This is a genomic window from Alcaligenes sp., from assembly GCF_050255915.1.
Lineage (GTDB): Bacteria > Pseudomonadota > Gammaproteobacteria > Burkholderiales > Burkholderiaceae_B > Alcaligenes > Alcaligenes aquatilis.
Genome location: NZ_JBFWIQ010000005.1, coordinates 56,282 through 169,965, shown reverse-complemented (window position 1 = coordinate 169,965; position 113,684 = coordinate 56,282). Strand labels below are relative to the sequence as shown.

The window sequence follows — 113,684 nt, the reverse complement described above, 5'->3', positions numbered from 1 at the left end:
CGTAATGGTTTCTTTGACATCGCCAGTCACGGTGTAATCCACCGCGCCGGTAATCGTGCGGGTGTAATCGCCGGTTTGGGTAGAGTTGCGAGTGCCGGTGATGGAATCCGTGACATCGCCCGTGACCGTATGGGTGACCTCGCCGGTAATGGTTCGGGTCAAATCGCCTGTCAACGTGTCGGTGACATTGCCCGTCACGGTACGCGTCACATCACCGGTATGAGTTCGGGTCTGCTCACCTTCTATGGTTTCAACCAGATCCCCGATGACCGTACGTACGACGCCGCTATTGAATGTCTCGGTTTCCAGATCCTGCACCGTTGTTGTGCGGGTTGCCGTGACACTCAAGGTGTCATGGCCTGTGACCACCGTCGTCCGATTGCCATCGACGGTGTGGGTTTCATCGCCCTCAACTTCCGTATCCAGATTACGCTCGGCATGCAGCCAGATACGCTCCTGCCCAGCTCTGTCCTCGAACATGAAGGCGTTGGCGTTGCTGGGGTCACCGTCTTTGGAACGACTTAAAAAGCCGCTTTGTGTGGCATTGTCCGGCAAGTTCCAGGGCGGCATATTGCTGGCGTTATACACACGACCGACAGCAATGGGCCGATCCGGGTCGCCTCCCAGAAAATCCACAATCACTTCGTCGCCCACTCGGGGCAGTTGAATGCCACCAAACCCACCACCTGCCCACGGGCTGGAAACACGCAGCCAGCAGGAGCTGTTTTCATTGGCCTGCCCGTAGCGATCCCACAAAAACTGAACCTTGATGCGACCATATTGATCGGTCCACAGCTGCTCGCCGCTCTTGCCCACCACCTTGGCCGTTTGCGGGCCGTAGGTACGCGGAATAGGTGTGCGTCGCAAAGGGCGATACGGCTGGCTGGACGGGATCACCAGAAAATCAATGAAGTAGTGACTGGCCATACCGCTCTCGCCGGTATGGCCTACATCCAGAAAGTCGTAATCGACTTGGGTCACCAGATAATCGCGGTTGTCCTCAGGGCGTGGATGATTGCGTACGGACAGCAAATAACCCGGCGCGACACCACGCGCATTAGTCTGGGCTTGTGCCTGGCTACGTACTGCCTGCAAAGCTTCCAGCCGCAAGCGGGAGTAATGTTCACCATGTTGAGGCTCGGTGTAGCCACCCGCCCATTCGTAGACTTCCAGATCACCCAAGGCGTGTTCAGCCGGGTTGCTACGCGTGGCGTCCAGGCTGGCTCCCGGCTTGCAATAGTCGTAGTCAGCTGTCGCATAGCGGCCCGGAGTGACTTGCTCATACGGGTGCCAGGCATGGATATGCTCAACATCGGGATGCGCTACCCGGTCGGGGGAAACAAAGGGCAGCTCAGAAAGCCAGGGCGCAGCCGCATGTTGCCCCACATCGTCGGCCATCACCAGGGTATGGGCGCCATTACGATGCTCAAACCAGTAGTAAATCCCCTCGCGCTCCATCAAGCGGCTAACAAACTGAAAGTCGCTTTCCTGATACTGGACGCAATAGGTTTGACGCGGGTAGTCCTGTGTCAGGCGCGACTCCCAGGCAAAGGGGTAGCGGCCCAGCACGTCCTGCAAAACCTCGGGCACGGTCTTTTCCTGAAAGATCCGGCTGTCCATGTTCTGGCTCAAGAACCAGAGCCAGGGGCGCAAGGTGGCCCTATACGTGTAGAAGCGGTCGCTGCGGCCGGTTTTACCCATCAGGCGAAATGCGCTGATACGGCCATCCAGAAAGCGCGGCACCGCATAAGGTGTTTTGATTTCCAGGCTCAGGGACTCGCCCAGCAAGCTGCGCAAATCCAGCAAGGGGGTATTGCAGACCACATCCACCTGCAATTCAAAAGGCTGGGACAAGGCTTCCCGACCTTGCAGAGCCTGAAACATCAAAACTTCCGGCCCCAGCGGGCTATGCACTTGTACAAGGCGTTCTGTCAGCATGCTTACCCCATATGGATTTGGTCAGCGTCGACTTTGACCAGCTCGCGCGCAGTCATCAAGGTATGGCGGGCATGCAAACGCATTTGATGCTGGGCCTGCACGTCCATGCGGCCCCCACGCCAACGCTCCTCTTTTTCAGTCAGACGAAATACGTGATTGCACACTTGGGACAGGCGATCCGCCACGGTCTCCTGAACGCGCGACAAGATCCGCAGCGTGCCAGCGGTCAGGCTCATCTCCCGGCCGGATTGGCGCAAATGGCCACCTGCCTGCAAGGTCAGGTCCGCCTCGGACTGGATATGCACCCCGCCCTGCGCTGCCTGCACATGCAAGCCTTGGTCGGCGACCAGATGCAAAGCCCCACCCTGGGGACGCTCCAGCACGGCGAACACATAGGCCTGCTCGCCATCGGCACCGCCTACCCAGACCTTGTCGCCCACTTGCGGCTGCACCAGGCAACTGACGGCCTGCGGTACAATCCAGCAGCGCTCGCCGCAGTCGACCTCAAACTGCCCCGACTCCAGACGAGCCTTGACTCGTCCCTGCCAGAACATGGGGGGAACATGCAGGCTGGACACCATGCGCGAGGGCAATCCCATACATCCTCCGTGTGAGCTGTTCAACACAATGAAAAGGACTATGGCGCGAGCCCATGTCTACTCTATGACAACAACAAAACTTTACTTTTTTGACATTTAGCGGGTTTTAAGCAAATTTGCTTACACGTATTGCGCTATTGCCCACCGATGCAGGGAACGCCCAATAAAAAGCCGCCCGAAGGCGGCTTTGTCCAGCAACGATAGAAACAGCAGCAGATCGGAAATTATGTCCGCTCGAAAATCCCGGCGGCCCCCATGCCTGTACCGATACACATGGTGAGCATGCCGTATTTCAGCTGACGACGCTGCAAGGCATGAACCACGGTAGCGGCACGCATGGCACCAGTTGCACCCAGAGGGTGACCCATGGCAATAGCACCGCCCAGCGGATTGACGCGCTCGGGGTCCAGACCCAGATCACGAATCACCGCCAGAGATTGAGCCGCAAAGGCTTCGTTCAGCTCGATCCAGTCCATCTGGTCTTGCTTCAGGCCAGCCAAGGCCAGCGCATGAGGCACGGCTTCTTTAGGACCAATACCCATGATCTGCGGAGGCACACCACGGACCGAGAAGGTCACGAAGCGGGCCAGCGGTGTCAAATTGTGTTCGCGCAAGGCACGCTCGGAAACAACCAGCAAGGCACCTGCCCCGTCCGAAGTCTGCGAACTGTTGCCGGCCGTGACCGAGCCACGCGCAGCAAAGACGGGGCGCAGCTTGCCCAGCACTTCCAGGCTGGTATCAGGGCGTGGACCCTCGTCACGATCAACCACTTGGGTTTTGACGGAGATTTCCTGCGTGCTCAGGTTCGGTTGACGACGTGTCACCGTTACAGGCAGAACTTCGCCCGTGAACTCGCCCGATTCCCACGCCTTGATGGCTTTCTGGTGCGAGGTCAAGGCAAACGCATCCTGATCCTCACGGGACACTTTCCACTGACGCGCTACTTCTTCAGCAGTCAGACCCATGCCGTAAGCGATCCCGTAGTTCTCGTCCGAAGTGAAAATCTCGGGGCTGAACGTGGTGTTCACACCCATCACCGGCACCTGACTCATGGATTCCACACCCGAAGCCACGATGATGTCTGCCTGGCCCGTACGGATACGGTCAGCAGCAATCGCAATGGCGCTCAAACCCGAGGCGCAGAAACGGTTGACGGTCATCCCGGCCACGGTGTGCGGCAGGCCTGCCAGCAAGGCAGAGATACGCGCAACGTTAAAGCCTTGCGGGCCTTCAGGCAGGGCGCAACCGGCTACCACTTCTTCGATGGCGGCAGGGTCCAGTTTCGGTACATCGGCCAGCATGCCGCGAATGGCTTCCGCCAAGAGCTCGTCAGGGCGGTAGGACGAAAACACACCGCGAGGCGCTTTTCCGATGGGCGTCCGCTTGGCAGCGACGATATAAGCTTGTTGTACAGTCATGTCTACTCCTTGATCCGCTCTAGTTACGCACTGGCTTGCCAGTGCTCAACATCCCAGTGATACGTTCCTGGGTCTTGGGGGAATTGAGCAGCTCCAGGAAAGCCTGCCGCTCTTGCGCCATCATCCAGGCTTCATCCACCAGCGAGCCGGGATCCACATCGCCCCCGCAGATCACGGTTACGACTTTCTCGGCAATATGGAAGTCATATTCCGAGATGAAACCACCTTCTTTCATGTTCACCAACTGTGCTTTCAGCGTGGCGATGCCATCGCGACCGGCAACCGGGAAGCGACGTGGCAATGGCGCACGCCAACCAGCGCTGGCCAGAGCCTGTGCCTGACGTACGGCCACGTAAACCAGTTCTTGGCGGTTCATGACGATGGTGTCAGACTCTTTCAGGAAACCAAGCTGACGGGCGTCCAGAGCGGAGCGCGACACCTGGGCGCTGGCTATAGCCAGAGCAAAACGCTTCAGATAGGCCAGCAGCGGGGCATCGGGTGCACCCATGGCTTGCAGTTCAGCAGAGCGACGAGCCGAGTAAGCCAGACCACCTGCGCCTGGAACCAGACCCACACCCACTTCAACCAGACCAATGTAGGACTCGAAGTGAGCGACGCGGTGCGCGCAATGCACAGCCAGTTCGCAACCGCCACCCAGTGCCAGACCGGCCACAGCAGCCACCACCGGCACTTGGGCGTAACGGATACGCAAAACCATGTCCTGCATGGCACGTTCCACAGGCTCAACGCCGGCCACACCTTCTTTCTCGAACACGGGCAAAATGGCTTTCAGGTCCGCGCCTGCGGAGAATGGATCACCCTCCTGGGCCACCACCAGCGCCTGATACGAGGCTTCGGCCAATTCAATGGCCTTGAACATGCCATTGACCACACCGGGGCTTAGCGTGTGCATCTTGGTCTTGAAGGACACGATCAGCACATCTTGTGGGTGCGGCGCGGGCAGTGTCCAGCAACGCACCGACTCATCTTCAAAAACGGTGGTGGTTTCCAGAGATTCGACCTCGCCAACCAGCAAAGGTGTGCCAATGTGACGCTGGTAAACAGGCAGATGGCTACGGCCTTCAAAACGGCTTTGCGAAGGATTCCAGGAGCCAGCGGCGGTGTGTACACCTTGCGCTTCCCACACAGGACCACGAGTCGCCCAGTCTGGCAGCGCCTGGCTGCTCAGCGTCTTGCCCTCTTGAATGTCCTGGTTGATCCACTCCGTCACCTGACGCCATCCGGCAGCCTGCCAGATCTCGAACGGGCCTTGCTTGTGGCCAAAGCCCCATTTCAAGGCCAGATCCAGCTGACGTGCGTTGTCGGCAATGTCTTGCAGATGAATGGCGCTGTAGTGGAAGGTATCACGCAGCACCGCCCACACGAATTGAGCCTGAGGCTTGTCGGACTCGCGCAGCTGACGCAGGCGCTCAGCCGGGTCACGTACGGCCAAAATGGCGGCCACATCGGGATCAATTTTCTGGTCAGCGGCCACGTAATCACGCTGCTGGGCATCGAAACGCTGAATCTCGCGACCCTTCTTGCGGAAGAAACCGGCGCCGGTCTTTTGACCCAAGGCGCCCGCATCAATCAGGCCCTGCACTTCTGGCGGCAGGCCAAAGTGTGCTTTGAAGCTGTCATCGGGCAGTTGATCCTGCATGGTGCGGATCACGTGTGCCAGCGTATCCAGACCAACGACGTCGGCGGTACGGTAAGTACCCGATTTGGCGCGGCCCAGGCGTGTGCCCGTCAATTCATCAACCTGCTCGTAGGTCAGGGAGAAGCGGCGAGCCTGCTCGAACACGGACAGAATGCCAAAAACACCAATACGGTTACCGATAAAGTTGGGGGTATCTTTGGCGCGAACCACGCCCTTGCCCAACTGCGATACCAGGAAAGTTTCCAGAACATCCAGCAGCTCGGGCTGGGTGTATTTCGTGGGGATCAGCTCCACCAGGCTCATGTAGCGCGGTGGGTTGAAAAAGTGCACGCCGCAAAAACGTGGGCGCAGCGCTTCAGGCAGAACGTCCGCCAAGGACGTGATGGACAAACCGGACGTGTTGCTGGCAATGATGGCACTAGGGTTCAGTGCTGGCCCGATTTTGCGATACAAATCCTGCTTCCAGTCCAGACGCTCGGCAATGGCTTCGATCACCAGATCGCAATCGGCCAGACGATCCAGATTGTCTTCGTAGTTGGCGGGTTCGATCAGGTCAGCCAAGTCTGGCGTACCTAAAGGAGCGGGATTCATTTTGCGCAGATTGGCAATGGCACGAATGGCAATGCCATTTTTTGGACCCTCGCGGGCGGGCAGATCAAACAGAACTACTGGTATGCCTGCATTGACGCAATGAGCGGCAATTTGCGCGCCCATGACGCCGGCACCGCACACGGCGACCCGACGCAAGGTACGGGCACTGCCCGTCACTGCACTGGCTGAACTAGATGTCATAGGTTTGTCTCCAGGAAACTGAAACCCCACGCAGCATAAGGCCCCAAAAGGACGCTCTACGATGCGAGGCAATCGAATAATCGTACACGCACAACCGGCTTTAAGACCATAAAGTCTTTTTTATTTTCAATCAAAGATGAGCATAGATCAAATCCGTCTTCATAAAACGGTCCATGTTCTGATCCTGGCCGGCCTGTCCATTCACTTAGACTTCTTTGCATAAAATTCAAACGGTCGTTTCAATGTCTTTTATTTCAATAGATTGAACCTATAAAAAGCCTATTCCCCCCTTCATTATCAGCAATTGCTTCATACCCTATCAAGCTGGCACCACACATGGTTTCAAGTTGTTTATTTAATTTTTTCTTATTTATTTCAATTCATTTTTATTTAATTTTTTGATTTACTTTAATTAATTTTTTTCTTTAAACATTTCAAACAAATAAGGAACACTTGGGGATGGCAAGAGCTTGGAGCCATCCCTGCCCAGCAGCCATGCTCTTACTGATAAAGGCACCGCAGCACCTTTGGCAAGGAGGATCAGCCCCCTACCCGAGCCCACGAGAGGGCAAAAACGGCTTAATTTGTATGCCAGAATGCTCAAACTTCCACTTTTGACGAGCCCTATCCGCCTTCATTGCCCTATGACCCGGTCTCAAGAAGCTCCCCCTTTATCCTTAAGCGCTCTGTTTCTGATCTTTGCCCGAATTGGCCTGACCAGCTTTGGCGGGGGCTTGAGTGGCTGGCTAATGCGCGAGTTTGTCGTCCAGCGACGCCTGATGAGCCAGGCAGACTTTCTGAGCGGTCTGGCCCTATCCCAGGCACTACCCGGCATCAATGTGGTGAATCTCTCTATCTGGATTGGTTACCGTCTGCTGGCCGGACCTGGAGCTTTGCTTGCCACGCTGGGCATGGTGCTTCCCCCGCTGCTCCTGGCCATTTTCATGCTGATTGGTCTAGAACAACTGACAGGCTCTACCCTGGTGCCTCAGGCCATGGCCGGGATTGCCGCAGCCGCCATCGGTCTGTCGCTTGAAATGGGCGTACGCTCGGCGCGCAGCGCAGCTACCGGAATTGTGCCAATTGCGATCATGTTGGCGGTTTTTCTCGGCATTTTCGTCATGGAATGGAGCCTGATCCCCGTTATTCTGATCTGTGCGCCGCTGTCCGTCTGGTACGCCTGGCTACAGCTTGGGGATTCATCGGCAGCACAATCATGATCACGGTCCTGTTCCAGCTCATGCGCGTGTTCGCGCCTCTGTCTTTTCTGACTATAGGCGGCGGGCAGAGCATCATCCCGGAAATTCACCGGCAATCGGTAGAAATCCATGGCTGGCTCAACAATCAGGAGTTTCTGGACCTGTTCGCCCTGTCGCGCCTGACACCCGGCCCGAAATCCTTGCTTGTGACTCTGGTGGGTTGGAAGGCAGCAGGCTGGGCCGGTGCCCTGGCCGCATCCGTAGCCATTTTTCTACCATCGGCCTTACTGATCTACTACTTGGCGACCATCTGGAAACGCCATGAGGGCACGCGCATCATCCGCGCTATTGAAATCGGGCTACTACCCATTGCCGCAGGCATGATCCTGGCCGCCAGCGGCACAATCCTAAAAGCGGCTCAAGGCGGATTGTGGGCCTGGGGCACAGCTCTGGCCTGTACGGCCATTCTGCTGCTAAGTCGCATCAACCCTTTATGGTTACTGGCAGGTGGCGGATTGCTCTTTGCCTTGATACAGCCCGCCACCTAAGATAAATTCGCCCCGTAAACATGAGGACTTCATCGCTAGCCCCGACTTTAAGTAAGTGGCTGTATCAAGCGCCACAAAATGGGTCATAAAAGCGTCACGATCCTGTGTTCAGAAAGCGCAAGACATTGAGCCGCCAGAGCTGCAAGCAGTACAATGGCAGGTCCTTTTACCTCCCTTTTGCCCGCGACATGGCTGTAAATACTGACCAAGCCGTACTAAATCTGGATTCTGCCTCGCTGGGTTATGGTGCTTTTACCGTACTGGCGGACGTGTCCATGACCGTCCAGAAAGGCCAGGTCGTTGCCATGATGGGGGGATCGGGTTCCGGAAAAACAACACTTCTGCGTGCTGCTACTGGGCAAATTCGCGCCCAAAAAGGCACGGTCACGGTTTTTGGCCAGGACCTGGCCAAGCTGGACGGCGAGGCCCTGCGCCAGACGCGTCAACGCATGGGTGTACTGTTTCAGCAGGGTGCCCTGTTTACCGACCTGAACGTATTTGAAAACGTGGCTTTCCCTTTACGGGAGCTAACAAACGATTCTGAACCCGCCATTGAAGATCGTGTGCTGGACAAGCTGGACGCCGTTGGCCTGCGTGCCGCCGCCCATTTGGGCATCAATGAAATCTCTGGCGGTATGGCCCGCCGGGTTGCCTTGGCTCGCGCCATTGTGCTGGAGCCCGAGCTGATTCTGTACGATGAACCCTTTGCCGGCCTGGATCCTATTTCTATGGGCATTACCGCACAACTGATTCGAGACCTGACGGATCGCCTGAACTGCGCTTCGGTACTGATTACGCACGATGTGGCCGAATCTTTTGCCATTGCTGATCAAGTCTATATGGTTGGCCAGGGACGTTTGCTAACCCAAGGCACGCCCACCGAGCTGCGCGCCTCCAAAGATCCCTACGTGCAACAGTTCCTGCGTGGCGAACCCGATGGCCCCATCGCCTTTAATTACCCCGTTACCCCGGCTTTTGAAGCCTGGCTCCAAAATCGGACAACGCGCTCATGAACTTCATTACCGCCCCGATTAGCGCGCTAGGCACTACGATACGCAACAGCATTTACGGGCTGGGCGCATTCAGCCGCCTTTTTGCTGCCTTGCTAGCACGTTCATCGCTGCTGTGGCGCCGCCCCCGTCTGGTTTCCCAGCAAATTCACTTTATCGGCAACTATTCGCTGCTGATCATTGCCGTTTCCGGCCTGTTCGTCGGTTTTGTGCTGGGCTTGCAAGGCTATTACACGCTGAATCGTTATGGTTCCGAAGAGGCGCTGGGTCTGCTGGTCGCCCTGTCTTTGGTACGAGAACTGGGCCCCGTTGTGACCGCTTTGCTGTTCGCTGGTCGGGCCGGTACGTCGCTCACTGCCGAGATCGGTTTGATGAAAGCCGGTGAACAGATTGCTGCCATGGAAGTCATGGCAGTCGACCCCTTGCGACGCCTGCTGGTGCCGCGTTTTTGGGGTGGCATTATTGCCATGCCTATTCTGGCCGCCGTCTTTTCCATGGTCGGTATTTTGGGCGGCTATATCGTCGGCGTACAAATGATCGGCATTGATGCCGGCGCCTTTTGGTCACAGATGCAAAATGGCGTCGATGTGATTGATGACGTACTCAACGGTGTGATCAAGAGCCTGGTATTTGGCCTGATCGTGACCTTGATTGCGCTGTATATGGGCTGGCATGCCAAGGCCACGCCCGAAGGCGTTTCTCGCGCGACCACACGCACCGTTGTCAGCGGCGCTTTGGCGGTATTGGGCACGGACTTCCTGCTCACCGCCCTTATGTTCAGTTAACTATTTAGGAATTGCTCAGCTATGAATCGCGAGAAAACCGATTTCTGGGTTGGCCTGTTTGTTTTGCTGGGGCTGGTCGCACTGGCATTCCTGGCTCTGCGGGCGGGTAACCTCAGTTCTTTTTCCTTTGCCAAAACCTACCAGGTCTCTGCCAAGTTCGATAATCTAGGTGGCCTGAAACCACGTGCGCCCATCAAGGCCAGCGGTGTGGTCGTTGGTCGAGTCAGCTCCATTGGTTTTGACAATCAGGACTTCAAAGCCGTGGTCACACTGGATATGGACGAACACTACAAATTCCCCGTAGACACGTCGGCCTCCATTTTGACCTCGGGCCTGTTGGGTGAACAATACATAGGTCTGACTGCCGGCGGCGACGACAAGAATTTACAAAGCGGTAGCACCATTACCTATACCCAAAGCGCGGTTGTGCTGGAGGAACTGATCAGCAAGTTCCTTTACAACACGGCCTCCAATGACGGCGGCTCCAAATCGGAGTAGTAAACCGCTGACTCATGCTCATTACAGACGACACAACCATGAATACAACAACTCGCCGCTCTTACTCCCTGCCTCGTGGAGTCCGTTTGAGCCTGGTCGGTGCCAGTGCTGCCCTTGTGGCCGGTTGCGCCAATGTGCCCAACCCCAACCCCCAGGACCCATGGGAGAGCATGAACCGTGGCATCTACGCTTTTAACGAAACCGTGGACGGCGCGCTGATCAAACCCATTGCAGAAGGCTATACCGCCCTGACACCGCAGCCTGCACGCACCTGCATTAGTAACATTTTCAACAACCTGGGCGATGCCTGGTCGGCCGTCAACAGCTTCCTGCAAGGCGAGCATGTTGACTTCTTCAACACCCTGGGCCGTGTCCTGTTCAACTCCACCATGGGCCTGGGTGGTTGTATCGACGTTGCCACCATGAACGGCTCTGAGCGCATCCCCAACGACTTTGGCGTAACGCTGGGCGTATGGGGCATCAAGCCTGGACCTTACGTGGTTCTGCCCTTCTTTGGCCCAAGCACGGTTCGTGATGGTTTGGCACGCGGCACCAGCTTCCTGGAAGGCTTTTCCTCCACGGGCCCGATCATGGCGATCAAGGATGTACCGGTACGCAACAGCATCATGGGTCTGTGGGCGCTGGATGCCCGCGCCGGCGTGCTGGATACAGAAAAACTTGTTAACGACATCGCCCTTGACCGCTACAGCTTCATACGCGACGCTTACCTGCAACGACGCCATGCGATGGTTCAAGACCGCCGCACTGGTGGCGACACCAGCCAGGATCTGCCTGACTACTCGGACGCAGACGAATAAAAACGCCCTGCCCGCAGAACATTATTCCGGAGTTTTTTTATGATTTCCCGTCCCGCCTTGGGCGGGACTGCTTTGCAGTCCTCTCCCTCTCGCCTGATTTCCTGGGTTCTGACCACCTGTGCCGCGCTGGCCCTGTGTTTGTATGCTGTCGCCGCGCACGCCCAAGCCGCCGACCCTAAAGGCGAGCCCAACAAGTTTGTTGAAACGGTTGGCAATCAGGCATTGCAAGTTGTCAAGGCAAGCGAGGCCATCCGCAAGGGTGATCGTGCTGCCATCACGGCCGCTGTGAACGAAAACATCATGCCGTACGTGAACCTGGAAAAGACCACTCGCCTGTCCGCTGGCCGCTACTGGCGCCAAGCCAGCGCAGATCAACGCCAAAGACTGGTCGAGGCTTTCAAGGGCACCTTGGTTCGCACCTACAGCGGCGCCTTGTCCCGTGTGGATGACAAGACCCAGTTGACCATTCTGCCTTTCCGTGGTGATGCCAATGCGGACGACGTGGTTGTGCGCTCCTCGCTGACCCAATCCAACGGTGGCCCGGTTGGCGTAGATTACCGCCTGGAGAAAACACCTGAAGGCTGGAGAATCTACGACTTGAACGTGGAAGGTATCTGGCTGATCCAAAACTACCGCAACCAGTTTGCCCAGCAAATTGAACAAAGTGGCATTGATGGCCTGATTCAGGCGCTGAACAAGCAAAACAGCTAAGACAGGCCGTGGCAAGCTCGGGCGCTTTGGTCGAGCTTTCTTAAGCAGACCAGAGTCGTACTCTATAATAAAGAGCCTGATCACCCCCAAACAGGTCTACGCCCATGCGTAGGCCTGTTTAGTTAACAAAGACGCTACCGCGACGACTTGTACCGCCACACTCGCGTCAGGCCAACCAAATTGCCATGTCCGCCTTCAAACTCGATAACGTCAGCAAACGCTTCGCCCCCCAAAGCCGGGGACTCAAAAGCCTGTTTTCCCCTCCCCGCTCCGATGCCGGTTTTCTGGCCGTCGATCAGGTCAGCCTGACTATCGAACATGGTGAGTTTTTTGGCTTGCTCGGCCCCAACGGCGCCGGCAAAACAACCCTGATTTCCATGTTGGCGGGCCTGACCCGTCCCACCAGCGGCCAGGTCAGTGTCTGTGGTTACGATGTGCGCACCCAGTACCAAAAAGCCCGCCAATCGCTGGGCGTGGTGCCACAGGAAATTGTTTATGATCCCTTTTTCACTGTTCGTGAAACCTTGCGTCTGCAATCGGGCTATTTTGGCCTGAAACACAATGACGACTGGATCGACGAGATCCTGGCCAATCTGGCCTTGAGCGACAAGGCCGACACCAATATGCGTGCCTTGTCCGGTGGCATGAAGCGCCGCGTGCTGGTTGCCCAGGCACTGGTCCATCGCCCCCCTGTCATTATTCTGGATGAACCCACTGCCGGTGTGGACGTGGACCTGCGCCGCACGCTGTGGGAATTCATCATTCGTCTGAATCAACAAGGCCACACCATCTTGCTGACCACCCACTATCTGGAAGAAGCCCAGGCCCTCTGTGGCCGACTGGCCATGCTCAAGAGTGGCAAGATTGTCGCCCTGGATACCACACAAGCCATTATGGAACGCGCGGGTGGCCACGATCTGGAGGATGCATTTGTGCGCATCATGCACAACGAAGGAAAAATGGGAGTCGCACTGTGAACCAGAACCCCTCTCCCAAACACTGGGGTGTGCCACAAAACACGGACGCACCCACAAACAAGATCGGCACCCTGAGCCTGCCCCCTCAGCCCAAGATGGGCTCGGGTTTCCCGACACTGCTGCGCAAAGAGCTGATGCGTTTCTGGAAAGTGGGCTTTCAGACCATTGCCGCTCCGGTGCTGACAGCGCTGATGTATTTGCTGATTTTCGCCCACGTACTGGAAGGTCGCGTCACGGTGTACGACTCCGTGCCCTATACCGCCTTCCTGATTCCGGGCCTGATGATGATGAGCATGTTGCAAAACGCCTTTGCCAACCCCTCGTCATCATTGATTCAAAGCCGCATCACAGGCAATCTGGTCTTTATCCTGTTGCCGCCACTGTCGCACCGCGAAATTTTCGCTGCTTATCTGCTGGCGTCCATCGCCCGTGGCATCTGTGTGGGCCTCTGTGTCTGGTTGGTGTCCCTGTTCTTTGTCTCCTTGCCCCTGGCCAAGCCTTTGTGGGTATTGGTCTTTGCCGTCCTGTCCTGCGGCATCATGGGCACCTTAGGCTTGATCGCCGGCCTGTGGTCTGAAAAATTCGACCAGTTGGCCGCGTTCCAGAACTTTCTGATCATGCCCGCCACCTTTTTGTCAGGTGTGTTCTATTCAATTCATAGCCTGCCGCCGTTTTGGCAGACTGTTTCACACTGGAATCCGTTGCTTTATACCATTGACGGATTCCGCTACGGTTTTTTTGCCGCCTCGGATATTTCTCCTTGGTTCAGCCTGACCGTTGTCGCCAGCGTCTTTGTTGCGCTGTGTCTGATTTCGCTACGCCTGCTTGCCTCAGGCTATAAATTACGGAATTGATCTCATGTTGCCGACTCCCGAACAAGTTCACCAATACATTGCCGACAACCTGCCCTGTGAACACTTGCAAGTGCAAGGCGATGGTTCGCACTTTGAGGCCCTGATCGTCAGCACCGCCTTTGAAGGCAAACGCCTGATTGCGCGTCACCAACTGGTCTACAAGGCCCTGGGTGACCGGATGAAAGCTGAAATCCACGCCCTGTCCATGCGCACGCTGACCCCCGACGAATACAAGGCCAATCCGAATGGATAAATTACGCATCACAGGCGGACAACGCCTCAATGGCGAGATCACCGTCTCTGGCGCCAAAAACGCTGCTCTGCCTATTCTGTGCGCCAGTTTGCTGACTGCCGATACGGTGTACCTGGACAATGTCCCGCGTCTGCGCGATATCGACACCACCCTGAAGCTCTTGGGCCAGTTGGGTGTCACCCAGGAGCGCAATGGCACGCTGGAGCTTAATGCAGGCAACATCACCAATCTGGAAGCGCCCTACGAACTGGTGAAAACCATGCGCGCCTCGATTCTGGTGCTGGGCCCCCTGCTGGCCCGCTTTGGCCAGGCCCGCGTCAGCCTGCCCGGTGGTTGCGCCATTGGCCAACGCCCGGTAGATCAGCACATCAAGGGTCTGGCTGCCATGGGTGCAGAAATCCATGTCGAGCATGGCTTTGTGAATGCCCGCGCCAAACGCTTGCGTGGTGCAGTGGTGCGCACGGACATGGTGACAGTCACCGGCACCGAAAACCTGATGATGGCCGCTGTCCTGGCAGAAGGCCAAACCATTCTGGAGAACGCGGCCCGCGAACCAGAAATTATTGATCTGGCCGAGCTGCTGATCAAGATGGGCGCCAAGATCCAGGGCCACGGCACCGACCGCATCGTCATTGACGGTGTCGAACGCCTGCACGGTGCCAAGCACACCATCTGCCCCGACCGTATTGAAGCCGGCACCTTCCTGTGTGCTGTTGCCGCTACCGGTGGCGAACTGACCTTGCGCAATACCGATGCTGACGCCATGGGCGCCACGCTGGACAAGCTGCGCGAAGCCGGTCTGCACATTGAAACCGGCCCAGACTGGATCAAGGCCAGCATGAATGGTCGCCCCAAGGCCGTTAGCTTTCGCACCAGCGAATATCCCGGTTTCCCTACCGACATGCAGGCTCAACTGATGGCCTTGAACACCATTGCCGACGGCACCGCCTCGGTTGTGGAAACCATCTTTGAAAATCGCTACATGCACGTGCAGGAATTGAACCGTCTGGGTGCACAGATTGATATCGAAGGCCATATGGCCGTGGTTACCGGCGCCCCCTACCTGACGGGCGCTACCGTCATGGCAACCGACCTGCGTGCGTCGGCCAGTTTGGTCATTGCGGGTCTGGCTGCTCGGGGTGACACCACCGTCGAACGCATCTACCATCTGGACCGTGGCTACGACCGTATGGAAGCCAAGCTTCAAGCCGTAGGCGCCAACATCGAGCGAATCAGCAGCAAGGAAACCTAATGAGCCCCGCCGGTTTAAATCAACCTCTGACGCTGGCCTTGTCCAAAGGCCGGATTTTTGACGAAACCCTGCCTTTGCTGGAAGAGGCGGGCATCAAAGTGCTGGAAAGCCCGGAAACGTCGCGCAAACTGATCCTGCCCACCAATAATCCGGACCTGCGTCTGATTATTGTGCGTGCCACGGACGTGCCGACCTACGTGCAATACGGTGCCGCCCATATCGGGATTGCCGGCAAGGACGTGTTGTACGAGCACATGGAACAGCACCCCGGCGGTCTATACCAGCCCGTGGATCTGAACATTGCCCGTTGCCGTCTGTGCGTAGCCGTGGCGGAGGGCTTTGACTACCATTCGGCTGTCAAACAAGGTTCGCGCTTGCGTATCGCAACCAAATACACGCGCGCGGCTCGCGAACACTTCGCCAGCAAAGGCGTGTACGTGGACCTGATCAAGCTATATGGCTCCATGGAGCTGGCCCCGCTGGTCGGTCTGGCTGACGCCATTGTGGATCTGGTCTCCAGCGGCGGCACCCTGCGTGCCAACAAGCTAGTGGAAGTGGAAGACATCACCCCCATCTCCTCACGTTTGATCGTCAATCAAGCTGCCATGAAAAACCGTGGTACCCAGCTACAACCCCTGATCGACGCTTTCTCTCGCGCCTCGGTGGACGAGTAAAATCTCCCCTGCTTCTTGCAGGGGACAAACAGCCGAACAATCCTGCTTGCGCAAAAGACGCAGACCGCCTTTTGCGCAAGCGAAATGTTATACACTGGCCCTTGATCCTTAGCTTTTTCCTATAGCGACATGTCACTGATCCATCGCCTGAACTCTCAATCCGCCCAGTTCGATGCCGAACTGCGCACGCTACTGGCTTACGAAGCGTCTGAAGACGCGTCTATCGAGCACGCTTGTGCCGAGATTCTGCATCGTATCCAGCATGAGGGAGACACGGCCTTGTTGGATTACACCCAGCGCTTTGACCGACTGGCCGTTGAACAGGCTTCGGCACTGGAAATTTCTAAAAAAGAGCTGTTTGCAGCCCTGGACAGCCTGCCCGCCGATCAGCGCAAGGCACTGGAGCAGGCCGCCGAGCGCGTGCGCCGTTATCACGAACATCAACGTGCCCAAACCTGGACCTACACAGAAGCCGACGGCACCGTGCTGGGCCAGCAAGTCACCCCCTTGGACCGTGTGGGACTGTATGTTCCCGGTGGCAAGGCCGCTTACCCCTCCTCGGTTCTGATGAACGCCATTCCCGCCAAAGTGGCGGGTGTTCCTGAACTGATCATGGTCACGCCTACACCCGATGGCGTGCGCAACCCTATCGTGCTGGCCGCCGCCGCCCTAGGTGGTGTCGATCGCGTGTTCACCATTGGTGGCGCACAAGCCGTGGGCGCCTTGGCTTACGGCACGGATACCATTCCTGCGGTGGACAAGATTGTCGGCCCCGGCAACGCCTATGTAGCCGCTGCCAAACGCCGCGTCTTTGGTGTGGTGGGTATCGACATGATTGCCGGCCCCTCCGAAATCCTGATCATCAGCGACGGCAGTGCTCCGGCCGACTGGGTGGCCATGGACCTGTTCTCCCAGGCCGAACACGACGAGCTGGCCCAGGCCATCTTGCTGTGCCCCGATGCCGACTTTCTGGATCAGGTTGAAGCCGCTATCGAACGCTTGTTACCCACCATGCCACGCGAGGACATCATCCGTCGCAGCCTGTCTGGCCGGGGAGCCCTGATCCACGTCCGCGATCTGGACGAGGCCTGTCAGATCAGCAACCATATCGCGCCGGAACACCTGGAAGTCTCTACCCGGAACGCCCAGGACTTGTTGGGCAAAATCCGCCATGCTGGCGCCATTTTCCTAGGCCCCTACAGCTCCGAATCGCTGGGCGATTACTGTGCCGGGCCTAACCATGTCCTGCCGACGGCACGCACTGCGCGTTTCTCGTCACCGTTGGGCGTCTACGATTTCCAGAAACGCAGCAGCATTATTCAGGTTTCAGAATCAGGCGCCCAGACACTGGGACCCATAGCCGCTACGCTGGCACAAGGCGAGGGCCTGTACGCCCACGCTGCCAGCGCGCAATTCCGATTGAACCAATCCTGATACCGGCCTTGCCGCCGGCTCTGATATGCGTACCGCCGAGATTACCCGCAATACCAATGAAACCCGCATCCGCGTGGCCGTTAACCTGGACGGCACCGGCCGTCACTCGCTCAACAGCGGTGTGCCTTTTCTGGACCACATGCTGGACCAGATTGCCCGCCACGGTCTGATCGACTTGGATGTGCACTGTGAGGGCGATACCCACATCGACGACCACCATACCGTCGAAGATATCGGCATTGCGCTGGGCCAGGCATTTGCCAAGGCTGTCGGTAGCAAAGCCGGTCTGCGCCGCTATGGCCACTCCTACGTGCCGCTGGACGAAGCCCTGTCGCGCGTCGTCGTGGACTTCTCCGGTCGCCCTGGTCTGTTTTATTTTGTGCCCTTTACCCGCGCACGAATCGGTCAGTTCGATGTAGACTTGGCACGCGAGTTTTTCCAGGGTTTTGTCAACCACGCCCTGGTTTCTATGCACATCGATAACCTGCGCGGCGAAAACGCACATCATCAGTGCGAAACCGTGTTTAAAGCCTTTGGTCGAGCATTGCGTATGGCTCTGGAGCTGGACCCACGTAGCGAAGGCGTGGTGCCTTCGACCAAAGGGGTTCTGTAAACGTCCTTTGGACACACATCGTGACCACTATCGCTATTGTCGATTACGGTTCGGGCAACATCTTCTCGGTTGCCCGGGCACTGCATGCCGCTGCACCTGATGCGCGCATTGTTCTTGCTCAAACTCCTCAAGCCATTCTGGATGCGGACCGGGTTGTATTACCCGGCCAGGGAGCCATGCCCGATTGCATGGCCCACCTGGACCAATCCGGTTTGCGCGATGCCTTGCTGACTGCAGCCCGCAGCAAACCTTTATTAGGTATCTGCGTAGGCGAACAAATGCTGTTCGACTCCAGTCAGGAAGGCAATGTCCCCTGTTTAGGTCTGATTCCCGGCCAAGTGCGCCGTTTTGAGGGCCCAAACTACAAAAGCAGCGACCACGCCTCCGGCACCGGGCTGAAAGTGCCCCATATTGGCTGGAACCGCGTACACCAGACTCAAGACCACCCCTTATGGGCTGGCATTGAAGATGGCGCGTTCTTTTACTTTGTGCATAGCTACTTTGTCGATCCGCTGCATATAGATCAAACTTGTGGTTCGACGCACTATGGCCAACGCTTTACCTCGGCGATCGCAAACGCTAATATTTTTGCGTTGCAATGCCATCCTGAGAAAAGTGCGGACAACGGCCTGCAACTGTTCCGGAATTTCGCCAACTGGAAGCCATGATTTTTCAATAAAGCTTCCTGGCGTCTTTTCGACTTTTTCCGACCCAGTATTTCTTACGTTTTTTACGGCTAAAGACCATGCTTTTGATTCCCGCCATCGACCTTAAAGACGGGCGTTGTGTGCGCCTTCGCCAGGGTGACCTGGACGACGCCACTATTTTCTCGGATGATCCGGCCAAAATAGCAACACAGTGGCTCGAGCAAGGGGCCCGGCGCCTGCATCTGGTGGACTTGAACGGCGCTTTTGCCGGCAAGCCCAAGAACAGCGAAGCCATCAAATCCATTATTGCGGCCATTGACGGTGAGATTCCCGTACAGATCGGGGGCGGTATCCGCGATCTGGACACCATCGAACGTTACCTGGACGCCGGAATGAGCTATGTCATTGTTGGCACAGCCGCCGTCAAAAGCCCAGGTTTCCTGCAGGACGCTTGCAGCGCTTTTCCTGGCAGCATCATTGTTGGCCTGGACGCCCGTGACGGCAAAATCGCCACCGATGGCTGGAGCAAGCTGACACGCCACGACGTACTGGACCTGGCCAAGAAATTTGAAGACTACGGCTGCGAATCCATTATCTATACGGATATTGGCCGCGACGGCATGTTGACAGGCGTCAATATCGAAGCCACCGTCAAACTGTCTCAGCACGTCAAGATTCCTGTGATCGCCTCGGGCGGCGTCACCAACCTGAAAGACATCGAAGACCTGTGTGCTGTCGAGCACGAAGGGATTGAAGGTGTCATTTTGGGGCGCAGCATTTATGAAGGCACCCTGGATTTTGCCGAGGCACAAACGTTTGCTGACGAGTACCCGGCATGAGCCAGGTTGCTACCAACGAATTAGCCTGCCGCATTATCCCCTGTCTGGATGTCACCGCCGGTCGCGTGGTCAAAGGGATCAACTTTGTGGATCTGGTCGATGCCGGAGACCCGGTAGAGATCGCCCGCAAATACAACGACCAAGGTGCCGATGAGCTGACCTTCCTGGACATTACCGCCACCTCGGACAACCGGGATCTGATCTTGCCGATCATCGAACAGGTGGCCAGCCAGATTTTCATTCCGCTGACAGTCGGTGGCGGTGTCCGTGAAGTCACGGACATCCAGCGCCTGCTCAATGCCGGTGCGGACAAGGTGTCCATTAACAGCGCCGCCATCAGCAACCCTGATCTGGTGCGTGCTGCCAGCGATCACCACGGCACGCAGTGCATGGTTGTCGCCATTGATGCTCGCCGTGTCAGTGCCGAAAACGAAGCTCCCCGCTGGGAAGTCTTTACTCACGGCGGCCGTCGTGGAACGGGTCTGGATGTCGTGGAATGGGCAGCCCGCATGGCCGACTATGGCGCAGGCGAGCTGCTGCTGACCAGCATGGACCGCGACGGCACCAAATCCGGCTTTGATCTGGAACTGACCCGTGCCGTATCCGATGCGGTCTCCGTGCCCGTTATCGCCTCTGGCGGCGTGGGTGGCCTGCAAGACCTGGCCGACGGCGTGATCAAAGGTGGTGCTAGTGCCGTGCTGGCCGCCAGCATCTTCCACTATGGTCAACACACTATTGCCGAAGCCAAGGATTTCATGGCTGCGCAAGGTATTCAGGTGCGACGCTAATGGCAGACTTACCGGCCTGGCTGGCTGAAATCCGCTTTGATGAACAAGGTCTGATCCCTGCGATTGCACAGGACCAGGCCACGGGCAAAATCCTGATGGTCGCCTGGATGAACCAGGAGTCCCTGCAAGAGACCGTCAGTACTGGCCGTGCCGTGTACTGGTCGCGTTCCCGCCAGCGCCTGTGGCGCAAAGGCGAGGAATCCGGCCATGTGCAGCATGTCAGCGACTTGCGCCTGGACTGCGACGGCGATGTTATTTTGCTCAGCGTGGAACAGCTTGGTCAGATTGCCTGTCATACGGGACGTGAAAGCTGCTTTTATCGCCAGTTGCAAGGCCAGAGCGATCAAGCACAATGGGTGGTGGTTGATCCCGTCCTGAAAGACCCGGAGCATATTTACCGATGAACGAACAACCTACTGTCGAGACTATTCTCGATCATCTTGGCCGCACTCTGAAGTCCCGTTTGCCGGCACAAGGCGGGGACCCTTCCTCGTCCTATGCCGCCAAGCTTCTGGCCAAAGGGCCGGATGCGTTCTTGAAGAAGATCGGCGAGGAGGCAACCGAGTTGGTCATGGCGGCTAAGGATCAGGAGCGCGAACGCATTGTCTGCGAAACCGCAGACCTGTGGTTTCATAGCCTGGTGGCCCTGACCTATTATGGTCTAGAGCCTCGTGATGTCCTGACAGAGCTGCTGCGCCGTGAAGGCACATCGGGATTGGAAGAAAAAGCTTCGCGACCTAAGGATCAAGCGTAATCCTGTCATCTAGTCGCGCTACACTGTCCTAATACCTAGATTTTCAGCATTCGCCCAGCGAGTGCTTCGCTACCGAGGTTGCTATGAGCGAGAACTGTCTTTTCTGTAAAATTGCTGCCGGTCAGATCCCGTCCAAAAAGGTATACGAGGACGAGGATTTTCTGGCATTTCACGACATCAACCCAGCGGCTCCTATTCATATTCTGGTCATTCCCAAAAAACACGTCGTCTCCATGCAGGACGTATCGGACCAGGATAGCGAATGGTTGGGTAAAATGATGGCTTTGGCTCCTTCCCTGGCCGCAAAGGCTGGTTGTCGCCCCGGCCCAGAAGGCGGTTTCCGCATTGTCATCAACAACGGTTTGGATGGCGGGCAGGAAATCAACCATTTACACATGCACATCTTGGGCGGTGAGCGCCCATGGCAACAACGCGCAGCCATGGCTGCTTAAGGGAGATACATTATGGGTAGCTTTAGCATTTGGCACTGGTTGATCGTTCTGGTCATCGTCGCCCTGGTTTTCGGCACCAAAAAACTGCGTAACATCGGCTCGGATCTGGGCGGTGCAGTCAAAGGTTTTAAAGAAGGCATGAAAGAAGTTGGCGACGACGAGAAAAATCCCGAGTCTGTCAGCCAGCGTACGGCAGATCCCCAAACAATCGATGTGCAGGCAAAGGAAAAGTCCGATCGCACCTGACTTTTACGTGAGTCTCCATGTTTGATATCAGCTTTACTGAGCTACTCCTGATTGGTGTAGTTGCTTTGATCGTTATCGGTCCGGAGCGCCTTCCCAAAGTGGCTCGCACGGCCGGGCATCTGCTTGGCCGCGCTCAGCGTTACGTCACCGAGGTCAAATCCGATATCCAACGTGAAATCAATCTGGATGAGGTCAATAAGCTCAAAGACCAGATGGAGGACGCTGCGCGTTCGGTACGCAGCTCGGTCCAGGACACAGGCAAAAGCCTGAGCCAGCCTCTGACCGAAGCGCGCGACACGCTACAAAATGCGTCGGAGTCCGCACGTAAGGCCTTTTCAGATACCGCTGACAGCGCGACTACAACGCCCGACGCCGCTTTAACAGAACCGGCTGCCAGCCAGCCAAGCACGGATGCAGCCGCCCCACCAGCGCCTAGCGCGCCTGCCAGTGACGACGCTCCCCGTCCTACGGATGCTCCCGCCCACCCCGCTAAAGGACCTACGGCATGAGCACCGACGCGCCTCAAGAAGACACCTTTATCTCTCACCTGGTAGAGCTGCGCACACGCCTGTTACGCGCCGTTATTGCCGTGGTGGGAATTTTTATCGTGTTGTTTACCTATCCGGGTGCCTCGGCCATTTACGATGTGTTGGCACAGCCCATGATGAGCTCGCTGCCCGAGGGCACACGCATGATCGCCACGGGGGTAATTACCCCTTTCATGGTGCCGGTCAAAGTCACCCTGATGGCAGCCTTCGTGCTGGCCTTGCCGATTGTGCTTTATCAGGCATGGGCCTTTATTGCGCCTGGCTTGTATAACCACGAGAAGAAACTGGCGTTGCCCCTGATCATGACCAGCACCTTGCTGTTCATCGCTGGCATGGCATTTTGTTATTTCGTGGTGTTCCGCACCGTTTTCCATTTCATCGCCACGTTTGCCCCACAATCGATTACGCCAGCTCCGGACATCGAAGCCTACCTGGGTTTTGTCATGACCATGTTCCTGGCATTTGGCATTACATTTGAAGTGCCGATCGCAGTGATCTTGCTGGTAAAAACAGGCGTTGTGACGGTAGCCAAGCTGCGTGAAATCCGTGGCTATGTCATTGTGGGTGCCTTTGTCATCGCTGCTATTGTTACTCCACCGGACGTGGTCAGCCAGCTTCTGTTAGCAACTCCGCTATGCCTGCTCTATGAGTTAGGGATTCTGGCCGCCAGCCTGATCAAAAAACGAGAAACGGAAAGCAGCGAAGGCCGTGAGCTGGACCTGTAAAACGGTCAAAGCAACATCGGTCTGTACACGCTAGGTTTTTGTCAGTGCAGGCCCAAAAATGGCTCTCTTGCCCTGCTCCAAAAAGAGCAGTCCTAGAGAGCCATTCTTTTATAGACGCGTTGCAAAGCCCTTGTGCCGCTACGATCTGTAAAACAGCCAAAAACCGGTACAGCCCTCAAGGCCATGGCCCTTCAACCCTTCTTCGAGGGGCACCCCACCAGGAAAAAGCAGGGAAGCTGCTGACCTTACTTGCGCACCTGAGGCCGCATACCAACCTTGACAGGAACATCCAGCTCCTTGCCATCGCGCAGCACACGTAACGTCACGGTCTGTCCAGGTTGCACGGGGCCAATCTGGTTGAGCAGATCAATTGAATCGGTCACTGACTGACCATTCAACCCCAACACGATATCCCCAACCAGCAAATGGGCCTCGGCAGCCGGGCCATGACGCTGCACGCTGGCAATAATCACACCCGCATCACTTTTCAGCTTGAAGCTCTTGACCAAGTCTGGCGTGATGTCCTGCGGCTCCAGCCCCAGCCAACCCCGCGTCACTTCTCCATTACGAATGATCTCGTCCATAATGGCCAGCGCTGTCGAAGCAGGAATGGCAAAGCCGATTCCCAGCGACCCTCCGGTTTCAGAATAAATAGCGGTATTGATCCCCACCAGTCGGCCCGTCACATCCACCAAGGCACCACCAGAATTGCCCGGATTGATTGCCGCATCTGTCTGGATAAAGTTCTCGTAAATATTGATACCCAGGCGATTGCGCCCCAGCCCCGACACAATACCCATTGTGGTGGTTTGCCCCACTCCGAAAGGGTTGCCGATAGCCAGTACGACATCTCCCACCTGCAACTGATCCTGGGACTGTGTCCGGATCACCACCAGTTTGGGCAGATCGATCTTGAGCACAGCCAGATCGCTTTCCGGGTCCGAACCAATCAAGCGAGCCTTGGCCTGACGCCCATCCGACAAGGCCACCTCAATGGCTTCGGCCGCCTCGATCACATGGTAATTGGTCAGGATATAGCCTTGTTCGTGTACGATCACGCCCGAGCCCAGGTTGATTGTGGAGCGACGCCCCATCAGATCAGGCAGTTCACGGAACAGACGTTGCAAATCGGGGTCTTCCAGCAAGGGAGAATTGCCTTCCAAATACTTGCTGGTGTACACATTAACGACAGCCGGCGCGGCCTGGGTGACCGCCGAGGCATAAGACAAGGGGCTCTCCTGGGCGACAGGGGCCAGTAAAGAAGGAACCGGTGCCGGCATGACCACCGCATCAGTTGTGCGCACGGGTAACTGGGGTGCTCCCAACCACTGAGGCCTGAATGTCACCACAATAAAAAAACCCGCTAAGCAGATCGTCACCGCTTGAGCAAATACTAGCCACAATCGACGCATAGCACTCTTTCAGATAAGGATTTCCATGACTCAGGTTTCAACGGCAGAACTGGCCAACTGGCTCAATAGCACCTTGGATATCACCCGTTTCAAAGACTACTGTCCCAATGGGCTCCAGGTCGAAGGCAAGCCCTATATTGGCAAACTTGTCACCGGCGTAACGGCCTCGCTGGCGCTGATTGATGCCGCTATTGCCCGCCAGGCGGACGCAATTTTGGTACACCACGGCTGGTTCTGGAAAAACGAGAACCCATGTATTGTTGGCACCCGAAAAACTCGTATCGAACGCGTCCTGTCGCATCAGCTTAACCTCTTGGGCTATCACCTGCCCCTGGATGCGCATCCCGAGTTTGGCAACAACGCTCAACTGGCTCGGCAATTAGGCATTGAGGTGCTCCGTGATGCAAACGGCTTGGCACAAACCTGTGGCCCGGACGGACTGGTCTGGCTGGGTGAACTGCCTGCCCCCGTTTCACTGGAAACATTCGGCCTGACAGTTTGCAATAACTTACACCGCAAACCACTAATTGTTGGTGATTTACAACGAAAAGTCCGCCGAATCGCGTGGTGCACGGGAGGCGCACAGGGTTTTATTGATAGTGCCGTTGCCGCCCAAGCCGATCTTTATATCAGCGGTGAGGCCTCAGAACAGACCTTTCACAGCGCACAGGAAAACAATATTGCCTTCATGGCTGCCGGTCACCATGCCACCGAACGCTACGGTGCCAAAGCTCTGGGTGAGGAAATTGCGCGTCAATTTGGTATTGAGGTCGAGTTCATCGACATGGACAACCCGATCTGACTTCACCAAAAACCAGCACATATGACCTTGAACAAGCTTTAAAGCCCCGCATGGCTAGACAAGCCCAGGCCAGGAAAGGCTAAAATCAGGCATCCGGCGCGGGCAAACTTGGCCCTGCCGGTGGGTTTACATAAACAAAAGGTGCCGAAAGGCACCTTAAAGCTTTGATACGTTTGGGCTTTTATTTTTTCAGCGAATCCCTGATCTCACGCAGCAACAGCACGTCTTCAGGGGTTGGCGCGGGAACGACTTCCGCTGCTTCTTCCTTGGCCACCGTGGCGCGCATACGGTTAATCATCTTGACCATGCAAAACACCACGAAGGCCAGCAAGATGAAGTTGATCAAAATGGTCAGGAAGCTACCCCACGAAAGAACAACAGCCCCTGCCGACCTCAAAGCTTCCAGGGTTTCTGGGCCGGTAAAGCCCTCTGGTCTACGCAAGACTGTGAACTGATTGGTAAAATTCACCTCGCCGCCAAGGATGAAACTGATGACGGGCATGATGATGTCTTTTACCAGCGAGTCGATAATCTTGCCGAAAGCAGCGCCAATAATGACACCGACCGCAAGGTCCATCATGTTGCCTTTAACGGCGAACTCCCGGAATTCGTTCAGGAAACCTCGAGCCTTGTTCATATGTTCACCTTTGATCAAGTTATGCTGCGCTGGGTAACGCGTATAATGTGCGGTTGAATAATATACCCAGGCCCAAATCCGTAAATTGTGGTATTGCCCGAGCCGGGCAGGAATAAGGATACTAGAATGAGTCAGAACACGACACAGCCCGATGCCAGAGGCGCGGTTGATTTCAATCTTCCGCCCGATCCTTCGCGCCGCACCTGGGTCGCCACCGCCTGTGCATTAGGTGGTGTTGCTGGTGTGGCAACAGCTGTTCCCTTTGTCAGCTCCTTTGCTCCTTCGGAGAAAGCAAAAGCGGCCGGCGCTCCCGTAGAGGTTGATATTTCCAATATCGCCCCCGGTCAGATGCGCACCGTTGAATGGCGCGGGAAACCGGTCTGGATTCTGCACCGCACCCAAGAGCAACTGGACGCCCTGCCCAAGCTCGATAGCCAACTGGCCGACCCTGACTCGGACCGTCCCGGCTACACCCCCGCGTACGCCAAGAACGAATACCGTTCGCGTCGCCCTGAAATCTTTATCTGTATCGGTATTTGCACCCACCTGGGTTGCTCCCCTACCCCGCATCTGGCCGCTGGCGCTGGCGCCGGTCTGCCCGGTGGTTGGGAAGGCGGCTTTCTGTGCCCCTGCCACGGCTCCACGTTTGACCTGGCCGGCCGGGTCTACAGCAACAAGCCTGCTCCGGACAATCTGGAAATCCCGCCCTACGAGTTCTCGGCCGACGGCACGATGGTTACCATCGGCGTAGACGAAAACAACAAGGCCTAAGGCGGCTGTAACCCAATACGTACTATTTAAAAAGATAAAGGAGCCGTTTCATGGCTGGCGAGAAAACCGTCGAAACGACAGGACTCTTGGGATGGATTGACAGGCGCTTCCCCCTGACATCCATGTACAAAGAGCACATGTCAGAATATTACGCGCCGAAGAACTTCAACTTCTGGTACTTCTTTGGTTCCCTGGCACTGCTGGTGCTGGTCATCCAGATTGTGACTGGTATTTTTCTGGTCATGAACTACAAGCCTGATGCCAAACTGGCCTTTGAGTCGGTTGAGTACATCATGCGCGAAGTGCCCGGTGGCTGGATCATCCGCTACATGCACTCCACAGGCGCTTCCATGTTCTTCGTGGTGGTGTACCTGCACATGCTGCGCGGCTTGTTCTACGGTTCTTACCGCAAGCCTCGTGAACTGGTGTGGATCTTTGGCGTTGCCATTTTCCTCTGTCTGATGGCTGAAGCCTTCATGGGCTACCTGCTGCCATGGGGCCAGATGTCCTACTGGGGCGCCCAGGTGATTGTTAACCTGTTCTCGGCCATTCCTTTCATTGGTCCTGACCTGGCTATTTTCATCCGTGGTGACTACGTGGTGTCCGACGCCACCCTGAACCGCTTCTTTGCGCTGCACGTCATTGCTGTGCCTCTGGTCCTGCTGGGCCTGGTTGTGGCTCACCTGATCGCGCTGCACGAAGTCGGTTCCAACAACCCTGACGGTATCGAAATCAAGAACGGCCCCAAAGACGCACAAGGTCGTCCTTTGGATGGCATTCCCTTCCACCCCTACTACTCGGTACACGACATCCTGGGTGTGGCTGGCTTCCTGATTGTGTTTGCCGCGATTGTGTTCTTTGCCCCTGAAATGGGCGGCTACTTCCTGGAGTTCAACAACTTCAGCCCAGCCGATGCGCTAAAGACTCCTCCACACATTGCGCCTGTCTGGTACTTCACGCCTTTCTACTCCATGCTGCGTGCCACAACCGCTGACTTTACCTGGGTTCTGGCCGGTGCTTCCGTGCTGGGCGCGCTGGTGCTGTTCGTCAAAGGCAAGCTGCCCGGTATCTGGCGTCTGGCTGTTCCAGCCATCCTGATCGCTGTTGCTGTGTTGCTGCGTGTTATCGACGCCAAGTTCTGGGGCGTGGTGGCCATGGGTGGTACGGTCGTGATCCTGTTCTTCCTGCCTTGGCTGGACAAATCGCCTGTGAAGTCGATTCGTTACCGTCCTACCTGGCACAAAGTGCTGTACGCGATTTTCATCATCAACTTCCTGATCTTGGGTTACCTGGGCACGCAGGCCCCGAACGACTTGTTCAACCTGCTGAGCCAGATCGGTACGGTGATCTACCTGGCATTCTTCCTGTTGATGCCAGTATGGAGCCGCATGGGTACATTCAAACCCGAACCTGATCGCGTGACTTTCCGCCCTCACTAGGCCCCCAACACGAAACGGAATGACCATGATTAAAAAACTGCTTGGCGCTCTGGCCTTGTCCCTTACCTGCACGGTGGCTGTGGCCGCCGAAGGTGGCTATGCCCTGGAGCGCGCGCCCGACCGCATGAATGACATGGCGGCTTTGCAAAATGGCGCAAAACTGTTTGTGAACTACTGTCTGAACTGTCATAGCGCCAACTCCATGCGCTACAACAAGCTGACAGATATCGGCCTGACCGAAGAAGACATCAAGAAAAACTTGCTGTTCTCCTCGGACAAGGTGGGTGATCTGATGAAGATCGCCATGACCCCGGAAATGGGCAAAAAATGGTTTGGTGCTGCTCCTCCTGACCTGTCCGTGATTGCACGTGCCAAGTCCACCAACCTGGGCCCTAGCGGCGCAGACTACATCTACACCTACCTGCGCACTTTCTACCGTGACGCATCCCGTCCTACAGGCTGGGATAACCTGGTTTTCCCAAGCGTGGGTATGCCTCACGCCATGTGGGAGCGCCAAGGTGGTGTGACTTTGCACCGTACGACCGTGGCTGAAACCGCCAAAGACGATGGCAGCAAAGAGTGGGTCAAGACAGTCGCCAGCTACGATCCCGCCGGCTTCTCGTCCGTCAAGACAGAAGTATTGGACAATTACACTGGCCATGCCTCCGACTCGGTCAAGCTCGAGCCTGTCAATGCCAAGATGGCTGCCAAGTACGACAGCGATGTCGCCGACCTGGCCAACTTCATGGACTGGATGGCAGAACCTGTGCAACTGGAGCGCAAGAAAATTGGTGTGGGCGTAATCCTGTTCCTGCTCTTGTTCTTTGCCGTTGCATGGCGCCTGAACAGCGTTTTCTGGAAAGACATCAAGTAAAACGCTATGCTAGACGGGCAGGCCTAACTAGCCTGCCCGGCTTTTTATTGTTAAAACCCTCTGCAGGGTTTTAAGTTCTGAGCCGTGAGGCTCTTGTTTTTATTTCTACGACTGGAATCTCCTACCATGATGGTGCTCTACTCTGGAACAACTTGCCCATTCTCACAGCGCTGCCGTTTTGTGTTGTTTGAAAAAGGCATGGATTTCGAGATCCGCGACATCGACTTGTACAACAAGCCTGAAGATATCGCCGTCATGAACCCCTACGGACAGGTGCCCATCCTGGTAGAACGTGACCTGATCTTGTACGAATCGAACATCATCAATGAATACATTGATGAGCGTTTCCCGCATCCTCAGCTGATGCCTGCGGACCCTACCATGCGCGCCCGTACTCGCTTGTTCCTGTACAACTTCGAGAAGGAACTGTTTGTACACGTGGCTGCCCTGGAAGACCGCCGCAACACGGATGCCAAGGCACAAGAACTGGCCCGTCAGCAAATCCGCAACCACTTGTCGCAGTTGGCTCCGATCCTGCTCAAGAACAAATACATGCTGGGTGAAGAATTCTCCATGCTGGACGTGGCGATCGCTCCCCTGCTCTGGCGCCTGGACCACTACGGTATCGAACTGCCCAAGAGCGCTGCTCCTGTGCAAAAGTACGCCGAGCGCGTGTTCTCGCGTCCTGCTTACATTGAAGCGCTGACGCCTTCCGAAAAAGTCATGCGTCGCTAATTCATTATGCAAGAGACCTCTACCAAACCCTACCTGTTGCGCGCTCTACACGAATGGTGTTCCGATCACGGATACACACCACACATTGTGGTCACAGTAGACGCCAACACTGTTGTTCCACGCGGCCATATTCAGGATGGTCAAATCACCCTGAATATTGGGCATCTGGCCACCAATGGCCTGATCCTGGGTAACGATTACATTGAATTCCAGGCCCGCTTCGGCGGTGTCACGGAAGACATTTTCGTGCCCGTAGCGGCCGTATCGGCCATCTACGCACGCGAAACAGGCGCTGGCATGGGTTTTGAGGTCGTCGAATCCGAGCCTTACGCGGAAGGCGAAGCACCAGAGGCAGCCCCTGAAGCGACACCGGAAGCGCCCGTTGCCAAAAAAGACGCTGACAAGGTCTCGCACCTGAAAATCGTCAAATAAGGCGCGTTCGACGCAGACAAAAAAGGCTCCGTAAGGAGCCTTTTTTACCTCTTGGATAACCAGTTCTACTACAGATATCAAATAGTAGAACCGGTCACCCAAGCACTTGCATTGTCACTGAGCGCGGCCAAGAACACTCTCTTTAATTAAGCACGCTAAGTTCTACCCCTACTGCACCGCCTCAGCCTGATTGCGACGACGCCCAGCCGCCACACGCCACTCCAGCAGGCTCTTGAGCATCACGGACACGATGGCGAATAGAGCCAGTAGCGCAGCCGCTGTAAAGGCCGCAGCCGCCTTGTTATCGTTGTTCAACTGATCCACCAGCAGGGACAAGGTCAAGGTCTGATTCATGATGGTGCCAGACACCACGGACACCGCGCCGAACTCGCCAATCGCACGAGCATTGGTCAGCACCACGCCATACAGCAAGGCCCATTTGATATCCGGCAGCGTGACGTGCCAGAAGATCTGCCAACCATTGGCACCCAGACTTAACGCCGCCGCCTGCGCGTCCGAACCTTGCGCCTGCATGATAGGAATCAGGATACGGGCCACATAAGGCGTGGTCACAAAGATCGTGACCATCAGGATTCCCGGCCAGGCGAACATCAACTGGATATCACGTGCGCTTAACCACTGTCCCAGAGACGACTCCACACCGTAGACCACCAGATAACACAGGCCAGCTACCACCGGAGAAACCGCGTAAGGCAAATCCACCAAGGTACTGAGCAAACGGCGGCCACGAAACTCGTAATGCGTCAGACACCAGGCCAGCAGAATGCCAAAGACCATGTTCAGGGGCACCGTCAGCACCGCCACAAACAGGGTAAGCCCAATGGCGTGCAGCATGTAGTCCTCTTGCAGATTGCTCCATAAAGCTGGCAAACCATCGCCCAAGGCTTTGGAGAAGATCAGTATCAGGGGGACCACCAGCAGACCCAGCACCAAGGCAATGCCCAAGGCCAGAATCAGGCGATCAGCCGTGCTTTTAGGTGTTTTTCTCATGACGCCCTCCGCTGCCAGCCCAACAAGCGATTCTGCACTAGTTGCAAGGTGAACAGCAGCAGCAAGGAGGCGATCAAGATCACCGAGGCAATCGCCGCCGCCGCCGGATAGTTGAATTCTTGTAGGCGCACAAAAATCATCAGGGACGATACTTCGGTTTTGTAGGGAATGTTGCCAGCAATCATGATGACTGCGCCGAACTCACCCAAACTGCGGATAAAAGCCTGGGAGGCTCCCGTGACCAGCGCAGGAATCAGCGGAGGAAACACCACTTTGCTGAACGTCTGCCAGCCACTGGCACCCAGTGTGTGGGCAACCTCTTCGTACTCGGCCCCCAGCTCTTCAATCACGGGCTGCACAATACGCACCACAAAGGGCAAACTGGTGAAGGTCATGGCCAGAACAATGCCGGGGTATTGATAGGCGATCTTCCAGCCTTCCGGCAGAAACTGACCAAACCAGCCGCCGGGCACAAACAGCGTCGCCAAGGTCAAACCCGCTACCGAAGTCGGTAAGGCAAACGGCAGGTCTACCAAAGCATCGATCAGGCGACGCCCCGGAAACTCAAAGCGCGTGATGATCCAGGCAATAATGAACCCCACCACGCTAGCAGTCAGGGTGGAATAAAGGGCAGCGCTGATCGTAACCTGATAGCTGCTGACGACGCGCTTATCCGTGACCGCACGCCAATAATCGGCCAGACTCATGTCACTGACGTACATGAACAAGGCCGACAAAGGCAGCAGCACAATAATGGACAGGTACAGGACGCTAAAGCCAAAGCTCAGCCCAAAACCCGGCATGACGGGGCGACGCAGAAAAAAGAGTGGCTTTAGCGCAGTCTTCGCCCCGGAATCCTGCGCCCCGCCCACAAGAGTACGACTCATGAATTACTTGGCCAGCAACTGGTCCAACACGCCATTCGCGGCAAAGTGGCGGCTTTGAATATCAGTCCAGGAACCCAGGAGGTCGGTGGGGTTGATCAACTTGACCGGTGCGTATTTGGACTCAAACTCCTTGGCAACAGCAGGATCCGTCACACGGTAGTTGAAACCAGCCAACAGACGCTGAATCTCCGGGGTGTACTGGAACTTCAGGTATTCGGTCGCCTCCTTGCGGGTGCCCTTCTGGTCAACCACACGATCCACCACGGCTACGGGGAACTCAGCCAATACGCTGACGGGGGGCACCACCACTTCCAACTCACTGCCCTTGAATTCATCGCTGGCGGCAATATTAAGCACTTCGGATTCAAAAGTCAGCAACACATCACCCTGACCATTCTGGGCAAAAGCCACTGTCGCGCCACGGCCACCGGTGGGGAAGCTCTCGACATTAGCCAGCACCTTACCGACAAACTCTTTGATCTTGGCTTCATCACCGCCAAAGGCTTCATTGGCATACAGCCAGGACGCCAAATAGGTGTAGCGAGCATTGCCCGAGGTCTTGGGGTTCGGGAACACCAGTTTCACATCGTCACGCACCAGATCATCCCAGGACTTGATGTTCTTGGGATTGCCCTTGCGCACCAGGAAAGCGATAGTGCTGTAGTAAGGCGAGCTGTTGTTCGGGAATTTAGTGGCCCAGTCCTTGGCCACCGCGCCGCGCTCGGCCAGGAACTCAATATCGGTGACCTGGTTGAAGGTCACGGTATCGACTTTCTTACCCTGAATAATGTCCTGGGCCTGACGGGAAGTTCCGGCAAAAGACTGATCAATCTTGATGTCTTCGCCCGTAGTGGCTTTCCAGTGCTCAACAAACTTGGGGTTGATTGCCGCAAAGGTCTCGCGCGCCACATCAAACGAGGCATTCAGCAAAGAAACCTGGGCGCTGACGTTACCACCCAGCAAAGACGTCAACAACAAGGCAGAGCCAACAACAGACTTCAATTTCATGGTGTTCCCCAACGTTCCCGGACGCGGCCTTCGGAGCCCGTCACTAATGTTCAATTGCGCGCTTTCTATATAAGCACAGCTTGGATAGATCAGATTATGGGTAGGGAGAAAGGCATTTAAAACGACATTTTCATCATGCGCTTATAACCAGAACCTACTTACTGGCTGAGCCTGTGAGTCTTGGGCCACATCAATATTTTTCTGGTGATTGCTTCTTATCAAAAATTCCGGCTATAATCGTCAATTCGCCGGCTTAGCTCAGTTGGTAGAGCAGCGCACTTGTAATGCGAAGGTCGAGGGTTCAACTCCTTTAGCCGGCACCACGAATAAAACAAAACGCCAAGCTTTCAAAAGCTTGGCGTTTTGTTTTTCTGCTGTCCGAGTCTTGCTGCTAGCCAGGCGGGAACCCCTCGTACTGAATAAGCCCATCAGCAATCTCATGCCACGCGGCTTTTGAGCCCACGAAAACGTGACAAGTGGGACGCAGACCAGGGTCATCGTCCAACACCCCTAACGCCAAGCCCAGCTCTTCTGGTTTTTGATCGAATTTAGTCAAAATATTTGACCCGCACCTGGAGCAAAAACCCCGGTGCTCTCCTGGCGATGACTCATAAAACCGCAGCAGTTCCTGACCGCGACGCCAATGAAATTCCTTGGTCTTGACCTTGCCCCGCGCCCTGAATGCAGAGCCATGCGACTTACGACACATGCTGCAATGGCAATAGAGCAGGTTCGTAATAGCGCCGGTAATCTCAAAGACCACGCCTTGGCAAAGACAGCTTCCTTTCACACGCCATACATCCAAAGAGTAAGTTTCCCGCCGCAGATTTCAGCGGGCATCGGACACCTTACTCGATAGAGGATACAAGACATTGGGTCAAATCTGCCGGGCATGAAGCCCCCAATAAAATCATCGTCCGTTCCAGCTCCTGAGCGACCAAGCCCAACACGTCAAAGACGCCCTGCTCGCCGCCTTGAGCCAAACCGTAGGCGACGGCACGTCCCAGGAATGCGCCCGTCGCTCCACAAGCGATGGCCTTGGCGACATCTGCACCACGCCGAAAGCCGCTATCGATAAACACCGGCATCTGCGTTTTGACGATATCCATGATTTGCGGGAGAACGCTGATTGTTGAAGGCGCACAGTCCAGTTGTCGGCCACCGTGATTGGACACAATCAGTCCATCTACACCGTAATGCAAGGCCTGACGTGCATCTTCAGGATGGAGCACACCTTTGATCAGCAACGGGCCGTCCCACTTGGAACGCAGCCAGGAGACATCATCCCAAATCAAGCGGCGGTCCATGCTTCGCGCCAGCAGTGCTGCCTGTGCCTGAGCAGAAGTGGCTCCTTGCGTGGGCATCAGGTTGACAAACTGGGGTTGGCCGGCCAAAGCCTGACGCCACAGCCAGCGGGGCTGCGAAGCCATATCCAACAATAAGCGGGGGCCTGGACGAAACGGCAATTTGAAACCGTGGCGTATGTCCTTTTCTCTATAACCACCTACAGGCACATCGACGGTCAAAACCAAGGCTTCGAACCCGGCTTGGCGGGCGCGATCCAGAATGGAATTGGCCATGCCCCTGTCTTGCATCACATACAACTGCATCCAGCATGGGCCTTCGCAGACTTCACGCACCTGCTCCAAAGGGCTATTGGAGGCAGTGGACAAAATGTACGGCAAGCCCGCCTTGCCTGCGGCACGCGCTGCGTGCAGATCCCCACGTGGACGCACGACATCGATCAAGCCAACGGGAGCGACACCAAAAGGCGCAGCCCATCGGCGTCCAAAGACCTCTATTTCTGTTGATACCGCCGACGTATCACGCAAACTGCGTGGCGACAAAGTCAGCGTCTGCAAATCTGCCTGATTACGAGCCAGACAGAGTTCGTCTTCTGCCCCACCAGCAACATAGTCATAGACAAAGCGTGGCAGGCTGCTTTGGGCCGCTACCTGAAAATCTTGAATATTGAGCCGCATGATGCAAGCTGCCTCCCACCTGATGCCGGGCGTACAAGGCCCGATTCAATTTAATTGTTTAAGCATCAAGTATATAGTTGAAAGCACCGCTCCATGCAAAGAAAACACGTCTGTTTCTGCTCAGCCAAAGGAGAACGTGTTGGCAAGAACAAGCGACCAAGCTGACGACGGGCAGACGGAGGATCGTATAAGGGGCGACCAAGCAGATACGCCGACACCTTGGCTAGCTAACTCCTGCTCGTCACGGACTTCCCACTAATACGACCCATCTCCAGATTCGGTATTTGGTCATTAGTCGAAAGCAGAGCGATTACTCCAACCCTGTAAATAGGGCAACTTCATGACCTGGTGCTTAACAGGTACTCAAAACTTTGCAAACCAGGCAATACTGGCTAACACTGGCTCAGAAAGAAGCAGCAGTTCAAGCCAGAAGCTTGAAACCGCTGCGTTATTCCTGAGGCAGTCTTTACAATCTAACCGGCGTCACAAGACTGCCTTGCGTAAGGTAACTCTCAGCATTCTTTAACACCAGCTCGCACATGGCGGCACGGGTTTCACGGGTTGCGCTCCCTACATGAGGCAGCACGACTACCCGCTCGTTACTTAACAACTCGGCAGGCACATCGGGTTCGTTCTCGAACACATCCAATCCGGCGCCGCCTAATTGGCCATGCTCAAGAGCCGCCACCAAGGCTTTTTCATCCACCACAGAGCCGCGAGCGACATTGACCAGGTAGCCGTTGGGCCCCAAGGCTCTCAAGACCTCGGCAGACACCAGATGGTAAGTTTGCGGGCTGCCGGGGCAAGCCACGATGAGGAAATCGCACCATTGCGCCAAAGCCAGCAATGAAGGCTCGTGCTGCCAAGGCAACTCGGGTTTGGCACTACGTGTGTGATAGCGGATCTCCATATCAAAGCCGATAGCGCGACGCGCAATAACCTGCCCGACTCGTCCCATACCCAGCATGCCCAGGCGCTTGCCACTGACCCGAGTGCTGGGCATGGTCGGGCCGACACGAGGCCAGTCACCACGCCGGACATGTCGGTCGGAAGCCGAAATGCCACGCACCACATCGATCAACAAACCAATCGCCAAGTCGGCCACGCAGTCGTTAAGAACGTCTGGAGTATTGCTCAGCATCACCCCACGCGCACGGACTGCATCCAGGTCGATGGCATCGTAGCCCACGCCCAGGCTACAAATAGCCTTCAAATTAGGCAGTGCCTCAATCAGCCCCTTGTCTGCGCCCTGCGTTCCTGTGGTGACCAGCACCGTAAACTCGCCGCCACGCTCACGCAAGAACAGCGCTTGATCGGGCGCATCACTCAGGGTTTCAACCGGACACAAGGCAGGCAGTTTGCCCGCCAGAGGAGGCGGCAAGGGGCAGGCTTGAAGAATCTTCGGGTTCATGGTCATGCTTCGCTTGTAAAGACGTCGAAATCAACTTGTTTAAGCAGGGCATTGCTCTGGCGTATGACATGACCGGCAGCACAGGCCTTGCGACGATAAGCCAACCAGCGCGGGTCAGCCTCCAGTGCGTTACGACGGGCTTCCCGGTCAGCCATATCCTTGTATGCCCACAGATGCACCACCTGATTCAGTTCGCCTACTTCCGTGGTGTAGTAGCCGTGACAAGCGCCCAGATGTTCGATTTGTACGGCACGCCCTTGCGTTGCATACAGGGACAGGAAGTCGCGCAGCAGGCCGGTAGGGATGGTATAGGTTCTTTGGTCGATAATCATGTTGCGAATCCGTTTTTATCCAAGGTATTTGGGCAAGAGCAGCGAAATAACTGGAAAAGCCAAGAGCACCGCCAGGCGGAAAATATCCGCTACCACAAAAGGCAAGACTCCCCGATACAGCGTGCCCATCTTCACGTCGGGCAGCAGGCTTTTCAGCACCATGACGTTCATGCCCACAGGCGGGGTGATGAAACTGATTTCTGTGACCACCACTACGATGATGCCGAACCAGACCAGATCAAAGCCCAGGTGCTGCACCAGCGGGTAGAAAATAGGCACGGTCAGCAAGACCATGGACATGCTCTCCAACACACTGCCCAGCACGATATAAATCGCGCAAATCAGCAAAATCACCACGATCGGGCTCATCTCGAACTGCTGCACCCAGTCCTGCAAGTCGCTGGGCATGGAGGTGAAATTGATAAAGCTGGAAAACAGCAAGGCGCCGATCAGCACCAAGAACAACATGCCCGTCGTACGCGCCGACTCAACCAGCACATTGGACAGTGTCTGCCAGGTCAAACGGCCACGCAGCAGCGCGAACAGAAAGGCACCGCAAGCACCAATCCCAGCCGCTTCAGTAGAGCTAAATACCCCGCCATAAATGCCGCCCATCACGATAATGAACAACACCAGCACCCCCCAGACATCGCGCAGCGCACTCAAACGCTCTTTCCAACTCATGCGTTCACCGGGAGGCCCGGCATTAGGGTCGCGCCAGATCGTCCATCTGACCGCCAAGAGGTAGAGACCCACAGCCAACAGGCCGGGCAGAACACCGGCGGCAAACATCTTGCCTATGCTTTGTTCGGTCAAGATGGCGTAGACCACCATCACAATTGAGGGTGGAATCAGAATGCCCAGCGTGCCACCCGCAGCGATCGAACCAGAAGCCAAGGCACGGCTGTAACCGAGCCTACGCATTTGCGGGTAGGCCACTTTGGACATGGTGGCCGCCGTCGCCAGACTGGAGCCACACACCGCGCCAAAACCACCACAGGCCACTACCGTAGACATGGCCAGCCCACCCTTTCTATGCCCCAAAAACGCATAGGCGGCAGCGTAAAGCTCTTTGGACAATTTGGCTTGAGTAATGAAGTTACCCATCAAGATGAACAGCGGCAGCACCGACAGCAAATATTGAAAACCGCTTTCACGCACCACTGCGCCGGTCATGGCGTAGGCCGAGGGCCAGTTGCGCATGATGCCAACACCGATAAAACCCACCAGGGCCATGGAAAACGCTACGGGCACCCGCAGGAAGATCAAAAGGAGCATGGCGGCAAAGCCAATCAGCGCTTCAGTCATTCTGTGCCTCTTGTTCCAGATGGGCCGTCTTTGCGTTCCTGCTCCGGCCAAGCTGCCCCAACTCCACCAGTGTGTTGACGAACAGCATGATGCTCATGAAGTAAACAACCGGAGCCAATGGCAGCCCCAGCAAGGTGGTCTGATCAGCGTACTCGGCCGCCGACTCGGCTTGTGTCCAACTGACCATAGCCAGCAAGGCACTGATCCCCGCTGCCAGCAAGTGGCTGGAGATATGAACGACTCGCGCCCCCCTATCCCCACCGGGAACGGGCACCAGGTCGACCACAATGTGTTCACGCGCCATGGTGGCAAAGACAATGCCGCAGAAGATCACCCCCACCATGAGTATTTCCGTCAGTTCTACCGCACCCATCACCGACACGTTGAAAATGTAGCGTCCTAGCACATCGGCCAAAGTCAGCAAGGCCAGCGAGACCATGCATAACTCAGTCAGACGCCGAAGACCCGCTCTTAATAAAGAGAGAATGGAGTTCATGCTTTGTAGCTCCGGGGCTGCTGGCGCACGCGGCGTCCAGCAGGTTCAAGACAGTCTGAATACGCTGATCACTGGCCGCTTTCCCGCGCTTTCAGATCGGCACGAAACTCGGCCAGCACGGCAGGCCCGTCTATGCCCTTGGCCTTTGCAGCAGCAAGCCAGGTTTGCTCGAACGAAGCTGTGCGCTCTTTGACGGCGGCAATCAGCTCTTTACTGGCTGGGTGAAACTGCACATGACTTGCCTGCAGGGTTTTCAGAGCGGCCACATCCGCATCACCCCAGGCCTTGCCCCCCATGCGCGCGATATGCTCACCCGAAAGCCCCATCACGATCTCGCGGTCTTTTTCAGACAAGCGATCAAAGGCACCCGGATTCATGATGATGCCGTGCAAATCGGCATAAAGACCGCCGGGAAAAACCGTCGCATGTTTGACGACGCTGTCCAGACGAAACGAAACAACCGATTCAGGCGGGAAAAGAACCCCATCCACCACGCCGGTGCTAAGCAGTTCATACGATTCGGAAGCAGGCTTTACCACCGCATTCACATTCAGCGCCTTGGACAGATCGGCCTGCATGCCACCGCCAATACGCAGCTTCAGGCCATCGAAGTCGGCAATGTTTTGTACCTGTTTTTCTGTGGTGTAAACACTGCCCGGGCCGTGACCATAAATGCCCAGCAACTTGATGCCGCGATGCTCTTTGGCATCTTGCAGATACTTGCTATAGATATCCCACGCTGCCAGCGAGGTGGACTCGGCGCTATTGCCCGAAAACGGCAGCATGGCAAATTTCATCAAATCGAAATTGCCGGGGTAATAGGAGTAGGAAATAAAGGCCAGATCAACCAGGCCATTGCGTACCGCATCCAGATGCCCAACCGGGTTAGTGGCCGCCTTGGTCAGGAAATTGATCTTGACGCGCCCTTCGGTGGCCTGCTCCACCTCTTTGGCCCAGGGCTTCATGAAATTAGCGACCAGAACATGTGTCTGCGGAATCCAGGCCGAAAAAGTCAGCTCCACCGGTTTGTCCGCTTTGGCGGGACCTGCCGCCACACCCAGGCTCGTTAAGGCAATACCCAACAGGCGAGAAATCCATCGGTTCTTCATGGGGAATCCTTTTTAGTGGTAGATCGTTATAGGTATAGTTAGCCAGGCCCTTCAGGAAACAAGAGCCTGTTCAAGCAAGGTTTTGACGTCGCCGTCATGCTGCATACCCAACTGCGTGGCGATTGCCGTTGTCAACGGTGGCCACTGGGCAAACTGCTGATCAAACTGAGGGTTGGACTGAAAACGCAAACCCGCATCGGCCCCCCGGCCATAGCGGGATTTGGCAGCCTGTACCAGGTCTGCAACTTGAAGACGCTGGGCGGGCAGATTCCACACTCGTCCCTGCGGCAAACGAGCCGTTTCGATGCTCGCCGTCGTCAAAAGATGTTGTACGCAGGTGGGCAAGGAAAGCAGCCATATCCACCCCTGCAGGCCGATGGGACACTCGTACGTGCTGCCAGCGGCAAGGGCGTGAATCAAGGAGCTGGCAAATGAAGACAACGCCGTTTCAGCCGTCATGGGCCTGGCAACCACGGTAGGCAAACGAACCGAGCGACCATCCAGAAAGCCCCGGCGGCTGTAATCGGCCAACAGCAACTCCACCATCCGCTTCTGCGTCCCGTAACTTAAGGTGGGTGCAACTGGGGTGTTGTCATCTACCTGCTGGGGCAGCGGCGTACCGAAGACGCCAATACTGCTGGCATACACCACGACAGGACACAGCTCTTGGTGTCGCAAGTGCTCAAACAAGCTCACCGTACCGGCGATATTGACGCGCAGGCCCAACGCAAAATGTGCTTCAGCCAGCCGACTGGTCACCGAGGCCAGATGGAAAACCGTATCGGGCGCTGGCGTCAAAGCGGCCTGCAGCACGGTTTCATCGGACAAGTCACCGCTTAAGCAGCGCAGGCCAGGCAGGTGGTGATAGCTTTGCTCTTCAAAAGCCAGATCCATCAGCGTCAGGCTTTGAATTTCTTTGGCTGCAAGACGTTTGGCTACCGCACGGGCAAGCGCTTGACCGATGTAGCCGTTGGCGCCAGTAATCAAGACATGCTTCATGGCTTATCTCCCGGCAGCCTGTGTACAAGCCGCATCACGGCGACGTGGTGCAGCCAGCACACCGCGATCTCGCAAGGGCTGACACCAGGCCAAACCTTCTGACGGCAACCCACGAGGCTGATACTCGCAGCCCAGCCAGCTGTCGTAAGCCAAGACGGGCAAGGCCGCCACGCCAGCCAGCAAATCATATTGTGCAAGATCCGGCTCGTAGCGCCCATCGGCACCCGCGATCTGCACATAGCCGATCCAGGGCGCACAGGCCGCCACGCTGGAACAGACGTCCAAACTTTCTTTGACGCAGTGGTAGTAATCAAATTGCAGGCGCAGGCGCGGGGAATTGAAATGCTGGAGCACCTCTATGACCTGTTCGGGCAAATAATAAAAATACCCGGCCATATCACTGCGATTGAGCGCTTCCAGCGTCAGGATCAAGTCATCCGCTTCAGCCAAGGCCAAAGCATGCTCCAGATTACTGATCAGTGCGGCCCGACCGTCTTCCTGCGCAAAGGGGCTGACATCACCCGCCATCACGTGGATACGACGGCACCCGGTCGCCTGTGCAACCGCACGGGCGCGATCAAAGGCTTCCTGGAACTGGGCCTGTGCGCCGGGAATGGCCGCCCAGCCCAACCTGCCCTGCCCCTCGCCTATAGGCGTGTTGATCAGCGTCAGCTCCAGCTGTGCGGCTTGCAGTCGCTGAGCGTACCAAGCCGGAGCGTAGTCGTAAGGCAGCAAAATCTCGACGCCCTGAAACCCATCGGCCGCCGCAGCCTCAAAGCGTTCGCTCCAGTCCAGATGCCGATACAACCAGCTGAGATTAGCGGATAGTTGCATGGGGCAGCCTGCCTTATGTGCTTATCTGGCGAAGAAAAGCGTCACGCTGCTCGGGCAGCACAACGCTGACCAAGGCAGACACCTCGGCCTGACCCAGCCCCATGGCGCTTGCCACGCGCAACATTTGCTGCACGCTGGCGGCAACCGGCATAGGCGCGCCGCTTTGTTGGGCATTGGCGATCAGGGTGTCGATATCCTTGAGCATGGTGGACAGCGCACCAATACTTTTTTCCTGGGCCTCTATCATGCGCGGGGCAAAGATCTGCAAGGGCTTGGAGTCCGCCCAACCACCCGCCAGCGCGGGCGCCAGCTTGTCCACATTGATGTTATTGCGCTGGGCAAAGCCAATGGCTTCAGCCAATGCCGCAATCGAAGTTGCCACGATGGCCTGATTGCACAGCTTGGTTGCCTGCCCGGTCCCGGAAGGCCCCATATGCGTGATATTGCCGGCGTAGGCGCACATGGCGGCCTCGGCTTCAGGCATATGGGTTTCGCTACCGCCCGTCATGATGGCCAGCGTACCGGCCTCCACGCCGGGAATACCGCCGGACACCGGGGCATCAATCCAGTCAGCGCCGCAGATCTCCGCCAAACGAGCGGCCAGCTTGCGTGTGGCCTCAGGGTCGATACTGGAGTGATCCACCAGCCATTTAAGGCCCGCTGCCTGAGCAATCCCGTCCGCGCCAAACACCACGGCCTCGGCGGCCTTGGCATCAAACAGGCATAGCAAGACACCGTCGGTGCTTTCAGCCGCTTCGCGTGGCGTACTTACAATCTGCGCACCGAGCGCCGCCAACGGCTCGGCCTTTTCCCTGGAACGGTTCCAGACTTTGACCTCGTGGCCCGCTTTCAGCAGGCGCTGCACCATAGCAGCACCCATCAACCCCAAACCGCAAAAACCGAGTTTCATCTTATACGTCCTCAAGCTGTTCTTGCGGCCACTGGGCAGCACCCGAATGGGTCACTGCCCCTTCATTGGTCGGCCCAACCAGACGTGCGTACTTCTCCAACGCACCCGCCAAACGATCTCGTACATAGGGTTTCCATTGCGCCCGGCGTACAGCCAGTTCTTCATCGGACACATGCAACTGCATGCTGCTTTGCGTAGCGTCGATGGTGATACGGTCACCGTCACGCACCAAGCCGATGTTCCCACCGGCTGCCGCTTCAGGGCTGGCATAGCCGATGCACATGCCGCGTGTCGCACCCGAGAAACGGCCATCGGTCAGCAGTGCCACTTTCTCGCCATTGCCATGGCCGTAAATGGCGGCGGTAACGCTTAGCATCTCGCGCATGCCGGGGCCGCCTTTGGGGCCTTCATTGCGAATGATCAGCACATCGCCAGTCTCGTAGGCCTGCCTGGACACTACGGCCATGCAATCTTCCTCGGTTTCAAAGACACGGGCGCGGCCTTCAAAAACCAGAGACTTCAAGCCAGCAATCTTCAGCAAGGCCCCATCCGGACACAGATTGCCCTTGAGTACAACCAGACCGCCTGACGCATGAATAGGCTGATCACTGCTACGCACGATACGACCATCAACATCGGGGAAGCTTTCCAAGGCCTCGGCCAAGGTTTCGCCGGTAATGGTCAAGGCATCGCCGTGCAGGTGGCCGCTCTTCAAGAGGGCCTTGAGCACGACGGGCACCCCACCGATCACGTCCAGATCGCGTGCCAGATAACGGCCACCGGGCTGCAAGTCGGCAATCAGCGGCGTGCGGTTGAACACCTCAGCCAGATCATCCATGGTGAAGCGGATACCTACTTCGTGTGCAATGGCGGGGATATGCAAGGCTACGTTTGTCGAGCCACCCGTCGCCGCCACAGCCGCCGCGGCATTTTCCAGGCTCTTGCGGGTAATGAGATCACGCGGCAAAGGACCACCGTTTTCCAGAATCTCCATCACGCGGCGACCGGCGCGGCGAGCCAGTGCGTGCCGCTGGCTGTAAACCGCTGGCGTGGTCGAGGAACCTAGGAAGGACATACCCAAAGCCTCTGCCACCATACCCATGGTGTTGGCGGTGAACTGGCCCGGACAGGAGCCCACGGTCATGGCACAGGTGCGCTCGATGCCGTGCAACTGCTCCAGGGAAATCGCCCCAGTCTGGTAGCGACCCACCCCTTCAATAGCAGTCAGCACGGTGTTTTCAGTGCCATCGGGCGAGTAGCCCGGCAACATGGAACCGCCATAAATGAACACCGAGGGAACGTTAAGCCGTGCCATAGCCATCAAGGTGCCGGGCAGCGTCTTGTCGCAACCACCCAAACCGACCAAAGCATCATAGGCGTGACCACGCACGGCTATTTCCATACTGTCGGCAATCATCTCGCGCGAGACCAGACTCATGCGCATGCCAGCGTGGTTCATGGAGGTGCCGTCAGACACGGAAATCGTGTTCATCATGACGGGCACGCCACCGCCCTGTGCAACCCCCAGACGCACACTGTCTGCCTGCGGGCCCAGCGATTTGGAACAGGGTGTGTTGTCTCCGGCGGTTCCGATGATGGCGACCATCGAGCGGTCCAGGTCATCATCATCCAGGCCCGTTGCACGCAGAAAGGCTCGGTGTGGGGTGCGGGTCACGCCCTCGGTCACTGCTTTTGATCTATGTTTTTTTAGCATGGTCTTTGGTGGGGGATGAGTAGTTGAAAGATCGATTCAATCAGGCAGATCCAAACGGTCAAATATCCAGGAGACATCTTCCTGAATGTATTGACGTGCCTGGGCGAAATTGCCGTTACGCAGTGCGATTACGGCGGACTCGTGCAATTGATCCGAGGAGTCCTCGTTGTGGAGTAATTCGCGGGTTTCGCGCAGATAAGCACCTGACTGCAGCCACAGGCTCTCGATCATGGCGAGCATGACGGGAGACTGGGCGGCGGCGTAAATCGTGAAATGAAAGATTCGATTTTTTTCCAGGCTGCTGGCTACGCCTTTGGGCGTACGGCGCTCTTGGGTGATTTCTTGCGCCAACTGTTCCAACTGATCCAGCACGGAGGAGGTCAGCAAGGGGCCGGCCCACTCGGTGACGGTGCCTTCGATCAGAACGCGCGCACGGCGAATATCGCTCAAGCAGGCTTTGGTGATCAGCGGAACACGCGTGGTGCCGTTGGGCAACGGCTCTAGCCCCTGTTGTGCGACCAGGCGGCGTAGTGCTTCACGCACGGGCATGGTGCTGGTGCCCAGCGCGTCGGCCAGGTATTGAATACCCAGCACTTGGCCGGCACGGTACTCCCCATGCATCAGCTTGTTTCGCAGGGCTTGATAGACCGCTTCGTTAACGGATTGCCGAACGATAGGTTGAAAAGCTTCGAGCGGAGCACTGGCGCTTGCAGCATCTGAATGTTTCATTAGATTCCGTCACAAAATGAGTTCGAGCAATGATTTGTGATTTTTGATCAATTCTACGGACGGACTTCTTTGACAATAAATCAGAGCTAACCCTTAGCCACCTAACTCATCATGGGCAACGCGGCAGAACGTATGATCGCGTCGCATATCAAGGTTTACAGCGTAGTGAATCAGGGTGCAGGCTTGACCATTACCGGGATTGGCAGCTCGTTAAGCCCCTTGAACTCCTGCAAGGAAAAGCTGGTTTGCGCTTGCCGGACACCCGGCAAACGGTGCAGTTTCCGTTGCAACAACTCCGAATAGCTGTCCAGGTCCTTGGCCACCACCATGAGCAAAAAGTCGGCCGGGCCTGCAATGCCATGACACATCACTACCTCCGAAATATCGCGTACCGCTTCTACAAACTGCACCGAACGCGCTTCGTTCTGAAAGTCCACACTGATGCTGACGAAGGCCACCACACCGTAGCCCAGGCCGCGACGATCCAGCCGGGCGTGGTAGCCTGAAATAAGTCCGGCTTCTTCCATGCGACGGATCCGGCGCCAGCAAGGCGACTGCGATATACCCACTTTTTGCGCCAGCTCGCTTGTGGTGAGCCTGGCGTTTCGTTGCAGCTCGGCCAGTAAACTGCAATCCACCTCATCCAAATCTATTTGCATAAAAAAACCTGTTTTTAAAGTTTTCTAGAAAAAATTATGCTTCTATAAAAAACAGCTTGGCGCAAGACCCTTAAATCCCTAAGATCAACGCATAAATTTAAGTGGGATTAAATAATGAAACCACAGACAACATTCAGCTTTACCCCTGTGCCCGCCTGCTCGGGTGACTGCATCGCGCCACTGATGGAAACCTTCGGGCAAGAGGCATGGCACACTCCCCTTGGCGCGCAACGCGACTTTGGTTTTCCAGCGACCCACGCGACCTGTTCCATTGGTCGCATAGGTCATGATTAATGTACCGGGAACAGAACAAATGAATGCTTCCAAGGCATCGGCTGACAAGGGAGTCAGCGAGACAGAGCGCATTGTTTCGGAAGAAAAAGCGCAGTTGGATTTCAGCCAATCCATGAGCTATGGCGACTACCTGCACCTGGACGAGGTGCTGGGCGCTCAGCATCCGCTCTCGCCTGCCCACGACGAAATGCTGTTCATCATCCAGCACCAGACCAGTGAGCTCTGGATGAAACTGATGCTGCACGAACTGAACGCGGCCACTGAATCGGTCGCTGCTGACCGATACGCCGACAGCTTCAAGATGCTGGCGCGTGTCTCGCGCATCATGGAACAACTGGTCAGCGCCTGGACGGTGCTCTCGACCATGACCCCGCCGGAATACACTGCCATGCGGCCTTATCTGGCCAGCTCCAGCGGTTTTCAAAGCGCGCAATATCGCTGTATTGAGTTTGCTTTGGGCAACAAGAATGCCGCTATGCTCAAGCCACATGCACACCGCCCTGAGCTGCTCCGCCAGGTTGAGGCCGCTTACCGTGCCCCCTCGCTGTACGATGAGTCGCTGCGTCTGTTGGCCCGCCAGGGTTTTGACATTCCCGCAGACTATCTGGAGCGTGACTGGACGCAGCCCTACGTGGCCAGCCCCGAAGTCGAAGCTGCCTGGTTGCAGGTTTACCGTGACCCACATGCACACTGGGACCTGTACCAGCTGGGTGAGAAACTGACCGACATTGAGGACGCCTTCCGTCTTTGGCGTTTCCGCCATGTCACGACGGTTGAACGCGTCATCGGCTTCAAGCGCGGCACGGGTGGCACAGGCGGCGTCAGCTACTTGCGCAAGATGCTGGACGTGGTGCTGTTCCCTGAAATCTGGACAGTTCGGACCGCGCTGTAATGCCAGCTTCACACGACTTACTCTCCGCGCAGGAGCGCGAGCGCGAATACTCGCCCAGCTCCTGTATAGGCGGAAACTACGCGCCTTACATTGAGGACTACGCCACGCTTAGCGCAGCGGCCTTGCAAAGCGGATCACGTCATACCGAGCTGACCTATGGCAGTGCCGCCGCGCATAAGCTCGACCTCTTTTTGCCTGAGCCGCGCGACTCGGAATCCCTCCCACCGCTGCTGCTATTTATTCACGGCGGCTACTGGCAAGAGCTCTCCAAGGCGTCCTCTCTGTTCTCGGCCCCGGATTGCACCAACACGGGTATCGCCTTTGCGGCCATCGATTACACCTTGGCACCGCAAGCCTCTGTCCATGACATGGTGCTGGAATGCCGCCAGGCACTGCGCTGGCTGTATGAGCACGGTAAAGAGCTGGGTTTTGATCCACAACGTATTGTCGTTTCCGGCAGTTCTGCCGGTGCGCATCTGGCAGCCATGTGCTGCCTGCGCGGATGGAAAGACGACCCTGATTTGCCTGTCGGCGCACCTGCAGCCGCGGTGCTGGTATCGGGCATTTACGATCTACAGCCCCTGATTGGCACCAGCATCAATGAGGCACTGTCTCTGGACGTGGACAGTGCACGGGCGATTAGCCCTCAACTGCTTGATCTGAACGGATTTCCTCCCACCATCATTAGCTGGGGAGAAATCGAAACCTCGGCGTTCAAACGCCAGAGTCAGGCTTTTGCCGACGCGCTGAACGCACTGGGCGCCCAATATCTGCCCCCCATCGAAATGCCCGCACGCAACCACTTCGATGTCATTGTTGACCAGGCTCGCCCCAACACCCGTTTGGGCGATGCAACGCAGGCGCTCTTTGCGTCTTTGCCGGTCATCTCTACTCGGAGCAAGTGATGAAACAAGTTGTCGACGTCGGGCTTCCTCCCCTCAAGCAAGCGTTCTCCTGGGCTGTCAAAGCCAAAGGGGAAATGCTGTTCATGGTAGCCGGGCCTGTGCGGCCGGACGGCAGCATCGATACGGGAAGCATCGAGCAACAGGCTCGCCTGACCTTTGCCAATATGCAACGGGCCACTCAAGCAGCGGGAGCTAGCCTGGAAAACGTCACCCAAGTGCTGATTTACATGACTGATATCGCCGATATGGACGTCATCGACAAGGTCTACAGGGAGTCTTTCTCCGCGCCCTTTCCCAACCGAGCCAGCGTGGGCGTGGCCGCTTTAGTGGAGCCGGGCATGAAGCTGGAGGTTGTGGCTTACGCCATGATTCCTTGAGGCTGACAAAGGTGGGACGCCGCAGCAGCCCCCACCTGTTTACAGCGAGTCAAACGGATCCTGCGTGCTGGGCAAGCCCGTATCATCTCCCAGTACAAAGCGCGGGATGAACTGCAGCACATACTGTCGCATGGCCTCGACCAGACGCTGTGCATCGGGACGTAGTTCGCGTGATCGCAGCGACACCACGCCGACCATATAAGGCACGTGGATATCAATGGGGCGCAACACCACATTCGGCAGTGGCAGGCCGTGGGCAGTGAAGGGGTCGATCAAGGACACGCCTACCCCTTGGCTGGCCAGAACCAGCCCTTCCAAAGACGATGCAACCTCGATATGACGAATATCTTCCGGTGCTTCCGGACTGGCGCGCAACAGAGCGGTTGCCAGGGTATGACGCAGGCGATGGCGGTTCTGAATGGAAATCAGGGGCGTGCCTTGAATATCACTCAAACGCACCAGTTCGTGCTCGGACAGGGGATGATCCAATGCCATACCCAACAGACACGGACTTTGTCCTGACCAGTGCAAGGTGCAACCATCAATATCGAGCGGCAAACTGGTAACAGCCAGATCTGCCCGCCCTTCGTCGATGGCTTGCACCACCTCTTCCGGCTTTACCGTATCAATAATCAGCTTTTGCTTGAAGGCGGGATCGTGATGCTCCATGATGCCCAGCGCTTGGGGCAGCAACCCAATAGCCAGCGCATGAGTGGCCACGATACGCAGGGGCCGCAGGCCGCCACGGGCGATTTCCAGAGCGCGACTTTGCAGCACCTCCAGATTCATCAGCACCGGCCTGGCTTCCAGATAAAACTCGCGCCCTTGATCGGTCAGGGTGACCTGCGGACGGGTACGAGTAAAAAGCCTGAAGCCCAGTTCCTGCTCCAGCTCCTGAATCTGGCGGCTGACCACAGGCTGCGAGCGGTCCAGCAACCGGCCGGCAGCGGTCACACTGCCTGCGGACATCACAGCTGCAAAAGCTTCTAATTGGCGAATTTCCATGTCGGTCTATGTGAATGCCGCATTTATCAACATGAAATATTCTAATGCGGAATAGTTAGCCGGACTAGCGTTTCACGCCGAAACACTGCTCCAACGTGGGGAAAGAACCATCACGCACCTCCGCCGCGTACTGCGCTGCCGCTTGCGAGATCAAGGCACCCACATCCGCGTAAGGTTTGGCAAATTTGGGAATCTTGCCGTTAGTCAGGCCCAGGATATCTTCAGTTACCAACACCTGGCCATCACACGCAGGCGAGGCACCGATACCGATCGTAGGAATGGCGATGGTTTCGGTAATCCGGCGGCCCACACTTTCCGCCACCCCTTCCAGCACCACACCCCAGGCACCGGCCTGAGCATGTGCGACGGCATCGTCCAACACGCGCTGGGCGGCAGCATCGGTCATGCCTTGAGCCTTGTAGCCACCCATAGTGTTGACGTACTGAGGCATCAAACCCACGTGGGCCAACACAGGCACGCCGCGCTCGACCAGAAAGCGGGTCGTTTCAGCCATGGCTTGACCGCCTTCCATCTTCACTGCCTGGGCACCACTGGCCGCGAGCATACGCGATGCGTTGGCAAATGCCTGCTGGGGTGATTCCTGATAGCTGCCAAAGGGCATATCCACGACAATACAAGCGTGCTTAGTAGCACGCACCACGGCCGCAGCATGGGCAGCCAACATATCCACCGTAATGCTCAGGGTGTCAGGCATGGCATACCCTACCATCGCGGTCGAATCGCCCACCAGGATCATATCCATGTGCTCGTCCAGCATTCGTGCGATAGGCGCGATATAGGCTGTTAACGACGCAATTTTTTGTTTGCCCTTATAGGCGGTCAGAGCGGGAACGCTAATGCGAACCTGCGTGGTATGTACGCTCATACTTACTCCAGCTGGAACCCCATAGGACAACGCTTATATGGGATTATGAATGATGCAGATTGCAACATCTTAATAAAAAATCCAGTCGACGCCTCTATAATCGCCGCAGGACAAAAAACAATAAGCCAATTTCCTGCCTACGTACAAGCTTCACGTGTCCATCCCGTGTGGATTCAGGTCCCTTTAAGGACTTTTGCCTTGACACCGCCTGTACTCTAGGACCTGTTAACACGATGTAAGGAGATTGCGTTAACAGGCCCTAGGCCCCGATCGTTCCCCATGCGCGGTGGTTTCATCAGCCAGACCCTGGCTGTTTTGCCGTGCACTCTACCGAGGAGAGACTTATGTCGACTACCCCCCCAACAATCACCTTCCACGACGATAACCGCGCGCCACAACTGGGCCTGGGTGTCTGGCAGGTGCCTGCCGAGCAAACGGCCGATGTGGTGTGCAGTGGCATCGAGGTAGGCTACCGCCTGATCGACACTGCTGCCATCTACGGCAACGAGGCCGAAATCGGTCAAGGGATTCGTCAGTCCAAGGTGCCACGCGAGGAGCTGTTTGTGACCACCAAGCTGTGGAATGACATGCATGGCCACGACAACACCCGTGCAGGCTTTGAAGAAAGCATGGACAAACTGCAGCTCGAATATGTGGATCTGTACCTGATTCACTGGCCTGTGCCCAAGAACCGCCAGTACATCCAGACCTGGGAAACACTGATCAATCTGCGCAATGAAGGCCGCGTCAAATCCATTGGTGTGTGCAACTTCCTGCCCCAGCACCTGCAAACCTTGCTGGACAAGACCGGCGTGTTGCCTGTGCTCAATCAGATTGAGCTGCACCCCGGCTTTCAGCAGGCAGAGTCTCGCCACTACCATGAAGACCACGCTATCCAGACGCAAGCCTGGAGCCCACTGGGACTGGGTACGCTGTGGGACAATCCGGTACTGAACAAGATTGCCAAGGAACATGGCCGCTCTGTGGCGCAAGTCATGCTGCGCTGGCAGATTCAACTGGGCAATATGGTGATTACCAAGTCCACCTCCCCCGAACGCCAGCGCGACAATATGGACATTTTCAGCTTCGAGCTCAGCGAGCAGGACATGGCAGACATTGCCGGTCTGGACCAGGCCGAAGGTCGTCTTGGCCCGGATCCAGAATTGTTCCGCTTGCCCAAAAGCACCGTCTAAGGCTAAGCCTTGGGGCGCACCCGTCTTGCAGGCCCGGACAGAAAGGCGGCAAGAAGAGGCGCCAGAGCAAACAGCCACAGCAGAGCCTGCGCTGACTGGCGCGCGCCCTGCACCCCACCGGGGTCTGCAAAGCCCGAGGCCGTGGTGATGATCCCGGCCAATGCAGCCCCCAAGGCCATCGTAAACAGCTGCAAGGTCGTAATGGCAGCCGAGGCAATATTCTCCTGGCCCTTGGGCGCGGAATGAAAGACCCGTGTCAGCAGGTGCGGCCAGGCCAGACCAATCCCTATTCCAACGCCCAGTAAGGACAGGTACAAGGCCCAGGAATAATCCCTGCCTTCGCTCAAACCCTCCCACGGGATAAACACGCCCAGGGCAGCCAGCGACAAGCCCGAGAGCACAGGCCCGGCAATAATCAATCTGTCCCCGGTTTTCAGCCCACGGCTGGAACTGGCAATCGAACCCAAGGTCCAGCCACCGGACATCAAGGCAGTCAGGTAGCCGGCTTTCAGCGGGCTCATGTGATGGATGATCTGCAAGAAATACGGAATGAAGATTTCCGTTGCCACCGCCACACTGACCAAGCCAATACCAGCGTACAAACTACCCAAGGCGGTGTTGATGGAATAGGTGCCCTGCGGAAACAGGCGGCTGGTGGACTTGCTGTCGGCACGCGCCATCAGATACACCAGCATCGCGCCACCCACGACACCGGCCAGATTGATCATCCACGACGTGGACAGGCTACCTGCCGACATGACCAGTACCGAGGCGGTCAACAACAAGACCTTGCCCAAGGTCGAACCGGATTGACGCGTTTCAGGGGCACGCGCATCACGCAACTGGGTCCAGACCAGAATCGCCAGCAAAGCGGCACACGGCAGGACACTCCAGAAGGCCAGACGCCATTGGCCCATCTGGGCAAACACCCCGCCAATCGCCGGTCCCGACAAGGTCGCCACGCCCCACATGCTGGACACCAGGGCCATCACGCGCGGCCAAAGCCGCTCTTCAAACACCAACCGGATCGAGGAGTAGCTCAGACCCAATAACAAGCCGCCCCCCAATCCTTGAATCGTGCGGGCAAAAAGCAGGAAAGGCATGGAAGGCGCTGCCGCGCACAAGGTCGTGCCAATCGCAAAGAACAGCAGCGACACCAGAAAGCTGTGTCGCAGGCCCCATTTTTCCAGGACTTGTGGTGACAGGGCCGAGCCCAGAATGGATGCCACCACAAAGAGCGTGGTATTCCACGCGTAGTACTCCAGCCCGCCTATATCCTCCACTACGGAAGGCAGAATCGTGGTCGCCACGTACACATTGATCGCGTGAACAGCCACGCCTCCGGCCAAGGCCAGCGAACGCAAGCCATTACGGCCAGACAACAACTCAGACCAAGATGCTTCTTGGGTATTCGCCATTTTTCTTTACCCACACAAAAGGCCGGCAAAAGAGCCGGCCCCTGAACACACAAATGCGCCAGAGGCATGACACCACTGGCGCACCTGCAGGCGTGTCAAATCACGCCGTGGCCTGCTGCCGAGCTTACGCTTTCAACAAACCCCGCAACACGTACTGCATGATACCGCCATGACGGTAATAATGCGCTTCGCTAGGCGTATCAATTCGGACCAGGGCCTCGAACTCAATATCACCAGCACGCACTTTGACCTTCTCGGGGATTCTGTCCTGATTCAAGGCGGTAATGCCTTCGATATCGAAGACTTCGTCACCCGTCAGACCCAGGGTTTCCGCGTTTTGGCCAGCCGGGAACTGCAAAGGCATCACGCCCATACCCAGTAAATTGCTGCGGTGAATACGCTCGTAAGACTCGGCAATGACTGCCCGTACACCGAGCAGCACCGTGCCTTTGGCCGCCCAGTCACGCGAAGAACCCGAACCGTATTCCTTGCCCGCCAGAATGACCAGCGGGACACCGGCACTCAAGTAATTGCGCGAGGCATCGTAAATCGTTGCCACGGGCGCGCCATCTTGCGTGAAGTCGCGTGTATAGCCCCCTTCCGTGCCCGGAGCCAGTTGATTACGCAAGCGCACGTTGGCAAACGTGCCGCGAATCATGACTTCATGGTTACCGCGACGCGAGCCGTACGAGTTGAAGTCCTGCGGCTGTACGCCGTGGTCCATCAAATACGTGGCCGCTGGCGACATGCGTGCAATCGACCCAGCCGGACTGATGTGGTCGGTCGTCACCGAGTCACCCAGCTTGGCCAACACGCGTGCGCCACGAATATCCGAGACAGGGCTGGGGTCACGCTTCAGGTCAATGAAATAAGGGGGTTTGCGCACGTAGGTAGAGGAATCCTGCCATTCAAAACGATCCCCTTCGGGCGTAGGCAGAGAGCGCCAACGTTCATCACCGGCAAACACATCGGCATAACCATCACGGTACATATCCGAGGCGATCGCCTTGCTGATCACGTCCTGCACTTCAGCGGCAGAGGGCCAGATGTCTTTCAGATACACATCCTTGCCATCGCTACCCTGCCCCAAAGGCTCCTTGTACAGGTCGATATCCATCGTGCCCGCCAAGGCGTAGGCCACCACCAGCGGTGGCGACATCAGGTAGTTCATTTTCACTTCGGGGTGAATACGGCCCTCGAAGTTACGGTTGCCCGACAAGGTGGACACCACGGCCAGATCGTTTTGATTAATCGCCTGGCTGACTTCTGGAATCAGTGGGCCGGAGTTACCAATACACGTGGTGCAACCGTAACCCACCAAGTCAAAACCCAGCTTATCCAGATAGGGGGTCAGGCCGGCACGTTTGTAGTAGTCAGTGACCACGCGTGAGCCTGGGGCCAAACTGGTTTTCACCCAAGGCTTGCGGCTCAAGCCCTTTTCCACGGCTTTCTTGGCCAGCAGACCAGCGGCCATCATCACACTTGGGTTGGAGGTATTGGTACACGAGGTAATGGCGGCAATCACCACCGAGCCGTGATCCAGCTCGCACTGGCTACCGTCGGCCAACGTGAACGTCACCGCCGCTTTACGGGGTGCTGGCGGCTTGTGCGAAGGCACATCCGAGGCGGGGAAACTTTCTTCCACCGCCTCGTCATAGGTCGCCACATCATCGCCCAGCAGATCACGTACCGAGGTACGGAAGGCGGATTGGGACGAGGACAGGGCAATGCGGTCTTGCGGGCGCTTGGGGCCGGCAATCGAGGGGACGACCGTGGACAAATCCAGCTCCAGGCGCTCGGAGTAGCGAGGCTCGTGCTGCGGGTCATGCCACAGACCCTGGGCCTGGGCATACTCACGCACCAGGTCGATCTGCTCTTTGGAGCGACCCGTCAGCTCCATGTAGCGCAGGGTTTCCTCGTCAATCGGGAACATGGAAATAGTAGAGCCGTATTCAGGGCTCATATTGCCGATCGTGGCACGGTTGGCCAAAGGCACAGCGCTGACGCCAGGGCCATAGAACTCCACAAACTTGCCCACCACACCGTGCTTGCGCAGCATATCGGTAATCGTCAGCACCAAGTCTGTCGCCGTGGTGCCTTCAGGCATTTGACCCGTCAGCTTGAAACCCACAACGCGGGGGATCAGCATGGAAATGGGCTGGCCCAGCATAGCAGCTTCGGCCTCGATACCACCAACGCCCCAGGCCACCACGCCCAGACCATTGACCATCGGTGTGTGCGAGTCCGTACCCACACAGGTATCGGGATAGGCCAGTTGACGGCCTTGTTCGTCGCGCGTAAAGACCACGCGGGCCAAGTGTTCCAGGTTCACCTGGTGAACAATACCCGTGCCCGGTGGCACGACCTTGAAGTTATCGAATGCACTTTGGCCCCAGCGCAGAAACTGGTAGCGCTCCATGTTGCGCTCGTACTCGATCTGTACGTTGCGCTCAAAAGAACTGGGTTTGCCAAAATCGTCCACGATCACCGAGTGGTCAATGACCAGCTCTACCGGTGCCAGGGGGTTAATTTTTTGCGGGTCGCCACCCAGCGCCTGCATGGCTTCACGCATGGCTGCCAAGTCCACAACGGCTGGCACACCGGTAAAGTCCTGCAGCACAACACGTGCGGGGGTAAAGGCGATTTCACGATCGGGCTCGGCAGCAGGATCCCAGGCGGCCAGGGCGCGAATATCATCCGCGGTCACATCGGCGCCATCCTCGGTGCGCAGCAGGTTTTCCAGCAGGATCTTCAAGCCATACGGCAGGCTGGCAACATCCAGGCCATCTCCACGAACCGCATCCAACCGATAGTAGTCGTAGGACTGCCCGCCGACATCCAACTGGTGCAAAGCCTTAAAACTATCTACGCTTTTCATATCGGGATCTCCATGGAAAGGTGCCGGCCGATACCATTCAATTTACCCAGCCAGCGATACTCATGTGGTAATTGTCTATTGGTCTAGACCATTTCACATCTTACACGTTGCTGTTACCCCCTGCCGGACGGACTGTCCTTGCCGTGGTCTCTAGCCGCATTTAAACGACCCCAAAAAAATTCTTTACGTATAATGGATTAGGGCAGTTCTTGCCTTCTCCAGCTCCTTCCAGCCCTTTTCATCCTAGCACTCGCCCATCCTCATGTTTTTTGTCGATCTGCGCCGGCTGATTTTGCTGCTGGCTACCGCTAGCAGCCTGCTGACCATGGGTTACACCTTATATGGAGCCTACTGGGCCGAACGTACCCTGTTAATGGATCAGGCCCTGGAAAAGAACCGGGCCTATGCGCTGAAACTGGCAAGCAGCACGGATGCCTTTATTGCCAATTTGCAGCAGCAACTTCGTTACAGCGCCAATCTGCTCTCGGGCCCCACCCCAAAAACTGAGCAGCAGCTCAATGCGGAGGTCAACCGCCTGCACGAACAAAACAACAGCTTCAACTCGGTGCTAATTCTGGATGCCAAAGGCCAGGTACTGGCCAATGCCCCTTACAACCTCGGCCTACTGGGAACCGTATTGCATAGCGAGGGCGCCCGACATGCCCTGAACAGCAAAATCCCCCTGGTCAGCTCCCCGTACATGTCGGCCACTGGCCGGCTGCTGATCTTTCTGTCGTACCCCATTCTTGACGTTGATGGTAACTATCAGGGCCTGGTAGGCGGCTCCATCTATCTACATGAACCCAATAGCCTGAATGCGCTGCTAGGCGAGCACTTTCATCGTGACGGCTCCTACATCTATGTCGTCGACAAAAACAAACGTCTGCTTTATCACCAGGATACAAGTCGCATCGGCGAGATTATCAGCGACAACCCTGCCATTGATGCCGTCAACCAAGGCAGGATTGACGCCCTGACCCTGGAGAACTCTCAAGGCACAGACATGCTGACCGGCTTTGCCCCCAGCAAGGATGTGCAATGGGGCTTGGTCGTACAAAGCCCCACCGACATCGTGTTGAAAGAACTTAGCGGCCTGATGGGTAAAGTGTTGCGCAACTCCATCCCATTTTTTATCGCTGTTCAGATCCTTATCTGGATGCTGGCCATGCTTATTGCCAAACCTTTGCGCCAGTTGGCCCGCCTGGCCCCCCACTTGGATACAGACGAGGCTGGCTCCCGCATCGGCCAGGTTCATGCCTGGTACTTTGAGTCCCGCCAAATCAAACTGGCGATGCTACTGGGCCTTAAACGCGTCAATCGCAAGATGGGCGCCATGGATATCGAGCGCAATACTGACCCACTCACCAGCCTGACCAATCGTCGTGGCATGAATGTCATGCTCCAGCAATGGAAAGATACGGATATGCCTTTTTCCATTCTGGCGGTCGATATCGACCACTTTAAGCGTATCAATGACACGTATGGCCACGATGTGGGCGACCTAGTACTGTGCTTTCTGGCCGATACCATGCGAGCCTGCACCCGTGACACGGACCTGGTCTGCCGAGTCGGGGGAGAAGAATTCAGTATCTTCCTGCCTGATCAGGATATCGACCAAGCCGTACAACTGGCCGAGCGTCTGCGCATATTGATCAGTAAAACCAACAGCCCCACAGGCTCGCCCATTACCATCTCCATCGGAGTGGCGAATTGGCCCATCCATGCTCGTGAACACAGCACTGTCTTGAAATTGGCCGACGAGGCGCTCTACACAGCCAAACGCAATGGCCGCAACCGTGTTGAAATCAGCTCTCAGAACAATCAGGTGAGAGAAATGCCCCCTGCCCTCTGAGCAAGAGGAGGCTGGGCCAACTTAAAGACGGCGCAGCACCTTGATCTGCACATCCACCTGCAGGTCAAGGCTCGACAACTGACGCACACGCTCCAGACCCGGCATACTGGCACGAAACATATGAGGGGTCATCAACAACAAATCTGTAATTTGTTCCTGCGTGTGTAGCGATATCTCAAAACGGATACGCTCGCTATGCTCCAAGCAAAAGCCGACTGCCACAGCTTGCTCCTGGCTCTTGTCGACCTTCAAACTGCTGTAAATGATACGGCGCAGCTCCAACAAATGGTCTGGTCCTGTCTCCACCTGCACCCAAATGCCGCCGGGTTTCAGCGCCCGTAAAAACTCATCGGGCACGGCAAAACCAAACAGGCACAGCACGGCATCCAAGGCACCATCAGGCACGGGCAAATGTGCGTTGCTCCCTACCAGCCAACGTATGTCTGGTGAGCTGCGTGCTGCTGCCATGACAGCCCATTTGGAAATATCCAGACCGATCAGGGCCAGTTGCCCCTGTTGATCCTGCTGACGCAAATAACGCGGATAATAGCCTTCCCCACAGCCTGCATCCAGACAAGCGTAGGGCGCCTCCCCTTCCAATCCATCCATCAAAGCACGCCACACACCTGCGGCAATAGGTTCGTATACCCCCGACTCCAGATAACGGCGACGCGCCGCCACCATCTCCTTGCTATCTCCTGGATCACGTGAGCGCTTGTTTTGTACAGGAAGCAGATTGATATAGCCCTGGCTGGCCGTATCGAAACAATGGCCCGAAGGGCAGCGCCAGCTGGGAGCCTCGAACAAGAGCGGCAAGCCGTCCAAGGGACAGCACAGTTGCTCAAATAGGGGCGGGGAAAAGTCAGACATGAATGAATCGCTCTACGGCCACCGTGGCCAAGGCGATAGTGTAGCGCCCCGGCTTGCCTGTACCGGGGGTCACGACAAATTTACGACTCGGACGCAAAGGCCAGCGCGTCGCGCAACAAGGCCTCGATCAAGGGCTGAATGTTGTGGGCAGCCGCTTCGTTGTAATCAAAGGGCCACTGCTCTTGCATATAGCAGCACTGTGCCATCTCCAACTGCACAGCATGAATGTTCTGCTGAGGACGTCCGTAATGGCGGGTAATGTAGCCACCTTTGAAACGACCATTCAGCACACTACTGTAGTCTTTGTTGGCCAAGGCCGTTTTCATCAGGCGATCGCTCAAGGCAGGATCACAGCTCTGACCATTGGCCGTCCCGAAATTCAGATCCGGCAGACGGCCTTCAAAAAAGCGCGGAACCACCGAACGAATCGAGTGCGCATCCCACAGGACTACACGACCGTGCAAGGTCAGAAGACGCATCAGCTCTTCTTCCAGCTTCTGATGATACGGCAGCCAGATGCTCTCGCGACGCTGGGCAATCTCACGTTCGTCCGGCTCTTGTCCAGGCTGGTAGATAGGCTCATCGTCAAAGGTATCCAAAGGACAGAGACCGGTCACACTTTGCCCTGGGTACAGGCTGGCATTGTCCGGCGGGCGGTTCTGATCGACAACAAAACGCGAGTACGTCGCCACCAGCACAGACGCGCCCAATTGCTGAGCGCACTCGTATAGACGGGGAATATGCCAATCCGTATCCGGCACCTGACGCGCTGACTCCGTAAAACGCGCCAGCAAGGCCGATGGCACATAGGTGCCCGAATGGGGCATGGAAATCAACAAGGGGGCAGTGCCCGGATAAAACTCAAAGGCCGCAGGAACGGTCATGGCAGACTCCAGTCTGTTTCAGCACACAATCAAGAAGAAATAGGATACAGATCACCCCGGCGGTGCAGCCAGGCCGGGAGCGACTCTCGCATGCGCTGCACGCGCGCGGGATCCAGATCGGCACAGATATAGCCAGGGTGATCGGGCATGCAGGCCAATACCGTACCCCAAGGGTCAATAATCATGCTGCGGCCCAGACAAGGCATAGCGGGGCCAGGGCCACCGATCTGCGCGGCGGCCAGTACGTAGCACTGGTTCTCAATGGCACGGGCACGCAACAGGACCTCCCAGTGATCACGGCCAGTATGCACATTAAAGGCTGCCGGCACCACCAGCACATTCGCGCCACGGGCACGCAAGGTACGGAACAGCTCGGCAAAGCGCATGTCGTAGCAAATGCTCAGGCCCAGATTCAGCTCCCCAACCTGCACATTTTGCAAATGCTGACCATGGCAGAAATCGTCGGACTCACGATATTCCAGACCATTTACCACGGCGTCGTACAAGTGCACCTTGCGGTATTGCGCCACGATTTCACCGTCTGGCGAAAACGTCACGCTGGTATTGCCCAGGCGATGATCATCAGGACGGCGCTCGTGCATGGAACCCAGATGAATCCAGGCACCGGTGCGGCGAGCCAGGCTGGCCATGTGATCGGTCACCAGACCCGGAATGGGTGTGGCGTTTTGCTGCAACCATTGCGTATCACCACGCACATCGCTGTACTCGGGAGTCACAATCAACTGTGCCCCGTCTTTGGCGGCGGCCAGCACCCAATGTTCTAGCTGATCCAAATTGGTTTGGCGGTCGCGGCCGCTATCCAATTGCACCAGGGCAACACGTGTCGTAGACATACTTTTATCCTTTCGGACCGGCTCAGTACTGCAAGGCGCGGGCCGTTTCCAAGGCCAGACGGGACAAGACACTCGCCCCCTGGCCACCATATAAAGAGGTGCTGGTGCGGCCATCGGTAAAGCCATCGGCCATCACGGCCAGCACCACACTGCGTTCGCCCATCGTCAAGATACCGGCATCGTGACGCAAACCGGGCAAGGAGCCGGTCTTGTGAGCCAGTTGAGCGATAGAAGGCAGCATTGCCGCAAAGTGACCGCGTTCGCGCTGGTCCGCCAGCATATCCAGCCCCTGCTGACGCAGGTTTTCCGGCAAAGCAGGCGAATGCAACAGGTACAGCAAGGCCGAGCAAGCATCCTGGGCCGTGGTCCAGTTGTCCTTGCCGGCCTCGCGCGCCTTCATATCCATCATGTGACGCTGCAAGTCCGTATGCTGCAAACCAGCCTGGGCGCTCCAGGCATTAATGTTATCCATGCCCAGCAAATCGATCAGGGCATTGGTGGCGACGTTATCGCTCAGGATAATCATCAGCAAGGCCAGCTCGCGCAGGCTCAGGCTGGGTACGCCGGGCAACTGACTCAAAATGCCGGTGCCGGGTGTGCGATCGCCCTCGGGCAGAGGGTAAACCGACTCCAGCGACAGCTTGCCCTGGGCCACCTGCTCCAGCAAACACAAGAGCATGGGCGTCTTGATCAGGCTGGCCGACGGCATGACGCGCTGCGCATGCCAGTCAAACAGGGAAGTGCCATCGGTAGCGTAGACCGCCATCGAAATACGGGCGGACTCCTGGGTCAGCAAAGGCTCCAGTCGCTCTTGCAAGCGTTCACGAACCAGCGGCGCATCCAACAACTCGCTTCCCACGGTAAACATACACTCTCTCCTTCAGTACTCAGACCAGAATCATGAACAGGCCAGCGAACATCAACAGATTGATGATCATGACCGCCCAGCCGTTATACAGCATGTACTTAAGTTGAGTGGAGCGTGCCAGGCCCATCTGGCCGAACATATCTGAAGAAGGGAAAGGGCCAAACCAATCAATCTGCGAACTGCCCAAAATGACGGCAGCGGTTGCAGCAGGGCCCACCCCGGCAGCAGCCAGAACCGGGCCGAAAATCTTGGCGGTAAAGGTCATCTGCGCCACAGCAGCACCCGGGATATGGCCCACCACGTTAAAGGCCACGATCAGCATGCACAGCACCGCGCCACTGATACCAATCAGGTACGGTTGCACCGAATCGAGCAAGGCGTGATAGGCGTTCAGTTGGTCCACCAGTACCAGCACCGGGTTGAACAGCCAGAACAGGAAGAAGATCCAGATCAGCTTACCCGCACCAGCATACATGGCCTGCAGGATTTCGCGTGGGTTCATGCCACCGGCCAGACCTGTCGCTGCCCCCAGGGACACCATCACAATAATGGCGTAAGCAAAGCCAGCTTTAGAGGCGATACCCACAGCAGCCAGACCCACAATGGTGATGCAAAACGCCCAGGCAGCACGCACCGCCTTGGGTGAAGCCTTGGCATTCACGTCAAACGCAGCCGCACCTTGAGCGGCCTCTTCGTACTGAAACTGGTCTTTGGTGATCTTCTGAATGCGACCGGACATGAACCAGCCCGTCAGCAAGGTGGCAGCCGCCATAGGCAGACCGGCCACCAGCAGGTAGTCGGTGTAGCTCAAACCCGTCAGACCCGTTACCGTCACCACGTTAGGGGTGAATGGACCCAGCACCAGACCGGCGGAACCGGCGCTTTGGAACAGGGCCGCCACAGCGGGGGGAGACAGACGCACGGCAGCAGCAATCGGGATCACCACCGCCGCAATAATGGCGTTACCGCCCGCCAAGGTACCCAGAGCGCCACAGATCAGGGTGGACGCCACCATGATGCCCAGACGCACACGCACCGGATTGGACAAGCCAATACGCTTGACAATGGCGCGTACCAATTGCTCGGCAGCACCAGTACGGGCGGCCACTTCACCCACCCCGGCGCCCAGCACAATAATCAAACCCACCACCGCAATGAACGAGCCCAGGGACTCGGCCAGCAGTTTACCCATGGCAATCGGCGTAGTACTGGTCATGATGGCGCCCAATACAATCGCACCAATCGTGGCCAGAACAATATCCACACCCAACAGGGCGATAAGCGCAAACACCACCACCGGCGTCAAGCCCCACAGGGAGCTTTCACCCGGCATGTAAAAGTGGGTGTACAAGGCAATCGCCATGCCAATTAAAAACACCACCATGGCTGCATTGCGCTTGCCCGTTGGCATTTGTTGCTGAATGACACTCATGTCGTCTCCTTAACGATCCTTCCTGACCAGTGTTCAATAACCGGCCTGCATGTGATGCAATCGCACCGCTCTGGTTGACTACCCCAGATCCTGGCGACTGCTTTCTTGTCCAATGCGCCGCTTATAGCGGGATAATCGGCGCATCCAGGCTTTGCGCCTGAGCGGCAAAGGCGCGGTTAAGCACCTGTCCGGGCCGCTGCTCCGGGGCGGCAGGATGAACCTGCACGCCATTCACAAACACGGTCTGCACACCTTGAGACGGTAAGGTGGGCTGCTCCCAGGTGGCGCAATCTTGCACCGTTTCGGGATTAAACACCACCAGATCCGCCCAGGCGCCGACTTGCAACACGCCGCGGTTTTCCAGCCCGAAAACCGAGGCAGGCATGGCCGTCATTTTGGCGACCGCCTGCTCCAGGGACATCAGGCCATCTTCGCGTACGTACCGCCCTAAAATGCGCGTGAAACTGCCCCACAAACGAGGGTGGGGATGCGCATCCGCAGGCAATCCGTCCGAGCCCACCATGCAACATGGGTGGCTGAAAATGCGCTGGACTTCTTTATCGTCCATCGCAAAGTAAATCGCGCCAGCAGGCAGTAAACGCCGTGCGGCCGTTTCCCGGTCACAGCCCCACTGCTCGGCAATCTCGGCCAGATACAGGCCATTGCACTCGGGATGAGGCTCGGACCAGGTAATACGAATCTGGTCTATGGTGTGGGCACGCTCAGGGATCAGGATCGTGGAACTGCCCGAATAGGGATAAATATCCAGGGTGGCCTGCACGCCATCGGCGCGGGCCCGATCAATATTGGCCAAGGTATGGCTGCTGCGGCCCCAATTGGCCGGCATCATGCACTTGTGGTGCGACACCAAGGTGGCACACTGCGTCTGACGGCCTACCGCCAGCACTTCTTCGACGGACTCCTGCACCGTGTCGCCCTCATTGCGAATATGGCTGGTGTGCAGGGAACCTTTGGAAGCGGCAACACGGGCCAAGCCTTCCAGTTCGGCCGGTTCGGCCATGCAGCCGGGCTCGTAAGCCAGGCCGGTACTAAAGCCCACGGCGCCTTCTTCCAAGGCCTGGGCCAACAAGGCTTCCATGGCCTTTTGCTCGTCGGCGTCAGGCTGGGACAAGGGGTCCTGCATCACGGCCATGCGCAAATTCGCGTGCCCGACCAACGCTGCCACGTTGATCATGGGCTTGAGATGGCGCACCGCTTGCACGTACTGCACCATATCGTCAAACAAGGGCGAATCGCCCAGCAAGGCCAAAGCCGCTGCCGAGTTGCCCGGCAAAGGAGCGGGGAAGGCGCTGACACCACAATTGCCGACCACAACCGTCGTAATGCCCTGGCTGGTTTTCCAGTCCAGAACGGGCCGTTCGATGAACATCAAATCATCATGGCCGTGAGTATCGATAAAGCCAGGAGCCACCACATGGCCGCTGGCGTCCACCGATTGCTCGGCGTGCCAGGCACTCAAGTCGCCAACCGCGACAATACGCCCCTCTCGAATACCCACATCACCACGCCAACGCGGGGTGGCCAAGCCATCAATAATCCAGCCATTGCTGATCTTGACGTCCAAGCTGCGGTCGTCTGTCTGCATTTACGTCTCCACTTACCCTCCCACAAAAAGGGGAGTTGACCGCATTATCCAAAGGTATTATTAATATGAAAAATTGTTTAAGTTAATTGATTAATCAGAAAATGAAATGGACAGACTTCCCAAGCACATCACGCTCAAGCACCTGAATGCCTTTGTTGCCGTCGCTCAGGAGGCCAGTTTCACCCATGCCGCGCGTCGTCTTTTTCAAACACAATCCTCGGTCACGGGCCTGATTCAGCAACTGGAAGTTGCCCTGAATACCACCTTGTTCAACCGCACCAGCCGCCGCGTATCCCTGACGCCTATTGGTCTGGAGTTCCTGCCGCGCATCACCCGCCTGCTGGCGGATTTTGATGGCGCCATCAGCGATGTCATGCGGTATGGGGAATTGAAAAGTGGGCGGGTCAGCGTGGCTGCCGCCCCATCGGCCATTACGGATCTGATAGCACCGGCTGCCGCGAATTTCTCGCAACAGCACCCCGCCGTGCGGCTGTACTTACGGGATGACAACTCAGGCCGCATTCAGCGTCAGATCGTGGCCGGGGAAATCGACTTTGGTCTGACCAGCCCCTGGGCAGATGTCCAAGGACTGGACAGTCAGCCCTTGCTGGAAGACCAGTTTGGCGTGCTCTATCGCAGCGACGACAAGCTAATCAAACCAGACGCCAATAACACGGTCAGTTGGTCTGCCCTGAATGAGCGCAAGCTGGTGGGCGTCGTAGACGAGACAGGCATCATGGCGGTGCTGCAATCACGGCCCGATCTGCCTATAGAAGCGTCAGCCCCGTTTTACGAGGCCTCCAGTACCACCTCTCAAGCGGCACTGGTGCAAAGTGGTCTGGCCATTGCCCTGCTGCCAGCCTTGGCCGCACAACGAGTCTTGATGCCCGGCCTGAGCTTTTCCTTGCTGCAGGCACCTACACTGGTCCGTACTCTCTGTTTGATGTTCCACCTGGAACATGATCTGACCCCCGCTGCTGCTGCCCTGGTAGAGGAAGTACGAGCCTACGTGAAAAAAGCTCCTTTACCGCCTGGGTGCCGTGCTCTGTGAGAGACGCACCGCGAAGCCGGACATAGAATCGCCCCACGCCTGGCCTGATCAGAATGCCGTCATACGAGGACTCCGTTCGGTACCCTTTTTGGTAAGGCCTGTCGGCGCGGCGTGCTCTTTTCGTCCTATCTGGCCGTCGACCTCTGAAATCATGGCCTCTCCCCTGCCCGCCTCCTCTCCTTTAACTCTCCACCTATATACCAGCACATTAAAAACGGGCCTGAGCAAAACGCTCAGACCCGTTTTTTCTTGCTGCCAGTATCCATCACTACTAAATAGAAGCCACCAGCGATTCAGTCTTTATCTACACGGCATTAAACCGTCAAACCACCCGACACTTCCAGCGTGGTGCCATTGATGAAACTGGCTTCATCCGAGGCCAAAAATGCATACACATTGGCGATTTCCTCGGGTTTGCCCATGCGACGCAGCCAACAATGGTCACGAAAGCCTTGCAGCACTTTTTCCGGGATGGTTTTCAGAATGTCTGTCTCGATAAAACCGGGACAGACGGCATTGACGCGTATCCCTTTGGGGCCCAACTCCCTGGCCCAGGTTTTGGTAAAGCCAATCACCCCGAACTTGCTGGCCGCGTAATTGGTTTGGCCATAATTGCCGTACAAACCCACCACGCTGGAAGCGTTCAGAATGCAACCGCTTTCCTGCTCCAGCATCACTGCCGCCACCGCCTGGGTGAAGTTGAAAACCGCTTTCAGGTTGACATCAATGACATCGTCAAACTGCTGCTCGGTCATGCGTACCAACTTGGCATCTTTAGTGATCCCGGCATTGTTCACCAACACATCAATGCGGCCAAACTTTTGCTTCACATCCGCCACCATGGCATCAATCTGCGCACGGTCTGTCACGTCCACGGTATAGCCCACAGCAGTAACGCCATTGCCACTTAAAGACTGCGCTGCTTGACTGACGGCATCCGCATTACGATCGCATAACACCACAACCGCTCCTTCCTGGGCAAACTTCCTGGCTGTTGCCAAACCAATACCTGCTGCCGATCCGGTAACAACCGCCACTTTATCTTTCAATCGCATTCCAGCTACCTTTTAAAAATCGCTCCACGCTGTCATGCAAACACAGGTTTTTACAGCACCCAAACAGACCATTGCCTGCAAACTCGTTCACACCAGCACACTGTTTTGTACTCCGATCACTTCCAGATCGCCAGTCAAAGTGAGCAAATTTTGTCCCAAAGGCAATGGCCCCAAAATGAACCACACTGCACGCCGACGCTTACTGGCCGGACGTAAACTTGGTGTGGCTGTTGATCAGGTTGCGGTAGTCGGGGATATGGTTGGAGAACAAGGCGCCCAGACCTTCCACGTCGTTACGCCAGTCGCGGTGCAGTTCGCACGCCACGCCGAACCAGGTCATCAACTGAGCACCGGCGGCAGACATGCGATCCCAGGCGGAATGGCGCGTCAGCTCGTTAAAGGTGCCCGACGCATCGGTGACCACAAACACATCAAAGCCTTCCTCCAGAGCCGATAAGGCCGGGAACGCCACGCACACCTCGGTGACCACACCGGCAATAATCAGTTGCTTCTTGCCAGTAGCCTTGATCGCTTTCACGAAATCTGCGTTATCCCAAGCATTGATCTGCCCAGGCCGGGCAATATACGGCGCATCAGGAAAGGCTTCTTTCAGCTCGGGGACCAACGGACCGTTCGGGCCTTCTTCAAAGCTGGTGGTCAAGATGGTGGGCAAGTTGAAGTACTTGGCCAGATCAGCCAGCGCCAGCACATTGTTCTTGAACTTGTCGGGATCAATATCACGCACCAGAGACAGCAGCCCGGTTTGGTGGTCTACCAGTAGGACAGCGGCTTGATCTTTATCCAGTCGTTTGTAAGGCGTCGTCATCTCAGTTTTCCTTAACGATGATTGAAAGGGATGGATGCAAAAACTGCACCCGGTACTGCCACAGCGCTTGAGGTAATCGCGCTGCAAATCAAATCGGTGAAACCGGCCAGCATGGGCGGTGAAGGCGGACCAGGCCGCCCTCACCCACTTGCCTTACGAGGCCGCCGTAGTGGGTGCCATCGCACCGAAGCGACCGCTATTGAAGTCATCCATCGCCTGCAAGATTTCCTGCTTGCTATTCATGACAAAAGGGCCATGCCCCACAATGGGCTCATCAATGGGCTGACCACTGATCATCAAGACGACGGCGTCGTTGTTGGCTTCGATGCTGAACTGGCTACCTGCCCGATCCAGCACCACCAGTTGCCCTTCACGTGCCACGCTTTGGCCATTGACCAGCACCGTTCCATGCAGAACCACCAGCGCAGCCGTCCAGCCCTCTGGGCTTTCCAGCTCGGCAATGTCACCCTGATTCAGACGCATATCCCATACATTCATGGGAGTGAAGGTCTTGGCAGGGCCTGTGGCACCGTCCTTTTCTCCGGCAATCACGCGCACCATGCCAGCGGCATCAGGCAGTGCGACCACAGGAATTTGCTGGTCGGTAATGGCCTGATAGCCAGCAGGAGCACTCTTGTCTTTGGCAGGCAGGTTGACCCACAGCTGCACCATTTCCAAAGTGCCACCCGAACGAGCAAAAGCGTCGGAGTGATACTCCTCGTGCAAAATGCCCGAGCCAGCCGTCATCCACTGCACATCACCGGGGCCGATCGTGCCGCCCTGGCCCGTGGAGTCGTGGTGCGACACCTCGCCCTTGTAGACGATGGTGACGGTTTCAAAACCCCGGTGCGGATGCTGACCAACGCCGCGTTTGTGATTGCTAGGGGCAAACTCGGCAGGGCCGGCATAGTCCAGCAGCAGGAAAGGGCTCAACTGTTTTGCGTGTGTGTGGTACGAAAACAGGGAGCGAACGGGGAAGCCGTCGCCCACCCAGTGAGGACGGGGAGCGCTATAGATACCAAGAATTTTCTTCATGTCCATCTCCTTGTTTCAACATAAGAGACAGCATAAACTCGGGACAACGAAGCCAGTAGCCCCCTAAATCGGCCATCTATGTTCCATTTATGGAACGATAAAACTGCCATGCAAGATTTAAACGACTTGTACTTCTACGTTCAGATTGTGGATCACGGGGGCTTTGCCCCGGCCGGTCGCGCACTAGGTTTGCCCAAATCCACCCTTAGCCGCAGGTTGGCGGCTTTGGAAGAGCGCTTGGGGGTACGGCTGATTCAGCGCTCCACCCGCCGCTTTACCGTGACCGAGATCGGCCAGACCTACTACGAACACTGCAAGGCCATGCTGGTGGAGGCTGAGGCGGCACAGGCAGCCATCGAACTGACACGTGCCGAACCACGTGGTGTGGTGCGCATCAGTTGCCCGATCACCTTGCTGAACGCTCATGTCAGTAATATGTTGGCCGACTTCATGGTCAGCTACCCGCATGTCACCGTCCAATTAGATGCGACCAACCGGCGTGTCGACCTGATCGGGGAAGCGCTGGATATTGCCATTCGCGTCCGCCCCCCTCCATTGCAAGACAGCGATCTGGTAATGCGTGCGCTGTCCGACCGTAGCCAATGTTTGGTCGCCAGTCCGGAGCTGATCGCCCGACACGGCTTGCCCGGTTCGCCGGCCGATCTAGCGGACTATCCCAGCCTGGCCTTGGGTCTGCCGCAGCAAAACCATACCTGGACCTTGTTCGGCCCCGACGGGGCACAGGCTGTGCTGCATCACAGCCCTCGCCTGATCACCACCGACATGACAGCCCTGCGCTGTGCCGCCTTGAAAGGCGTCGGTGTAGTTCAACTGCCAACCCTGGTAGTTTGTGATCAATTGGCCGACGGCTCTTTGGTGAAACTGATTTCGGAATGGGCTCCCCGACGCGAGATCATTCATGCGGTGTTCTCATCCCGTCGCGGGCAAATGCCTGCCGTGCGGGCGCTGCTGGATTACCTGGTCGAGCGCTATCAGCAGATGGATGAGGACTGACTGGACTGCACGAACCAGTTGGAAACAAGAGGGGTAAGCATTCCTGAATGCCCCCACCATGACACCGCCCAGTCCTGCCGCACACACAAAAACGCCCTGCTTATGCAGGGCGTTTTGTATGCCTGGCAATCAAGCCTGAGGATCAGACGCCGCCATTGAAGTCGCGGACTTGCTTTTCAGCTTCTTCACGTGCAATGCCATAGCGTTCCTGAATTTTCCCAACCAGATATTCGGTATTGCCTTCAGCAACATCAATATCGTCATTGGTCAACTTGCCCCATTTTGCCTGAATCTTACCGGACAACTGTTTCCATTTACCTTTAATCGTATCTTCATTCATAGTCGCTCTCCTATTTCAAAAGGAATTCACAATAAGGATTGATGGCGAAATAATTATTCCGGCTTGACTTTCAATCCCGACGAATCGACTTTCACAACACCTTTTACACTCTCCGTTGCAGCAACGGCTTTTTTGTGCTCAATTTCGCTGGGCACGGTACCGGTCAATGTTGCAACACCATTATTGGTCTCAACAGAGATATCCGTGCTTTTCAAATCCTTGGTGCTGGCCAGGTCAGCCTTGATTTTGGTGGTGATCCAGGTATCGCTGACGGCTTCGCCCGCAGTTGCGGAATGGTCCTGATTAACGGCAGGCTCATTAGCCATTGCGCCGCCTTGCAGGCCAAGACTCAGGGCCGAGGCCATTAAAAAACTGGATAGGATGGCGGATTTTTTCATAGATTTTCTCCAATATCAGAAAGAGTATTTTTAGAATTAAAAATTCCCTTAACCCTGCTATTAAAAGGAGTCCAATGCAATCAAAAAAATTTCCTTGTTTGCAATGGATGGTTCTACCGTAACATTTCCAACCCACCCGTAAACTACGAAATGCTACAAGCATTTTCCTTATAAAAATTTAATCTATTTTTAATTCAACCCTATTCATCCAAGCTATAGCAGCCAGTTTTTAGCCATCAGATTCAGATCATCATGCTGACTCGACTCAATCTGCCCTAACACGCTCCACGACTGCTGTTCACACGTTTTCAACCAAACCACTATGCACCCTTGAAGCAGGGAGGAGCCGGGGCAAGAACAGAGCCCTTAAGCCAGGCTTTGTTGTCTGAAGGAGGCACTCAGACCAGATACATAAGGTAAAAGATTTAGCAGAGCGGCTAACAAAACCACCGCCTTGGCGACCGTGCTTGCGATGCAAACACGGCTACCCCGCCTAAGACACACAAAAGAAAAGAGCCAGATCATCATGTCGATAATCTGGCCGAAATCAGAACAGGGTGCAGACCTACACGCCCCGCCTCGAACAACAGGGCAAATATCAATCAACGCAAATGATGCACCTCCTGCATTCCATACACCTGCACCGGCAGGCCCGCCTGACGCGCTTTAAGCTGCAAGGCCAGGTACTGGGAGTAATGACGCGACTGGTGCAAGTTGCCGCCGTGGAACCACAGATTTGGCTGCTGCGTCGGTTTCCACATATTGCGCTGCTCGCCTTCCCACGGCCCGGGGTCTTTGGTGGTTTCCGAACCCAGACCCCAGCACTTGCCCACCCGGTCCGCCATTTCCTGGCCTGCCAAATCAGCCACCCAGCCATTCATGGAACCGTAGCCCGTGGCATACACCACCAGGTCCGCTGGTAATTCCGTACCGTCGCTCAACACCACGGCGTTCTCGGTCAAATGACTGATGTCAGTCCGCGACTTCAGCTTGATACTGCCATCGATAATCAGCTCGCAAGCACCCACGTCGATGTAATAGCCGGAAGCACGACGCAGATATTTCATGAATAAGCCGGAACCATCGTCGCCCCAATCCAGCATGAAGCCTGCCGCCTCCAGCTTCTGGTAGAACTGTGCATCACGCTCGCGGATCTTGTCGTACACAGGAATCTGGAAGTCCGCCATGATGCGGTACGGCAGGGAGGCAAAGAGCAAGTCTGCCTTGCGCGTGGTGACTCCCGATGCCAGTGCCCGTTCGGAATACAGATCGCCCAAACCGATCTCCATCAGGGAGTCGGATCGCACAATGTGGGTGGACGAACGCTGCACCATGGTGACGTCCGCCCCCGCCTCCCACAATGCCGCGCAAATATCGTGCGCCGAGTTATTGGCCCCGATCACCACTACTTTCTTGCCCGCATACGCTTCCGGCCCGGGGTGCTGCGAGGAATGTTGCTGCTCACCCTTGAACACATCCTGCCCCTGTATGTTGGGCACATTCGCCTTGCCGGACATACCCGTGGCAAAGACCAACTGCTGGGGCCGCAGGGTCATGGGTTTGCCGTCACGTTCGATCTCCACTTCCCAGGTCTGGCTAGACTCGTCGTAGCGCACCTTCTTGCACACGGTGCTGCTCCAGTAATTCAGCTCCATCACCTTGACGTACATTTCCAACCAATCGCCAATCTTGTCCTTGGGCGCAAAGACAGGCCAGTTGTCGGGGAAAGGCATGTAAGGCAGGTGGTCGTACCAGACGGGGTCGTGCAGGCACAGCGACTTATAACGCTTGCGCCAGCTATCACCAGGGCGAGCATGCTGATCAATGATGAGCGCAGGCACATTCAATTGCCGCAGACGCGCACCCAGCGCAATACCACCCTGCCCGCCGCCGATCACCAACACATAGGGCTGCTCCGTGGTGCCCAGCTCCGCCTGCTCTTGCTGACGGCGCTCCTGCCAGGTCTGGCGACCCCGCCGGATGCCATGCTCGGCCCCCATGGGACGGCGCACACCCAGCGGCTCCTCGTGACCTTTCAGTTCAAACATGGTGGTCAGCAAGGTCCAGATCTTGCCATGCTTGACGCGAATATGGCCGTAGCCACGCGCCACATCGGTTTCCACACGAAACCAGCCTTCCACCAGACCTTGACCATCATCACTGACCGGCTCGGCACTGTCGCGCTCAAACCGGGCTGACATGGCGCCTTGTTGCTGCTGCGTCAGCATGTCGCGGATCTGCTCGCGCCCTTCCATGGTTCGGATATTCCAGGTGAACATGACCAGATCACGCCAAAAGCATTCTTGGGCAAACAGGGCTGCCGCATCGTCTGGTGCATTGCTGGCAAGCGCATGGGTCAACTGTTCAAGAACCGTGTCCAACTGTCGCGCAGACGGCTGCAGTTGCTGCTGTGTTTGCATGATTTGTCTCCATATCGTTTTAATGTTGCGCCGGGCTTTTGCTGCCCAGCTATGGAGTACATAGCAAACGTCGTGCCAAACCGGAAACGGCTTGTTTTAAAGGAGTGTCGCTTGTTTTAAGGCGATGAAACTGTGCCAGTTGTGGCACAGGTGGTGCATCAGGTGTCGCAGCCTGTGTCTCAGGTCGAGTCTTAGTGAGTCAGACCTGCCCGTTTGATATAACGATGCAAGGTGGACCGGCTGATTCCAAGCTGCCGAGCCGCTGCGCTGACATTGCCACCACAGGCCTGTAAGACCTGCTGCCAGGACGATGCCCCGGCCGAATGCACCGTTGTCGGGCTGCCTGTAGAGGTGGCAAGGCGCCGCTCTCGCAAAGCCTCTGGCAAATCCTGCACCTCAATGCAGGAGCCTTCTGCCAAGGCCAAGGCCAGCACCAAGGCATTGTCCAGTTCGCGCAAATTACCCGGCCACTCGTAAGCTTGCAGCGCTTGCCAGGCCTCGGGAGACAAACCGGGCACATCGCCCTTATTACGCCGATGCAATATCTGCTGCACCAACCACTCCAGATCACTGCGCTGACGCAAGGCAGGCAAGGTCAGAACCGCCGCATTCAGGCGATACAGCAAATCCGCACGGAAGCGGCCTTGCTCTACCAGGACACTTAAATCATGGTGGCTGGCTGAAATCACGCGCAGGTCCACGCGCTTGCTTGTGCGTGCGCCCAAAGGCATTACCTCGGACTCGGCCAATACGCGCAGCAAACGACTTTGCAGGGCCAGCGGCATATCGCCAATCTCGTCCAGGAAGAGAGTGCCGCCATCAGCCGCCTCAATCAAACCCGTGCGACCTCGTGCAGCGCCGCCGGTATACGTGCCGGCCAGATAGCCAAACAATTCGCTTTCAATCAGGCTCTCGGGCAAGGCTGCACAATTGACGGCCACAAAATTCCCGCGACGGCCGCTAGCCGTGTGAATCGCACGCGCCAGATATTCTTTGCCCGAACCCGTCTCGCCCTGCAACAGCACCGGCATCTCCCGCGTTGCCAAACGCGCGGCTTTCAACAGCATGGATTGCATGGCCGCATCCGTGCCCGCCAAGCCGCGCAGAGCCTCTGGCAAAGCGGCATCCACGGCCGCCCCATCCATCCCCACAGATCGATTGCTCAATACACGCCGAGGCTCAATGGCATGGGCAAACAACACGCTGCCATCCCGCGCCATGATGACCCGTTCCTGCGTAGGGCGATAGCGCATCAAGGTCGGTAACTGATCCACTTCCAGATGCACAAAGCGCACCAAGCTCTGCCCCAGCAAGCCCGCAGGATTGCGCCAGTCCACCCCCGCAGCCCGCGCCAGAATCCGGGCACCCGTATGGGTCATGCCCTTGATACGGCCAGAGCCATCAATCGCAATCGCCGCTTCCGGATCAATGTCCAAAAACTCTGGCGACTGCGACAAACATAAAATCCATTCCTGCCGATGGCAGGCCATCAAATTGGCCAGTTCAATACGGCGGGTCGCCGCGTTGGCAAGGTGTAGCGCCAAACCCTGGCTGGCCTTGGCCTGTGGAGACTGCAACAAGGACAAATCCAGCACCGCCGCCAGTTTGCCGTCGTCATGATAGATAGGCGCCGCCGTGCAGGACAGGGGCGCATGCATATGATCGAAATGATCGTTTTGATGAATGGTCAGCGCCTCGCCCGTATGTAAGCAAGTGCCCACCGCGCACGTCCCTGCGCGCTCTTCGGACCATTCCGAGCCCATATACAGACCAGCCTGCCGCAAGGCATCGCGCTGGCCTTCCGACCCCAGAAAATCCACTGTGACGCCCTTGTTATCGGACAGCAGCAACACGTAATTCAGCCCGGAAACCTGCTGATAAAGACGCTCCAGCCCGGAGCGCGCAATATTGATCAGGGCTTCGGACTGCTGACGGTGCTCGCGCAACTGGGAATCGGGCACGATATAGGCCTCGCAGGCCTGGGCCGGGTCCAGCCTGTGATGCTCGATGCATCGCCGCCAGCTATGGACCACAGCCTGATCGCGCCGGGACAGGCTTCCCTGCCAAACAGCCGTAATCTCCTGAACATGTGCCACATGTGAAGACTGCATATCTGCGCTCATCCCGAAAACAGGCCACCCCCGGACGGGCGCGGCCTATCTTCCAGTGTGCCGCCATGCTTAGCTACCGTACATGGAGGTTTTCCTTGAGATGCGGTGCAGCATCAAGCACCGGGACTATCTGATCAGGTCGGAATACGATAACTACGCATGCGCCGCAGTCCTTCAGACAACCGCTCCTGCATGAGCGATTCCAGACGAGATCCAAGCAGGAGGCGCACCTGATCAAACTGCCCTTCTATCCTGTCCAGCAGCCGGTCAAGCAGCTCCACCGCCTCTTCATCGCCTGACAAGCCAAAGGCTTTGGCATCGTGTAACGCATTGGCTCGGCTGATCTGGCGGCTTCCATGACTCAACTCCATCGCCAGATACTGAGGGATGAAATCTGGATTAGGAACGACATCAAAAGCGGGCGTCAAACGCCATCGGCCCTGATCATGAAGATAATGGATTGCATGGTTACGGGGATGATCATCGTCATTGCCAATAACCGCATTGAAAATCATGCGACAGAACAATTCAATGGCGTCCTCCTGAGGAGCGCCTATCATCGTCAACGTTCTGGCCAAGTTGGGATAACTCCAGGCCGATGAGCCTGAATGACCGGGATACTCCGTCTGCAGCAAGGATGCCGCACTCAATGTCATGACCCTAAGGCCATGTTGGCGATCAAACCTCAATGAGCGCATCACACTCAGTGCGGAGTCCTCACCAAAACCCGTGTACGCGGTTTGTGCAAAGTTCAAGCCCACTGCCCGGCCCCACTCTTGAGCTGCATGTTCAAGACGCGGAATATCCTCGGTATCAGATGGCAGGATCGGTTTCACAAGCCAGAACTGATCACCATCACGAACGGTTGCTTTCGGTCTTGCTCCGCCCATACTGGGTGTGGCCATCAGCCGGCGACGCAAATGCGGATCCACCGGAGGGCGGCGCAGCTGCATGGCTTGCAGCTCTGCGCTCAGCTTTTCAATTTCTGCGATGGGCGGTGCGGACAATTCTGCGATTGAGGGCTTAGGCGAAGAGCCGACCGCCAGTGCTCCCCAACGCTCGGCATTACCAGCCTTCAGAAGATAAGCATGGTTTGGAGAGCTATCACTTAATCCGTGTTGCCTTTGAATAAGTAACCGGCCCCATGCGTCGGGACAAGCATCACGTAGCGCATCATGCAGGCCACCATAGCGACTCGCCTGAATTGGAACAGAGCCGCTCAGCGGTAAGTTAACCGGATCAATTGACCATGGTAGACCCGCATCCTGATAGCTAGGCGCATACATAAACTGGCCAAGCTTGGCTGACGAGTCGTGGATATACCGGCCAACGGTCACCCATTGACCCGTGTCAGGCCGCTGCAAATAAACGTATAAGGGCTTAGAAATACTCATCGTCATCTCTGCCCAGTCTTGCACGCCCCTTCGTATCGCCGCTACTCCAATGAGCATCGGGCATTGGCACGATGGATTCGAGCAGACCGAGTGCTGCCAGAGCAGTCAAATAGCTCCCCATCGTCACAGCCGGATCGCCTCGCTCCATTCGGCGTAATGTACTTTCCGAGACCTCGACTCTTGAACTAAAGACTCGAGCTGTAATTTTCTGAGCAACACGTTGAGTACGAATGCAGCGCCCCCAAACCAGGGCCCGTGACTCGACGGCTGGCAAGTAAAAAGGGGTAGGGGCAAGTTTTTTGGGCATGGCACAGACAACAAATATCGTTCATAGATAACCGTTTATATCACATAAACTATAATCTATGAACGCTTTTTGACGGATCCTCCTGGCTTTCTGACCCTCACACAAGCTGAGAATCCTTAGCCAGCTCCGCCAAGTGTTGAGCAAAACCCCCTTCTGCACCCGCTGCATTCACATGGTCGAAATACTCGTACCAGCCGCTGGCTTTGATACCGGCCAGCAATGCTTGGCATGCCTGTTGATTTGGAAAACGCCAAATGCCCATAAAGCGGTGGTCGCTGGCGTGATCAATATCGTGTTCAGTCGCAGCCAGAGACAATACCTCAATACCCAGGCTGGAAAGACCGCCCATTGCTTCCTGCAGACTGGCCAGAAAGTGCTGTCGCTGCTCGGCAGGCAGTGCATTCCACTTGGCATTGGGTGAATAAAGCTCGATCAGATAGTGAGACATAGGCAGGTTTCCTTTCGCTAAAGATACGCACGACGTGCTGAAAATCTCAATTTAGTTAGATATCTAATCTTATAGTTTCGCACTAAATACCGCAAGCAATCCAAACACGTAGAAAAGCCCGAGCTCAGCATGACGCCGAACTCGGGCTTAGATCCACCTTGTCAATCAATCATGCAGCATGGCTGCTGGTGAAACCAGCTTAGAACTGGATACGCACCATCCGTTCTTTGGTCCCTTTTTCCTTGCTGTTACCATCGTTCTTCACCGACACGTACAAGGCTTTTTCAGCGGGAATGTATTCCAGGCTGTTAGGGTGTGGGGCCAGCTCAATGGTTTGCAGCGGCTTGTAGTTCACCGTGTCAAATACGCTGACCGAGCCCTTGCCTTCTTTCTCGCGCACACCACCTCGGTTGGCTACAAACAGACGCTGGGATGCGGCATCAAAACGCAAACCAATCGGCACTTCGCCGGTGGGCATGACCGCCAGGGTTTTGCCGTTAGAAGCGTCCAGCACAAACACTTGGTGGCCTGGGCTGCGACGCTTGTACTCACGCTCCAGGTGCAGGTTACGGGCGTCATCACGGTCAATCCCCTGGTCTACCCCGAAGAGGCGGTTGTGCTCGGGGTCATAGCTCAGGTTCAACAGTTGGTCCGCCTGTGTTTCCCACACTTGATCAATGTTCAGCGTCTGGCTGTTCACCACCATAATCTGGCCTTGCATATTGGAGACAAACAAGCGGTTATTGGCCTCATCCAGGGTGATGCCCACGACGTTATAGCCAAAGCCGGGCAGCACTTTTTCCAGTTCCATGGTCTGGGTATTCACCACGAACAGCACGCTGTCGAAACCCAGGCCCAGACCAGGTGCAAACACACGGTGGTTTTTCTTGTCCACCACCAATTCACGCATTTTGTATGGGTAGTCCTCGGTGACGTTAAAACGCTCCAGCATCTTTAACAAACCCTCTTTGCGTGCCTGACCAAAATCCGCAGCCGCAATGGCTTCCTGGAAATTGATTTTTTCTTGTACGGTAATACGCTTGATCAGTTCCTTGCGAGCGGTATCAACCACGGCAATACCGCCATTAAAGCCCTGTGTCAGATAAAGTCGGTCGGACGCATCGTCCAAAGCCACGCCAAAGCTTTTAACGTCCATCGGGATTTCTTGCTGGATCGCCAAGGTCGTGGGATCCAGCACCAAGGTGCGCGACAAGGTTTCATCCTCCCAGTTTGGCGAGGACACGAACAAACTGGATTGCTTGGGGCTGTAGACAATTTCCAGCACCTCAGCGGCCGTGGGTTTTTGCATGATCTGTTCTTGAGTGACGGCTTGATAGGCAACGGGAGCGGGTGTCTTGGCATGAACATAGTTCGTGGACACTCCCATTGCCAAGGCAAGGTAAACCGCAGAAACAAGAGAGCGAGAAGTAAACAAGGTCATAGAATCGGCTCGAAAGAAGATAGGAAAAAGGCTTACCACTGGTAAACAATGGACAGATGCACATTGCGCGGCGCGCCGTAACGTGCCCGGAAGATCACGAAGTTGTCGTAATACCGTTTGTCAAAGAGGTTGTTGACGGTGAGCTTGGCATTCCAGTGCTGGTTTACGCGGTAATTGGCGTGCAGACCCACCAGGGCGTAGCTGCTATGGGTGTCTTCCAACGCCTTGCCATTGCTGGCGGTATAAGGGCGGCCGGCCGTCCACAGATCCCGCTTGCCAAACCAGTTCACGGTGGCACCGGCGCTCAGGCCCTGCAACGCACCAGAGAACTGGTACATGGTGCCCAGACGGAAGGTTTGGCTGGGAATGTAGGTATGGATACGCTCGCCCTCGCCGTCTTTAGTGCTGGCGTAGCTATAAGAAGCAAATACGTTCCAGTTCTTGCTCAGTGCGCCGTTCAGTTCCACTTCAAAACCCTTGGTTTTGTTGCCTGCGCCCGAAGATACATAGGGGCGGCTGCCATCAGGCAAGAGGAAATCATCCGGCACCGAAGGGTCCAGCACGGCCAGATTGTTTTGACGGGTCTCGAAAGCAGCCAGGGAGAACTGCAGCGCCTCGTCCATCACGCTGCCTTTCAGACCGATTTCCCGGTTAACCCCGGTGATAGGATCAAGGAAGTTCTCGTTGATGTCTTTGTAGCTTTGCGGTTGGAACAGGCGGGTATAGCTGGCGTAGGCAGTCAGGTTCGGGTTGATGTCATACGTCACTCCAAAGTACGGCGTAATTTCATTGCGGTTGCGCAATTCATTGGACACGCCGGTGAACTGGCCGTCTTTACCGTAGTTGTCGCGGTAGGTTTTGTAGTCCGACAAGCGCATGCCCATGATCACATTCAGCGGATCAATAATGTTCAGACGCGTGCCGGCAAAGAAGCCGTATTCGCGTGTGTGGACCCGGTTCCATTCCCCTGTACGGCTGACACTGGGCTCGGGCATATAGCCCTCCCAATCGTAAATATTGGGAATGAACCAGTTGCGGGTATCGCTGACCTGCATGGTGTACGTGGTGTCACGCTTGCGAGTGCCGTTAAAACCAAACATCAACTGGTGCTCACGGCCAAACATCTTGAAAGGACCATTGGCCGACAACTCCAGGTTGTCCTGATGGCGATATCCATTCGCGGCCAGGTTAGCGCGGATACCCATACCGGATCCGTCCGGACGCACCACGGGGTTCACGCCCTGCCCCAGACCGGTAATCAAGGCATCGCCATCGTCACGTTGATGGCTGTAGCTGAGCTTGGCATTCCACTTGTTTTCAAACTCGTGCTCGACTGAGAAGAAGGCGTTTTGATACTTTTTATCCCAGTAGGTCCAGTCCGGCACCAGCGACATGGAACGCGAAACGTCAATACGGTCACCCTCGCTGGTAAACAAAGGCACGCCCATATTGCCTTCACCACGCAGCTTGGCGGTTTGATAGTCGTAGCCTGCGGTCAGCAAGGTCCGATCAGTCAGGTCAAACTCCAGCATGCCGGACAGCAAGTCGTTCTTGTGATCCTGGTGATCCATGAAGGAGTCCGCCTGCTTGCGCGAACCAATAACGCGCATCCGTAAACGGCCATCCTCGGTCAGCGGGCCAGTCACATCGGCTGTCACACGCTTATCGTTCCAGGAACCATAGTGGGCGCTTAATTTGCCGCCAAACTCAGCCTGAGGGCGTTTGCGAATCAGGTTGATCAAAGCGGAAGGCTCGCCGGTAGGAGACAACAAACCTGTCGCACCGCGCACGACTTCCACGCGGTCGTATAAATCCATATCCAGAGAAATAGGATTGAATGCACCACGTCCAGCCGCCCGGTAGCTGCTTTGCACGCCATCTACCTGCACATTGCTGATGTCAAAGCCACGAGCCTGAAACTGAAAGCCGCCACCGACTGCCGCCGTATTGGCCGTCACGCCGGTGGTGAAGTTCATCACATCATCAAAGCTGGTAAGGCCAAAGTCATCCATTTGCTGACGCGTCATCACACTGACCGATTGCGGGGTGTGCTGGGTGTCCATGTTCAGACGGGTGGCGGTACTGCTGGTGCCATTGAGCGTGTACAGGCCGGTGTCTTCAGTTGCCCGGGTCAGGCTGCCCTTAACACGCACGGGTTCCAACTGAGTGGTTTCCGTAACAGGCCACAAGTTCACCGTATTGGCATCACGCGAGTAGCGAATGCCCGTGCCAGCCAGCAAGGTATCCAAGGCCTGCGCGACGCTGTAATTGCCTTTCAGGCCCGCACTTTGCTTGCCTTCGGCCACACTGCCCGCGCCAACCAGATACACCCCGCTCTCTTGCGAGAAACGCATCAGCACACGGCTCAAGGGGCCGGCTGGAATGTCATAACGCTGGATCTTGTCGGCCGTCGGGCTGTTTTGCGTAGCCGCCTGGACAGGCTGGATACTCACAACAAAGGCGCTGCCGGCCATCAACACAGACAGGGCCAGGGCCAGTGGACGCAAAGAGGCGCAATGCGATCCTGCATCCTTGGACAGGGAAAGGGGATCGGGGCGACGATGCATAAGGAGACATCCTTCAAAAACACGGGTCAGTCACAATAAAAACGATGAACCTGAACGATGTTTTTGCGTTGATGTTCAGTACTGAGCGGGCACTGCGGCCCGCCTCCTGCTTCATTGGCCTCACGCCAATCAGGTCCTCTTACTGTCTAAAACCACTCAGTCTCCATAACCCGGAACCTGCTTTTGCATGTTTTTGAGGGTTTTTTACCTAGAACCGGGCAAGCCTTTGAATTTAATCGGTTTTTATTTTTGTAATTTTTATGATGATTGCTGCTGCAATGCCCTGAGCAATCAATCCAGAGCTTGCACACTGGTCCACCAGGGCATGGGCTGGTCGATACGAATCGGCAATGCCGAAGCCAGCATTTTCAGCACACGGTCCGTATCATGAATGGGGAAACTGCCATAGACCTTCAGGTCAGCCACGGCATCATCCACACCCAGATAGCCTTTGCGGTAACGACCTAATTCCTTGATCACGCTACGCAAGGCGATGTTGTCAGCCACCAGAACGCCTTTGGTCCAGGCCTCACGTGCCTGCTCGGCGTCCATGCTGTGCCGGATGCGCTGCGCACTAAAGTGCACCTGCTTGCCCGCCTGTACCGTGGCGGTGTTTTGACCTTTTGCCGTAGACACCTGCACGGCCCCTTCATAGACCGCCAACTGCGTACAGTCCTGGTCCATACGCACATTGAATTGCGTACCCAAAGCGCGCATATAGCCCTGCGGGGTTTGAACGGTGAACGGCCTGTCCATGTCGTCCTTGGCCGTCTGGATAAAGATCTCGCCCGACATCAACACAATCTGGCGAGCCTGCGCGGTGAACTTCACATCAATTGCCGAGGAGGTGTTCAACCAAAGCCGAGAGCCGTCTGCCAGCACAATCTGGTTCTGCTCGCCGGTTTGTGTCGAGTGGTCAGCCGCCAAGGCCAGAACACTGGACGGCAGCCAGGAATGACGCCAGCTCAACCAGCTAGCAACTCCCGTTCCTGCCAGCGCAACCACACCGGCCAGAACGCGACGACGTTGATGCAAACGCTCGTTGGCCGTGTGCAATTTCTCCACCACACAGCGCGAATCCGGCACGCTACGTACAGGCTCAAAACTGCGACTGACTTCCTCCACATAACGCCAGGCGGTACTGTGCATCTCGTCCTGCTTAAGCCAGCTCTGCCAGGCGGAACGTTGCTCGGCACTGGCCTTGCCATCGCGCAGACAGGCATACCATTCGGCGGCTTGCATCAAAACGGCGTGGGGAGGAGTGGACGAGGAAGACAAACTGGAACCGTGCTTCATGAAACTTAGTACTGAGGTTCCTGACGCAATTCGGCGACGGTCTGGCAAGCCTGCAAGCTGATGCAGCCCAACATGGCTTGCGCCACATACTTGCGCACCATGCGACCGGAAATACCCATTTCTGCGCCGACCTCATCGTCTGTCAACTCGCAAATGACGGCCAGGGTAAACGCCTTGGCCGCTTTGGGAGACAGGCTGCTGAGCATGGCGCTGATCTCTTCCAGCGCCTGCAAAATCATGGCCTGACGTTCTGCCGAGGGGTAAACATTCTCGGGCGTCGCGGCCAGAATATCCAACCAGGCCTGTTCAATTTCCTGACGTCGCCATAGGTTGATGCACAAGTTCTGTGCGGTCTTGCGTAAATAGGCACGGGCTTCGCCGGGACTGGCAAATTGCCAGCGGGAACGGCTGCTTAGCAAGCGTACAAACGTATCCTGCGCCAAGTCAGCCGCCTGGTCTGCCCCACCCAATCGATGATGCAGCCAGCGCTGCAACCAACTGTGGTGGTCGCAGTAAAGTGACTCGACCGACTCGGCCGAAGACACACCTGACACGGGAAGAACAGAAGAAGGCACGAGGGTACTCCGCACTGACAGATAATGAGAATCGTTATCAATTATTATATGGTGCTGTCTGTACAGTTCGCTAGCGGTGTGTGTTTGGGGCGACAAATAGGGCTATTTTGAGGGACTCCGCTCGCTTCTTCAGATCTTCAAATACAAAGCTCCCTCTACTGGGCACAAACCTCACTATCGGGTATATCGCTATCAATAAAACTCCGATTTTCTTCTTATTTATGAATAGAATTTTGTAACGGTTAACTTTTTCTGAATACTTCATGGCCCACCAAATTACGGGCTCCAACCGCTTAAAAATCAAAACCCACCGAAATCAATGTCAATTCGGTGGGTTTTGATGAAACTCGGACAGTGTCAATTGACAACAGACCGGACAGATTTTACTTCCGGTCTTTGCCGCTTAAATCTCGCTCACTCCACCGTCACACTCTTAGCCAAATTCCGTGGTTTATCCACGTCTGTACCGCGCGAGCAGGCGGTGTGATACGCCAGCAATTGCAGTGTCACGGTGTGTAAGATGGGGGACAACTTGCCGTAGTGCTCTGGCATGCGGATCACGTGCACACGCTCGCTGCTGCCGATACGGGTATCGGCATCAGCAAACACGTACAGTTCGCCACCGCGTGCGTGGACTTCTTCGATATTGGATTTCAGCTTTTCCAGCAGCTCATCGCGTGGGGCGATGGTGACTACAGGCATGGCTTCGGTGACCAGGGCCAGAGGGCCGTGTTTCAGTTCACCGGCGGGGTAGCCTTCGGCGTGGATGTAGCTGATTTCTTTCAGCTTCAGCGCGCCTTCCATGGCGATGGGGTAATGCATGCCACGGCCCAGGAACAAGGCGTTTTCCTTGCTGGCAAAACGATCAGCCCAGGCCATAATTTGCGGCTCCAGGGCCAACACGGCTGCGATAGCGGTAGGCAAATGGCGCAGGGCTTTCAGGTAGTCGCCTTCCTGCTCCTGATTCAGATGTCCTTTGACTTGAGCCAGTGCGATGGTCAGCAGGAACAAGGCGGTCAACTGGGTGGTGAAGGCTTTGGTCGAAGCCACGCCAATTTCTACGCCAGCGCGGGTGATGTAGGACAGTTTGCACTCGCGCACCATGGCGCTGGTGGCCACGTTGCAGATGGTCAGAGTCTGTTCCATGCCTAGGCTGCGGGCATGCTTCAAGGCGGCCAGAGTATCGGCGGTTTCGCCGGACTGGGAAATCGTCACCACCAAAGTGCGGGGGTTGGGCACGCTGTCGCGGTAGCGGTATTCGCTGGCGATTTCCACGTTAACGGGGATTTTGGCCAGGGACTCGATCCAGTAACGTGCGGTCAAACCGGCGTAATAGCTGGTGCCGCAAGCCAGAATCAGCACATTGTCGATATCCTGAAAAACCTTGTAGGCCTGGTCGCCAAACAGCTCGGGCGTAACGCTTTCAATGTCTTGCAAGGTATCGCCCACCGCACGGGGCTGCTCGAAGATTTCCTTTTGCATAAAGTGGCGGTATGGGCCCAATTCAGCCGCAGCGGTGTGCAAATGCACGGTGTGTACGGGACGATCAACGGTGCGGCCGTCCTTGTCCATGATCCACACTTTATTGATCTGCAGATCGATCACATCACCGTCTTCCAGGTAGATGATTTGATCGGTGGTTCCGGCCAATGCCAGGGCATCCGATGCCAGGAAATTTTCGTTCTGACCCACGCCGACGACCAGGGGCGAACCATGGCGAGCACCCACCACACGATGCGGCTCATCCTGGCAGAACACAGCAATGGCATAGGCACCGGTCAAACGGCGAATAACCTGCTGCACGGCCTCGAACAGGTCACCGTTGTACAGGTGGTCGATCAGGTGAGCGATCACCTCAGTATCGGTTTGGCTCTCGAACACGTAGCCTATGTTTTGCAGCTCGGTGCGCAGTTCGTCATGGTTTTCGATAATGCCGTTATGCACCAGCGCAATACGCGCTTTGCCCTTGCCGGAGAAATGCGGGTGGGCGTTATGAGTCGCCGGTGCGCCATGGGTTGCCCAGCGTGTGTGAGCAATGCCGGTAAAGCCTTGCAGTTGATCCGCCTTGACCTGCTCTTGCAGCTCGGCCACGCGCTGTGTACTGCGTGCCCGCAACAACTGACCCTGCGCATGAACAGCAACCCCGCAAGAATCGTAGCCCCGGTACTCCAGGCGCTGCAGCCCCTCCAGCAGCACGGGAACAATATCGCGTTGCGCCACCGCGCCAACAATTCCACACATAGCCAACTCCTGTTCATGGCCCCTTTTGGTGGGCCAGCTAATCAATTCAATCCGCCTATTCTGATCTGAAACACAAAAAATTTTATGTCTATTTTTTTTCTAAAATGAATTAAAATTTCATTTAATAATCAATATGAAAGAAAAACAAATTTCGTTTTATTTAACGGAATTTTATTTCATCATAGATAGATAAACATTGTCATGATTGAACTGGACGAGCTGGACTTACGCATTCTGGAGCAGCTGCAAAATGATGCTTCCATCAGCAATCAGGCGCTGGCTTTGCGCGTGCATGCCTCTGCCCCAACTTGCTTGCGGCGAGTGCGTCGTTTAAGTGAACAAGGGGTGATTCGCAGGCAGGTCGCCTTGCTGGATCCGGAACAACTGGGCCCCAGTTTGACGGCGATTGTAGAGATTACGCTGGACCGTCAGGGTGAAGAATATCTGCAGCAATTCGAGCGCCTGATGGCACCGGAAACTGCGGTGACGCAATGCTATCGGGTCTCTACTGGCGTGGATTTCATTGTGATCCTGCAGGTCAGCGATATGACGGCATATCACAAGCTGGCTCATGCCCTGTTCACCAACCAGGCAAATATCCGCAATATTCGCAGCTTCTTCTCGATTCATCAGGCCAAGTTCGAGACACGAGTCCCTTTACCTGCGGCGAAGATCTAAACCAGGCCAAGTTTTTACGCCGAAACGCTATCGGCAAAGAACATGGCTGTGGCTGTGGCTGTGGCTGTGGCTGTGGCTGTGGCTATGGCTGTGGCTGTGGCTGTGGCTGTGGCAGGAATTAAAACACACGTGAAGGTCAGCACAAGAGCAAAGAGTAGAACGCGCAGAAGCAGATTAAAACAGCCGCGTTCAGGCTCGTGCGCGTTGTTGCACCAATTGCTGATACAGCCGCAAGTACCGCTGCACCATGACAGCGGGATCATGCTCCTGCTGCACCCAGCGATGCGCCAGTGCGGCCTGTTGCCGCGCGGCCGTCGGATTGCTCAAAGTGTCGTCCAAAGCCTGGGCGATGGCTTGCGCATCCCCTACCGCGCATAAGGTACCGCGCCCATTGTCCAGCAGCTCGCTCAAGCCCCCCGCCATCGTCGCCGTCACGGGAACGTCATACACGAACGCATCCAGGACACTGGAACCCAGGGCCTCATGCCGGGAACTCAAGACAAAGCCATCCATCAGGCGATACGCTTGTTCAGGGCGAGCTTCAAAACCCGCCAGCTTGTAGCAGGACTCCAGGCCCAATTGCACAATCAGTTCCTGTGCCGCTAAGGACTCGGAACCAGGCGCACCAAAATGCAAAAACACAAAGTCCTGACGACGCTGATACAGGGCATGAACGGCACGAATCAGGGTCAAGGGATCTTTCTCTGCCGTCAATGCTGCCATCGTCCCCAGAACGTGCAAGCCTTGCGGATTCCAACGCTGCCGCAAGTGGTTCACATAGGCGTCGTCCTGCTCCACATAGTCAATGGCGCTGGGAATCACGTCTACAGAAAAACCCAGGCGACGCGGCTCGGCTGCCGCTGCCTGACTGATGGCCACCAGGCGATCCGCCTTGCGCCATTTCCAGCGCGTGCGGCGCTCTTTGGAACTTAAGGGAATGTTTGCTTGCCGCCCACTACGCTGCTCGATACGTTTACGATCAACCGGAAAAGCCGTGCGACGTGTAAAGACGACCCGCTTGGGCAGCCAGAAATGCAGCAGAGCCAACCAGCTCATGCAGGACGCGGTTTGAGAGTGGACGATATCAAAGCCACGGCCATGTACCAGCAAGTAGCGCAGTGCGGCACCCACAGAGGCACATTCCACCACGCTCAAGCCCTGCTCTTTGGCACGCTTGGCCAGTTCCTCATCGCCTCTGGCCAGCAAGCTGACCTGATGGCCAGCCTGCTGCATATGCAGCAGACTCAACAAGGTCTGCCGCTCACCACCGCGCCAGCCGCGCTCGAAATTAAGCTGCAGAATGCGCATGGCGACCACCCAAAATCCGCCCATCCGGGCTTGCTGCGCCACCCAAGCAGGCAGCACGACTCCCCTTGCAGCGCAAAGGGGGCCATACCAAAGAGGGGCTAACACACATCAAGATTTACGAACCGGGCGCTTCCAGCCGGACACGCTGCGCTGTTCCGAACGCGACAGGGTCAACTGATCATCCGGTGCATTGCGCACCAGGGTCGTACCCGCACCAATCGTTGCGCCACGGCCTACGGTCACCGGGGCTACCAACTGCGTATCGGAGCCGATGAACGCATCGTCACCAATCACGGTGCGGAACTTGTTCACGCCGTCGTAATTGCAGGTGATGGTGCCCGCGCCAATGTTCACACGCTGCCCCACATCGGCATCACCGATATAGGCCAGATGATTGGCTTTGGAGCCTTCGCCCAGTTGGGTGTTCTTGATTTCCACGAAGTTGCCTACGTGGGTGTGATTGGCCAGCACAGCACCTGGACGCAGGCGGGCGTAAGGGCCGATACGGGCTTGTTCGCCAACCTGGGCTTGTTGCAGATGGCTGAAGGCTTCGATCTGTGTACCAGCACCGATGGTCACGTCACGCAGCACGCTATGCGGGCCAACACGCACGCCGTCTTGCAGCACGACCTTGCCTTCAAACACGCAGCCCACATCAATAAACACATCGCGGCCACATTCCAGTGTGCCGCGCAGATCAAAGCGGGCTGGGTCAGCCAGTGTCACGCCTTTTTCCAGCAAGCGACGGGCCTGCTCGGCTTGCCACAAACGCTCCAGCTCAGCCTGTTGAATGCGGCTATTCACACCCAGGGTTTCCCAGCCAGCAGCGGGTTGAGCAGCTTGCACCGACACGCCATCGGCAACCGCCAAGGCGATGATGTCGGTCAGGTAATACTCGCCTTGTGCATTGTCATTGGTAATACGGGTCAACCAGTCTTTCAGGCGGGCCGTGGGCGCCACCAAAATGCCGGTATTGACCTCTTTCACGGCACGCTCGGCGTCGTTGGCATCTTTGTGCTCAACAATGCGTTGCACGGAACCGTCAGCACCGCGAATGATGCGGCCATAGCCGGTGGAGTCTGCCAGCGTTTCAGTCAATACAGCCACGCCTTGGCCACGCGCGGCCAACAAGCGTCGCAAGGTGTCAGCCTGGACCAGAGGGACGTCGCCATACAGAACCAGCGTGGCGTCATCTTGCTGGTCGCCACCGACCAGTGCAGGCACAGCCTGTTGTACAGCGTGGCCCGTGCCATGTTGAGGTTGCTGCAAGGCAAAGGCCAGCTCGGCCTGAGCGAAGGTTTGCTGAACGCGCTCGGCGCCATGCCCCACCACGACCACAACTTTTTCCGGCTCCAATTCACGTGCGCTGTCGAGCACGTGGGCCAGCATGGATTTGCCGGCGATAGGGTGCAGTACTTTGGGCAGGTCAGACTGCATACGCTTGCCCATGCCTGCTGCCAGAATCACGATATTAAGCATAAAAATTTACCTACTAGGTTGGTCGATCCGTTTTTTTGGTACTACTTTTGGTGCTGCGCGTGGCGGTTTTTTTAGCCGCCGTTTTGGTGGCCGCCTTGGCCGCCGTTTTAGTCGCTGCTTTTGCGGCCGTTTTTACCGGTTTGGCTGTTGCCGGAGCACTGGTCTTGGCAGAAGTCTGGGCATCGGCGGCGGCCGGTTTAGGGGGCTTGGCCGACCCGGCCGCTTTGGCCTTGGTCGCCTGCTGGCGATAGTTTTCCACCTGCTGCATCGATGCGGCTGTAGCGGTCGCCATGGCATCGAATTGCTGTTGCAGCATGTTCCACCACGCTTGCGCAGCGGGATTACCTGCACCTGCGTCCTGCTGAGCGCCGGGCTGTTTATCTTTGGAGCTGTCCTGATTGGCAGCCGCGTCGGGCTGTGGCGACGCTTGTTGTGGCTGTGCCGATGCTTGCTGGAAGGCCGTTTGCGCTGCGGTTTCAGGCTGACTGACTCCAGGCTGGGTGCTCGAGACACCAGCGGCACTCTCGGCCGCTGCAGCACCGGCCGCCATGGGATTGAAAGCCATAAAGGCTTCAAAAGGATTTTTCCCACCGGCAGCCTGGGTGCCTTGCTGCGCCATGGTCTTGATCGCCGCCAGGGTGGAGCGCTGAATCTCCAGCCCCTGGATGGTGGTGCTCAGCATGGACAGGTTCAACTGCAACCAGCTCTCCACTGCACGCAAGTCACGGATACGGCGATCCAGATCATCAGGGGACAAGCTGGGCATCATGCCCGAGCTGACATCGCCCGCTCCCCCGCTGGCCATGTTTTTCCAGGCCTGCGCCATCATATCCATGCTGCGCAGCAATGGATTGTTGCCGCTGCCCAGGGCATTGAAATCAGGTATACCAAAAGGATTCGGGTTCATGCGTCGCTCCCATCAGGTTGGTGCCTGCCCGGTAATGCCCAGGTTCAGGCCAGCTTGTCCAGATGCTGCTTGATGCTGTCGATCAGCACCACTTGCGCTTCCAGGGTGAACAAATCTGCTTCTATCATTTGCCAGGCTTCATCCAGCGTCAATAAGCGAAACTCACTAACCTCGCCGTCCATATTGCGGGGCCGCACATCGTCAGCCAGCACGCAATCGCTAACCAGGGCGTTCTCCACCTGATAGCCTTCCGGCAGGCGACGATGCATGCGCAAGGACACGCGCAAAGGGGTGCAATTGACCAGCACGGACTCGGCCAAACCTGCTTCTTCATAACTTTCGCGTATGAGGGAGGTCTGCAACGATTCACCGCTGACCGCCAATCCCCCGACCAGCGTGTCCCACATATTCGGGTCTGTCGATTTGGTGGGGGAACGACGCGCGGCCCAGATTCGGCCGTCTGTGGACCAACCATTCAAATGCACCGCTTGCGTCAGAAAACCCAAGGGCCGCACTGCACCACGTTCAATGCGGGACAGACATTGCCCTTCTCCGACCACGTCCAACAACTCGTCACGCCAGGCCCGGATGCAACCGCCTTCCTGCAAACGCAAGGCGACCTGATCCAGGACCTGAGCCAAGCTCAGTTCCTGGCTGGGGCAATCGCTCAGACGCAAGACATCTTCTTCAATCGAGACCCCGGGCAAAGGCTCAATACAACGAGCGGCCTTGGGGGTGATCCATCCGGCCACGCGCCCATCAACAGTGACAGGACGGCTGCCCGGCGGGGGCAATTGTTGCAGCTGACTGGTCAGGCTGGCCATGCGCTGACGCAAGGCCTGAGTAAGTGATCGGTTCTGGAACAAAGTCATAGTCGGCGATTGTAATTCAAGCCTTGCTCCGTTACGGCTTTTGTAGCGTTTAGTCCAACCTTGTCGTCTAGGGACATACCCTGCCCTTGAAGGCTAAAGCAAGTTCTATATAATTTCCGTGAACAAATAAGCAATTAAAAACTTCGAGCGGACCAGCACTTAGCTGCCACAAGCCCGCCACTGCAACACAGCAGTTTCTTCCAGCGTTGGATTTTTCGGAGCGTTGACGCAGCCGAACCCCGGTTTGGCATGGCAACACCAAAAGAGGGACAACAATGAAGATGTGGAGAAGTTTATTTGCTCTGACCGCCTGTTCGACGGCAGGGCCTAGCTTGGCTCAGGTCACCAATATGGAAGGTGGCCCCCGTGTCAATCAGCTCAATTTGCATAACGGGGTTACCCCCATCGCCCAGGACATTGCCTGGCTGCATTGGATGATGCTGATTATCTGTACCATCATCTTTATTGGCGTGTTCGGTGTGATGTTCTATTCCATCATCCGGCATCGCAAGTCCAAGGGTGCGATTGCCGCGCGCTTTCACGAGCACCTGGGGGTGGAAGTAGCCTGGACCATCATCCCCTTTCTGATCGTGATCGGCATGGCGCTGCCTGCCACCAAAACGGTGGTGGCCATGAAGGACACCAGCAGCGCCGATCTGACCGTCAAGGTCACGGGTTATCAGTGGAAATGGGGCTACGAGTATCTGGACGGCCCGGCCACGGGCGTGAAATACCTGTCCAACCTGTCCACCCCCCGCGCCCAAATTGAAGGTCGCGAACCCATTGGCCCCAACTATCTGATGGAAGTGGACAAGCCACTGGTCGTGCCGGTCAACAAGAAAGTGCGCGTCATGCTCACAGCCGAGGATGTCATCCACTCCTGGATGGTGCCCGAGTTTGGCGTCAAGCAAGATGCCATCCCTGGTTTTTTGCGCGATACCTGGTTCCGTGCGGATAAGGTCGGCACCTACCGCGGCCAATGTGCCGAGCTGTGCGGCAAGGACCATGCCTACATGCCCATTGTGGTGCAAGTGATGGAGCAAGACGACTACGACACGTGGGCCAAAGAGCAGAACGACTTGATGACTGCCCAGGCCGACGATCCCAATAAAGAGTGGACAAAAGACGAGTTGATCGAGCGCGGCCAACAGATCTTTGCGCAAAACTGCGTGGCTTGCCACCAGGCCAACGGTAAAGGCATGCCCGGCACCTTCCCCGCTCTGGATGGCGATACGAAGTTTGTCCTTGCCCCCAAAAAAGGCCAGATTGACACGGTGTTAAACGGTCACCCTGGCACCGCGATGGCCGCCTTCCGCAATCAACTTAACGACGTTCAGATTGCAGCGGTCATTACCTACACACGCAATGCCTGGGGCAACGCGGGCAAAGGGCCTGATCCTGTCGTGATGCCCGCCGATGTCCAGCAACAGCGCTAATTCTGCGCGCACCGCCTATCACACTATCAATCCATCCCTGACTACGGCCAGGGGGAGTGCAGCAAGGAGTCAAGCATGAGTAGCGTCACCGTCGACCATGTAGCGAACCCGAGCGGACATGATGATCACCATCATGCCCATGCCACCCCTAGCGGCTGGCGTCGCTGGCTGTTCGCCACCAATCACAAAGACATCGGGACCATGTACCTGATCTTCTCCTTTGTGATGTTGCTGGAGGGCGGCGTGCTGGCCTTGCTGCTGCGTACTGAACTGTTCCAGCCGGGCTTGCAATTTTTCCGGCCCGAGCTGTTTAACCAGTTCACCACCATGCACGGCCTGATCATGATTTTCGGCGCGATCATGCCGGCATTTGTGGGCTTTGCCAACTGGATGATTCCGTTGCAAATCGGTGCCTCGGACATGGCCTTTGCCCGCATGAACAACTTCAGCTTCTGGCTGCTGCCCGTGGGCGCGATTCTGTTTACCGCATCTTTCTTTGTGCCGGGCGGCGCACCTGCCGGTGGCTGGACCATGTATGCACCGCTGTCCTTGCAGATGGGCCCCGGCATGGACTTCACGATTTTTGCGGTTCACATTCTGGGCGCGTCCTCCATCATGGGAGCCATCAATATTGTGGTGACGGTATTGAACATGCGCGCCCCTGGCATGACGCTGATGAAAATGCCGCTGTTTTGCTGGACCTGGCTGATTACCGCGTACCTGTTGATTGCGGTCATGCCTGTGCTGGCCGCTGCCGTGACCATGCTGCTGACCGACCGCCACTTTGGCACCCACTTCTTTAACGCAGCCGGTGGTGGCGATCCGGTTCTGTACCAGCACATTTTCTGGTTCTTTGGTCACCCCGAGGTCTACATCATGATCTTGCCGGCCTTCGGGATTGTGTCGGCCATCGTGCCGGCCTTCTCGCGCAAGGCCCTGTTTGGCTATGCCTCCATGGTGTATGCAACCGCCGCCATTGCAATTCTGTCCTTCCTGGTGTGGGCGCACCACATGTTCACCACCGGCATGCCAGTAACCGGGCAGTTGTATTTCATGTACGCCACCATGCTGATTTCCATTCCGACCGGGGTGAAAATCTTTAACTGGGTGGCCACCATGTGGCGCGGTTCGCTGTCTTTTGAAACGCCCATGCTGTTTTCCATCGGCTTTATCTTCGTGTTCACGATTGGCGGCTTTACCGGCCTGATCCTGGCCGTAGCCCCCATTGATATTGCGGTTCACGACACCTATTACGTGGTGGCTCATTTCCACTATGTGTTGGTAGCCGGATCGCTCTTTGCCCTGTTTGGCGGTGCCTACTACTGGCTGCCCAAGTGGACAGGCCGCATGTACAACGAACGTCTGGGCAAGATCCACTTCTGGTCCACCATGATCTCGTTCAACGTGACCTTCTTCCCCATGCACTTTCTGGGCCTGGCAGGCATGCCACGCCGCTATGTGGACTACGCCGGTCAGTTCACGGATTTCCACCAGATTGCCACCATTGGCGCCTTCTGGTTTGGTCTGTCGCAACTGCTATTGATCTACATCGTGATCCAGGCCGCTCGCGGTAAAGGGGAAGTGGCCAGTGCCAAGCCCTGGGAAGGCGCAGAAGGTCTGGAATGGACGGTGCCCTCGCCTGCCCCGCATCACACCTTTGAAGTCCCCCCTGTCGTCAAGTAACACTGGAGGAACGCCCATGACCCCCGAACAACGCCGTCGCAACCGCCGTCTGGGATTGCTCCTGGCCGTGTTCGTCATTGCCATCATGGCCTGGACCTTTCTAAAAGGCAGTCAATTTCTAGGACAGTGATATGGATGACGATTTTCGGGACCTCACACGGCGCAAGCTCAGTTTTTTCCAGACATTGAAAGCCATTGCCTGGGGTTTTTTTGGAGTCCGTCGTGGCAGCGACCATGAACAGGACATTGCCAAGATCAATCCGGTCTATCTGATTATTGCCGCCTTGATCGCCACGGTTGTTTTCGTTGTGGGCCTGATTATGGTGGCCCGCTGGTTCATTGGTCAGGCCGGCTGAACCCTGGCCGGATACTGTGCCCCAGGGCACATGACCCGAAGGAGAACACTATGCATGTCGAGACTACGGCTCACCCATCCAAGGCGCCGTATTACTACGTCCCCGGCTTGTCGGGACACCCGGTACGCGCCAGCCTTTCCCTATGTCTGACGCTGCTGGGTGCGGCAACCTGGATCAATAACTGGCCGGGCGGTTTCTGGGTATTCCTGGTCGGGATTCTCAGCTTCCTGCTGGTCCTGTTCTTCTGGTTCAGCGACGCCGTGCGTGAATCCGAAACGGGCCTGAACAGCACACGCGTAGACATCTCCTATCGCTGGAGCATGTCCTGGTTCATCTTTTCCGAAGTCATGTTTTTTGCCGCCTTTTTCGGGGCGCTCTGGTATACCCGCGAAATTTCCACACCGCTGTTAAGCGATCTGGATCACCGCGCCCTGCTCTGGCCGGACTTTACCGGGACATGGCCCAATCAGGGGCCAGCGGGCACGATCGCTCCGTTCCAGACAGTTGGCCCGCTATGGCTGCCAACGATCAACACGGCTTTGCTGCTGACCTCGGGCGTTACCCTGACCATTGCTCACCATGCACTGCGCGCCAGCAAGCGTAGCAGCGCAATCTTCTGGCTGTTCATGACGGTCGCACTGGGCTTTGCCTTTGTGGCCTGCCAGGCCTACGAGTACCTGCACGCCTACGCCGAACTGAACCTGAAGTTCACCTCCGGCGCCTATGGGGCCTTGTTCTATATGCTGACGGGTTTTCACGGCTTTCACGTGATTATCGGTGCCACCATGCTAACGGTGATGCTGATACGGTTGATGCGCGGTCACTTTACCGCCGAGCACCACTTTGGTTTTGAAGGTGCCGCCTGGTATTGGCACTTTGTGGATGTGGTGTGGTTGGGCTTGTATCTGTACGTCTACTGGTTCTAGTCATTCATGCCGCAGGCCCATTTCTTCGGGCCTGGGTTTTTACCTCAGGCCAAGGGCACGCCGGTGCTTTCAATCCAACCCAGATAATGGGCCAGCAACACAAACAGGAACAGGGCCACGGACAAGCCCACTCGCCAGGTCAAGGCATAGGCCATGCGATTGGAGTTACCCCGGTCCCGCATCAAATACACCAGGGCCGAACCCAGCGACACAATAATCCCCAGAAACACGATCAGAACTAGCACACGCATTACGTCTCCCCCGCTTCAGGTTGAATGGATGTCCAGCAACAATTCTCGTTCTTCTTCGACTCGACCCCTGCTTGCCCTGGTTTGTCTGGGTTTGCTGATGCTGCTGTTCATTAGCCTGGGGCGTTGGCAACTGAGCCGCGCACAGGAACGTCAAAGCCTGGCACAACAAATTGAACAAGGCCGCCAACAAGCTCCCCTTCATATTGATTCCCAGGCCAGCCTGGATAAAGGTGCCTTGTGGCAGTCTGTCGCCGTGCACGGCTCCTGGCGCAGTGAGTTAACTGTACTCCTGGATAATCGCAATTTCAAAGGTAAGCCGGGCTACTGGATTGCGACTCCTTTTGTGCTGGACGAAGGTGATCTGGCAGGCTCCAGCCTGCTCGTACTCCGAGGTTGGCTGGCTCGCGTACCGGGACAGGCGCCTAGCGTACCGGACGCACCGTCCGGCTCCGAGACCATCTCCGGTGAATTACTGGAACGCGTGCCGCGTCTGTTTGAGCTAGGCAGCAGTCCCTTGCCCGAGCACTTGCCCAGCCCTTCTGGTACGCCCCCTGTGGTGCAGAACCTGGCCCTGGAAGATCTGCGCAGCCGCATTGATCTGCCTGTACTGCCCCGTGTGCTGGCCCAGACCGCCCCCGCCTCGCAGTTGCAAACCAACTGGCCCGACCCGAATATCGACTTTGAAAAGAACCGGGGCTATGCCCTGCAATGGTTCGGTTTTGCCCTGATTGCCCTGTGTGCCTGGATCGGTGTAGCGTGGAAATGGCTACGACGCTCCAGACCCAACTTTGCCCCTACAAGGAAAACCTGACGTGGACACGACTCAAACCCCTGCCCGCCCGCGTTCCCTGACTCCGTTGTATCTGCTGCTGGCAGTCAGTCTGGCACCGGTACTGTTTGCGCTGGCGGCCTACTACATGCCTTCGTTGGGGCTGCGGCCTGAGCAAAGCAATGCCTATGGTCAGTTGATTGAGCCACAACGTAGCGTACCGACACCTGCCACCCTACCCTTGCAGACCCTGCAAGGCGAGGCCTTTGATCTGCAGTCCCTGCGGGGCCGCTGGGTACTGGTCAGTGCCGACGAGAGCGCCTGCCCCGAAAGCTGCGTACGCAAGCTGTTTATCCTGCGCAACTCCCATGCCAGCCAGGGTAAGAATGTAGACCGACTCGCCCGCGTCTGGTTTGTGACGGACCAAGGCCAGCCTTCGGAACAAATTCTGGAAGCCTATCTAGGCACTCATATGCTGCGCGCCGATCCGGGCCAGTTGGCCGAGTTTCTAGCCCCTGGAACCGACAGCCGTGCTGCCGAACAAGCTGTCAAAAATGGCATGTGGATCATCGACCCCAATGGCAATTTAATGATGGTTTTCCCCGGTGATGCCGACCCTATCAAAGTTCGCACCGACATACGCAAACTGCTGAACAACTCACGCATCGGATAAGTTTATGGCCGATATCCGCCAACGCTACCGCAAACTGGTCTACCTGACCTGGTTCCTGACCTTGGACCTGATCATGTTCGGCGCTTTTGTCCGTCTGACAGATTCGGGCCTGGGCTGCCCGGACTGGCCCGGTTGCTATGGCAAACTCTCGCCGCTAGGCGCGAGCGCACATATCGAGCAAGCCTATCAAGCCATGCCTTATGGCCCAGTCAGTTGGGGCAAGGCCTGGATTGAAATGATTCACCGCTATGTGGGCGCGGCCTTGGGCATGTTGATTATTGCCATCGTCTGGATGGCCTGGCGGCATCGTCACACCTTGGGCCATTCGGCTCGGCTGGCCCTGTTCACCTTGCTGGCCGTCTGCGTGCAAGGAGCCTTTGGTGCCTGGACCGTCACCCACAAATTGATGCCTATTATCGTCACCACCCACTTGCTGGGCGGCATGAGCGTACTGGCCTTGATGACCTGGCTGGCCGTACGCGAGAACCCTGGCCCGCCGGTCTCTCCTGTCACCCGCCGCTGGCGACCTTGGCTGATTGGCGCCTTTATTCTGCTAACGATTCAGATCGGCCTGGGTGGATGGGTCAGCACCAACTATGCGGCGCTGGCCTGCATGGACTTTCCGCAATGCCACGGCCAATGGATACCCGAGATGGATTTGCATGGCGGGTTTTCGCTGTTTCGCGCGCTGGGCGAGCTGCCTTCTGGCGAGATGATTTCCCAGGCTGCACTGACCGCCATTCACTGGGTTCATAGAAATATGGCCTTTCTGGTGTTTCTGATTTTGGGTTCAGTCGCGTGGAAACTGCGCGCCGATCCCGTACTGCGTCGCCCGGCAACATTAGTCCTTTTGTTGCTGTTGGCCCAGCTCATCACGGGGTTAACCACGATCTTTTTCCAGTGGCCTCTTTTGATTGCCGTCCTGCATAATGGGGGAGCTGCCGGTCTCGTTTTATGCTGCGTCACCCTGTTGGTACGGCTTTCCCGCAAGTCGACTGTCCCCCAAGGAATACAGTATGACAAACACCGCTACCCTGGCTCCCGCCTCGCTCCTGCGCCAGTATCTGGTACTGACTAAACCACGAGTCACCCAACTGGCTGTTTTCTGTGCCGTAATCGGCATGTTTCTGGCTGCTCCCGGCCTGCCCGATCCGGGTACGGTGGTCGCAGGCACGCTAGGCATATGGATGCTGGCGGCTGCCGCCTTTGCCATCAATTGCCTGATCGAAAGCCAGATTGATGCCCGCATGCTGCGCACCGCCCGACGCGGTACGGCACGCGGCACCATTACCCCACCCCAAGTGCTGGCCATGTCCGGTTTGCTGGGCGGCATAGGCATGCTGGTGCTGTACTACTGGGTCAATCCGCTGACCATGTGGCTGACCCTGGCCACCTTCATTGGTTACGCGGTGATCTATACCGTGATCCTCAAACCCCTGACCCCACAAAACATCGTGATCGGTGGTTTGTCCGGTGCCATGCCGCCTGCTTTGGGCTGGGCCGCCATCGCCAACGCTGTACCAGCAGAAGCCTGGCTGCTGGTGCTGATTATCTTTATCTGGACGCCCCCGCACTTCTGGGCCTTGGCGCTCTACCGTCAACACGACTACCAGCGCGCCGGCCTGCCCATGCTGCCCGTCACCCATGGCAAAACATTTACGACGCTGCATGTGCTGCTCTACAGCTACATCCTGATGGCCTCCAGCCTGCTGCCCTTTATCATCCGCATGAGCGGCCCTCTGTACCTGGCTACCGCCCTTTTGCTGGGCGCCCGTTTCATTCAATACGCCCATCAACTACACCGCCACTACAGCGATGAACTGTCCCGTAAGCTGTTTCGCTTTTCCATTATTTATCTGGCGGTTCTGTTTGGGGCGCTGCTAGTGGATCACTGGGTGCGCTTGATCTGAGTTCTATCGACAGAGTGAGAAAATAGCGGCCACCTTCCCTGCTGAGTACCTTTAAGGCACACTCAGCAACTCAGGCGGTTCGCTGCTCACTATTCCATGCTTTAAGAAGCACGCACGCTCATCAAAATACCGATAGCTGCGTACCAACAAAACAATCGGTGTGGTTACATGAATCGAGGGAGTTTATGAGACAAAAGAGCTCATACCACACTGACTACCAAGACATTCCCCGCTTTATTGGTGCGATGGGCAAAGAATATCCTGACGGATATATAAGCTCTGCACATAGTCATCCACGTGCACAGTTTCTGTATGCCTCTGCTGGTGTCATGGAAGTTCAGACGCACGACACACTCTGGGTTGTTCCGTCTCAGCAAGCGCTCTGGATTCCGGCGGAAACGACTCATGAAACACGCATGCGAGGGAATGTCTCGCTCCAGACCCTTTATATCGACACGACACGTTGTGCCTTAGGGTCCCCGAAGCAGCCGACAATCATTCGAGTCTCTGCACTACTACGAGAACTAATCAGCCGTGCAATTGAGATGCCGCTAGAGTACGAATTGGGAGGACGCGACGAGCGGATAATTCAGCTCATCTTGCTAGAAATAGACTGGAAGGAACGTCGGCCATTATCAGTGTCACGTCCTCGAGACCCGAGACTCAAACGAATCTTTGATAGCGTGCATAAAACTCCAGCTGACGACAGGAGCCTTCAAGATTGGGCACACATTGTGGGAGCGTCCAGTCGGACACTTACCAGACTTTTCCAGGCAGAGTTTGGCTTGTCTTTCCGAGATTGGCGTCAACAAATGCGTTTACTGGCGGCGATTCCTCTTTTAACCGCAGGAATGCCTATTACCAAAGTGGCAGGGGATGTCGGATACGACACACCCAGCGCCTTTTCCCTGATGTTTCGCAAGGTCACCGGCATCACGCCAAGCCAATATCTTGCGCGCTATTGATAACGCCCTGAGACCGTCATGCTTACGACGACTCCAGACATCGTATGACATCACCCAGATCATCAAGGACAGTGGCTCCTTGAGTACGCAAGGCACGACCTGATGCTGAATCAGGACTGCCAATACCAACGAACCCCAAACCAAGCGCACTCGCGACCCGCATGTCCCACAAACCATCTCCTACAGACACGACGGCCCGAGGCTTGTCCATATCATAGAGATGCATTGCACGGACTCGCGCAGCCTTGACGAGATCATCACGTGCAGCATGCTCGGACGAGGTAAGCAACGCTTCCTCCACAAAATCAATCGCAACAGCATGAAGTTTTTGTCGGCTCACTGACCGGATACCTCCCGTGGCGAACACTACGCCCCAGCGTGTCGTCTCCATAGCCTTTACGAATGTTCGGGCACCAGTAATTTCACGCAAACCGCGCTCAGCAAGCAGGACCGAAAACCGGGAACCCAAATCCCTCTCAAAACTCGCCATCTGATCTGGCGAGATCCCTGTTCGCCCATGCTCTTTCATTGCATGGGCAAAAATCCCGGTATCAGTGTGATGGGGATAGCTGCCCCAGTCGGTATTCAAATGTTCCAACATCAGTGTTTGCATGGCTCCGAGCAAGGCTTCCTGATGCATGGCAATCGAATCGGTCAACGTACCGTCGATATCAAGTATCAAAATACTGTCTTTCTTCACGGGTTGAGTGTTGGCAGTCATAGTCAATGGAAAGCATCATGCACACTCTGTAAACACGGGCACGTAGCCAAGAAAGTGCGCAAAGTAACAAGTTCTTTACTCTGACGATTCAACGTCAACACGAGTCTACGGTGACTAAGTGACTGTTGCCTATCTCGTAGTAGCCACGGAATACGCCTGATACGACAAAGTTGGTCGAGCACCAGCCAGCCCCACTTTGATCGCCAATCCTTGGCCTCACTCCACCATCAAGATCTTATTCACGTGGATTGCTACCGGACTTCGTCGCTTCGGTTACAACAGGGATATCCCCACTAGGCTGCAAAGGCCCCACGAAACTCTCCGCCTCACTCAAAGCATGCGCCAAGCCAAATAGCGGTGGCAGTGCTTCGTGCTGGCGTTGGCCGGACTCGAACTCTTGCCAGACTTGGTAGGCTCGCTGGCGTTGACGCACGACTGCCTCGATCTTTTCACTGAAGATAGGATCTTTGCCACGCAAGGTGTCGAAGTCGCGCTCGGTCAGCATCAACAGGCGGCTATAGCCCAGAGAGCGGACTTCGCCCGCATGGTCGCTATGCTCGACGACATTCACCTCGCCAATCGTCTGCCCTGTTCCCAATTCGACCAGACTGCCATCGGGCAAGGTCAGCTCCAGTGCTCCGGAAGCCACAAAGAACATGACGCGCATGCCGCCGTAGCGCAGATGAATCTTCTGGTCCGGCAGAGCCAGACGGGGGCGCAAGCGTCGCGCCAGTTCTTTTTTGGCCTGCTCGGAAATGCCATCGAACATGGGCACCTGGGCAATCAACTCCATGGCACTCATGGTCATGTCCAGAGTGGGACGCTCCTCCAGATAGCGCCAGCGTTGCGTGATCTGTTTGACCAGATCCGCGTACATCTCGCTGGTAATCAGAGAGTGCGACAGCATGGTGCGATAGTGGGCTCGCTCTTGTGCCGCCGCCACTCGCGCCAGATAGGATTCCTGCAACCATTGTGCAAACACAGGGTATTGCAGCGTCAAGGAATGCAAGGCATCTTCCAGTTGCGACAGACGCAATTTATGGGCCTGCACAATCGTACCGGTGGCCTGCTGCCCCAATAAGGGAGCCAGCTCCGTTTGGGCAAACTGTATCAAACGCTGGGCCACTGACCGCTTGGCGATCAGGTTCGAGAAACGCTTGTCCAGTTCCCGGACCAGCCAGCCTTGCCGGCCAAATAGATAATGCAAGCGCAACGCATAACGAAACCCTCGGGAGTAACGCAGGTCTGATGCAATGGCGGCCTCAAAACCAGCCAAACCCGCCTGACGCACCGTATCGTTCATGCGCTCGGCCCGGCTTAACAAGGACTCGGCTGTTTTCCAGTCCACAATCTGCGATTTCAACTGCTCGTAAAACAGCTCCACTTCACGGGCCGACAGAATCGCCATGCCCATTTTCACTTTCTGCGCCTCGGTCAGGCTTTGGATCTGACCCGACGCCACACCGGCCTGACTGGCCTCAAAAACGGTACACAGGCGCTCGATAACCTGTGGCTTGATCTGCTCTTGCCGACCCAGTTCCTCGGTCTTGTCACGCAGCTCTTCCAGGGCCAGGCTCACCGCCTGATCGCGCAAATGGCGCTCCAGAGGGGTCAGTTGGTTCAGACCCAAACGACGAATCAAAGGCCGCAGACTGATCCCGTTCACAAACAAAGTCAGCAACACAAAGCCCGTCGTGGCCACGCCGATGAACTGGCGCACATCATGCGGGATAGCGTGTTGCTCGGTGACGGCCAAGGCCAAGGCCAAGGAGACAGCACCACGCAGCCCACCCCACAGAATCACCACCCGATAGGGACGACTGACTCGGGTCCCAAAGCGGGTGCGCCCCAGCAAGGGCAACACGGCAAACACCATGACAGCCCGTGCCAGCAAGGTCACCACAAACAGCAAGGCGACCAGGCCGATCTGCATCCAGGTGATTTCAGCCATCAGGCGCGGAATCAACATGGCAGCAAACAAGAAGATCAAGGAATTGGCCAGAAAGCCCATCTGGGACCAGGAGCTGCTCAAGAGTTCGAAGGTCGCGGGCGACATGCGGGTGCGGCCTGTGGAGCCAACCACCAAACCGGAAATGACCGTGGCAACCACACCCGATACACCCAGATAGTGCTCGGACACAAAAAAGGCCAGATATGCCAAGGCAATGGTCAGCGTCACTTCCGCTGCGGGCCAGCCTCGTAACAGCACGAACAGGCCACTGGCCAGACGCCCCATCAGGAAACCTGCAACACCACCGCCCAAGAAGCTGAACAGGAAACTGCCCAGCACGGTGCTGCCACTTAATTCGCCACCGCCGGTCAACACCGCCAGCAGCACCGAGTACAAGGCAATTGAGGCCGCGTCATTGAACAGGGCCTCGCCCTCGACCAGCGTGGACAGACGTTTAGGCGCACCCACTTCACGGAAGATACCCACCACAGCGACTGGGTCTGTGGTGGCCACAATGGCGCCCAGCATCAAACAGACCACCAGCCCATAGGAAGAGGCCACGTTCAGGGCATAACCCACGGCAAAGGTACAGACCACCACGGCCACAATGGCCATCATCAAGATGGCGCCTATATCATCGAGCAACCTACGCAGGTTCATGGCCAGCGAAGTCTCGAACAGCAAGATAGGCAGGAAGGCGTAGAGGAAGGTCTCGGAGGAGATGTCGAAGGCTTGCAGGGTGCTCAGAAAGTCCGACACCATCTTGGGTGCCCAGGCATGCAGATGCAACAGGATGCCCAGCGCAAAGCCGATCAGAGCCAAGAGTACGGAGTACGGCAGTCGCAAGCGTCCCGCCAAAGGCGGCATAAAGGCAACCAGCCCCAACAGGCCTGCCAACCCAAACACAAACTGCCCAATCTGCATCGCGACATCCTTTGTCATCGGCATTGAGTCTACCGGCATGTACCTACGCATTCAGGCGTGGACAGGCCAGATCGACACGGAAAATCCCCCCGCTTTCCGCATAAGGCAGAATAGCGCCTTTTCCCCGCATCACAGCCACCGAACTATCTTTTTCTCGCAAAATTTACGTTTTTTGGCCTCTGGCCCCGCACCCAGAGCCACATCTACACAAAGATACGACAGCGAGCCGGAATCTGCGCCAACGCAAATTCGCCTTTGACATAACTGGTTATACTTTCGCATCATGAATTTTCCGCGTCCCTTTCCTGCTGCGACTCGCTGGCCCCATCGTCTGGGCCTGTGCTTGTTGTTGCTGGCTGTGGTGCTGCGCGGAATCGTGCCTGCGGGCTACATGCCCACGCAAAACGATCAGGGCTATGCCCTGGCCTTCTGTTTGCCTTCAGGACAAAGCCTGCCCCCTGAAATGGTGCGGCACTGGGCAGCCTTGTTGGGCGAGGACACCGCTGACCACTCGGACGAGGCTACTACCAGCGCCACCTGTCCGTTCTGCGTCATGCTGCAAGCCGCGTTGACGCCCGCGCCTGTGGCTGTCGCCACACCCTTGAGCCTGGGCCACTTCCGGCCCTTCCTGCTTCCCCCGCTTGATCCCGCCCTGGCACAGGCCTTTATTCGTGGCCCGCCGGTGGGACAACGAGCCCCACCCTTTCTTCTTCCTGCCTGATTTCCCGCGTTCGGCTCTGCCGCTGCGCCTTTTCTCCTTTGCTGCTATTGCCCAAGCGGATTTGCCGCTGGGCGACGGCTGCTCTTCGGAATTTAGTCATGAAGAAATTAGTAAACCCCGGCCTGATCAGCGCCGGTGTTCTGGCCTGTGTGCCCTCTATTGCCCTGGCCCAATCCACCGTTATCGAACAACTCAGCCCCATTGTGGTGACAGGGGTGGCTCCTGAATCTCCCTTGCAGTTCAGCACCAATCCCAAACTGCCGCGCCTGCCCCTGCCCGCCAGCGACGGCACAGACTACTTGAAAACCATCCCTGGCTTTGCCGCCATCCGTAATGGCGGCAGCAACGGCGACCCGGTGCTGCGTGGCATGTTTGGCTCGCGCCTGAACGTGCTGACCAATGGCAGCTCCATGCCTGGTGCCTGCCCGTCGCGCATGGATGCGCCCACCTCCTACATTTCGCCCCAATCCTTTGATGAGCTGACCATCATCAAAGGCCCACAAAGCGTGCGCTGGGGGCCAGGCGCGTCTGCCGGGACGGTACGTTTCGAGCGCAAAGCGCCTGGCTTTACCGAAAGCGATGCCACGCTGGACGCCAGCATCCTGGGCGGCTCGGCTGGTCGTCACGCAGGCAATGTGGACTTTGCCGCTGGCAATGCCTCTTACTATGCCCGCCTGACCGCCAATCAGGATCGCGCGCAAGACTACAAGGACGGGGATGGTGAGCGTGTGCCTTCGCGCTGGAAAAAATGGAATACAGACGTCGCCATTGGCCTGACCCCCGATGCCGATACTTTGCTGGAGTTAAGCGCGGGCACGGGTGACGGCTATGCCCGCTATGCTGGTCGTGGCATGGACGGCACAAAATTCAAGCGCGAAACCTTGGGTCTGCGCTTCCAGAAAGACATGCATGAAGGCGTGCTGCGCAATGTGCAGGCCCAGTTGTATTACAACTACGCCGATCACGTGATGGATAACTACGAGCTGCGCCCCTTCAAACCCAGCGGCGGTATGTCCATGCCTATGGCTTCCAATGTGGACCGCCTGACCTGGGGCGGCCGCTTCAGCATGGACTGGGCCTTGAGCGACGACCTGACGCTAACCACCGGCGCGGATGCCATGCGCAGCCGCCATCGCAAACGCAGCGCAATGGGGATGCAGGACTACCGTGATCAGGATTGGGTAAAAGATGCCGAGTTCGACAATATCGGCATCTTCACCGAGGCCCGTTGGGATCTGAATGACGCCAGCCGTTTGATTGGTGGTGCGCGTCTGGATTGGGCCAGCGCCCGCGATCTGCGCCCCAGCCTGGGCAGTGGCATGATGAGCAAGCCCAACCCCGGAGCCAACGAGCGCCGTCGGGAAACCCTGCCCAGTGCCTTCTTGCGTATCGAGCATGATCTGGATTCCCTGCCTTTGAGCCTGTACGCCGGTATTGGTCATGTGCAGCGCATGCCGGATTATTGGGAACTGATTTCCCCGGCCAGCGGTCCGCACGGCAGCCCCAGTGCCTTCCTGGGGATTCAGCCTGAAAAGACCACGCAGCTGGATTTTGGCGCGCAGTACAAGGATGAAACGGTCTCGGCCTGGGCTTCTGCCTATATCGGCCAGATTCAAGACTACATCTTGTTCGACTACCTGCCCGGCGGCATGATGGGCAAGAAAACCCAGGCCCGCAACGTTAAGGCCCGCATCATGGGCGGCGAATTGGGTGCGGACTGGAAAGCGACGCCCAACTGGACCTTGGGCGGCAGCCTGGCCTATGCCTGGGGTCGAAATAGCACTGATGGCCGCGCTCTGCCGCAAATGCCTCCGCTGGATCTGCGTCTGACAGCGGATTATGTGCAAGGTCCTTGGTCCGCAGGCGGTGTCTGGCGCATTGTGGCCAAGCAAAATCGCTATTCGCAGGGACAAGGGAATGTGGTGGGTTACGACTTTGGACCTACCGGCGGTTTCAGCACCTTGTCGCTGTACGGCGGCTACAAGATCAACCGCAATCTGTCTGTGACAGCCGGTGTGGATAATGTGTTCGACAAGACCTATGGCGAACACCTGAATCTGGCCGGGAACAGTGGGTTTGGTTTTGGGGCAGCAAGCCGCTTTAATGACCCTGGTCGCACCGTCTGGCTACGCGCTGCTTTGACCTTCTGATCGTTTTTGCCTGCTAGGTCAGATGGACTCGGCAGGCAAAAAGGCTGAAAAATCAGGACAAAAAAAAGGGACACCTAGCTGGTGTCCCGTAAACATCCGCTTCAAAAGGGAGGGGAAGAGGAGAAGCCGAAGCGGATGTGCAAATGCCGAATTGCATAGGTGGCAAAAATCAGCAAATGTATTGTTTAGTCCGCGAAGATCAGCTTAAGTTCTGCCGGTTTCCCTGGAAATTTGTAACTCTTTAAAACGGCTTAAACCGCTTCCGCCAAAGCAACGCGCAACTTCTTGAATGCAGCCACTTCGATTTGACGGATGCGCTCTGCCGACACGCCAAATTCGGCGGCCAGATCGTGCAAGGTCGCGCCGCCATCGTCCTGCAACCAGCGGGCGCGCACAATGCGCTGCGAACGCTCGTCCAGCGTGTCGATCGCTTCTTCCAGGCCACTGCCTTCCAGCATGTCCTGAGCACGACGTTCCAGCACACGCGAGGGTTCCTCCTGCCCTTCGTCGGACAGGTAAGAAATAGGCGCGAAATGGTCATCGTCGTCATTAGTCGGGGCTTCCAGAGCCATATCGTGACCGGACAGGCGCACCTCCATCTCGCTGACGTCCTGTGGACGCACATCGAGTTCACGCGCAATCGCGTCTACCTGAGCCGTATCCAGCGTTTGTCCGTCCGGACGCATGCGGCGCAGATTGAAAAACAGTTTGCGTTGGGCCTTGGTGGTAGCCACTTTCACCATGCGCCAGTTGCGCACGACGTATTCATGAATCTCGGCCTTGATCCAATGCACGGCAAACGACACCAGACGCACACCGCGTTCTGGGTCAAAGCGTTTGACGGCCTTCATCAGGCCCACGTTCCCTTCCTGAATCAGGTCGGCATGCGGCAAGCCGTAACCCAGGTACTGGCGGGCAATGGACACCACCAGACGCAGGTGCGACAAAATCAGTTCGCGCGCAGCATCCAGGTCATCCTGGTCGCGCAGGCGCTGACCCAGCTCGGTTTCGCGTTCGGCGCTGAGCATGGGCAGACGGTTAACAGCAGAAATATACGCTTCGATCGTCCCCAGTGCGCCTGGATTAGACACGGCGGCGACGAGTTCATTACCAGACGCCAGGGCCAAAGCGTTCGCTTGTTGTGTCATGGAAAATCCTTCAAAGGTCAGCCGGCGAGAGCACTCAACAAGGCCCTCAAACCGCCAAAAACGTATTTCAACAATCATTGAGTTTAGCACTCGATGGTCTGGAGTGCTAAAAATTTCGAGTACAGGAATAAGAGCGTCGCAGCAAGAAAAAGTTCACTACTTGAGGGGAAACGGCGGTCAATCGGTGGGCAGAACGCCACAAACAGGCAAAAAACCGTGTCTGCCTGAGAGTAACGCCTTAAGGCCCACCTGAAAATAACAAAGTACGACCTTGTTTATCCAACGATCACAGTCGCTCGGCGTGGAAATTCAGATGGTCCTGAATGAAGGTCGAGATGAAGTAGTAGCCATGGTCATAGCCGTCGTGACGGCGCAGGGTCAAAGGCTGTTTGGCCTGCTCGCACGCCTGCTCGAATACGTCCGGATACAGTTGTTCGGCCAGAAAACCGTCGCTCACACCCTGATCCACCAAAATTCCGGCAGGATACGGCGTGCTGGTCTTGGCCATCAAGGCGCTGGCGTCGTGCTGTTCCCAGGCCTGACGATCCTGACCCAAGTAGGCACCAAAGGCTTTTTCACCCCAGGGGCAGCGGGTTGGCGCAGCAATAGGCGCAAAGGCCGACACGGAGCGGTACTTGCCGGGATGGCGCAACGCTAGCGTCAAGGCACCATGCCCCCCCATGGAATGACCAAAAATACCCACACGGCTGGCATCACCGGGCAGGATGGTCGTGACCAGCTCAAACAGCTCCTGGGTCACATAGCTTTCCATGCGGTAATGCTTGTTCCAGCCCGGTTCAGTGGCATCCAGATAGAAACCAGCACCCGTGCCCAGATCCCAGCCATCATTTTCCCCGTCCACGCCGGCGCCACGCGGGCTGGTATCGGGAGTGACCAGCATGATGCCGTGCTCGGCAGCGTAACGCTGGGCACCGGCCTTGATCATGAAGGTTTCCTCTGTGCAAGTCAGCCCTGCCAGGAAAAACAGCACAGGCACACGGCCTTGCCCGATGGCCTCTGCCAGGCTGGCGGCCTCTTTCTGAGCACCGGCCTGTAGTTGTGGCGGCATATACACAGAAAACCGCATGGGCAGACCAATCGTCTGCGAAGCGTGTTGGTAATAACGCTGCCAGCCATCAAAACAGCGGTGTTCGTTGAGCAGTTCCAGTGTCTGAGTCATAGCCCCTCTTGTTCTCAATTGCAGATCCGGCCCAAAGCCGGTGGCACACCCCCAGGGCGGCAACGGACTCTGGCACCGGGATAAAGGGTGCAGGCAGCGGCCTGCGCCCTCTTCCTGCGACGTCTATCAGTACATCACCACCGAACGGATGGATTGACCGGCATTCATCAGGTCGAAACCTTCATTAATGCGTTCCAGCGGCAAAGTGTGGGTGATCAGATCGTCGATATTGATCTTGCCATCCATGTACCAGTCCACAATTTTCGGTACGTCGGTACGACCACGAGCGCCACCAAAGGCAGAGCCCTTCCATTCACGGCCGGTCACCAACTGGAACGGACGAGTGGAGATTTCGGCACCGGCCTCGGCCACCCCAATAATGATGGACTGGCCCCAACCACGGTGGCAGCACTCCAACGCCTGACGCATCACCTTGGTGTTGCCAATACATTCAAAGGAGTAATCCGCGCCGCCGTCCGTCAGTTGAATAATGTGGTCCACCACGTTTTCAACGTCATTGGGGTTCACAAAATCAGTCATGCCGAACTGGCGAGCCATGGCTTCGCGCTCGGGGTTGATGTCCACACCAATGATCTTGCCCGCACCCACCATCTTGGCGCCCTGGATCACGTTCAGGCCGATACCGCCCAAACCGAACACCACCACGTTGGCACCGGCCTCCACTTTGGCGGTAAACAGCACGGCGCCCAAACCGGTGGTCACGCCGCAGCCGATGTAGCACACCTTGTCGAACGGCGCGTCGTTACGAATCTTGGCCAAGGCAATTTCTGGCACCACGATGTGGTTGGCAAAAGTCGATGTGCCCATGTAGTGGTGCACAGGCTTGCCACCGATGGAGAAACGCGACGTTCCGTCCGGCATCAGGCCCTTGCCCTGAGTAGAGCGAATGGCGGTACACAGGTTGGTCTTGCGCGACAGACAGGATTTGCACTGGCGGCACTCGGGCGTGTACAGCGGAATCACGTGATCGCCGGGACGCAGGCTGGTCACACCCGCGCCCACATCCAGCACCACGCCTGCGCCTTCATGGCCCAGGATGGCCGGGAACAAACCTTCTGGGTCAGCGCCAGACAGGGTGTAGTAATCGGTATGGCAAATGCCCGTCGCCTTGATCTCGACCAGCACTTCGCCCGCTTTGGGACCTGCCAGATCGACCTCTTCAATCGTTAGCGGTGCGCCCGCTTTCCAGGCAACTGCTGCACGTGTTTTCATGTGGTCCACCCTCCGGGTAAAAGTAATTATGGTTACGGCAAACTCGGTCCTTCGGGACCAAACTCTTAAAGTATAGAGAGTATTTTATAAGGCGCTGCCCGGCTGGCGGCACCTTGTATGGGTAAAGACCCGCACAACGTACAGGATTGCCCTCAATACAAAGACGATTTACCCGTCAGCAGCACGCCCAGGCGCAACATACCATAGGCCAGGTAATCAACCAGCCGGCTGAACACCCCCAGACGCTGATATTGCTCCGGGTAGACTCTGGCAGCATTGTGTTCGATCTCGTACTCCAGCTTGGTCTGCAAATTCTGGGTAAATGGCTGATCCTGAATCAGCACATTGGCCTCACGCGCCAGGAGCAGGCTGAACGGATCCAGATTGGACGAGCCCACCATGGAGTAGTCATCGATGACGGCTACTTTGGCATGCAGATAGCTGGCCTTGTACTCATACAGCTCAATGCCATGATCCAGCAACTGCCCATACATGAATCTACAGGCCCGATATTGCAGGAAATATTCGGCATGGCCTTGCAACAACAAGCGTACTCGCACACCACGTTCGGCGGCTTGCTCAATATGCCGTCGCAAGGTGCGGCCCGGAAAAAAATAGGCATTGGCCAAAATGACCTGCTCTTTCGCCTTGCACAACAACTGCAAATAAGCCTGCTCAATTTGCTGACGATGGCGCACATTATCCCGCAGCAACAAAGTGGCCCGTATGCCTTCAAAGACCTGGCCGGCCTGCTCCGCCTTCTTGCGCTGCTGACGGCGCTTGCGCCATTCGCGCCACAAGGTGAAACGCTGGGTGAAGCTGTCCCAATCCTTGCGTCTGCGCCAGGCCATACGCAGCCATAAAGCCTGCTGCGCCCGCACCATGTCATCGACAATCGGCCCTTCACAGCGCACGGCGAAATCAAAACGCGGCATGCCCTGCCCATTGATCAAGGGCACATCATCAAAGTCATCCAGAATATTAATGCCACCCACAAAACCAATGCGCTCATCGACCACCAGCATTTTCCGGTGCAGTCTGCGCAGGCGTCGCAAGGACAGGCGGGGTTCGCGCCACCCTTGCGGCTTGGGGCGATAAATCCGGTAGCGCGCACGCATGGCCTTTAACTGCTCGGCAATTTGCAAGGCATGCACATCGCTGCCAAAGCCATCAATTACCACGCGTACGCGCACACCGCGCTCACTGGCTCGACGCAAGGCGTCCAAAACACAGTGACCACTATCGTCCAGATTGAAGATATAGGTTTCCAGATGCAGACGCTTTCTGGCCTGATCGATGGCTTCGCAGATAGCCGGAAAAAACTCCTGGCCATTTTGCAGCAAGGTGATTTGATTACCTTCGTGCCAAAGTGGATCGCGCTTCAGACTCGGCATGCTGGCTAGGCCTATACGTTAGGAAACCACTGAATGCCCCGTTACGGCAGCTCCAGCTCGGTCAGGATAGGGGCATGATCGGACAACTGCTTCCAGGGGTCTCCCACCAGCACGCGGGCATTACGCACTGCAAAACCACGCTGATAGACACGATCCAGCCGTAACCAGGGAAATGCTGCGGGGAAAGTACGAGGTGGGGGTGTCATGCGTGCAGCACCATTGACACCCAGTTGGATGCCTTGGTCCGGCACAACCAGCCCGCTTTTACGCATGGTACGCAGCCATTTGATGGGCTGGCGCAAGCGGAAACGGTTATCGGCCTGACCGCGAGGCGAGAAGGAAAACACTTCGTACAGATTCAATTGCTGCACAAAGATAGGCGCCAGACGGTTATTCCAGTCGTTGAAATCGCCCGCGATCAACAAGGGTTCGTCCGCAGGGACAATGCGCTTGATACGATCGAGCAAGGCCTGAACCTGGCGAACCCGGCCACTGTTGAACAGGCCCAGATGAACCACAATGCAATGCACCGGACGGCCGCCAACATCAACAACCGCATGGAGCAAACCGCGCTGTTCCATACGATGGTCGGAGATGTCCTGGTTTTCGTACTGCAAAATGGGAAAGCGCGACAGCAAGGCGTTGCCGTGATCCGTATGAGGACGAACCACGTTGCACCCATAAGCCGTATTCATGCGCAAGGCAGCGGCCAGCGATTCGTGCTGGGCGTCCAGACTGCCTTGCAGTTGGTTACGCCCCTGCACTTCCTGCAAAAACAACAAGTCGGGAGACAATCCGTAAAGTCCCAGGCGCAGATCCGCCAAAGACTCCCGTTTGCCAGAAGCCGAACGGCCTTTGTGAATGTTGTAGCTGACTACCCGAATCACTGACACGCCGTCCCCCGCTCTGACTTACTTGTTTTCAACAGCCCGCAGACGAATATGCAACTCACGCAGTTGCTGCTCATCCACAGCCGATGGGGCCTGGGTCAGCAGACACTGAGCACGCTGTGTCTTGGGGAAAGCAATCACATCACGAATCGAATCGGCACCGGCCATCAAGGTGACCAGACGATCCAGGCCCAGAGCCAGACCGCCATGTGGAGGCGCACCGTATTGCAGCGCGTCGAGCAGGAAGCCGAACTTCAGTTGTGCTTCTTCAGGACCGATCTTCAAGGCATTGAACACCTTGCTTTGAACGTCGGCACGGTGGATACGGACCGAACCGCCGCCCACTTCCCAACCGTTCAGCACCATGTCGTATGCCTTGGCAAAGGCCTTGCCGGGATCGGTTTCCAACAGGTCTTCATGGCCGTCTTTGGGGCTGGTGAAGGGGTGATGAGCCGCAAAGTAACGGTTTTCGCCCTCGTCGTATTCGAACATGGGGAAGTCCACCACCCACAGAGGCTTCCAGCCTTCCTCAAACAGACCGTTCTCTTTACCAAACTCGCTGTGACCGATCTTGATACGCAGGGCACCGATCGCATCGTTGACGATCTTGGCCTTGTCCGCACCAAAAAAGATCAGGTCGCCGTTCTGGGCGCCCGTGCGCTCCATCAACTGCTTCAGAACGTCAACATGGATGTTCTTGACGATCGGCGACTGCAAGCCTTCAGGAATCGAGGCAACATCGTTGACCTTGATGTAAGCCAGGCCCTTGGCACCGTAGATACCGACGAATTTGGTGTAGGCGTCGATTTCGCTGCGGGGCATGGCGCCACCACCAGGAATGCGCAGGGCAACCACACGGCAGGATGGGTCATTGGCTGGGGCGGAAAAGACCTTGAAGTCCACTTCACGCATCAGATCAGCCACGTCCACGAATTCCAGTTTGACGCGCAGGTCAGGCTTGTCCGAACCGTAGCGCTGCATGGCCTCGGTCCAGCTCATGGTGGGGAACGTAGGCAGTTCCACGTTTTGCACCGTACGGAAAATGTGCGTGACCATGCCTTCAAAGATCTCGCGAATCTGCTCTTCGTTCAGAAAAGAGGTTTCGCAGTCGATCTGGGTAAATTCTGGCTGGCGGTCAGCGCGCAGGTCTTCGTCGCGGAAGCACTTGGTGATCTGGTAGTAGCGGTCAAAGCCCGAGACCATCAGCATTTGCTTGAACAACTGGGGCGACTGAGGCAATGCGAAGAATTCGCCCGCGTTCACACGCGAGGGAACCAGATAGTCGCGAGCGCCCTCAGGGGTGCTCTTGGTCAACATGGGGGTTTCAATATCGATGAAACCCAGGTCGTCCAGATAGCGACGGGACTGCATGGCCACTTTGTAGCGCAGCATCAGGTTGTTCTGCATTTGCGGACGACGCAAATCCAGCACGCGATGCGTCAGACGCGTAGTTTCGGACAGATTGTCATCATCCAACTGGAAAGCCGGGGTGACCGAGGCATTCAGGATTTCGATCTCATCACACACGATTTCGATCTCGCCCGAACGCAGATCCGGGTTGACGGTGCCTTCAGGACGGGCCTGAACGCGGCCGGTAATGCGCAGGCAGTACTCATTACGGATACGTTCGGCCACTTCAAAGGCCTGCACGTTGTCAGGATTGACGACAACCTGCGCCAGACCCTCACGGTCGCGCAGATCAATGAAAATCACACCCCCGTGGTCGCGGCGACGATGTACCCAGCCAAACAAATTGACCGTCTGGCCCAGGTATTCTTTGGAAACCTCGCCGGTATAACACGTACGCATCTAGGATGACTCCGAAATAGTAAAAACTGCAAATTGGAAAATTCAGGTTCCAGCCAAGGGAGGTGTCCCTTCAGACTGGTCAGAAACTGGGGGTAAGGCGATCGACTCGGCAGGGCCGACCACACCCATGGATACGATGTATTTAAGCGCCGCATCCACTGTCATGTCGAGCTTGTGTACATCGGCCCGAGGCATCATCAGGAAAAAACCGGAAGTTGGGTTGGGTGTTGTGGGCACGTAGACGCTGACAAAGTCGTCTCCCAATATCTGCGCCACTTGTCCGCCCGGTACTCCGGTCAAAAAAGCAATGGTCCAGGAGCCAGCCCTGGGATACTGCACCAGAACGGCTTCGCGAAACGCCTGACCATCGGGTGCCAACACCGTATCACTGACTTGCTTGACCGAATTATAAATGGAACGCACCAAAGGAATACGCCCAAGTAGCAATTCCCAACGATCCACCACCGCACGGCCCAGGTAATTGGCCGCCAGTAAACCCGTACCAAACAAGACCGCCAGCACCAGCACAATTCTAAAGCCGGGAATTCGCAGGCCGAACAGGGCCTGCGAAGACAGAAACTCCGGTACCACGCTCTCCAGCGTTTCGATCAGCAAAGTCATCACCCAGACGGTGATGACCAAGGGCACCCAAATGAGCAGGCCAGTGACGAAATAACGCTTGAAGGGGCGCATAAGAAGTGGTGTTAGCTGGACGATGAGGACGTGGGCGTCGCCGCAGGCGCAGGCGTGGACGTAGTGCCACTGTCTGCGGACTTGCTGCCACCCTGGTTACGAAAATCCGTTACATACCAGCCCGTACCCTTGAGCTGGAATCCTGCCGCCGTTACCTGTTTGGTAAAGGTAGGCTGATTACATTCTGGACAAACCTCTAAAACGGGGTCCGACATTTTTTGCAGCACATCTTTTTCGTATTGGCACGAGCTGCATTTATACGCATAGATAGGCACGACTCATCCTAACAAAAAGCCGAAACAAACTTCGAGAGATAAATAAGTAGGGTCGATACCAGCAAATTTCAAGCTGGGGACCCGCTCAAAAAGAACCCGAAAAGAGTTCACAGGGGCACTTCTGAC

At 56.5% G+C, this 113,684-nt stretch carries 111 protein-coding genes and 1 tRNA gene (1 of these 112 cut by a window edge); 51 read left to right on the top strand and 61 right to left on the bottom strand.

Translation table 11 applies throughout. From position 1 onward, the window contains the following. The 4 genes from AB7E06_RS08325 to AB7E06_RS08310 all read right to left on the bottom strand — a co-directional run. A protein-coding gene (locus AB7E06_RS08325; protein ID WP_121739823.1) for a type VI secretion system Vgr family protein crosses the window boundary here: on the bottom strand, positions 1 to 1,938 show its 5' portion. It extends 414 nt beyond the left edge of the window; 1,938 of the gene's 2,352 nt are visible here — the first part of the coding sequence; the start codon lies at positions 1,936 to 1,938; its stop codon lies off the left edge, out of view. Positions 1,939 to 1,940: 2 nt separating this feature from the next. Beyond that, entirely contained in the window at positions 1,941 to 2,537 is a 597-nt protein-coding gene (locus tag AB7E06_RS08320) for a DUF3540 domain-containing protein (RefSeq protein WP_121739824.1), read from the bottom strand. 224 nt (positions 2,538 to 2,761) lie between these two features. Then, positions 2,762 to 3,955 (bottom strand): acetyl-CoA C-acyltransferase, encoded by a 1,194-nt coding sequence (locus AB7E06_RS08315; protein WP_427956228.1) that lies wholly within the window; start codon positions 3,953 to 3,955, stop codon positions 2,762 to 2,764. A 19-nt stretch (positions 3,956 to 3,974) separates the two neighbouring features. Beyond that, positions 3,975 to 6,329 (bottom strand): 3-hydroxyacyl-CoA dehydrogenase/enoyl-CoA hydratase family protein, encoded by a 2,355-nt coding sequence (locus tag AB7E06_RS08310; RefSeq protein ID WP_427956420.1) that lies wholly within the window; start codon positions 6,327 to 6,329, stop codon positions 3,975 to 3,977. Between the two features lie 722 nt (positions 6,330 to 7,051). On the opposite strand from AB7E06_RS08310, the gene AB7E06_RS08305 reads away from it, so the two are divergent. The 23 genes from AB7E06_RS08305 to tatC all read left to right on the top strand — a co-directional run bounded on the left by AB7E06_RS08305 (position 7,052) and on the right by tatC (position 23,032). Next, a complete protein-coding gene (locus tag AB7E06_RS08305) occupies positions 7,052 to 7,627 on the top strand; it encodes a chromate transporter (RefSeq protein WP_094197981.1) in 576 nt (191 codons plus the stop codon). After that, the gene (locus AB7E06_RS08300; RefSeq protein ID WP_249460448.1) at positions 7,624 to 8,154 is read left to right on the top strand and encodes a chromate transporter; all 531 of its coding nucleotides are present in this window, start codon (positions 7,624 to 7,626) and stop codon (positions 8,152 to 8,154) included. The genes AB7E06_RS08305 and AB7E06_RS08300 overlap by 4 nt, the downstream gene beginning before the upstream one ends. Before the next feature lie 188 nt (positions 8,155 to 8,342). Then, positions 8,343 to 9,167 (top strand): ABC transporter ATP-binding protein, encoded by an 825-nt coding sequence (locus AB7E06_RS08295; RefSeq protein ID WP_094197983.1) that lies wholly within the window; start codon positions 8,343 to 8,345, stop codon positions 9,165 to 9,167. Then, positions 9,164 to 9,949 (top strand): lipid asymmetry maintenance ABC transporter permease subunit MlaE, encoded by a 786-nt coding sequence (gene mlaE, locus AB7E06_RS08290; protein ID WP_427956223.1) that lies wholly within the window; start codon positions 9,164 to 9,166, stop codon positions 9,947 to 9,949. Before AB7E06_RS08295 ends, mlaE begins: the two co-directional genes overlap by 4 nt. 21 nt (positions 9,950 to 9,970) lie before the next feature. After that, entirely contained in the window at positions 9,971 to 10,447 is a 477-nt protein-coding gene (mlaD, locus tag AB7E06_RS08285; RefSeq protein WP_094197984.1) for an outer membrane lipid asymmetry maintenance protein MlaD, read from the top strand. A gap of 38 nt (positions 10,448 to 10,485) precedes the next feature. Then, positions 10,486 to 11,265 (top strand): MlaA family lipoprotein, encoded by a 780-nt coding sequence (locus AB7E06_RS08280; protein WP_249460452.1) that lies wholly within the window; start codon positions 10,486 to 10,488, stop codon positions 11,263 to 11,265. 39 nt (positions 11,266 to 11,304) lie between these two features. Beyond that, complete coding sequence (locus tag AB7E06_RS08275; protein ID WP_094197985.1) at positions 11,305 to 11,976, top strand: MlaC/ttg2D family ABC transporter substrate-binding protein; 672 nt, start codon at positions 11,305 to 11,307, stop codon at positions 11,974 to 11,976. A 185-nt stretch (positions 11,977 to 12,161) separates the two neighbouring features. Further along, complete coding sequence (locus AB7E06_RS08270) at positions 12,162 to 12,953, top strand: ABC transporter ATP-binding protein (protein WP_108728398.1); 792 nt, start codon at positions 12,162 to 12,164, stop codon at positions 12,951 to 12,953. Positions 12,954 to 13,048: 95 nt separating this feature from the next. Further along, complete coding sequence (locus tag AB7E06_RS08265) at positions 13,049 to 13,807, top strand: ABC transporter permease (protein ID WP_094198456.1); 759 nt, start codon at positions 13,049 to 13,051, stop codon at positions 13,805 to 13,807. A 4-nt stretch (positions 13,808 to 13,811) separates the two neighbouring features. Beyond that, positions 13,812 to 14,060, top strand: coding sequence for a BolA family protein (locus tag AB7E06_RS08260; protein ID WP_009455487.1), 249 nt, complete (start codon positions 13,812 to 13,814; stop codon positions 14,058 to 14,060). Beyond that, positions 14,053 to 15,312: a UDP-N-acetylglucosamine 1-carboxyvinyltransferase gene (gene murA, locus AB7E06_RS08255; protein WP_094197987.1), complete on the top strand. Its 1,260-nt coding sequence runs from the start codon at positions 14,053 to 14,055 to the stop codon at positions 15,310 to 15,312. The genes AB7E06_RS08260 and murA overlap by 8 nt, the downstream gene beginning before the upstream one ends. Next, positions 15,312 to 15,986 carry an ATP phosphoribosyltransferase gene (hisG, locus tag AB7E06_RS08250; RefSeq protein ID WP_094197988.1) on the top strand — a complete coding sequence of 225 codons (675 nt, stop codon included), beginning with the start codon at positions 15,312 to 15,314 and terminating at the stop codon, positions 15,984 to 15,986. Before murA ends, hisG begins: the two co-directional genes overlap by 1 nt. 129 nt (positions 15,987 to 16,115) lie before the next feature. Beyond that, on the top strand, positions 16,116 to 17,420 hold the full coding sequence (gene hisD, locus AB7E06_RS08245) for a histidinol dehydrogenase (RefSeq protein WP_427956214.1): 1,305 nt from the start codon (positions 16,116 to 16,118) through the stop codon (positions 17,418 to 17,420). A gap of 25 nt (positions 17,421 to 17,445) precedes the next feature. Beyond that, the gene (gene hisB / locus AB7E06_RS08240) at positions 17,446 to 18,033 is read left to right on the top strand and encodes an imidazoleglycerol-phosphate dehydratase HisB (protein ID WP_094197990.1); all 588 of its coding nucleotides are present in this window, start codon (positions 17,446 to 17,448) and stop codon (positions 18,031 to 18,033) included. A gap of 20 nt (positions 18,034 to 18,053) precedes the next feature. Continuing rightward, positions 18,054 to 18,701: an imidazole glycerol phosphate synthase subunit HisH gene (hisH, locus tag AB7E06_RS08235; protein ID WP_094197991.1), complete on the top strand. Its 648-nt coding sequence runs from the start codon at positions 18,054 to 18,056 to the stop codon at positions 18,699 to 18,701. 77 nt (positions 18,702 to 18,778) lie between these two features. Then, the gene (gene hisA, locus AB7E06_RS08230; protein WP_094197992.1) at positions 18,779 to 19,519 is read left to right on the top strand and encodes a 1-(5-phosphoribosyl)-5-[(5-phosphoribosylamino)methylideneamino]imidazole-4-carboxamide isomerase; all 741 of its coding nucleotides are present in this window, start codon (positions 18,779 to 18,781) and stop codon (positions 19,517 to 19,519) included. Beyond that, positions 19,516 to 20,307 (top strand): imidazole glycerol phosphate synthase subunit HisF, encoded by a 792-nt coding sequence (gene hisF / locus AB7E06_RS08225; protein WP_427956209.1) that lies wholly within the window; start codon positions 19,516 to 19,518, stop codon positions 20,305 to 20,307. Before hisA ends, hisF begins: the two co-directional genes overlap by 4 nt. Continuing rightward, the gene (hisI, locus tag AB7E06_RS08220) at positions 20,307 to 20,711 is read left to right on the top strand and encodes a phosphoribosyl-AMP cyclohydrolase (RefSeq protein WP_108728395.1); all 405 of its coding nucleotides are present in this window, start codon (positions 20,307 to 20,309) and stop codon (positions 20,709 to 20,711) included. The genes hisF and hisI overlap by 1 nt, the downstream gene beginning before the upstream one ends. Then, on the top strand, positions 20,708 to 21,061 hold the full coding sequence (locus tag AB7E06_RS08215) for a phosphoribosyl-ATP diphosphatase (RefSeq protein WP_094197995.1): 354 nt from the start codon (positions 20,708 to 20,710) through the stop codon (positions 21,059 to 21,061). The genes hisI and AB7E06_RS08215 overlap by 4 nt, the downstream gene beginning before the upstream one ends. A gap of 83 nt (positions 21,062 to 21,144) precedes the next feature. Further along, a complete protein-coding gene (locus AB7E06_RS08210) occupies positions 21,145 to 21,513 on the top strand; it encodes a histidine triad nucleotide-binding protein (protein ID WP_094197996.1) in 369 nt (122 codons plus the stop codon). 12 nt (positions 21,514 to 21,525) lie between these two features. Beyond that, positions 21,526 to 21,759, top strand: coding sequence for a Sec-independent protein translocase subunit TatA (gene tatA / locus AB7E06_RS08205; protein WP_094197997.1), 234 nt, complete (start codon positions 21,526 to 21,528; stop codon positions 21,757 to 21,759). Between the two features lie 17 nt (positions 21,760 to 21,776). Further along, a complete protein-coding gene (tatB, locus tag AB7E06_RS08200) occupies positions 21,777 to 22,268 on the top strand; it encodes a Sec-independent protein translocase protein TatB (RefSeq protein ID WP_125277144.1) in 492 nt (163 codons plus the stop codon). Continuing rightward, on the top strand, positions 22,265 to 23,032 hold the full coding sequence (gene tatC, locus AB7E06_RS08195) for a twin-arginine translocase subunit TatC (protein ID WP_094197999.1): 768 nt from the start codon (positions 22,265 to 22,267) through the stop codon (positions 23,030 to 23,032). Before tatB ends, tatC begins: the two co-directional genes overlap by 4 nt. A gap of 245 nt (positions 23,033 to 23,277) precedes the next feature. On the opposite strand, the gene AB7E06_RS08190 is transcribed toward tatC, so the two are convergent. After that, on the bottom strand, positions 23,278 to 24,444 hold the full coding sequence (locus AB7E06_RS08190; RefSeq protein WP_427956202.1) for a S1C family serine protease: 1,167 nt from the start codon (positions 24,442 to 24,444) through the stop codon (positions 23,278 to 23,280). 25 nt (positions 24,445 to 24,469) lie between these two features. Here AB7E06_RS08190 and AB7E06_RS08185 point away from each other — a divergent pair, with 25 nt between their 5' ends. After that, positions 24,470 to 25,246 carry a Nif3-like dinuclear metal center hexameric protein gene (locus AB7E06_RS08185; RefSeq protein WP_094198001.1) on the top strand — a complete coding sequence of 259 codons (777 nt, stop codon included), beginning with the start codon at positions 24,470 to 24,472 and terminating at the stop codon, positions 25,244 to 25,246. 181 nt (positions 25,247 to 25,427) lie between these two features. Here AB7E06_RS08185 and mscL read toward each other — a convergent pair whose 3' ends face one another. Further along, complete coding sequence (gene mscL / locus AB7E06_RS08180; protein ID WP_094198457.1) at positions 25,428 to 25,883, bottom strand: large conductance mechanosensitive channel protein MscL; 456 nt, start codon at positions 25,881 to 25,883, stop codon at positions 25,428 to 25,430. A gap of 126 nt (positions 25,884 to 26,009) precedes the next feature. On the opposite strand from mscL, the gene petA reads away from it, so the two are divergent. From petA to AB7E06_RS08155, 5 genes are all read left to right on the top strand, one after another. Continuing rightward, positions 26,010 to 26,654 (top strand): ubiquinol-cytochrome c reductase iron-sulfur subunit, encoded by a 645-nt coding sequence (gene petA / locus AB7E06_RS08175; protein WP_094198002.1) that lies wholly within the window; start codon positions 26,010 to 26,012, stop codon positions 26,652 to 26,654. A 50-nt stretch (positions 26,655 to 26,704) separates the two neighbouring features. Further along, complete coding sequence (locus tag AB7E06_RS08170) at positions 26,705 to 28,093, top strand: cytochrome b (RefSeq protein ID WP_094198003.1); 1,389 nt, start codon at positions 26,705 to 26,707, stop codon at positions 28,091 to 28,093. 19 nt (positions 28,094 to 28,112) lie between these two features. Beyond that, complete coding sequence (locus AB7E06_RS08165) at positions 28,113 to 28,967, top strand: cytochrome c1 (RefSeq protein ID WP_094198004.1); 855 nt, start codon at positions 28,113 to 28,115, stop codon at positions 28,965 to 28,967. Between the two features lie 126 nt (positions 28,968 to 29,093). Beyond that, the gene (locus tag AB7E06_RS08160; RefSeq protein ID WP_094198005.1) at positions 29,094 to 29,702 is read left to right on the top strand and encodes a glutathione S-transferase N-terminal domain-containing protein; all 609 of its coding nucleotides are present in this window, start codon (positions 29,094 to 29,096) and stop codon (positions 29,700 to 29,702) included. 6 nt (positions 29,703 to 29,708) lie between these two features. After that, complete coding sequence (locus tag AB7E06_RS08155; protein WP_094198006.1) at positions 29,709 to 30,134, top strand: ClpXP protease specificity-enhancing factor; 426 nt, start codon at positions 29,709 to 29,711, stop codon at positions 30,132 to 30,134. Positions 30,135 to 30,302: 168 nt separating this feature from the next. Here the strand turns inward: AB7E06_RS08155 and cysW are convergent, their stop codons facing one another. From cysW to cysP, 3 genes are read right to left on the bottom strand one after another with little or no spacing between them, the layout of a single operon-like run. After that, a complete protein-coding gene (gene cysW, locus AB7E06_RS08150) occupies positions 30,303 to 31,145 on the bottom strand; it encodes a sulfate ABC transporter permease subunit CysW (RefSeq protein ID WP_094198007.1) in 843 nt (280 codons plus the stop codon). After that, entirely contained in the window at positions 31,142 to 32,032 is an 891-nt protein-coding gene (gene cysT, locus AB7E06_RS08145; RefSeq protein ID WP_121739843.1) for a sulfate ABC transporter permease subunit CysT, read from the bottom strand. The genes cysW and cysT overlap by 4 nt, the downstream gene beginning before the upstream one ends. A gap of 3 nt (positions 32,033 to 32,035) precedes the next feature. Next, positions 32,036 to 33,040 carry a thiosulfate ABC transporter substrate-binding protein CysP gene (gene cysP / locus AB7E06_RS08140; protein ID WP_094198009.1) on the bottom strand — a complete coding sequence of 335 codons (1,005 nt, stop codon included), beginning with the start codon at positions 33,038 to 33,040 and terminating at the stop codon, positions 32,036 to 32,038. Between the two features lie 247 nt (positions 33,041 to 33,287). On the opposite strand from cysP, the gene AB7E06_RS08135 reads away from it, so the two are divergent. After that, positions 33,288 to 33,363, top strand: a tRNA-Thr gene (locus tag AB7E06_RS08135). A gap of 68 nt (positions 33,364 to 33,431) precedes the next feature. Here the strand turns inward: AB7E06_RS08135 and AB7E06_RS08130 are convergent. From AB7E06_RS08130 to AB7E06_RS08070, 13 genes are all read right to left on the bottom strand, one after another. Beyond that, on the bottom strand, positions 33,432 to 33,803 hold the full coding sequence (locus tag AB7E06_RS08130; protein ID WP_376912705.1) for a GFA family protein: 372 nt from the start codon (positions 33,801 to 33,803) through the stop codon (positions 33,432 to 33,434). A gap of 85 nt (positions 33,804 to 33,888) precedes the next feature. Continuing rightward, on the bottom strand, positions 33,889 to 35,022 hold the full coding sequence (locus AB7E06_RS08125) for an alpha-hydroxy acid oxidase (RefSeq protein WP_321268544.1): 1,134 nt from the start codon (positions 35,020 to 35,022) through the stop codon (positions 33,889 to 33,891). A 466-nt stretch (positions 35,023 to 35,488) separates the two neighbouring features. After that, on the bottom strand, positions 35,489 to 36,439 hold the full coding sequence (locus tag AB7E06_RS08120) for a 2-hydroxyacid dehydrogenase (protein WP_427956192.1): 951 nt from the start codon (positions 36,437 to 36,439) through the stop codon (positions 35,489 to 35,491). Next, the gene (locus AB7E06_RS08115; RefSeq protein ID WP_094198015.1) at positions 36,436 to 36,765 is read right to left on the bottom strand and encodes an NIPSNAP family protein; all 330 of its coding nucleotides are present in this window, start codon (positions 36,763 to 36,765) and stop codon (positions 36,436 to 36,438) included. The genes AB7E06_RS08120 and AB7E06_RS08115 overlap by 4 nt, the downstream gene beginning before the upstream one ends. Before the next feature lie 15 nt (positions 36,766 to 36,780). Continuing rightward, positions 36,781 to 38,073 (bottom strand): TRAP transporter large permease, encoded by a 1,293-nt coding sequence (locus AB7E06_RS08110; RefSeq protein WP_094198016.1) that lies wholly within the window; start codon positions 38,071 to 38,073, stop codon positions 36,781 to 36,783. After that, positions 38,066 to 38,569 carry a TRAP transporter small permease gene (locus tag AB7E06_RS08105; RefSeq protein WP_234354354.1) on the bottom strand — a complete coding sequence of 168 codons (504 nt, stop codon included), beginning with the start codon at positions 38,567 to 38,569 and terminating at the stop codon, positions 38,066 to 38,068. The genes AB7E06_RS08110 and AB7E06_RS08105 overlap by 8 nt, the downstream gene beginning before the upstream one ends. Positions 38,570 to 38,637: 68 nt before the next feature. Continuing rightward, positions 38,638 to 39,678 carry a TRAP transporter substrate-binding protein gene (locus AB7E06_RS08100; RefSeq protein WP_094198018.1) on the bottom strand — a complete coding sequence of 347 codons (1,041 nt, stop codon included), beginning with the start codon at positions 39,676 to 39,678 and terminating at the stop codon, positions 38,638 to 38,640. A 51-nt stretch (positions 39,679 to 39,729) separates the two neighbouring features. Further along, complete coding sequence (locus AB7E06_RS08095) at positions 39,730 to 40,677, bottom strand: NAD-dependent epimerase/dehydratase family protein (protein ID WP_376912517.1); 948 nt, start codon at positions 40,675 to 40,677, stop codon at positions 39,730 to 39,732. A 3-nt stretch (positions 40,678 to 40,680) separates the two neighbouring features. Next, a complete protein-coding gene (locus AB7E06_RS08090; RefSeq protein WP_376912516.1) occupies positions 40,681 to 41,511 on the bottom strand; it encodes a hydroxypyruvate isomerase family protein in 831 nt (276 codons plus the stop codon). 13 nt (positions 41,512 to 41,524) lie between these two features. After that, positions 41,525 to 42,421, bottom strand: a complete 897-nt coding sequence (locus tag AB7E06_RS08085; RefSeq protein WP_376912515.1) for an NAD(P)-dependent oxidoreductase — start codon at positions 42,419 to 42,421, stop codon at positions 41,525 to 41,527. 1 nt (position 42,422) lies between these two features. Continuing rightward, positions 42,423 to 44,135: a dihydroxy-acid dehydratase gene (gene ilvD, locus AB7E06_RS08080; protein ID WP_376912514.1), complete on the bottom strand. Its 1,713-nt coding sequence runs from the start codon at positions 44,133 to 44,135 to the stop codon at positions 42,423 to 42,425. A 36-nt stretch (positions 44,136 to 44,171) separates the two neighbouring features. Continuing rightward, positions 44,172 to 44,864, bottom strand: a complete 693-nt coding sequence (locus tag AB7E06_RS08075) for a GntR family transcriptional regulator (protein WP_094198023.1) — start codon at positions 44,862 to 44,864, stop codon at positions 44,172 to 44,174. A gap of 170 nt (positions 44,865 to 45,034) precedes the next feature. Beyond that, positions 45,035 to 45,523, bottom strand: coding sequence for an Lrp/AsnC family transcriptional regulator (locus AB7E06_RS08070; protein WP_125277161.1), 489 nt, complete (start codon positions 45,521 to 45,523; stop codon positions 45,035 to 45,037). A gap of 114 nt (positions 45,524 to 45,637) precedes the next feature. On the opposite strand from AB7E06_RS08070, the gene AB7E06_RS08065 reads away from it, so the two are divergent. The 4 genes from AB7E06_RS08065 to AB7E06_RS08050 are packed head-to-tail and all read left to right on the top strand — an operon-like array spanning position 45,638 to position 47,991. Further along, positions 45,638 to 45,817: a hypothetical protein gene (locus AB7E06_RS08065; RefSeq protein ID WP_427956178.1), complete on the top strand. Its 180-nt coding sequence runs from the start codon at positions 45,638 to 45,640 to the stop codon at positions 45,815 to 45,817. A gap of 19 nt (positions 45,818 to 45,836) precedes the next feature. Further along, the gene (gene kynA / locus AB7E06_RS08060) at positions 45,837 to 46,709 is read left to right on the top strand and encodes a tryptophan 2,3-dioxygenase (RefSeq protein WP_427956175.1); all 873 of its coding nucleotides are present in this window, start codon (positions 45,837 to 45,839) and stop codon (positions 46,707 to 46,709) included. After that, on the top strand, positions 46,709 to 47,614 hold the full coding sequence (locus AB7E06_RS08055) for an alpha/beta hydrolase (protein ID WP_376912513.1): 906 nt from the start codon (positions 46,709 to 46,711) through the stop codon (positions 47,612 to 47,614). The genes kynA and AB7E06_RS08055 overlap by 1 nt, the downstream gene beginning before the upstream one ends. Further along, on the top strand, positions 47,614 to 47,991 hold the full coding sequence (locus AB7E06_RS08050) for a RidA family protein (protein ID WP_094198026.1): 378 nt from the start codon (positions 47,614 to 47,616) through the stop codon (positions 47,989 to 47,991). Before AB7E06_RS08055 ends, AB7E06_RS08050 begins: the two co-directional genes overlap by 1 nt. A 39-nt stretch (positions 47,992 to 48,030) precedes the next feature. Here AB7E06_RS08050 and AB7E06_RS08045 read toward each other — a convergent pair whose 3' ends face one another. After that, complete coding sequence (locus tag AB7E06_RS08045) at positions 48,031 to 48,996, bottom strand: LysR family transcriptional regulator (RefSeq protein ID WP_094198027.1); 966 nt, start codon at positions 48,994 to 48,996, stop codon at positions 48,031 to 48,033. Between the two features lie 64 nt (positions 48,997 to 49,060). Beyond that, positions 49,061 to 49,882, bottom strand: a complete 822-nt coding sequence (gene panB, locus AB7E06_RS08040) for a 3-methyl-2-oxobutanoate hydroxymethyltransferase (protein ID WP_094198028.1) — start codon at positions 49,880 to 49,882, stop codon at positions 49,061 to 49,063. A 344-nt stretch (positions 49,883 to 50,226) separates the two neighbouring features. Here panB and AB7E06_RS08035 point away from each other — a divergent pair, with 344 nt between their 5' ends. Further along, positions 50,227 to 51,075, top strand: coding sequence for an aldo/keto reductase (locus AB7E06_RS08035; RefSeq protein ID WP_376912512.1), 849 nt, complete (start codon positions 50,227 to 50,229; stop codon positions 51,073 to 51,075). Between the two features lie 2 nt (positions 51,076 to 51,077). Here AB7E06_RS08035 and AB7E06_RS08030 read toward each other — a convergent pair whose 3' ends face one another. Then, entirely contained in the window at positions 51,078 to 52,493 is a 1,416-nt protein-coding gene (locus AB7E06_RS08030) for an MFS transporter (protein ID WP_376912511.1), read from the bottom strand. A 124-nt stretch (positions 52,494 to 52,617) separates the two neighbouring features. Continuing rightward, positions 52,618 to 55,371 (bottom strand): aconitate hydratase AcnA, encoded by a 2,754-nt coding sequence (gene acnA, locus AB7E06_RS08025; RefSeq protein ID WP_376912510.1) that lies wholly within the window; start codon positions 55,369 to 55,371, stop codon positions 52,618 to 52,620. 262 nt (positions 55,372 to 55,633) lie between these two features. On the opposite strand from acnA, the gene AB7E06_RS08020 reads away from it, so the two are divergent. Beyond that, entirely contained in the window at positions 55,634 to 57,223 is a 1,590-nt protein-coding gene (locus tag AB7E06_RS08020; RefSeq protein ID WP_427956167.1) for a sensor domain-containing diguanylate cyclase, read from the top strand. A 21-nt stretch (positions 57,224 to 57,244) separates the two neighbouring features. On the opposite strand, the gene AB7E06_RS08015 is transcribed toward AB7E06_RS08020, so the two are convergent. The 6 genes from AB7E06_RS08015 to AB7E06_RS07990 all read right to left on the bottom strand — a co-directional run bounded on the left by AB7E06_RS08015 (position 57,245) and on the right by AB7E06_RS07990 (position 63,737). Beyond that, complete coding sequence (locus tag AB7E06_RS08015) at positions 57,245 to 58,093, bottom strand: putative RNA methyltransferase (RefSeq protein ID WP_427956164.1); 849 nt, start codon at positions 58,091 to 58,093, stop codon at positions 57,245 to 57,247. Between the two features lie 80 nt (positions 58,094 to 58,173). After that, positions 58,174 to 58,977 carry an N-formylglutamate deformylase gene (gene hutG / locus AB7E06_RS08010; protein ID WP_108728380.1) on the bottom strand — a complete coding sequence of 268 codons (804 nt, stop codon included), beginning with the start codon at positions 58,975 to 58,977 and terminating at the stop codon, positions 58,174 to 58,176. Between the two features lie 29 nt (positions 58,978 to 59,006). After that, entirely contained in the window at positions 59,007 to 59,831 is an 825-nt protein-coding gene (locus AB7E06_RS08005) for a carbon-nitrogen hydrolase family protein (protein WP_094198035.1), read from the bottom strand. A 22-nt stretch (positions 59,832 to 59,853) separates the two neighbouring features. Continuing rightward, positions 59,854 to 60,699 (bottom strand): serine hydrolase, encoded by an 846-nt coding sequence (locus tag AB7E06_RS08000; RefSeq protein WP_321278417.1) that lies wholly within the window; start codon positions 60,697 to 60,699, stop codon positions 59,854 to 59,856. A 19-nt stretch (positions 60,700 to 60,718) separates the two neighbouring features. After that, a complete protein-coding gene (locus AB7E06_RS07995) occupies positions 60,719 to 62,131 on the bottom strand; it encodes a gluconate:proton symporter (RefSeq protein ID WP_094198037.1) in 1,413 nt (470 codons plus the stop codon). 121 nt (positions 62,132 to 62,252) lie between these two features. Then, the gene (locus AB7E06_RS07990; RefSeq protein ID WP_249460493.1) at positions 62,253 to 63,737 is read right to left on the bottom strand and encodes an N-acyl-D-amino-acid deacylase family protein; all 1,485 of its coding nucleotides are present in this window, start codon (positions 63,735 to 63,737) and stop codon (positions 62,253 to 62,255) included. Between the two features lie 106 nt (positions 63,738 to 63,843). On the opposite strand from AB7E06_RS07990, the gene AB7E06_RS07985 reads away from it, so the two are divergent. Beyond that, positions 63,844 to 64,788, top strand: coding sequence for a LysR family transcriptional regulator (locus AB7E06_RS07985; RefSeq protein ID WP_094198039.1), 945 nt, complete (start codon positions 63,844 to 63,846; stop codon positions 64,786 to 64,788). Positions 64,789 to 65,102: 314 nt separating this feature from the next. Here the strand turns inward: AB7E06_RS07985 and fabG are convergent, their stop codons facing one another. The 3 genes from fabG to AB7E06_RS07970 form a co-directional block, all read right to left on the bottom strand. Then, a complete protein-coding gene (gene fabG, locus AB7E06_RS07980; RefSeq protein WP_094198040.1) occupies positions 65,103 to 65,843 on the bottom strand; it encodes a 3-oxoacyl-ACP reductase FabG in 741 nt (246 codons plus the stop codon). A 199-nt stretch (positions 65,844 to 66,042) separates the two neighbouring features. Continuing rightward, on the bottom strand, positions 66,043 to 66,669 hold the full coding sequence (gene ycaC, locus AB7E06_RS07975; protein ID WP_121739868.1) for an isochorismate family cysteine hydrolase YcaC: 627 nt from the start codon (positions 66,667 to 66,669) through the stop codon (positions 66,043 to 66,045). 153 nt (positions 66,670 to 66,822) lie between these two features. Beyond that, positions 66,823 to 67,704, bottom strand: coding sequence for a pirin family protein (locus AB7E06_RS07970; protein ID WP_264672189.1), 882 nt, complete (start codon positions 67,702 to 67,704; stop codon positions 66,823 to 66,825). A 108-nt stretch (positions 67,705 to 67,812) separates the two neighbouring features. Between AB7E06_RS07970 and AB7E06_RS07965 the strand changes: the two genes are divergently transcribed. Then, complete coding sequence (locus tag AB7E06_RS07965) at positions 67,813 to 68,718, top strand: LysR family transcriptional regulator (protein WP_094198043.1); 906 nt, start codon at positions 67,813 to 67,815, stop codon at positions 68,716 to 68,718. A gap of 142 nt (positions 68,719 to 68,860) precedes the next feature. On the opposite strand, the gene AB7E06_RS07960 is transcribed toward AB7E06_RS07965, so the two are convergent. From AB7E06_RS07960 to glmS, 11 genes are all read right to left on the bottom strand, one after another. Further along, entirely contained in the window at positions 68,861 to 69,058 is a 198-nt protein-coding gene (locus AB7E06_RS07960) for a CsbD family protein (protein WP_094198044.1), read from the bottom strand. A gap of 53 nt (positions 69,059 to 69,111) precedes the next feature. Continuing rightward, the gene (locus AB7E06_RS07955) at positions 69,112 to 69,456 is read right to left on the bottom strand and encodes a BON domain-containing protein (protein ID WP_094198045.1); all 345 of its coding nucleotides are present in this window, start codon (positions 69,454 to 69,456) and stop codon (positions 69,112 to 69,114) included. Positions 69,457 to 70,058: 602 nt separating this feature from the next. Then, positions 70,059 to 71,876: an NAD(P)-binding domain-containing protein gene (locus tag AB7E06_RS07950; RefSeq protein WP_427956154.1), complete on the bottom strand. Its 1,818-nt coding sequence runs from the start codon at positions 71,874 to 71,876 to the stop codon at positions 70,059 to 70,061. A 191-nt stretch (positions 71,877 to 72,067) separates the two neighbouring features. Beyond that, positions 72,068 to 73,987, bottom strand: a complete 1,920-nt coding sequence (locus tag AB7E06_RS07945; protein WP_094198047.1) for a sigma-54-dependent Fis family transcriptional regulator — start codon at positions 73,985 to 73,987, stop codon at positions 72,068 to 72,070. 134 nt (positions 73,988 to 74,121) lie between these two features. After that, entirely contained in the window at positions 74,122 to 75,381 is a 1,260-nt protein-coding gene (locus tag AB7E06_RS07940; RefSeq protein ID WP_234354355.1) for a type II toxin-antitoxin system HipA family toxin, read from the bottom strand. Positions 75,382 to 75,785: 404 nt separating this feature from the next. Then, a complete protein-coding gene (locus AB7E06_RS07935; RefSeq protein WP_094198048.1) occupies positions 75,786 to 76,136 on the bottom strand; it encodes a DUF6616 family protein in 351 nt (116 codons plus the stop codon). A gap of 199 nt (positions 76,137 to 76,335) precedes the next feature. Next, positions 76,336 to 77,577: a YncE family protein gene (locus AB7E06_RS07930; protein ID WP_395028948.1), complete on the bottom strand. Its 1,242-nt coding sequence runs from the start codon at positions 77,575 to 77,577 to the stop codon at positions 76,336 to 76,338. A gap of 32 nt (positions 77,578 to 77,609) precedes the next feature. Then, positions 77,610 to 80,144, bottom strand: coding sequence for a TonB-dependent siderophore receptor (locus AB7E06_RS07925; protein ID WP_427956147.1), 2,535 nt, complete (start codon positions 80,142 to 80,144; stop codon positions 77,610 to 77,612). 291 nt (positions 80,145 to 80,435) lie between these two features. Continuing rightward, positions 80,436 to 81,440 (bottom strand): FecR domain-containing protein, encoded by a 1,005-nt coding sequence (locus tag AB7E06_RS07920; protein ID WP_427956145.1) that lies wholly within the window; start codon positions 81,438 to 81,440, stop codon positions 80,436 to 80,438. A gap of 5 nt (positions 81,441 to 81,445) precedes the next feature. Then, on the bottom strand, positions 81,446 to 82,015 hold the full coding sequence (locus tag AB7E06_RS07915; protein ID WP_427956142.1) for a sigma-70 family RNA polymerase sigma factor: 570 nt from the start codon (positions 82,013 to 82,015) through the stop codon (positions 81,446 to 81,448). Positions 82,016 to 82,429: 414 nt separating this feature from the next. After that, positions 82,430 to 84,256: a glutamine--fructose-6-phosphate transaminase (isomerizing) gene (glmS, locus tag AB7E06_RS07910; RefSeq protein ID WP_094198052.1), complete on the bottom strand. Its 1,827-nt coding sequence runs from the start codon at positions 84,254 to 84,256 to the stop codon at positions 82,430 to 82,432. 201 nt (positions 84,257 to 84,457) lie between these two features. On the opposite strand from glmS, the gene AB7E06_RS07905 reads away from it, so the two are divergent. Then, positions 84,458 to 84,934: an Lrp/AsnC family transcriptional regulator gene (locus AB7E06_RS07905; RefSeq protein WP_094198053.1), complete on the top strand. Its 477-nt coding sequence runs from the start codon at positions 84,458 to 84,460 to the stop codon at positions 84,932 to 84,934. A gap of 189 nt (positions 84,935 to 85,123) precedes the next feature. Here AB7E06_RS07905 and AB7E06_RS07900 read toward each other — a convergent pair whose 3' ends face one another. From AB7E06_RS07900 to AB7E06_RS07885, 4 genes are read right to left on the bottom strand one after another with little or no spacing between them, the layout of a single operon-like run. Beyond that, positions 85,124 to 86,299, bottom strand: a complete 1,176-nt coding sequence (locus tag AB7E06_RS07900; protein WP_427956137.1) for a glycosyltransferase family 4 protein — start codon at positions 86,297 to 86,299, stop codon at positions 85,124 to 85,126. Positions 86,300 to 86,350: 51 nt separating this feature from the next. Next, a complete protein-coding gene (gene glmU / locus AB7E06_RS07895; protein ID WP_321268496.1) occupies positions 86,351 to 87,721 on the bottom strand; it encodes a bifunctional UDP-N-acetylglucosamine diphosphorylase/glucosamine-1-phosphate N-acetyltransferase GlmU in 1,371 nt (456 codons plus the stop codon). A 13-nt stretch (positions 87,722 to 87,734) separates the two neighbouring features. Further along, entirely contained in the window at positions 87,735 to 88,628 is an 894-nt protein-coding gene (locus AB7E06_RS07890; protein WP_230019411.1) for a PhaM family polyhydroxyalkanoate granule multifunctional regulatory protein, read from the bottom strand. Positions 88,629 to 88,672: 44 nt separating this feature from the next. After that, entirely contained in the window at positions 88,673 to 89,500 is an 828-nt protein-coding gene (locus AB7E06_RS07885) for an NUDIX hydrolase (RefSeq protein ID WP_094198057.1), read from the bottom strand. 275 nt (positions 89,501 to 89,775) lie between these two features. Between AB7E06_RS07885 and coxB the strand changes: the two genes are divergently transcribed. From coxB to AB7E06_RS07860, 5 genes are all read left to right on the top strand, one after another. Next, on the top strand, positions 89,776 to 90,936 hold the full coding sequence (gene coxB, locus AB7E06_RS07880) for a cytochrome c oxidase subunit II (RefSeq protein WP_094198058.1): 1,161 nt from the start codon (positions 89,776 to 89,778) through the stop codon (positions 90,934 to 90,936). Between the two features lie 75 nt (positions 90,937 to 91,011). Then, the gene (gene ctaD / locus AB7E06_RS07875) at positions 91,012 to 92,619 is read left to right on the top strand and encodes a cytochrome c oxidase subunit I (RefSeq protein ID WP_094198059.1); all 1,608 of its coding nucleotides are present in this window, start codon (positions 91,012 to 91,014) and stop codon (positions 92,617 to 92,619) included. A 16-nt stretch (positions 92,620 to 92,635) separates the two neighbouring features. After that, on the top strand, positions 92,636 to 92,749 hold the full coding sequence (locus AB7E06_RS07870) for a cytochrome oxidase small assembly protein (RefSeq protein ID WP_219003578.1): 114 nt from the start codon (positions 92,636 to 92,638) through the stop codon (positions 92,747 to 92,749). Between the two features lies 1 nt (position 92,750). Beyond that, positions 92,751 to 92,975 (top strand): DUF2970 domain-containing protein, encoded by a 225-nt coding sequence (locus tag AB7E06_RS07865; protein WP_094198060.1) that lies wholly within the window; start codon positions 92,751 to 92,753, stop codon positions 92,973 to 92,975. A gap of 50 nt (positions 92,976 to 93,025) precedes the next feature. Continuing rightward, entirely contained in the window at positions 93,026 to 93,901 is an 876-nt protein-coding gene (locus AB7E06_RS07860) for a cytochrome c oxidase subunit 3 (protein ID WP_094198061.1), read from the top strand. Positions 93,902 to 93,945: 44 nt separating this feature from the next. Here AB7E06_RS07860 and AB7E06_RS07855 read toward each other — a convergent pair whose 3' ends face one another. Continuing rightward, positions 93,946 to 94,152 carry a twin transmembrane helix small protein gene (locus AB7E06_RS07855; protein WP_042485541.1) on the bottom strand — a complete coding sequence of 69 codons (207 nt, stop codon included), beginning with the start codon at positions 94,150 to 94,152 and terminating at the stop codon, positions 93,946 to 93,948. A gap of 28 nt (positions 94,153 to 94,180) precedes the next feature. Here AB7E06_RS07855 and AB7E06_RS07850 point away from each other — a divergent pair, with 28 nt between their 5' ends. The 5 genes from AB7E06_RS07850 to AB7E06_RS07830 all read left to right on the top strand — a co-directional run bounded on the left by AB7E06_RS07850 (position 94,181) and on the right by AB7E06_RS07830 (position 98,469). After that, positions 94,181 to 94,963 carry an SURF1 family protein gene (locus AB7E06_RS07850; protein WP_108728370.1) on the top strand — a complete coding sequence of 261 codons (783 nt, stop codon included), beginning with the start codon at positions 94,181 to 94,183 and terminating at the stop codon, positions 94,961 to 94,963. Position 94,964: 1 nt separating this feature from the next. After that, entirely contained in the window at positions 94,965 to 95,594 is a 630-nt protein-coding gene (locus AB7E06_RS07845; protein ID WP_094198063.1) for an SCO family protein, read from the top strand. Between the two features lie 4 nt (positions 95,595 to 95,598). Further along, positions 95,599 to 96,672: a COX15/CtaA family protein gene (locus AB7E06_RS07840; protein WP_094198064.1), complete on the top strand. Its 1,074-nt coding sequence runs from the start codon at positions 95,599 to 95,601 to the stop codon at positions 96,670 to 96,672. Next, complete coding sequence (gene cyoE / locus AB7E06_RS07835) at positions 96,611 to 97,504, top strand: heme o synthase (protein WP_094198065.1); 894 nt, start codon at positions 96,611 to 96,613, stop codon at positions 97,502 to 97,504. The genes AB7E06_RS07840 and cyoE overlap by 62 nt, the downstream gene beginning before the upstream one ends. Before the next feature lie 185 nt (positions 97,505 to 97,689). Further along, positions 97,690 to 98,469 (top strand): AraC family transcriptional regulator, encoded by a 780-nt coding sequence (locus AB7E06_RS07830; protein ID WP_094198066.1) that lies wholly within the window; start codon positions 97,690 to 97,692, stop codon positions 98,467 to 98,469. A 22-nt stretch (positions 98,470 to 98,491) separates the two neighbouring features. On the opposite strand, the gene AB7E06_RS07825 is transcribed toward AB7E06_RS07830, so the two are convergent. Both AB7E06_RS07825 and AB7E06_RS07820 read right to left on the bottom strand, forming a co-directional pair. Continuing rightward, a complete protein-coding gene (locus AB7E06_RS07825; RefSeq protein ID WP_199827847.1) occupies positions 98,492 to 99,190 on the bottom strand; it encodes an HAD family hydrolase in 699 nt (232 codons plus the stop codon). Between the two features lie 235 nt (positions 99,191 to 99,425). Then, positions 99,426 to 102,065, bottom strand: coding sequence for a cation:proton antiporter (locus tag AB7E06_RS07820; RefSeq protein ID WP_234354359.1), 2,640 nt, complete (start codon positions 102,063 to 102,065; stop codon positions 99,426 to 99,428). A 283-nt stretch (positions 102,066 to 102,348) separates the two neighbouring features. Between AB7E06_RS07820 and AB7E06_RS07815 the strand changes: the two genes are divergently transcribed. Both AB7E06_RS07815 and AB7E06_RS07810 read left to right on the top strand, forming a co-directional pair. Continuing rightward, on the top strand, positions 102,349 to 102,786 hold the full coding sequence (locus AB7E06_RS07815) for a DUF2946 family protein (protein WP_427956122.1): 438 nt from the start codon (positions 102,349 to 102,351) through the stop codon (positions 102,784 to 102,786). Between the two features lie 98 nt (positions 102,787 to 102,884). Next, a complete protein-coding gene (locus tag AB7E06_RS07810) occupies positions 102,885 to 104,936 on the top strand; it encodes a TonB-dependent copper receptor (RefSeq protein WP_094198068.1) in 2,052 nt (683 codons plus the stop codon). A 251-nt stretch (positions 104,937 to 105,187) separates the two neighbouring features. Here AB7E06_RS07810 and rpoH read toward each other — a convergent pair whose 3' ends face one another. The 8 genes from rpoH to AB7E06_RS07770 all read right to left on the bottom strand — a co-directional run bounded on the left by rpoH (position 105,188) and on the right by AB7E06_RS07770 (position 113,558). Further along, entirely contained in the window at positions 105,188 to 106,084 is an 897-nt protein-coding gene (gene rpoH, locus AB7E06_RS07805; RefSeq protein WP_376912487.1) for an RNA polymerase sigma factor RpoH, read from the bottom strand. A 286-nt stretch (positions 106,085 to 106,370) separates the two neighbouring features. Further along, positions 106,371 to 107,264, bottom strand: coding sequence for an S-formylglutathione hydrolase (gene fghA, locus AB7E06_RS07800; protein ID WP_427956118.1), 894 nt, complete (start codon positions 107,262 to 107,264; stop codon positions 106,371 to 106,373). 126 nt (positions 107,265 to 107,390) lie between these two features. Further along, a complete protein-coding gene (locus AB7E06_RS07795; RefSeq protein WP_406611631.1) occupies positions 107,391 to 108,497 on the bottom strand; it encodes an S-(hydroxymethyl)glutathione dehydrogenase/class III alcohol dehydrogenase in 1,107 nt (368 codons plus the stop codon). A gap of 152 nt (positions 108,498 to 108,649) precedes the next feature. Next, a complete protein-coding gene (clsB, locus tag AB7E06_RS07790; RefSeq protein WP_094198072.1) occupies positions 108,650 to 109,891 on the bottom strand; it encodes a cardiolipin synthase ClsB in 1,242 nt (413 codons plus the stop codon). A gap of 41 nt (positions 109,892 to 109,932) precedes the next feature. Beyond that, a complete protein-coding gene (locus AB7E06_RS07785; RefSeq protein WP_094198073.1) occupies positions 109,933 to 110,784 on the bottom strand; it encodes an endonuclease/exonuclease/phosphatase family protein in 852 nt (283 codons plus the stop codon). An 18-nt stretch (positions 110,785 to 110,802) separates the two neighbouring features. Then, the gene (gene aspS, locus AB7E06_RS07780; RefSeq protein ID WP_094198074.1) at positions 110,803 to 112,590 is read right to left on the bottom strand and encodes an aspartate--tRNA ligase; all 1,788 of its coding nucleotides are present in this window, start codon (positions 112,588 to 112,590) and stop codon (positions 110,803 to 110,805) included. Positions 112,591 to 112,632: 42 nt separating this feature from the next. Continuing rightward, complete coding sequence (locus AB7E06_RS07775; RefSeq protein ID WP_094198075.1) at positions 112,633 to 113,283, bottom strand: DUF502 domain-containing protein; 651 nt, start codon at positions 113,281 to 113,283, stop codon at positions 112,633 to 112,635. 11 nt (positions 113,284 to 113,294) lie between these two features. Then, positions 113,295 to 113,558 carry an FmdB family zinc ribbon protein gene (locus tag AB7E06_RS07770; RefSeq protein WP_427956113.1) on the bottom strand — a complete coding sequence of 88 codons (264 nt, stop codon included), beginning with the start codon at positions 113,556 to 113,558 and terminating at the stop codon, positions 113,295 to 113,297. Positions 113,559 to 113,684 lie beyond the last annotated feature (126 nt).

What these genes read in the sequence shown, in the direction of transcription:
- AB7E06_RS08265 (WP_094198456.1), top strand. Translation starts at nt 13,049, where the DNA reads ATGGGCTCGGGTTTCCCGACACTGCTGCGCAAAGAGCTGATGCGTTTC.
- AB7E06_RS08170 (WP_094198003.1), top strand. Translation starts at nt 26,705, where the DNA reads ATGGCTGGCGAGAAAACCGTCGAAACGACAGGACTCTTGGGATGGATT.
- AB7E06_RS08055 (WP_376912513.1), top strand. Translation starts at nt 46,709, where the DNA reads ATGCCAGCTTCACACGACTTACTCTCCGCGCAGGAGCGCGAGCGCGAA.
- AB7E06_RS08000 (WP_321278417.1), bottom strand. Translation starts at nt 60,699, where the DNA reads ATGTTTACCGTGGGAAGCGAGTTGTTGGATGCGCCGCTGGTTCGTGAA.
- AB7E06_RS08305 (WP_094197981.1), top strand. Translation starts at nt 7,052, where the DNA reads ATGACCCGGTCTCAAGAAGCTCCCCCTTTATCCTTAAGCGCTCTGTTT.
- AB7E06_RS08045 (WP_094198027.1), bottom strand. Translation starts at nt 48,996, where the DNA reads ATGGAAATTCGCCAATTAGAAGCTTTTGCAGCTGTGATGTCCGCAGGC.
- AB7E06_RS07940 (WP_234354355.1), bottom strand. Translation starts at nt 75,381, where the DNA reads ATGAGTATTTCTAAGCCCTTATACGTTTATTTGCAGCGGCCTGACACG.
- ilvD (WP_376912514.1), bottom strand. Translation starts at nt 44,135, where the DNA reads ATGCTAAAAAAACATAGATCAAAAGCAGTGACCGAGGGCGTGACCCGC.
- mlaE (WP_427956223.1), top strand. Translation starts at nt 9,164, where the DNA reads ATGAACTTCATTACCGCCCCGATTAGCGCGCTAGGCACTACGATACGC.
- AB7E06_RS08280 (WP_249460452.1), top strand. Translation starts at nt 10,486, where the DNA reads ATGAATACAACAACTCGCCGCTCTTACTCCCTGCCTCGTGGAGTCCGT.
- AB7E06_RS08210 (WP_094197996.1), top strand. Translation starts at nt 21,145, where the DNA reads ATGAGCGAGAACTGTCTTTTCTGTAAAATTGCTGCCGGTCAGATCCCG.
- AB7E06_RS08115 (WP_094198015.1), bottom strand. Translation starts at nt 36,765, where the DNA reads ATGATTATCGACCAAAGAACCTATACCATCCCTACCGGCCTGCTGCGC.
- tatB (WP_125277144.1), top strand. Translation starts at nt 21,777, where the DNA reads ATGTTTGATATCAGCTTTACTGAGCTACTCCTGATTGGTGTAGTTGCT.
- ctaD (WP_094198059.1), top strand. Translation starts at nt 91,012, where the DNA reads ATGAGTAGCGTCACCGTCGACCATGTAGCGAACCCGAGCGGACATGAT.
- mlaD (WP_094197984.1), top strand. Translation starts at nt 9,971, where the DNA reads ATGAATCGCGAGAAAACCGATTTCTGGGTTGGCCTGTTTGTTTTGCTG.
- cyoE (WP_094198065.1), top strand. Translation starts at nt 96,611, where the DNA reads ATGACAAACACCGCTACCCTGGCTCCCGCCTCGCTCCTGCGCCAGTAT.
- AB7E06_RS08125 (WP_321268544.1), bottom strand. Translation starts at nt 35,022, where the DNA reads ATGCGGCTCAATATTCAAGATTTTCAGGTAGCGGCCCAAAGCAGCCTG.
- AB7E06_RS08215 (WP_094197995.1), top strand. Translation starts at nt 20,708, where the DNA reads ATGAACGAACAACCTACTGTCGAGACTATTCTCGATCATCTTGGCCGC.
- fabG (WP_094198040.1), bottom strand. Translation starts at nt 65,843, where the DNA reads ATGCGATTGAAAGATAAAGTGGCGGTTGTTACCGGATCGGCAGCAGGT.
- AB7E06_RS07830 (WP_094198066.1), top strand. Translation starts at nt 97,690, where the DNA reads ATGAGACAAAAGAGCTCATACCACACTGACTACCAAGACATTCCCCGC.
- AB7E06_RS08315 (WP_427956228.1), bottom strand. Translation starts at nt 3,955, where the DNA reads ATGACTGTACAACAAGCTTATATCGTCGCTGCCAAGCGGACGCCCATC.
- AB7E06_RS08320 (WP_121739824.1), bottom strand. Translation starts at nt 2,537, where the DNA reads ATGGGATTGCCCTCGCGCATGGTGTCCAGCCTGCATGTTCCCCCCATG.
- AB7E06_RS07860 (WP_094198061.1), top strand. Translation starts at nt 93,026, where the DNA reads ATGCATGTCGAGACTACGGCTCACCCATCCAAGGCGCCGTATTACTAC.
- AB7E06_RS07825 (WP_199827847.1), bottom strand. Translation starts at nt 99,190, where the DNA reads ATGACTGCCAACACTCAACCCGTGAAGAAAGACAGTATTTTGATACTT.
- AB7E06_RS08300 (WP_249460448.1), top strand. Translation starts at nt 7,624, where the DNA reads ATGATCACGGTCCTGTTCCAGCTCATGCGCGTGTTCGCGCCTCTGTCT.
- AB7E06_RS07820 (WP_234354359.1), bottom strand. Translation starts at nt 102,065, where the DNA reads ATGCAGATTGGGCAGTTTGTGTTTGGGTTGGCAGGCCTGTTGGGGCTG.
- AB7E06_RS07775 (WP_094198075.1), bottom strand. Translation starts at nt 113,283, where the DNA reads ATGCGCCCCTTCAAGCGTTATTTCGTCACTGGCCTGCTCATTTGGGTG.
- cysP (WP_094198009.1), bottom strand. Translation starts at nt 33,040, where the DNA reads ATGAAATTGAAGTCTGTTGTTGGCTCTGCCTTGTTGTTGACGTCTTTG.
- fghA (WP_427956118.1), bottom strand. Translation starts at nt 107,264, where the DNA reads ATGACTCAGACACTGGAACTGCTCAACGAACACCGCTGTTTTGATGGC.
- AB7E06_RS08070 (WP_125277161.1), bottom strand. Translation starts at nt 45,523, where the DNA reads ATGCAAATAGATTTGGATGAGGTGGATTGCAGTTTACTGGCCGAGCTG.
- aspS (WP_094198074.1), bottom strand. Translation starts at nt 112,590, where the DNA reads ATGCGTACGTGTTATACCGGCGAGGTTTCCAAAGAATACCTGGGCCAG.
- acnA (WP_376912510.1), bottom strand. Translation starts at nt 55,371, where the DNA reads ATGAAAAGCGTAGATAGTTTTAAGGCTTTGCACCAGTTGGATGTCGGC.
- AB7E06_RS08165 (WP_094198004.1), top strand. Translation starts at nt 28,113, where the DNA reads ATGACCATGATTAAAAAACTGCTTGGCGCTCTGGCCTTGTCCCTTACC.
- AB7E06_RS07795 (WP_406611631.1), bottom strand. Translation starts at nt 108,497, where the DNA reads ATGAAAACACGTGCAGCAGTTGCCTGGAAAGCGGGCGCACCGCTAACG.
- AB7E06_RS08295 (WP_094197983.1), top strand. Translation starts at nt 8,343, where the DNA reads ATGGCTGTAAATACTGACCAAGCCGTACTAAATCTGGATTCTGCCTCG.
- AB7E06_RS08015 (WP_427956164.1), bottom strand. Translation starts at nt 58,093, where the DNA reads ATGTCTGACTTTTCCCCGCCCCTATTTGAGCAACTGTGCTGTCCCTTG.
- AB7E06_RS08085 (WP_376912515.1), bottom strand. Translation starts at nt 42,421, where the DNA reads ATGAAACTCGGTTTTTGCGGTTTGGGGTTGATGGGTGCTGCTATGGTG.
- AB7E06_RS07885 (WP_094198057.1), bottom strand. Translation starts at nt 89,500, where the DNA reads ATGACTTTGTTCCAGAACCGATCACTTACTCAGGCCTTGCGTCAGCGC.
- ycaC (WP_121739868.1), bottom strand. Translation starts at nt 66,669, where the DNA reads ATGACGACGCCTTACAAACGACTGGATAAAGATCAAGCCGCTGTCCTA.
- cysT (WP_121739843.1), bottom strand. Translation starts at nt 32,032, where the DNA reads ATGAGTCGTACTCTTGTGGGCGGGGCGCAGGATTCCGGGGCGAAGACT.
- AB7E06_RS08090 (WP_376912516.1), bottom strand. Translation starts at nt 41,511, where the DNA reads ATGCAACTATCCGCTAATCTCAGCTGGTTGTATCGGCATCTGGACTGG.
- AB7E06_RS07855 (WP_042485541.1), bottom strand. Translation starts at nt 94,152, where the DNA reads ATGCGTGTGCTAGTTCTGATCGTGTTTCTGGGGATTATTGTGTCGCTG.
- AB7E06_RS08065 (WP_427956178.1), top strand. Translation starts at nt 45,638, where the DNA reads ATGAAACCACAGACAACATTCAGCTTTACCCCTGTGCCCGCCTGCTCG.
- AB7E06_RS07865 (WP_094198060.1), top strand. Translation starts at nt 92,751, where the DNA reads ATGGATGACGATTTTCGGGACCTCACACGGCGCAAGCTCAGTTTTTTC.
- AB7E06_RS08275 (WP_094197985.1), top strand. Translation starts at nt 11,305, where the DNA reads ATGATTTCCCGTCCCGCCTTGGGCGGGACTGCTTTGCAGTCCTCTCCC.
- AB7E06_RS08005 (WP_094198035.1), bottom strand. Translation starts at nt 59,831, where the DNA reads ATGTCTACGACACGTGTTGCCCTGGTGCAATTGGATAGCGGCCGCGAC.
- glmS (WP_094198052.1), bottom strand. Translation starts at nt 84,256, where the DNA reads ATGTGTGGAATTGTTGGCGCGGTGGCGCAACGCGATATTGTTCCCGTG.
- AB7E06_RS07925 (WP_427956147.1), bottom strand. Translation starts at nt 80,144, where the DNA reads ATGCATCGTCGCCCCGATCCCCTTTCCCTGTCCAAGGATGCAGGATCG.
- hisA (WP_094197992.1), top strand. Translation starts at nt 18,779, where the DNA reads ATGCTTTTGATTCCCGCCATCGACCTTAAAGACGGGCGTTGTGTGCGC.
- AB7E06_RS08050 (WP_094198026.1), top strand. Translation starts at nt 47,614, where the DNA reads ATGAAACAAGTTGTCGACGTCGGGCTTCCTCCCCTCAAGCAAGCGTTC.
- hisD (WP_427956214.1), top strand. Translation starts at nt 16,116, where the DNA reads ATGTCACTGATCCATCGCCTGAACTCTCAATCCGCCCAGTTCGATGCC.
- AB7E06_RS07850 (WP_108728370.1), top strand. Translation starts at nt 94,181, where the DNA reads ATGTCCAGCAACAATTCTCGTTCTTCTTCGACTCGACCCCTGCTTGCC.
- AB7E06_RS08100 (WP_094198018.1), bottom strand. Translation starts at nt 39,678, where the DNA reads ATGAAGAACCGATGGATTTCTCGCCTGTTGGGTATTGCCTTAACGAGC.
- AB7E06_RS07890 (WP_230019411.1), bottom strand. Translation starts at nt 88,628, where the DNA reads ATGAACCCGAATCCTTTTGGTATACCTGATTTCAATGCCCTGGGCAGC.
- AB7E06_RS07990 (WP_249460493.1), bottom strand. Translation starts at nt 63,737, where the DNA reads ATGCAGACAGACGACCGCAGCTTGGACGTCAAGATCAGCAATGGCTGG.
- tatC (WP_094197999.1), top strand. Translation starts at nt 22,265, where the DNA reads ATGAGCACCGACGCGCCTCAAGAAGACACCTTTATCTCTCACCTGGTA.
- AB7E06_RS07870 (WP_219003578.1), top strand. Translation starts at nt 92,636, where the DNA reads ATGACCCCCGAACAACGCCGTCGCAACCGCCGTCTGGGATTGCTCCTG.
- AB7E06_RS08075 (WP_094198023.1), bottom strand. Translation starts at nt 44,864, where the DNA reads ATGAAACATTCAGATGCTGCAAGCGCCAGTGCTCCGCTCGAAGCTTTT.
- AB7E06_RS08030 (WP_376912511.1), bottom strand. Translation starts at nt 52,493, where the DNA reads ATGGCGAATACCCAAGAAGCATCTTGGTCTGAGTTGTTGTCTGGCCGT.
- glmU (WP_321268496.1), bottom strand. Translation starts at nt 87,721, where the DNA reads ATGCTTAATATCGTGATTCTGGCAGCAGGCATGGGCAAGCGTATGCAG.
- rpoH (WP_376912487.1), bottom strand. Translation starts at nt 106,084, where the DNA reads ATGACACAACAAGCGAACGCTTTGGCCCTGGCGTCTGGTAATGAACTC.
- hisG (WP_094197988.1), top strand. Translation starts at nt 15,312, where the DNA reads ATGAGCCCCGCCGGTTTAAATCAACCTCTGACGCTGGCCTTGTCCAAA.
- AB7E06_RS08260 (WP_009455487.1), top strand. Translation starts at nt 13,812, where the DNA reads ATGTTGCCGACTCCCGAACAAGTTCACCAATACATTGCCGACAACCTG.
- AB7E06_RS08270 (WP_108728398.1), top strand. Translation starts at nt 12,162, where the DNA reads ATGTCCGCCTTCAAACTCGATAACGTCAGCAAACGCTTCGCCCCCCAA.
- AB7E06_RS07905 (WP_094198053.1), top strand. Translation starts at nt 84,458, where the DNA reads ATGATTGAACTGGACGAGCTGGACTTACGCATTCTGGAGCAGCTGCAA.
- tatA (WP_094197997.1), top strand. Translation starts at nt 21,526, where the DNA reads ATGGGTAGCTTTAGCATTTGGCACTGGTTGATCGTTCTGGTCATCGTC.
- murA (WP_094197987.1), top strand. Translation starts at nt 14,053, where the DNA reads ATGGATAAATTACGCATCACAGGCGGACAACGCCTCAATGGCGAGATC.
- AB7E06_RS08105 (WP_234354354.1), bottom strand. Translation starts at nt 38,569, where the DNA reads ATGAACTCCATTCTCTCTTTATTAAGAGCGGGTCTTCGGCGTCTGACT.
- AB7E06_RS08095 (WP_376912517.1), bottom strand. Translation starts at nt 40,677, where the DNA reads ATGAAGCATGTCTTGATTACTGGCGCCAACGGCTACATCGGTCAAGCG.
- AB7E06_RS07950 (WP_427956154.1), bottom strand. Translation starts at nt 71,876, where the DNA reads ATGCAAACACAGCAGCAACTGCAGCCGTCTGCGCGACAGTTGGACACG.
- petA (WP_094198002.1), top strand. Translation starts at nt 26,010, where the DNA reads ATGAGTCAGAACACGACACAGCCCGATGCCAGAGGCGCGGTTGATTTC.
- AB7E06_RS07955 (WP_094198045.1), bottom strand. Translation starts at nt 69,456, where the DNA reads ATGAAAAAATCCGCCATCCTATCCAGTTTTTTAATGGCCTCGGCCCTG.
- kynA (WP_427956175.1), top strand. Translation starts at nt 45,837, where the DNA reads ATGAATGCTTCCAAGGCATCGGCTGACAAGGGAGTCAGCGAGACAGAG.
- AB7E06_RS07815 (WP_427956122.1), top strand. Translation starts at nt 102,349, where the DNA reads ATGAATTTTCCGCGTCCCTTTCCTGCTGCGACTCGCTGGCCCCATCGT.
- AB7E06_RS08310 (WP_427956420.1), bottom strand. Translation starts at nt 6,329, where the DNA reads ATGGGCGCGCAAATTGCCGCTCATTGCGTCAATGCAGGCATACCAGTA.
- AB7E06_RS08190 (WP_427956202.1), bottom strand. Translation starts at nt 24,444, where the DNA reads ATGCGTCGATTGTGGCTAGTATTTGCTCAAGCGGTGACGATCTGCTTA.
- AB7E06_RS07810 (WP_094198068.1), top strand. Translation starts at nt 102,885, where the DNA reads ATGAAGAAATTAGTAAACCCCGGCCTGATCAGCGCCGGTGTTCTGGCC.
- AB7E06_RS07935 (WP_094198048.1), bottom strand. Translation starts at nt 76,136, where the DNA reads ATGTCTCACTATCTGATCGAGCTTTATTCACCCAATGCCAAGTGGAAT.
- AB7E06_RS07985 (WP_094198039.1), top strand. Translation starts at nt 63,844, where the DNA reads ATGGACAGACTTCCCAAGCACATCACGCTCAAGCACCTGAATGCCTTT.
- AB7E06_RS07970 (WP_264672189.1), bottom strand. Translation starts at nt 67,704, where the DNA reads ATGAAGAAAATTCTTGGTATCTATAGCGCTCCCCGTCCTCACTGGGTG.
- hisB (WP_094197990.1), top strand. Translation starts at nt 17,446, where the DNA reads ATGCGTACCGCCGAGATTACCCGCAATACCAATGAAACCCGCATCCGC.
- AB7E06_RS08155 (WP_094198006.1), top strand. Translation starts at nt 29,709, where the DNA reads ATGCAAGAGACCTCTACCAAACCCTACCTGTTGCGCGCTCTACACGAA.
- coxB (WP_094198058.1), top strand. Translation starts at nt 89,776, where the DNA reads ATGAAGATGTGGAGAAGTTTATTTGCTCTGACCGCCTGTTCGACGGCA.
- mscL (WP_094198457.1), bottom strand. Translation starts at nt 25,883, where the DNA reads ATGAACAAGGCTCGAGGTTTCCTGAACGAATTCCGGGAGTTCGCCGTT.
- AB7E06_RS07840 (WP_094198064.1), top strand. Translation starts at nt 95,599, where the DNA reads ATGGCCGATATCCGCCAACGCTACCGCAAACTGGTCTACCTGACCTGG.
- AB7E06_RS07920 (WP_427956145.1), bottom strand. Translation starts at nt 81,440, where the DNA reads ATGAAGCACGGTTCCAGTTTGTCTTCCTCGTCCACTCCTCCCCACGCC.
- AB7E06_RS08185 (WP_094198001.1), top strand. Translation starts at nt 24,470, where the DNA reads ATGACTCAGGTTTCAACGGCAGAACTGGCCAACTGGCTCAATAGCACC.
- hisF (WP_427956209.1), top strand. Translation starts at nt 19,516, where the DNA reads ATGAGCCAGGTTGCTACCAACGAATTAGCCTGCCGCATTATCCCCTGT.
- cysW (WP_094198007.1), bottom strand. Translation starts at nt 31,145, where the DNA reads ATGAGAAAAACACCTAAAAGCACGGCTGATCGCCTGATTCTGGCCTTG.
- AB7E06_RS08020 (WP_427956167.1), top strand. Translation starts at nt 55,634, where the DNA reads ATGTTTTTTGTCGATCTGCGCCGGCTGATTTTGCTGCTGGCTACCGCT.
- hisI (WP_108728395.1), top strand. Translation starts at nt 20,307, where the DNA reads ATGGCAGACTTACCGGCCTGGCTGGCTGAAATCCGCTTTGATGAACAA.
- AB7E06_RS07930 (WP_395028948.1), bottom strand. Translation starts at nt 77,577, where the DNA reads ATGACCTTGTTTACTTCTCGCTCTCTTGTTTCTGCGGTTTACCTTGCC.
- AB7E06_RS08120 (WP_427956192.1), bottom strand. Translation starts at nt 36,439, where the DNA reads ATGACCATGAACCCGAAGATTCTTCAAGCCTGCCCCTTGCCGCCTCCT.
- AB7E06_RS07945 (WP_094198047.1), bottom strand. Translation starts at nt 73,987, where the DNA reads ATGCAGTCTTCACATGTGGCACATGTTCAGGAGATTACGGCTGTTTGG.
- AB7E06_RS08160 (WP_094198005.1), top strand. Translation starts at nt 29,094, where the DNA reads ATGATGGTGCTCTACTCTGGAACAACTTGCCCATTCTCACAGCGCTGC.
- AB7E06_RS07960 (WP_094198044.1), bottom strand. Translation starts at nt 69,058, where the DNA reads ATGAATGAAGATACGATTAAAGGTAAATGGAAACAGTTGTCCGGTAAG.
- AB7E06_RS08110 (WP_094198016.1), bottom strand. Translation starts at nt 38,073, where the DNA reads ATGACTGAAGCGCTGATTGGCTTTGCCGCCATGCTCCTTTTGATCTTC.
- AB7E06_RS07995 (WP_094198037.1), bottom strand. Translation starts at nt 62,131, where the DNA reads ATGAGTGTCATTCAGCAACAAATGCCAACGGGCAAGCGCAATGCAGCC.
- panB (WP_094198028.1), bottom strand. Translation starts at nt 49,882, where the DNA reads ATGAGCGTACATACCACGCAGGTTCGCATTAGCGTTCCCGCTCTGACC.
- clsB (WP_094198072.1), bottom strand. Translation starts at nt 109,891, where the DNA reads ATGCCGAGTCTGAAGCGCGATCCACTTTGGCACGAAGGTAATCAAATC.
- hutG (WP_108728380.1), bottom strand. Translation starts at nt 58,977, where the DNA reads ATGACCGTTCCTGCGGCCTTTGAGTTTTATCCGGGCACTGCCCCCTTG.
- AB7E06_RS08035 (WP_376912512.1), top strand. Translation starts at nt 50,227, where the DNA reads ATGTCGACTACCCCCCCAACAATCACCTTCCACGACGATAACCGCGCG.
- AB7E06_RS07965 (WP_094198043.1), top strand. Translation starts at nt 67,813, where the DNA reads ATGCAAGATTTAAACGACTTGTACTTCTACGTTCAGATTGTGGATCAC.